Raw genomic sequence first — 111,704 nt, forward strand, 5'->3', positions numbered from 1 at the left:
ATGGAGGAGTATTTGCGTCGGGCGCTGCTGCTGTCCCGTGGGGACTGGAGTGTGTTCCTGACGCGGCCTCTGTCGGCTTCCCTGTTGGCGGCTGCCGTGCTGCTCCTGGTTGTGGTGCTTATGCCTTCTATCAAGGCCAAGCGCGAAGAGGCTTTTGTTGAGGATTGATATCTCGTGAAACCGGACCTCGCGTTGAACCGATTGCCTGTACAGCACCCACAGCGCCTATCCCTTCATAACGAGGTCCACGCCCGTCCGCCCGAGCCCATGGGGCTTCCCATGGCGCTCTCCCATATCGTGATGGTCTGCAATGCGCAGCAGCGCGATGCCAGCCGGGAACACATTGCCACGCTGGCGCGCGACCACCACCTTCCCGCTCCCGATGCCCAGTCCATCCATGCGCGCATGGACTTTGGCCCTTACCGGGTACGCTGGGAGTTGCACACGGAGTTTGTCACCTGGACCTTCATGCGGTCCATTGCAGGACAAGGCGAGGGTGAGCGCGAACCCGAGCTTGCCATCGAGGCCGTGCCGCAGCAGTGGCTCGCGGCCCTGCCTGGCGAGTGCCTGACCAGTCTGCACCTGTGGGTATTGCCTACACAGGCGGAACATAACGACGCCTGGATTCGTCAGTGGCTGCATGAAGACACCTTGGTTGCTTCTACGGTGGCCGATGGTTTTGGCGAGGTGTATACCGACTTCGCAGTCCATGCCGATGGCTTCTCCCGCATGCTTCTGCTGGCTGGCGGCATGACGCCGCGCCGTCTGGGGCGGCTGGTGCAGTGTCTGCTGGAGATTGAGACCTACCGCATGGCCGCCTTGCTGGGCTTGCCGGCAGCGCGTGAGGCCGGGGCGGTGTTGGCCAGCGCCGAGCGTGAGCTCGCGGAGTTGGCCGAAGCCATCCGCAGCGCTACACGCAATGAAGAACCGCAATTGCTGGACCGTCTGACACGCCTGGCCGGTCAGGTGGAGAGCCAGCACGCGGCCACGCATTCACGCTTCTCGGCCAGCGCTGCTTACTTCGAGCTGGTGGACAAGCGCATCGAAGACATTGCCGAATCCCGTTTGGCAGGAATGCAGACCATTGGTGAATTCATGGAGCGACGCCTGACGCCCGCGCGCAGCACCTGCGCCTGGTCCAGCCGGCGCCAAGACGCGCTGTCGCAGCGCGTTTCGCGCGTGAGTAACCTGCTGCGCACGCGGGTGGAGATCGAGCAGCAGCAAAGCAGCCAGGCCTTGCTGGCCACCATGAACAGCCGCCAGGGTATCCAGCTCAAGCTGCAGTCCACGGTGGAGGGGTTGTCGGTAGCGGCGATTACCTATTACATCGTCGGCCTGATCAGCTACCTGGCCAAGGGCGCGACGCACTGGGGATGGCCTTGGAGCCCCGAAATGACGGCTGCGGCCGCCATTCCGGTGGTGGCGGGCAGCGTCTGGTGGTCCCTGCGCCGGTTGCACCACAGGGTGTTCCGGGCGTCATAGGAAAAGCCAATCCGGTTGATTGGATCAATCAACCCAAAACATGGTCCAGAGCCTCTAAGATTCAACACGTTCACTCATCGAACGGCAACATTTAGAGGAAAACCCCATGTCTTTGATCAACACGCAAGTTCAGCCTTTCAAGAACGAAGCCTTCCACAACGGCAAGTTCGTGACCGTGACCAACGAGTCCATCAAGGGCAAGTGGAACGTGTTCATTTTCATGCCCGCGGCTTTCACCTTCAACTGCCCCACCGAAGTGGAAGACGCAGCTGACAACTACGCCGAATTCCAGAAGGCCGGTGCCGAGGTCTACATCGTGACTACCGACACCCACTTCGCCCACAAGGTGTGGCATGAAACCTCCCCCGCCGTGGGCAAGGCCAAGTTCCCCCTGATCGGTGACCCCACCCACGCCCTGACACGCGCTTTCGACGTGCATATCGACGAAGAAGGTCTGGCACTGCGCGGCACCTTCATCATCAACCCCGAAGGCCAGATCAAGACGCTGGAAATCCACTCCAACGAAATCGCCCGCGACGTGAAGGAAACCCTTCGCAAGCTGAAGGCTGCCCAGTACACCGCTGCCCACCCCGGCCAAGTGTGCCCCGCCAAGTGGAACGAAGGCGCCAAGACCATCACTCCTTCGCTGGACCTGGTCGGCAAGATCTAAAACACCGGCTCTCGTCGGTCGGGCGGCGCAAGCCGCCCACCAGCCGGACAGCGTCCTGCTACGTGTGTAGCAGGCCGTCCGGCTTTTTTATGCCCAAATTGGGCTCTAGCCCGCGTGTAGTGTGCGCAAGCAGCTACTAAATGAATAGCAAAAGGAATCACCATGCTCGACGACACCCTCAAATCCCAACTCGGCGCTTACTTGGAGCGCGTGACGCTGCCGATCGAGATCGTGGCGTCGCTCGGTGATGACAGCAACTCCACCGAAATGCGCGAGCTTCTGCAAACCATCCAGAGCCTGCGCAGCGACAAGATCACCGTGGCCTACGACGGTCAAGATGCCCGCAAGCCTTCCTTCGCCCTGAAGCGCGCAGGCAGCGACACCAGCCTTCGCTTTGCCGGCCTGCCGCTGGGGCACGAATTCACCTCCCTGGTGCTGGCCCTGCTGTGGACCGGTGGCCACCCGCCCAAGGTGGAGCAGGACGTGATCGACCAGATCAAGGGTTTGGACGGGGACTACAGCTTCGAGGTCTACATGAGCCTCACCTGCCACAACTGCCCGGACGTAGTGCAGGCGCTGAGCCTCATGGCTATCCTCAACCCCAAGGTCAAGACCACCGTCATTGAAGGCGGCGCCTTCCAGGATGAAGTGACGGCGCGCGAAATCATGGCTGTGCCCAGCGTCTACCTGAACGGCGAACTGTTCGGCAATGGCCGCATGCTGGTGGAAGAAATCGTCGCCAAGCTCGATACCGGCGCCGCCGCCAAGGACGCCGCCAAGCTCAGCGCCAAAGACCCGTATGACGTGCTCATCGTCGGCGGTGGCCCCGCCGGCGCCGCTGCCGCCGTGTACGCCGCCCGCAAGGGCATCCGCGTGGGCGTGGCCGCCGAACGCTTTGGTGGCCAGGTCAACGACACCATGTCCATCGAGAACTACATCTCGGTGCAGGAAACCGATGGCCCCAAGTTCGCTGCTGCGCTGGAAGCGCAAACGCGATCCTACGGCGTGGACATCATGAACCTGCAGCGCGCCGACAAGATCGTGCCGGCGGCGCAGGCCGGTGGTCTGGCTGAAGTGGTGCTGGCCAACGGTGGCACGCTTAAGGCCAAGACCGTGATCCTGTCCACCGGCGCGCGCTGGCGCAATGTGAATGTGCCCGGCGAAGCCGAGTACAAGAACAAGGGCGTGGCCTACTGCCCGCACTGCGACGGCCCGCTGTTCAAAGGCAAGCGCACCGCAGTCATCGGCGGCGGCAACAGCGGCGTCGAAGCGGCGATTGACCTCGCCGGCATCGTGGCCCACGTCACGCTGATCGAGTTTGCCGACCAGCTGAAGGCCGACGCCGTGCTGGTCAAGAAGCTGCAAAGCCTGCCCAACGTCACGATTCACACCAACGCCCAGACCACTGAGATCACCGGTGCGGACGGCAAGGTCAATGGCCTGAAATACAAGGACCGTGCGACCGGCGTGGAACACCTGGTGGAGCTGGAAGGTGTGTTCGTCCAGATCGGCCTGGTGCCCAACACCGAATGGCTCAAGGGCACGATCGAGCTGAGCAAGTTCGGCGAGATCGTGGTCGACGCCAAGGGCCACACCAATGCGCCCGGCGTGTTCGCGGCTGGCGATTGCACCACGGTGCCCTACAAGCAGATCGTGATCGCAGCGGGCGAAGGATCGAAGGCGGCACTGAGTGCGTTTGACCACATCATCCGCCACTGAGTAAGCGTGCCTGGGTGCAGTTGGTAGGATGGGGGTGCGTTGTTCGCTCCCCCATTTCCAACGGATCGCCCATGTTTGTCATCACCAGTTCGGCTTTTGCCTGGCTTGTTATTTTTGTGTCGGGTTTGCTTGAGATCGTCTTTTCCGTGAGCATGAAGCTCTCGGATGGGTACAGCAAATTCTGGCCGTCCGTGGTCTCTGTGGTGGCTGCCATCCTGAGCGTCTGGTTGATGAGTCGCACCTTGGGCGTCATTCCTGTGGGCACGGCCTACGCCGTCTGGGCCGGTATAGGCGCCGCTGGCACGGCAATAGTCGGCATGCTGATGTTCCAGGAGCCCGCCACCGTGGCCCGTATGGTCTGCCTCGCCTTGGTCGCCATTGGCATCGCGGGTTTGCAGCTGCAGTCATCGAGCTGATCCTGGCGGACGTTGTGGATTGCACATGTGGCTGCCGGGTGACCGTGGTGGACAATTGCAACCCCAGCGTGTGAGTTATTCCTGTGCCTGTCCGTATTTACCTCGCCCCTATGGAGGGGCTGCTCGACTTTGTCCTGCGTGACATCCTGACCCGGGTGGGCGGGGTGGACAAGTGTGTGTCGGAGTTCATCCGCATCACGCATACGCTGATGTCGGAGAAGGCGCTGTTGCGCACCGTGCCCGAGCTGGCCTTTGGTGCGCGCACCTATGCCGGCGTGCCGGTCTGGCCGCAGTTGCTGGGTTCGGATGCGCCCTGCATGGCCGAGAACGCGGCGCGGCTGGCCGAGATGGGGGCGCCGGGCATTGACCTGAACTTTGGCTGCCCGGCCAAGGTGGTGAACCGGCATGGCGGTGGTGCCACGCTGCTGCAGGACCCGGAGATTCTCCGCACCATCGTAGCCGCCGTGCGGGCCGCAGTGCCTGCGCACATTCCTGTGACCGCCAAGATGCGCCTGGGCTACAACGATGACAGCCTTGCGCTGGACTGCGCGCGTGCGCTGGAGGCCGGAGGTGCGGCCGAGATCGTGGTGCACGCGCGCACCAAGGCGCAGGGCTACCGCCCGCCGGCCTACTGGCAGCGCGTCGGCGATGTGCGCCAGGCCGTGCGCGTGCCGGTGGCGGTGAACGGCGAGATATGGACGGTGGAGGACGCACGGGCGGCTGTGGCGCAGAGCGGCTGCGACATCGTGATGCTGGGCCGCGGCATCGTCGCACGACCCGCACTGGGGCGCAGTGTGCTGGCGGCCATGGGCACGGTGCCGGGCAGCATCGCCCAGCCGGGTGCTGATTGGAGCTGGGAGGAACTGGGCCCGCTGATGCACGCCTTCTGGCAGGTAGCCAGCACCCGACTGGAGCAAAAGCAGCAAGCCGGCCGTGTGAAGCAGTGGCTCAACCTGCTGCGCCGCCACTACCCGCAGGCGCAAACCGCGTTTGACGAGGTGCGCACGCTGGTACGGCCCAGCGAGGTGGACGCGTGGATACGTGCGGCCATTCCGCAGTAGAGTGGGGCGATGTTTCCTTCTTCCTGGCGCAACTATTGGGTACTGGCCTTCCGCTGGCAGCGTGGGCGTCAGGGTACGGGTTACGACAAGATGCTGCTGGCCACGGCGCGTTGGCCGCTGCGCTTTGACAGCTACCTGATCCGCTACCCCGAGGGCTCGGAGATTCCGCCGCACACCGACCCGGTGCAGGCCGGGCGGCACTACCGGCTCAACTTCATCCTGAAGTCCCCGCGTGCGGGTGGCGAGTTCGTCTGCGCCACGCCCATTTACGCGTCCCGCCGCATCAAGCTGTTCCGTCCCGATGCCTGCGAACACAGCGTGACCCGCGTGGAAGGCGGCAGCCGCTACGTGCTATCGGTTGGATGGGTTTTAGGACGCTAGCCCCCGTAAAATATGCGCAAGCAGCTACAAAATCAGTAGCGTTTTGCGCATCAGCTCCACAGACTTTCCAGTGAACCCTCGGGCACAAAACGCCGGTTGCGGATGGTGAGCCGCGTGGGGCCGGGCAGGGCGCGGATGGGCTCGGAGTGTTGGGGATCGCCGGGGTAGCAAAGGACGGTCTCGCCATCCTCGCTGAAGTTTTCCGGGCAAATGCAAGGCGGCGTTTGCGCGCGGGCGGCGCGGATGGCGTCTGCTGCGCTGGCGTGACGCGCCAGATGCGCTAGGCTCATGATCTGCGGTGGCGCCATCTCGATCTCGCCGCGGTGGTAGCGCTGCAATGCTTCTTTGGGACGGAGCCAGACGCTGGCAGTGGCTTCAAAGTTGTCGTGGCTGGCCACCTGGTCGTCCGGCGCCAGTGCGAGGAAGAAGCGGGTGTCAAAGCGCTTCTTGCTCAGGGCCGCCATGCGCGGTGTGATCCATCGGCTCCAGGGCACCATGTGGCTGGCAAGCAGGCGCGCGCCGTCTTTCTGCGCTCCATTCAGCCAGGCTTGCCAGTCCGCAGGCTGGGCGCTGACGGGGCGGCTGGGCCCAGTGGCCAGCAGCACGCCGGCTTCTTCATACAGCTCGCGCACGGCGGCCACAAACAAGCCAGCACCCACCTCGGGGGGGAGCGCTGTCTCCCCCAACTTGGCGGTCAGTGTGTGCGCATCGGTATCCAGAGCCTGGGTGGCCGCTGAGGAGCAGTCGTGGGCATCGAGCTTGCCGCCGGGGAAGACATAGGCTTCGCCAAAGGTGTCGGACAGGCCGCTGCGCTTGACCAGAAATACCTCCAGCCCGGAAGCGCCGTCACGCAGCAGTACGACGGTGGCGGAGTCGCGCGGGGTGCCGCTGGCGGGTTCTAGCGTGTCTTGCATGGGACTCTGTCTTTTTGGTGAGCAATTGCTTGAATTAAAGTATGCGCAGCAGGCCGGGGCCATACGCACAAGCCCTGAGCCCTTTAACGCACTACGAGGAGACGAGCGATGAATCTGGATTTCCACGGCCGTGTGGCCATTGTGACGGGTGCCGGTGGTGGCCTGGGTCGCCAACATGCCTTGGCCCTGGCAGCGCGCGGCGCCAAGGTGCTGGTCAACGACCTGGGCGGTGCACGCGATGGTTCGGGCAGCTCGCTGTCCGCCGCCGAGGCGGTGGTGGCCGAAATCCGCGCAGCGGGTGGCGAAGCCCTGGCCAATGGCGCGTCGGTGACCGACTTCGACGCCGTGCAGGCCATGGTCAAACAGGCGGTGGACGCCTGGGGCCGTGTGGACATTTTGGTCAATAACGCCGGCATCCTGCGCGACAAGAGCTTTGCCAAGATGGAGCTGGCCGACTTCCGGCTGGTGGTCGACGTGCACCTCATGGGGGCGGTGCACTGCTGCAAGGCCGTGTGGCCCTACATGAACGAGCAAAAGTACGGCCGCATCCTGATGACGACCTCGTCCTCCGGCCTGTATGGCAATTTTGGCCAGAGCAACTACGGCGCGGCCAAGCTGGCGCTGGTGGGGCTGATGCAGACCCTGTCGCTGGAAGGCGCCAAGAACAACATCCGCGTCAACAGCCTGGCCCCCACGGCGGCCACGCGCATGACCGAAGACCTGATGCCGCCCCAGGTGCTCGAAGCGCTGAAGCCCGAAGCTGTGGTGCCCGCCATGCTGGTGCTGGTGTCTGAAGAGGCGCCCACACGCACTACCTTGTGTGCGGGTGCCGGCAGTGTGGAAGCCGCCCACATCACGCTCACGCATGGCGCGTGGATCGGTCTGGATGCGCAGGCGCCCGAGGCCCTGGCGACACAGTTGAGTCAGGTGCTGGCGCGTGATGGCGATACCGTGCCGCAAAGCGGCGCAGCCCAGGGGGCGCAGGAAGTGGCACGCGCCATGGCGCAGCTCGGGGCAGGGAAGGCCGAAGTCTAAAACGCGGTGACGGGTGCGGGTACGGTACTGCCCGCGTTCTCCCACGACTTGCGCTCGGCCTGGTCCACCACGGACACTGGGTCGGCATTGGCAGCCTGCACCGTGACCACCCCCATGCCGTAGCGCGGCGTGAAGGTGTGAAAGGCCTCGTCCACGCCCACCACACTCAGCGGCTTGGACAGCACCATGCGCAAGCGCAGCACATTGCGCTCCACCAGCTCTTCGTGCTTGATACCTGCAATCACCACCACAAAGCAGCGCGGGTGGTACAGGCCCACCACGCAGCGGAAGCCCACGGCGCGGCGAATGCGCGCCGTGATGGAGGTGAGTATCTGCTGGTCCACGCGGTGGCCGGCGGACTCGCCCAGTTCGTAGAGGTTGTGCAAGTGCAGGCAGACCACGGTGCATTTGCCCTGCATGCGCGCGGCGCGCCAGAAGGCATCGTCCACTTTGGACAGGAGCACCGAGCCTGTGGGCAGACCGGTGGCCGGGTCTGCGCCATGGGCCAGGCCGGCCAGGCGCATGAGCTGGCGGTTCTGCCGGTTGCGCCGTACGGCCATGGCGGTGGCCACCAGAAAGTGCGCCACGGTGCAGAAGGCGGTGAGCGCCATGCCGCGCCAGCCAAACCAGTCAGGGTGCAGCGCGTAGGAGTACAGGCCCAGAATCGTGCCGCCCAGGAACACGCTGGCCACCACCATCCAGCGCGCCAACGGGTCGCCCAGCACATGGGCGCGCACTGCAGCAGCCAGGCCCAGCAAGAGCCCCACGCCGCTGAAGAAAGCGCCAGCCTCCACCAGTTCCACCGGGTTGTCACCCGCCATGTAGAGCGACCAATAGGCCAGCAGCACCGCAATGCCGATGAGCGTGGCAGCGCCCCAGTTGAGGATGTAATAGAGGAAGCGGTCTTCGGCCGCCGCGCCCAGCCACAGCCCCAGATAGCTCAGCGCCACGGCGCCGCACAGCGGCCCCAGGCTGGCCTTCAGCGTGAGCAGCGCCCAGGCGGGCAGCTCCGGAAACCACAGCGCCGGCAGGCTGGTCAGCAGCACGCTGCTACTGCCCAGCAGCAGCACGAACACCAGCCCGCGCCAGGACGCGACGCTGCGGTTCATGAGCACGTCGGCCACGGCCACGGTGGCCATTGTCAACAGGCCGCCTAGCATGCAGGACCAGACCATTAGTTCGGAAGTTTCCACCGGGGCATTATTCACCAGCATGAAGGCCCGAGCGCTTGAAAACCGCTCCCTGGCCTCCACATAAGGGAAACTGCGCAGAAAGCCCGCGCCAGCACCGGAATGCGGCCTGTGGTAACTTTGCGCCCCGATGAATTTGGAAGGGCCTTTCGCCATGGACAGTAGACACGAGGCCCTGAGTGCCCTGACAGCAGACCGCCTGCGTGGTATCCGCCGCGGGATTGAAAAAGAAAGCCTGCGCGCGCTGCCCAGCGGCATGCTGGCCATGACCTCGCACCCGCAGGCCCTGGGCTCCGCCCTGACGCACCCGCACATCACCACCGATTTCAGCGAATCCCAGGTCGAGCTCATCACCGGCGTGCACGCGTACCCCGAAGCCGCCATTACCGAGCTCACCGAGGTGCAGCAGTTCACGTTGGCTGCCATGGGCGACGAGCGTCTGTGGGTGTCCAGCATGCCCTGTTGTCTGCCGGGTGACGACGAGATTCCCCTGGGCCAGTACGGCTCGTCCAACGTGGCGCAGTCGAAGACTGTCTACCGCCGTGGCCTTGGCCATCGCTATGGCCGGCGCATGCAGACCATCTCGGGCATCCACTACAACTGGTCGCTGCCCGATGTAAGCAGCGAGGCCTACTTTGGCCTGATCCGCAACTTCCGCCGCCACGCCTTTTTGCTGCTCTACCTGTTTGGCGCATCGCCCGCGGTGTGTTCCTCCTTTGTGGCGGGGCGCGAGCACCGCCTGCAGGCCCTGAGCGAAGGCACCATGTACCTGCCCCACGCCACTTCGCTGCGCATGGGCCGCCTGGGCTACCAGAGCGATGCCCAGGCCTCGCTGGCTGTGAGCTACAACAGCCTGGAGGGCTACGCCCATTCCTTGCACGGCGCGCTGACCCAACCCTATGCCGCCTACGAGGCCGTGGGCGTCAAGGCGGCTGATGGCAGCTATAACCAGCTCGCCACCACGCTGTTGCAGATCGAGAACGAGTTCTACGGCACCATCCGCCCCAAGCGCGTCACCTTTGCCGGCGAGCGCCCGCTGCACGCCCTGCGCGAGCGCGGTGTGGAGTACGTGGAAGTGCGCCTCATGGACCTGGACCCTTTTGAGCTGGTGGGCATCAACAGCCAGACCATGCGCTTCCTGGACGTGTTTCTGCTGCACTGCCTTACGTCTGCCAGCCCGGACGACACCCCGCAGGAAATTGCCGCCGTGGGCCGCAACCAGCACGCTGTCGCAGAACGCGGCCGCGAGCCCGGCCTGACGCTGGAGCGTGGCGATACACCCGTGACGCTGACCGCCTGGGGCGAAGAGCTGCTGGTGGGCATGCGCCCCATCGCCCATGCACTGGATGCCGCACACGGTACCGACGCCTACAGCCGCGCCGTGCAGTCCGCGCAACACGCGCTGCAACACCCCGATACCTTGCCCTCGGCCCGCGTGCTGCACGCCATCCGTGAGGACCACGGAGGTTCCTTTGTGGCCTTTGTGCGGGCCCAGTCGGAGCAGACACGCGCAGCCATGCTGCAACCCCCCATTGCCCCTGAGGTGGCAGCCCGCTTTGCGGCGGAGTCGCAAGCATCGTGGGATGCGCAACGCGCGATTGAGGCCGCGGACACCATGCCCTTTGATGTCTACCTCAAGGAGTACCTGGCGCCGCACCGGCTCCAGGCCCGCCCCATCAAGCCTGTCTAACGCATCTCCTGGCGCAGCAGACGCAGCACCAAGGGGTGTTGCACTTTCTTCTCTGTGCCGATGGCGTAGAACTGTTCCTGCACGCCCTCGCAGCGGCCGATGCGGCGCACCTTGTAGTGCGCCACGATGTCATCGTGCACCCAGTCCACGGCCGGGAAGATACCCATGCCACTGGCGCCAAAGGTCTTGAGCAGGGCGCTGTCCTCGAATTCGCCGCGAATCTGGGGGCGCAAGCCCCGTTGTTCAAACCACTGATCCAGCCGTGCGCGCACCGCGGAATGCCGGGTCGGCAGAAGAATGGGTAGCCGACCCAGGCTGGCGGGAAAGTCGCGCATGGCGCGCTTGGCCAGATCGGCGCTGGCGTACCAGGCCAGCGGCGAGGCGCCCAGCGCATGGCCGTAGAGTTTGATGTTGGGGTTGCCAGGCGCCGGCCGGTCGGCAAAGACGAGGTCAAGCTTGTGCAAGGCCAGGTCCGTCAACAAGGGCTCAAAACCGCTTTGGTGGCACACCAGATGCAATGTGGGCTCGTGGGCTATGGGCTCCAGCAGGCGGTGTACCACCAGTTTGGGCAGGCTGTCGGCCATGCCTACCGCGAGCCGCAGCCCTGGCGCTTGCCCAGCCGCCCGCACCAGCGAGGGCAGGGCTTCCCCCAGCAGGAAGATCTGGTCCGCCCGCTGCATGGCGGCGACGCCGGCCTCGGTCAGCTCCAGGCCGCGTCCGGCCGGCTTGAGCAGGGTGCACCCTAGTGATTTTTCCAACTCCCGTACCTGGGTGCTGACGGTCTGTACCGCCATCTCCAGCCGCGCCGCGGCGCGCGCCATGCCCCCCTCTTTGGCCACGACCCAAAAGTAGTACAGGTGGCGGTAGTTGAAGGCGTTGCTCATATTCAGATAAAGCAGAAATAAATCTCAATAATTATCTGCTTTATCAGAAATATAGAAACAGATACCTTCAGGCATCTGCTGTTTGGAGGGCCTGTGCATGGTGAGTTTTCTGGATCCGGCGATCCTGTTCTTTGTGTTCGGCATGCTGGCCGGCTTGGTGCGATCCAATCTGGAAATTCCTGCGCCCATCTCCCGCTTTCTTTCGCTCTACCTGCTCATGGCGCTGGGCCTCAAGGGCGGCTTTGCGCTGGCCAAGTCCGGGCTCACGGCCGAAGTGGTGGTGTCCCTCGCTCTGGCCTTGCTATTGGCGTGTGCCATTCCGCTGGTGGGCTACATCATCCTGCGCCGCCTGCTCAATGGTTTCGATGCGGCGGCTGTTGCCGCCACCTATGGTTCGGTGAGCGCCGTGACCTTCATCACGGCGGCCCAGCATCTGGACACCCAGGGCATGGCCTACGGGGGCCATATGGCTGCGGCCATGGCGCTGATGGAATCACCCGCGATTGTCATGGCCGTGGTGCTGGCCAACTGGGTGCGCACACGTAACGCTCCAGCCGCCGGTGCGGGTCAAGGTTCCCTGCGCCATGTGCTGCACGAGTCCCTCACCGATGGCGCTCAGCTGCTGCTCTTGGGCGCCATGGCCATTGGCATGCTCAGCGGAGCCTCGGGCGAGGCCGTGATGAAGCCCTTCTCGGTGGACCTGTTCAAGGGGATGCTGGCTTTCTTCCTGCTGGACATGGGGTTGCAGGCAGCCCGCAATTTGGGGGGCTTGCGTGGCAAGTCGGCCTGGTTGTTACTGTACGCCGTGGCTGGGCCGCTGTCCCACGCCGGTCTGGCACTGCTGCTGGCCTGGGCCCTGGGCCTGTCGGCTGGCAACGCAGCTTTGCTGATGGTGCTGGCTGCGAGCGCCTCCTACATTGCCGTGCCCGCTGTGGTGCGGCAGGCCATTCCAGAGGCCAACCCTTCTCTGTATTTCGGCATGTCCTTGGGGCTGACGTTTCCGCTGAACATCGTGCTGGGCATTCCGCTGTACGCGTCGCTGGCGCAGCGCGTACTGGGGTAAAAAAAGCCAGCCCGTGGGGCTGGCTTTTTGGCGATGGCCGGAGGGACCTCAGGCTGCCTTGCGCACCCGGCTGACCTTCTTGGCCACTGCGCGCTTGGCACCGGCAGCCTTGGCCTTCACGGCCGAGCCGGCAACCTTGCTCACCAGTGCATCGCTCTTGGCTTCCAGCTTGGCTGCCACGCTGTTCACCGCCACTGCGGCGGGCACGGCAGCCACGGCGATGGTGTTGAGCGTGCTCAGGCCGGTGCTCTTCTCGAAGCGACTGGCATTGGCCGCCACCTGTTCCAGGCCCTTGCCGGCCAGTTCCACCGCCTTGTTAACCGCGCTGTCGGCGCTGTCGCTGCTCAGGGTCACGCCTTGGGTGTAGAGGGCGGTGAGTTTCTTTTGAGCGGCTACGGCGTTGGTGCGCACCTCGGGGCTGATGCGCTTGCCGGCCTTCTTGACGGCGGCAGCCCAGGACTGGTCCACATAGCCCACGGCACGGGCGTTGCCGACGCGGTAGGCGTTGATCACGTTCTTGGCGGTATTGCCGTAGGACGCGATCAGTTCATGGGTCACGGTGGACAGCTTCTTCTGGGCCATGGAGTACTCCTGAAAATGGATGGAAAGGAAAAAGACCTTGGGGGGCATTCTCCAAACCGTGCCTAGTGAAGGCACCTTAAATGCCCCGCCTTTCCTAGAGGCGCCTGCCTAAGCCAACATGCCGGACAATGACGGCTTTGGCGCACAGAAAGACACGACGGCATGGCAATTCAGTGGTTCCCGGGGCATATGCACCTGACCCGCAAGGCGATTCAGGAGCGCATCAAGGCGATTGATGTGGTGATCGAGCTGCTCGACGCCCGCCTGCCCGGCTCCAGCGCAAACCCCATGCTGGCCGAGATGACAGCGGGCAAACCGGCCCTGAAGGTGCTCAACAAGCAGGATCTGGCCGACCCCGAACGCACCGCGCTCTGGCTGGCCCACTACAACGCCATGCCCGGCGTGCGTGCGCTCCCTTTGGACGCCAGCATGACCACGCCCGCCAAGGCCCTGGTGGCTGCCTGCCACGAACTGGCCCCCAACCGCGGCGGCATGGCCAAGCCCATGCGCGTGCTGATCTGCGGCATCCCCAACGTGGGCAAGTCCACGCTCATCAACACCCTCAAGGGCAAGCGCGCCGCCAAAACCGGCGACGAGGCCGGCGTGACCAAGCTGGAACAGCGCATCACCATCGCCGACGACTTCTACCTGTACGACACGCCTGGCGTGCTGTGGCCGCGCATCATCGTGGCCAAGAGCGGCTACAACCTGGCCGCCAGCGGCGCCATTGGCAAGAACGCGTTTGACGAGGAAGAGGTGGCGCTCGAACTGCTGGACTACCTCCGCCAGCACTACGCCGAGCCGCTGGAAGCGCGCTACAAGCTCACCGGCGTGGCCGGGATGACGGACGAGCAACTGCTCGATGCCATTGGACGCAAGCGCGGCGCGCTGCAAAGTGGCGGCAAGATCAATCTGCAAAAGGCCGCCGAGATCGTGATCCACGACTTCCGCGCCTGCGCCATGGGCCGCATGACGCTGGAAACGCCCGCCGAGTTTGCCGAGTGGCTGGCCGCTGGCCAGAAGCTGGATGCCGAGCGCCAGCTCAAGAAGGACGCCATCGAGCTGGACCGCAAGATCCGTTTCAAGAAGGTGCCCCGTCCCGAGCAACCCCGCCACAGCGATGCACGCGATGCGGCTGAGGAATAGCATAAAAACTGCCTCTAGCCCCCGTGGATAGTGCGCGAGCAGCTAGTAAAACCATAGCGATCTGAGTCCGCGCCCATGTGCATCAACTTCCGCCCCGCGGCCAACCCGGCCTTTCTGGCCGAGCGCCTGGGCCCGCTGGAGCCGCCGCTGGGGCAAATGGAAGACGTGTTCCCTGGCTACCAGGCCCCTGTGGCCCTGCGCCGTGGCGCGGGTGGGAACAGTCTGGCGGCGCTGCGGCCCGCGCAGTTTGGCCTGGTGCCCCACTGGTGCAGCGACGCCACGCAGGCGCGCGACATCAGCCGCAAGACCTACAACGCCCGCAGCGAAACCGCTGCCAGCAAGCCCAGTTTCCGTACCGCCTGGGCCGCGCGCCAGTGGGTGCTGGTGCCCATGGACTGTTTTTTCGAACCCTGCTGGGAAGACGCCCCCGCCCATGGTGGCCGCCCCGTGCGCTGGCGCATTGCGCGGGTCGATGGCGCGCCCTTTGCCGTGGCCGGCCTTTGGGACCGCTGGGCCGACCCGGCCACGGGCCAGCTGCAGGGCAGCTTCACGGTGCTGACGGTCAACGCCGACGGCCACGCGGTCATGGGCCGCATGCACCGGCCCGATGAGGAAAAGCGCATGCCCGCCATCGTGGCGCCCGAGCGCTATGCCGACTGGCTGCAGGCCACGCCCCAGACTGCCATGGGTTTTCTGCAGGCCGCACCTGCGGAATGGCTGCGGGCGGAGGTCGACCCCTTGCCGGGCACCCCGCCCAGGGCCCACACTCCGGGCTTGTTCTGAGTCCGGGCGCGAGGTGCGCCTGCATCACTGAAAGGCCTGGCAATGCCCACTTCCCTGAGCCCCAGCACCGACTGGCACGAGCAGATCGCCCCCGACGAGGAGGCCCGCTTCGCGGACTACGGCCGGCAGTTTGCCGAGCTGCAGCAGCGCAAGTCGCGTGAGTTTGGCAATGGCCGCGCGCTGCACCGCAAGCAGTTGGCCGCCGTGCAGGGGGAGCTGGAGGTACTGGGCGATTTGCCTGCGTTTGCACGCCACGGTCTGTTTGCCCAGCCCGGCCGCTACGCCGCCTGGGTGCGCCTGTCCAACGGCGCCATGGACCGCGCCAGCGACCGCAAACCGGACATCCGCGGTTTTGCTATCCGGGTGCTGGGCGTGCAGGGCGAATCCGCGCTGGGCGGCCCGTGCAAGAGCCAGGACTTTGCGCTCATCAACCACGAGGTGTTTGCCTTCCCCAAGAGCGGCGAGTTTGTGGACTTTGTGGTGGCGGCCTCCAAGGGCGGCGGCGCTCTCATCAAGCACCTGGTCGCCCGCTACGGCCTGCTCAGCGTGCCCGGGCGCATCCTGCAGACCGTCAAAACCTTTGGCAAACCCTTTGCCGGTTTTGCGGCGGAGCCCCTGTTCAGCGCGGCGCCCATCGCCTGCGGGCCCTACGCCGTGCGCGTGCGCCTGTGGCCGGTGAGTGCCAATGGCCCGGCTGCCGCAGCAGGGCAGATGGACTCGGGCGCCGAGTTCTCCAGCCGCCTCGCGCGGCAGACGCTGCAGTGGGAGTTGCAGCTGCAGCCCTACGTGAGCGAAGCCCTCACGCCCATCGAAGACGCATCGGTGAACTGGCCCACGCCCTACACCACCGTGGCCCGCCTCACCCTGCCGCAGCAGGACAGCCAGGGCGCCGCAGGCCAGGCCTTTGCCAAGGAGGCCGAAGCGGCCGTCTTCGACCCCTGGCAGGCCCTGGCCGCCCACCGCCCGCTGGGGGATGTGATGCGCGCGCGCAAGGCGGTGTACTTTGTGAGCCAGCAGGGCCGCGGGGCGGCCTGAGCGCTCAGGGCCGGCCGGTCGGAGCGGGCAGGCTTTGCAGCCATTCCCGCACAGCGGTCTGCAGGGCCTCGGGCTGATCCACCATCACCCAATGGCCGCTGCGAAAACCCAACGCCAGGTTGGCCGGGTTGCGGGCCAGGGTTTCCAGCCAGCGGCTGGAGTGGAACATGAAGGGCTTGCGCGTTCCCCAGGCATAGAACACCGGGCAGTGCGGGCGCACCGGCAATGTGTGGCGCAAGCCGCCGGCCGCGCCGAGCCAGGCCATGGCGTAGGGCAGGTTCATGCGCCAGTGGATGCCGCTGGCCGCCGTGGGGCAGCGCATGGTGCGCGCCATGCGGCGGGTCAGTCGGTCCGCCAGGCCCTCGGCGCCCAGCATGCCCAGGCCCCAGCAGCCAGCCAGCCAGAGTTGGTAGCCCAGCACCTGCAGCTTCTGTTTGGCGTCCAGGCTGCGGGCGTAGGCGCCGCTGTTGTGGTCGCCAATGTCAATGCCCACGATGCGGGCCACGCGGTCGGGGTGGCGCAGGGCCAGCTCGTAGCCGAACACGCAGCCCCAGTCGTGCATCAGCAGGGTCACGGGCTGCTGCGGACTCACCGTGTCCAGGATGGCCAGCAGCTGCGCCGTCATCTGCGCCAGCGAGCGTGGTTTGGCGGCGGCCGGTAGCTCGAAACCCGGCATGGTGAAGCGCGCGCATCGGTACAGCGGCGAGAGCGCCTCCACCATGCAGTCCCACAGCCGGTAGCTGTCGGGCCAGCCGTGCAGCATGACGATGGTGTGCCCCCCTCGGCCACTCAGGTGCACCTCGGTGTCGTTGACGAAAAAACTGTGTTCAGACATGGGAATGCTATTAAAAACGGAGCAGCTTGCACATACCTCTACTGGGCCGCAGCCCGGAAGAAGGCAATACGGGCGGAATCGGTAGGGTGGGACGCAAAGGCGATGCCCAGCCAGGAGTCGTCCTCGTCGTCGCTGTCGTCCTCCGGAGTGGCCTCGGTGTTTGGGGCGGCCTTGCGATCGCCCTCCTGCCCGGCTTCGCGCTTGGCACGTTCCTCCTGGCGGTAGCGCTCCAGTGCTTCAAACATGCTCACCATGTGCAGCGGGGAGAGTCCCGCGTCCTTGAGCACCTTGACGGCATGGACATCGGCCTCGCGTTCGGCCTCGCGCGAGTAATGCGCCTGGCCCAGCAGCGCGGGCACAGCCGCCAGCAGGCTGCTGAAGTCGCCCAGCACCACGGCCCCCAGCGTGCCCAGCACAGCGGCCTGCACCAGCATGCGCACCCCGTGGCGCTGTTGCAGATGGCCCAGCTCATGCCCCAGCACGGCGGTGAGCACGCGGGTATCGCCATTCACCATGGTCACCATCTCGTCGGTCATGATGATGGTGCCCCCTGGCAGCGCCAGCGCGTTGGGGCCGATCTTGCTCTTGCGAAACACCAACTGATACGGCGTGCGACGGTCGATCGGTTGGTGGCGCATGGCCTCGGCAAAGGCCTGGCGTATGGTCTCCTGCTGGGCTGCTGGCAACTGGCTGGGGCCCATCATGAGTTCGTCCACGGCCTCCAGGGTTTGTTCGCCAATGGCCTGGTCCACGCTCACGGGGGTGGCGGCCACCACGCCGCGCGCCAACATCGGCAGGCCCCAGAGTTGCATGGCCACGGCGAGTCCCACCAGCACGGCCACACTGCCTGCCACCCAGCGCCAGCTTTGCTGCATCTTCACGACCAGCGATTCACCCTGGCCCTGGCTGCGCACCCAGTCGTCCCAGGCGGCACCGTCGTCGCATTGCACATGGCCACCGCCAGGCAGATGGGCCAGACGCATGCCGTGGCGCGTACGCTCGGGCCATTGCACCTCGCGCGCGGGCACGTGCAGATCCACGCCCTCGCCATGAATGTGCAACCGGCGCTGCCGACCTTCGCCTTGCAAGGCCAGCGTTACCGGCTGGGCGCGTGCGCTGCGGCCGTTGAAATAGCTGGCCACCAGTGTGGCCGCTGTGGACTGCACGCTCAGAGCCCGACGTCCATGCCGAAGAAGTCGCCTGCGGCGTCTCCGGCAGCGTCACTTTCTTGGGCCAGGACGCTGCCCATGAGCAGGTCCGGGTTCATGCGCGATTTGATGCTCATCGCCTCCAGCCGCATGCGCGCCGTGGCAACCGCTGCAAACGGCCAGTACAGCCCCAGCGTGATGATGATGAAAAACCAGTTTTTCAGGGTGAGCCAGATCAGGGAACGCGCACGCAGGGCGCTGATGAAGCGCAACTCGGTGTTGCCGGTTTTGGTCCAGACCAGGTTTTGCATACGCGCCTGGGCATAGGGCTTCAGGCTGATGAAGCACGCTGCAGACAGCAGCCAGACGGGAATGATCAGGGCCATGATGGTCGTGGGGCCCAGTTTCATGAGCAAGGCCTGAGGGCTGCCCAGACCAAAAACGGCAGCCACGATCAAGGCGGCTGGTGTCAGGGCAATCAACAAGAAGAGACCGACTACTTTCAGCGACAGTGCGTAGAAAGATCCAGAGGTCGCGCGAAACGTGGTTTGCAGTGGCCCCAGGCCGTAGTGGTTGTGCTGGTACTGCTTGAGATTCCACAGCAGCCACGGTGAAACGGCCAGCATGCTCAGCGCCCCCAGCCCTGTAGCCACCAAGTACCAGGTCGGCGGAGTGGCTTGCTCCGGCAAAAACGCCAAAAGGGCAAGAAAAAAGGTCCCGGGCACAAACAGCGGCAGCATGGCGCGGTAGGCACCGCGCAGGTCACCGTGGAAGCGGAAGCGCAGGCCGCGCCAGCTGGTGTTGGCCAGGCGGAACTGCATGGACGACTTGAACAGCGCTGGCCACAGCGCCGAGACGATGAGAAAAGCGATCAGGCCCGCAATGGGCGAGAACTCGCCAGCCAGGGAGTACAGGACGAACAGCACACCCACCAGCATGTAGCCCTTGAACATCTTGAAGGCGTTGCCGTGGAAACCCAGCGGCTGGCCGTCCACCAGCGTGTTGCCCATGAAGTAGCGCAGGCGGCGCACCTTGGCCCAGGCAAAGTAGATTCCGAAGGTGACCAGCGTGAGCAGCAGGTTCACGATCCAGATGCGGAAGTATTCGCTGCCGGAGCCGGTGAAGCGGATGCCTACCTGGTGGGTGCTGGGGGGAATGTGCACCGCGGTTTCGGGTGCGAGATAGGGCTCGGTTGCGCCAGGCGCATCGGCAGCGTGCATGCAGGATCCTCCTTGAAAGTGGTCGGGGCCTGGGGCCCTCTGGTTCTCGGCGCCATCATATAGCGCCCGTGCCGCCCCGCCGCCGGGGGCTCCATCGGCACGGTTTCAGGGTTTCGCTTTCAGCTCGGCTTCCAGCGTGTCCCATAGCTCGCGTTCGGTGAGCGGGGTTTCCGGGGGCAGGTAGGGGTTGGTCAGGGCGAAGACGCGGCGCCCGGCCAGGCTTAGCTCGCCGAGGATGGATTTCTTGAAGGCCTGGTAGCGCTTCTCGAACTTGCCGTTTTTCATGAGCGTGCGCAGGCCCTCTTCAGCGCGCTGGGCGAGTCGGTCGCCCTCGGGCGTGTGGGCGAAGAAGAAGTAGCGCGGCAGCGGGTAATACACCAGCAGCCGGCTCTCGATGGCCAGGGCTGGATACGTCTTGCTGCCAGCGCTGAACTCTGGGCCGATCTCGTTGACGCCGCGCGAGAACACATCGAAGCGGTTGGCATCCAGCATGGGCAGCAACGCTTCGTAGGTGGGGGCGGTGACCACGGTGAAGCCCTGGGTGCGCAGGATGTCGGTGTCTATCCACACAGCACCCTGGCCTATGCTGAAGGCCTGCAGCTGCGCCAGCGTGCGCACCGCGTCCAACCGGGGCTGAGTGCCGGCCTTGATGAGGAAGAGGCGGTAGCCGGTCAGGCCCTTGTCCAGCGGAATGCGGATGGGGCGCAGGGTCTGCTCGCGGCTGATGCTGGTGGTGCGTGCCATCACGCTGATGTCCGTGGAGGCGGCGAGCAGCAGTTCGGCCCGGCCGGCGCTCATCACCTTGGGGCTGGGCTGCAGCACATAGGGGCCCCATCGGGGCGTGGTTTCGTCCAGCGCGGCCTGCAGCAGCTCCCAGTAGTAGCCCATGCGCACGTCGGCGCCACTCTCGGGCGGCGGGTAGATGTAGCGCATGGCGGGCGCTTGCGCCCACAGGGGAGTGATCAGCCCACAACTGGCCAGCAGGCTGACAAGCAGGATTCGCAACGACTGGATCATGGGGCCTCACGTGCCTTTTGATCCAGTGTAGCCCCCCTCTGTGACAGTTGCCTAGCGGGCGTAGGCCTTGCGCGAGCCGTCCTCGAACAGTTCGTCGTCGGCGGTCTGCTTGCCGTTTTCGTCCCAGCTGCGCAGGCGTTTTACATTGCCCTTGTCGTCAAAGGTCTCCTCCTGGGAGAGCTTGCCGTTCTCGTAATAGCTCTTGTGCACGCCCAGGCCGCGCTCCTGGCCGTAGCGGCCGTCCAGCGCATAGCGGCCTTCGCCTACCAGGATGCCCTTGTCGTTGAAGTGCTGGCGCTCCACCTGCTCGGTCTCGCCCACCAGGCTGTAGCGTTCCTTGCTCTGGGGTTGGCCGTTGAGGAAAAAGCGCGCTTCGCTGAGCAGGCGGTTGCGCTTGCGCCCGTTCACCTCGCTCACGCCGTACAGGCGCTCGCGCACCAGCTGGCCGCTGGCGTGGTATTCGGATTCGCGCTGCAGCTGGGCGGGCTTCTCTGCCTCGTTCCACACCTTCTCGCGGCGCTTGCCGCCGTCGTCGCCATAGAAGCGCTCGATCCGCTGGCTGCCCTGGCGTTCCATCTCTTCCTGCGGTTTGCCGTTGTCCATGAGCAGCGTGTATTTCTGCACCACGCCGGCCAGCAACGTTTGCGTCGCGCGCTGCTTGCCGTTGCTGCCGTAGGTGGCAACGATGCTGGGGCTGCTGCCAAAGCCGCAGAGGGCGGCGTCGTTCACATGCGGGGCCAGCAGGGGCTTGAGGCCGCAGCGCAGGCTGGTGAGCTGCTTGCCCTGGGTGAACTGGGCGCTGGCGCCTTCGCGCTCGTTGTCGGCCACCCATTCCACGGCCTTGGGGCTGCCGTCTTCATACCAGCTGCGGCGCAGGCCGCGTGCGTTGCCCTTCACGTTGGTGAACTCCAGCACCAGCTGGCCGTTCTGCGCCCATTCGCGCTCCAGCCCCTCATGCGGGCCGTTGGCGGTGATGGTGAACTCCTTGACCAGCTTGCCATTGCGGAAGTAGCGCGAGAGGCCTACCGAGTCGCCGTTGCGCAGCTCGTATTCGCGCTCGATCTGGCCAGAGTCGCGGTCCTTGCAACGCACCATGCCATTCTTGCCGGCGGTCTCGTTGCCGTTGTTGGTGTTGATGGACTTGCCGTCCAGTTCGCAGTCCTGCACGGCGAGTGCGCCCGTGGCGGCCACCAGCAGGGCAGTGCCCAGAGCCAGACGAAGAGGTGAGGAGGTCAGGGGGTGTTGCATGGGAAAGCACTGTAGCGCAGCTTGAAATGCGGGCTGCGGCCTCCAGCTACAGTGCGAACCAACGATTGCAAGAGGAGCCCTGTGGCCTTTGTCGTGTTTTGCCTGGCCGCAGCCGGGCTCCTGGCGTGGTTGCTGGGCTATCCCTGGTGGCTGCGCCAGCAGCGCCGCCGCATGCAGGACCAGCCCTTCCCCCAGCGCTGGCGCACCGTGCTGCGCCGCCGCGTGCCCATGGTGGCGCGCCTGCCGGCGGACCTGCAGATGCAGCTCAAGCAGCACATCCAGGTCTTCATGGCTGAGAAGACCTTCATCGGCTGCGCCGGCCTGCAGGTCACCGAAGAAATGCGCTTGGTGGTGGCGGCCCAGGCCTGCCTGCTGCTGCTCAACCGGCCGGATGCGGCGGACTACTTTCCCAAGGTGCGCGAGATCCTCATGTACCCCGGTGCCTTTGTGGTGCACCGCAGCCGCACCGATGCGGCCGGCGTGCAGCAGGAGCAGCGCCAGGCGCTGGCCGGCGAATCCTGGTCGCAGGGGCAGCTCATCCTTTCTTGGCAGGATGTGCTGGAAGGCGCGGCCACGCCCGACGACGGACGGAACGTGGTGCTGCACGAGTTTGCCCACCAGTTGGACCAGGAACAGGGCCAGGCGCGCGGCGCGCCATTGCCCGTGCGCGGCGACACGCGGTACAACGCCCAGCGCTGGCAGCAGGTGTTTGAAGACGCCTACGAGCACCTGCGCCAGCAGGTCTTCATGGGCGAACAGGGCCTGCTGAACCACTATGGGGCGCAAGACCCGGCCGAGTTCTTCGCGGTGACGGTGGAGGTGTTCTTTGAGCAGGGCGCAGCGCTGGCGGCTGAGTACCCGGCGGTCTACGCCGAGCTACAGGGCTTTTTCCGCGTCGATTCGGCCAGCTGGTAGCCCCCGGGCAGGTGGGCACGGCACAATGCTTGCTCCATGCCCGACATGATCTCTTCCCCGGCCCCCGACAGCCACACCCTGTTCGAAGACGCGCAGGCCATTTTTACGGGCACCCTGTTCGTGAGCCTGGCGCTCATCCTGTTTGGCCAGGTGGGCCTGCTCACGGGCGGTACGGCCGGCATGGCCTTTGTGCTGCACTACGCCACGGGTGTGAGCCTTGGCAAGCTGTTCTTCCTCATCAACCTGCCCTTCTACTGGTTTGCCTGGCGCCGCATGGGCCGCGAGTTCACGCTCAAGACCTTTGTCGCCATCACCTTCCTTTCGGCCATGGCCGAGTGGTCGCCCAAGCTGTTCGCCATCGAGCGCCTGCACCCGGCCTACGCGGCGGTGCTCGGTGGGCTGCTGCTGGGCTCGGGTTGCCTGTTCCTGGCGCGGCACCGCGCCAGCCTGGGCGGTGCCACCATCATTTCACTCTACCTGCAGCAGGCACGGGGCTGGCGTGCGGGGTGGGTGCAGATGGGCATGGACTGCTGCATCGTGCTGCTGTCGCTGACGGTGGTGGACCCGGTGCGGGTGGCGTATTCGGTGTTGGCGGCGGTGGTGATGAGTTTGTTCATTGCGGTGAATCATCGGCCGGGGCGGTATGCCGTTCTTTGAGGTTCCTGTTTTCGTTGCTTCTTTTCCCCCTATCCCCCCCAGCCCCCTTTCGCCACCGCCGGGGCGAAAGGGGGAGCCTAACTACCGATTTGGTTGCCTTTCGCCGGCTGCGAGCTACGCTCGGTAGGCTGCCACCGGGTGGGTGCACCACGGCCCATGCCAGCGGTTGTGGGACTTCGTATGGATGGGCTCGGAGCTACTGGCGGGCGTAGCCGCCAGCGTGGGTGAACAGACCGCTGCGAGGTCCCACAACCGCAGGCGCTGGCCGTGGAGTGAGGTGCCGGTGGCGACCTACCGCCAGTAGTCCTTATCCGACGCGAAACCCAAAAATATGGCTGTTAAAGGCTCCCCTCGCCGACGGGGCGAGGGGCTGGGGGAGTGGGTGTCCAAAAAAGCGAGGTCTCCCCCTCACGCAGCAGGCAACTGCGCCTTCAACAGCCGCAGAACATTGCCCCCCATGATGGCAGCCACATCCGCCTCCGAGAACCCAGCCTCCAACAACCCCTCGGTAATCCGCACCAACCCGGTCGTGTCAAACGCCGTCTTGGTCGCCCCATCAAAGTCCGACCCTAGCGCCACATGCTGCACCCCCACCAGGTTGGCCGTGTAGCGGATCGCCTTGACGATGGAAGCCGTGTCCAGCCCGCAGACCGCGCCTTCAAAGTAGCCGATGCCCACGACACCGCCCGTGGCCGCAATCGCCTTGATATGGCGGTCGCTGAGGTTGCGCGGGCCGGGGCAGGTGCCTTGCACGCCGGTGTGTGAGACCAGCAGGGGTTTGCGCGTCATGGCCAGCACGTCGTCGATGACTTTGGGCGAGGCATGGGCCAGGTCCACCAGTACGCTTTTCTCCTGCAGCCGCGCCACCACCTGTTTGCCCAGGGGCGTGAGTCCGCCTTTCTCCAGCCCATGGGCCGAGCCGCCGATCTCGTTGTCGAAGAAGTGCGTCAGGCCCATGATGCGAAAGCCCGCATCAAACAGCGTGTCCACGTTCTCCAGCTTGCCCTCCAGCGGATGCAGGCCCTCGGTGGCCAGCAGGGCCAGCAGCATTCCTGGAGCCGCCGGGCTGGCGAGGTCGGCCTGGCTGCGCACGATGCGCATGGCGCCGCCGCTCTCGGCCGCAGCCTTGTGCAGCTTCTCGCCCTGATAAAGGGCGCGGGCGAGCAGGCTGTTCCAGGTGGCGCGTGGCCAGCGTTGGGCCATGACCAGCATGGTGATGCTGTCGCTGTCGGCACCGTTGCGCTCGAAGTTCAGGCCCTTGGGCGATTTGGTGACGGTGCTGAAGACCTGCAGGCTGACCTTGCCTTCCTGCAGGCGGGGCAGGTCGCTGTGGCCGTAGTCATAGCGTTGCAGCAGGTCGCGCGACCAGAGCAGGGCGTCGTCGTGCAGGTCGGCCACAAAGAGCGTGTTGTGCAGCGCCGTGGCACGCGCATTGGCGCTGTGCGGGGCGGCCAGGGCCACGCCGTTGATGCGCTGGTCCACGATGCGGGGCAGGGTGAAAAACACGCCTGCGCCCACGGCGGCCAGCACGGCCACGCCGATGGCGATTTTGCGTTTCATGGTGTCTCCGGTGTTGTTCTTGCAAGAAAAAGGGGGCCTTAGCCCCCGTGGATTATGCGCAAGCAGCTAGCAAATCCATAGCAAACCGGCGACACCTCCGGGCTCAGATTCCCAGTAGTTCGGCCAGGGCTGCGGTTTCCATGGCGCCGGCATGGGTGACCACATTGCCGCTCTTGACGTTCTTGGCCACGATGTAGGGCACCGATTCGGCCTTGAGGTTGTTGAACAGCTCGGTGTTGGCCTTGATCGTCGCCTCCAGCTCGGGCGGGGTGCCGCCGGTGATGGGGGCGCCGCCAGTGCCGGCCAGCAGGGAGGCTTCGTGCGCCGCCATGAATTCGGCAGGGTTGGGTGCGCCCAGGATGGCCGCGCCCTGCGGGGCGCTCTTGCCGTTGATGAAGGACACCGGCACCCAGACAAACTTGGCCTTGTTCAGCAGGGGCTGCGAGGTCCCCCACAGGTGGCCGCAGTGCGGGCATTGCGGGTCGAACAGCACGAAGACCGGGTTGGCGCTCATCAGCGCGCCCACAGTGAAGCCCTTGCCCGTGGTGGCCACCTTTTCATAGACCTGGGCGGGCGGCAGGCCGCTGTCGGCCGCCTTGGCGGCTGCGGGCTCTTCGCTCTTGGAACAGGCCGCAAGTCCGGCCACTGCGGCTGCCAGGGGCAGGCCGAGCAGGTGCAGACGTTGGCGTTGGACGGGGCGGGGGGAGGAGGCTTGGCGCATGGATTCTCTGGAAAAAGTGGAAGAGGGGCCCGGTGGCCGGGCACAGCGTGGGTGGAGTGTGCCAGCTGCCAAAAGGTTCCCGGTTTGGTCATTTCGCGGGCACCCTTGGCAAAGCCCCTATTTTTGCGGGTTTTGCCGCTTGTGAACATAGTTATCCACAAAGTCACGCACAGTTTCGGGGTGCAACCTGGGGCGTTTGGAGCCCTCATTTTCGGGTTTACCCCAATTGTCGATTTGTCCTAGCACAGATTTTTCCTCATTGAGGAAACAGCGCTGTCCAGCTGCGGCGACAGGGTGTTTTGCCCAAAAAATGGGCACTCTGTGGAGAGCCTTGGCTGGCGCGGATTGTGACGCTTATGCCATGGTTTATCCACAAGCTTGTCAGCCCGGAAATTGGGTAACATTTTTTTTGCAATGCAAAGGCTTGGAAGCCGCGCGAGGGCCGTGGTGGCGATGCGAGTCACTATCATTTGTGAAGTGCCGGGCACGATTTATCGTATGAATGGGGCAGGCCGGTTTCGCCTACGTTGCGTGCCCTGTCCGCATCTGCCATAGTGCGTTCGGGTCAGGGAACACACAACAAGGGTCAGGCACACCGCATGCTTCTCTTCAAACCGAAGAATCGCCCCTATTCATTGCGCCGCAACTTGCGGTTATTGGTTTTCGTATGCGTACTGCCAGCTTCGCTGGTCAGTGCGGTACTGACCTATTCCACCTACGAACTCCGCCGTGCCCAGACCGAGCAGCAGACCGTGCTGCTGGGGCGCACCGTGCTGGCCGACCTGGAGCGGGAGATTGCGGCGGTCGAGTCTGGCGCACGCGTCCTGGCAACAGCACCTGAGCTGGCGCAGGGCGATCTGCGCAGCTTCTACCTGCGTGCCAGCGACGCCTTGGCAGCCGGCACGGTCTACAACTACATCCTCACAGACACCACGGGCCGCCAGGTGCTCAACACCCTGCGGCCCTGGGGGGCCGTGCTGCCCGCCGACGGCACGCCTGCGCAGCTGGGGCGCGTTTTCAGCGAGCGCACCACGGTGCTCACCGATTTGTTCCTGGCACCCGTAGCGCGCCGCAACGGCATTGCCCTGGGCGTTCCCATCCTGCGCGGGAATGACGTGGTTTACAGCCTCAATATCGGACTGGACCCGACCCGCGTGCAGGAGCTGCTGGCGCGCCACCAGCTGCCGCCGGGCTGGACCATGGCCGTGCTCGACAGCAGCGGCCACATCGTTGCGCGTTCGCGCGATGCATCCCGCTTCATCGGGCAGCCTGCACTGCCCAGCCTGCTGGCGGCGATGGCCCTGCGCGACGAAGGTACGCTTTCCACTGAAAACAGGGAAGGTCAACCGGTGCTGACCGCCTATTCCACCTCCACGCGCTGGCGCTGGCGGGTCGCGGTGGCCGCGCCGCGCGGGCTGCTGCTGCATGACCTCATGGTGCAACTCTGTTGGGTGCTGACCGGCAGCGTGCTGGCCTACGGGCTGGGCCTGTGGCTGGCGCGCACCATCTCGCTGCGCCTGCTGGCCTCGGTGCACCAGCTCAACGCCGCCGCCAAGGCCCTGAGCCACGGGCAAGAGGTGCAACTGCCCAGCATCCGCTTGACGGAAACCGAGGCCGTGGGCGCGGCGCTGCTGCAGGCCTCAGCCGCCATGAAGCAGGTGACTTTCTATGCCCAGCATGACGCGCTGACCGGGCTGCCCAACCGCCTGCTGTTCGACGAGGTGGCCGAGCGCAATCTGGCGTTTGCGGAGCGCCGTGGCCATTCACTGGCGCTGGTGGCGGTGGATCTGGACGGCTTCAAGACCGTGAACGACACCCAGGGCCATGCCACCGGTGACGAGGTGCTCAAAGCCGTGGCCCAGCGTATCCAGACCATGATCCGCGCCTCTGACATTGCAGCGCGCCTGGGGGGCGATGAGTTCATCGTGCTGCTCAGCGATGTGGACGCCACCACTGCCCTGGAAACGGCACGGCGCATGGTGCAGACGCTGTCCGAGCCTTACCCGCAGGTGCTGGCGCCGGTGTCGGCCAGTGTGGGGGTGGCGCTGTTCCCCAGCCATGGCGTGGATATCAAGTCCCTGGCTCAGGCCGCAGACCGGGCCCTGTACCGCGCCAAGCAGGCGGGCAAGCACCGCGTCTTGCTCGCGGATTGAGTGTGCGCGTGGAGCCCCAGTGCGAGTGGGCGATGATAGGGGCATGCAGGAACGCCTCCCCACCCCCGACAAAGACACCATCGCCCAGTTGCCGCTTTTCGAGCGCCTGGGGCTGGATCGCATCACCCTGGTCAGCACCGGCCCGCAGGCCCGCGAGGCCCAGGCCGCACTTCTCAAGACGACGGCCTGGGGTTTTGACACCGAGTCCAAACCCACATTCAAGGTGGGCGATGTGTCTGATGGCCCGCACATCCTGCAACTTTCCACGCTGCAGCACGCCTGGGTGTTCCAGCTGCATGACCCGGAGTGCCGCGCTGTGGCCGCCGATTTGCTAGCCGTGGGGGGCATTGCCAAGGCCGGGTTTGGTTTGGGCGATGACAAGAAGCGCATCGTCAGCAAGCTGGGTGTGCAGCCCCAGGGCATTCTGGAACTCAACACCATCTTCCGCGAGCGTGGCTATCGCAAGGACATGGGCGTGAAGGGCGCGGTGGCTGTGCTGTTCAACCAGCGCTTCGTGAAAAGCAAGAAGGCCGCGACCAGCAATTGGGCGCTGCCCAGGCTCAGTGAGTCCCAGTTGGTCTACGCGGCCAACGATGCCTACGCCGCTGCCCGTGTGTACCAGGCGCTGGGGCTTGAATGACATTCAACTAAGCAAGGGGCCCCTTCATGCACATCAATGTTTACAGCACCCGCCCGTACGACCGGGTTGCTCTCAGCGCTGCAGCACAGGGCAGTGCGCACACCTGGCAGTTTCTGGACTCACGCCTGGACGCGGGCACGGTAACTACGGCAGTGGGTGCTGACGCGGTGTGCGTCTTTGTGAATGACCAGTTGCCACGCGAGGTGCTGCAGTCTCTGCACGCCCAGGGCGTGCGCCTGGTGCTTCTGCGCTGCGCAGGCTTTAACCAGGTGGACCTCGCGGCCGCGGCTGAGCTGGGAATCGCCGTCGGGCGGGTACCTGAGTACTCGCCCTATGCCGTGGCCGAGCACACACTGGCCCTGGTGCTCACGCTCAACCGCAAGATCCACCGCGCCCACGCCCGGGTGCGCGAGGGCAACTTCGCGCTGGATGGCCTGCTGGGCTTTGACCTGCACGGCCGGACCATCGGTGTGGTGGGCACGGGCCGCATTGGTGAGACCTTTTGCAGGATCATGAGCGGCTTCGGTTGCACCCTGCTGGCGGCCGACCCGCAGCCCAACCCGGCCTGTGTGGCTCTGGGCGTGCAGTACGTGCCGCTCGCCGAGCTGCTGGCGCGCAGCGATGTGGTCAGCCTGAACTGCCCGCTCACACCGCAAACCCGCCACCTTATCGATGACGCGGCCTTTGCCGTGATGAAGCGCGGGGCCATGCTGGTCAACACCAGCCGGGGTGCGGTGGTGGACACGCGCGCAGCCATTGCCGCGCTCAAGAGTGGACAACTGGGCGCGCTGGGGCTGGACGTGTACGAGGAAGAGGGCGATCTCTTTTTTCGGGACTTGTCGGGCACTGCCATCCAGGATGACGTGTTTGCGCGCTTGCTCACATTCCCCAATGTGGTGGTTACGGGTCACCAGGCCTTCTTTACCGAAGACGCACTGGCCGCCATTGCCCGTACCACGCTGGACAACCTTGAGACCTTTGTCCGCACCGGGCGGCCACGCTATCCGGTGTCTGTGGAAAAGCTCGTGTAAGCCTCAATCAGACCGCAGCCCGGTTCCAGACAAGCAACAGGTTGTTGGCCGGCATGGCGTGGCGGGCTTGGAGCTGCAGGCCCGCCAGCGCGGCTTGCGCTCGTACATCGGCCAGCTGGCGGATGCCAAAGCGGTCATCGTGCGCGCGCAGGCTTTGGTCAAAGTCCAGGTTGCTTTGGGTGGGCACCACGTCGGCTTCAAAGTAGGGGCCATAGGTCACCAGCACGCCGCCCGGCGCCAGGTGTTGCGCTGCGCCGCGCATCAGCGCGCCACACGCTGCCCACGGGGCGATGTGCAGCATGTTGATGCACAGCACCAAGTCGTAAGGGCCCGCCTGCTCGGCGCCTGCGGGAAACCAGGGTTCGTTGCAGACGTCCAGTTGCACCGCAATGTCGATGTTGGCCAAGTCGGCCTCGGCGGCGCGCACCTCGATGTTGTAGAGCGCGCCGCGGTGCACCTCGGTGGGTTGCCAGGTCCACTGCGGCAGGTGCTGCGCAAACCAGACCACGTGTTGCCCCGTGCCCGATGCAATCTCCAGCGCGCGGCCCTGCGCGGGCAGCAGGCTTTGCAGCACCTCCAGAATGGGTTGCTTGTTGCGTTCGGCGGACGGGCTGTGGTCGGGTCGGGCCATGGAAAAGGATCAGTGCGTGATGAACTCGTAGCTCACTTCTTCGCTCTCGACCATATCCAGAATCTCGTTCAGCTCTTCCTCGCTGTCGGTGCTGGACCAGGTTTCTTCCGGGTCATTGGTGAACAGGGGCTCGATCGCCATGTCCAGAAAGCTGCCATTGGGCAGGCTGAGCACAGGCGTGCCTTCGGAGGTTTCCACCAGCTCCCAGTCATCGGGAACGGACATTTCCAGCTTGATGGTGACGTGCAGGGTTTTCATGGCGGGTCCTTTGGTGGGTTGTGCTTGAGGCGGCGAGGTTAACCCAGTTGCATGACGCGGTACCACAAGTTTTGCGGCTCCAAAACGTGGTCCCTGCGGTTGCTTAAAAAACGGGCACGCCGTTCCAGCCCAATGCTGGCGCGGCTTTCGCGGCTTGTAAACACGCTTATCCACAAAACAGCCCACAGACGGGCGGGGTAAGTTTTTTTTTGGAAGGAGAGGTGCAGATTCGCCGCATTCAGTTTCTTTGCGGTAGTCCGTGCTGAGAGTTGTCGTTTCTGCTTGCAGGAATCTGTCCAGTCGGATACGGATTGCGTGCTCAATTAGTAGGGGATTGCGCATGGAAATACATGGCAATCCTTCATAATGTCGGTCGAATTAAATAAGAATTATTCTCGATAGTGGTGTTCAGGGGGAATCATGGGTCAATCCGGCATCGCCTTGCGTGTGCTCACACGCTTACGCACTTTCTTTTGTCTTTCACTAGTCGCTGTGCTCTCGGCTTGCGGGGGAGGGGGTGGAGGAGGGGGCGGTGGTGGCTCAGGCAGTTCTTCCACAGGTTTGGTGGGCCAGGTTGCTAAAGGCTTGACCAGCGGCGCTGCGGTAACGCTTTACAGCTTAAGTAACACGGGGGTACGCACTTCCATTTTCACTACTGTCAGCAATGCCCAGGGTAGTTTCAGTCTTGCCCCATCGCTCTCAGCCGGGCAGGTGTATCTCTTGGAAGCCGTGGGCGGGCAATATGTCAATGAAGCGACCGGAGCGACGGAGCCGTTGGCAGCCCCCATGCGCGCGGTGTTTGTTGCAAGTGGGGCGGAGCGCCGTTTCGCCATTTCTGCGATTTCCGAAGCGGTTGCCCTAGAGGTGGAGCAATCCAGCTCGCCGACCAAATGGAGTGCCAGTTCGGTCGCCAGTGCCACGACCGTGATTAACACAGCGTTCGGATTGCCCAGTCCGTTTGATCTGCGCTTTGTGGATCTGACCAACTATGTGGCTGGCAGCGATCCCAGCCTTAGCAATGCCGATCTGACCTTGTCCCTGCATGTCGGTTTTTTTGCAGGATTCATGCACGAGCAACGTCTGCGCAATAGCAGCCAGCCGTTTGCAGACACCTTGCAGGACTTTCGCCGGTTGGTTACTTCGAACAATCCGGATCCGCAGCTCATGTCCGATTGGACCGCGGGCCTGATCCGCTTTGTGGAGCGGGTGCCTTTGCTGGCGAATAGCAAAACTACTCTCTACACCTCACTGGGCCTACCTGCCAATCCCACTGTGGAGCAGTTCTCCGGGGCAGAGTCTACAGGCCAGTCCTCGGCTACGGTGCCGAATGGGGTCATGCGTGTCTTGCTCTCTTCAATCGGCTCCACTGACACGACGGACACTGTATTCAATAGCCGCGGAGCCTTGGTGGCTTACCGTCAGGGGACAGTCAACTCGGGGCTGGGTTTCGCTCACCTGGGGTCTGCCAGTGTGGCGGAGGTGTATGCGACGGAGGAGACCGCCATTGGTCGATGGAACCGGGGCTATTACTACGACTACTGGGTTACGTACAACGCGGCACAAAACCAGTTCAATGCGAGCCAGGCGCATAGCGCCCCCATGGGGAATTGGGCGTATGCCGCCGGTGTTCCTGCGAGTAGCTCACCCAGTTGTGGTGTGATCACCATGGCTCCGCAGGCACAGACCAAGCCTTACAAGAGTAGCGATGGTTCTTTGGAACTCACGCTAGATGATTCCTCGCGGATGGTGTTCCAGTTCATCAATGGGATCACTTTTGCAGGTTACAGGCTAGTGCTGCGGGATGCTCAGAACAATTACTACACCTTGGCCAGTACGGGTGGTACCAGCAACCCCCTACAGGGTGCACGCCTTGACAACAAGAGTGAGTTCAACAGCCACTATGGAATTCCATTGCCGACTGGGGGTACCCTGACCATGCGAGGTTTACTGGCAGGCGTAGGCGCGACCAAGGCGGTGATCACGATGGATTCAAACGCTGTGCCTATCCGCAACCTGGCGGTGGCCTTTGCGCAGGTCGGCACGCTCCAGACCTGTACCCCGCCCAATTTCACAGCGGGTGCCGTTAGTCCCTTGCCGTCTGCGGCGGACTACAACATCAGCTTCATGGACTTCAGCAATCCAAGTAGTCTGGAGTTTCTGTCGGATGGGACCCCCAAGCTAGCCTACACAGCGCCCGGCGTTCCCGCGACCCAGAGCGCTGAAAAGCGAGGTAATGACGAGGCGGGTATCGGCATCATCCTGCCGCCCTTTCTCCGCACGGGCGATCCAGTCGCCGTGCCGCGTGCCTATTTCTATGTGAAGTCGCCCTTTGGCACGGCGATGCCGCTCACCGGCAGTGCCGAGTACCGCTTGATTGCCAGCACCCCTTATCTGGTCCGTACCGGCAACCAACTGATCTCGGCCAGCGCGGAGATCCAGTCAGCCAGCTTGAAGATCCAGTTTGACCAATACCCCATGGGGACTGCCAGTGCCTGGTACGGCACCTGTGAGCTGACGGTCAACAACCAGCTGGTACAGACCTACGCTGCCAGGTACGGCAGGGAGTCGGGTACCTGCAGCGGCTCGGGCATTGAAGCGTTTGCGGCGGGCATCTCGCCCGGAAGCAATCGCTATGCAGTGGTTCACCTCAAGCGAGACGTCTCGGGCACGGTGCAGGCCGAGGCGGCATTGTTACTGGAGAAGGTACCTTGAATTCCCCGCCGTCGGCCTGCAAGCCTTTCGATATGCTTGGTGTTTTGCAGGAAGGGGGCGCGATGAAGAAATGGCTAGGGGCTTGGCTGCTGGTGCTGTGGACGGGCCTGGCCTGGGCGCAGCCACCGGTGCCGCTGTTGTGGAAGGTGAGCGGGGCGCAGGGCAGCGTGTACCTGCTGGGCTCGTTTCACCTGCTCAAGGAGAGTGACTACCCGCTGGCACCTAGCGTGGATACGGCGCTGGCCGATGTGCGGGAGGTGTATTTCGAGGTGTCGCCACAGGAGGCACAGTCGCCCGCGCTGGCCGAGAAGATGAACCGCGTTGCGATGCGTACCAATGGCAAGACCCTGCAGCAATCGCTGTCGCCCAAGACCTGGGCTGCCTTGCAGGCCTATGCCGCCAAGAACGGGATGTCCCTGGAGCCGCTGCAAAGCTTCAAGCCGTGGTTCATTGCCGTGGGCCTGACGATGGCCGAATTCATGAAACTTGGCTTCAGCCCGGCGGTGGGGCTGGACCAGTATTTCATGACCCGGGCCGAGCAGACGAAGAAGCCGGCTTGGGGCTTGGAAACTGCGGACGCGCAGATCACCCTGCTCGACGGAATGGACGCCGCCACGCAGGGGGATTTCCTGACCGAGACCCTCATCGACCTGGAAGACACGCCCACCATGGTGGGCGCGTTGCACAATGCCTGGCGCCAAGGTGACGATGCGGCGCTGGATCGCCTGGGCAGTGCAGACATGCGTGCGCGCTTTCCCAAGCTTTACCAGCAACTGCTGGTAGACCGCAACCGTGCCTGGCTACCCAAGCTGGAGGCTTTGCTCCAGCCTGGCGCCAGCGGCAACGCCCTGGTGGTGGTGGGTGCGCTGCACCTGGTGGGCCGCGATGGCCTGGTGCAAATGCTCCAGACCCGGGGCTACCGCGTGCAGCGCCTGCGCTAGCCCCAAGTGCCTGCTCAGGCCGCTTGCAGCACCGGATAGTCGGTATAGCCCTTGGCGCCGGGCGTGTAGTAGGTGCTCTGATCGGGCGTGTTTAGGTCCGCGCCAGCGCGCACGCGCTCGGGCAGGTCGGGGTTGGCGATATAGGCGTTGCCAAAGGCCACCGCATCAAGCTTGCCATCCTTAATGGCTTGCTCGGCCTCTTCCGGGGTGTAGCCCATGTTGCCAATCAGTACGCCCTTGTACTTGGCACGTGCCACCGTCATTACGTCGGCCTTTTGCTGGCCGAAGAAGTCGGCGCGCATCAGGTGCAGATACGCCAGCTTGAAGTCGTTGAGGCGCTCGGCCAGGAAGGTGATCAGGCCCACCGGATCGCTGTCACGCATGCTGTTGTAGCTGTTCAGGGGCGACAGGCGCAGGCCTACGCGCTCGGAGCCGATGGCCGCGCTCACGGCCGCCAGCACTTCAAACAGGAAGCGCGCGCGGTTTTCCACCGAGCCACCGTAGCTGTCGGTGCGCTGGTTGGCGCCGTCGCGCAGGAACTGGTCGATCAGGTAACCATTGGCGCCGTGGACTTCCACACCATCAAAGCCAGCGGCAATGGCGTTCTTCGCGCCCTGGGCGAAGGCGGCCACGATGTCAGCAATCTCCTGCGTGCCCAGGGCATGGGGCACGGCGTGAGGCACTTTGCCGCCGGGTGTGTGGATTTCACCGTCGATGGCAATCGCGCTGGCAGACACCGTGCGCTGGCCGCCGTTGATGTCGGGGTGGGCGGCGCGGCCCGCGTGCCAGATCTGCATGAAGATACGGCCGCCCTTGGCGTGCACCGCGTCGGTCACCTGGCGCCAGGCTTCCAGTTGTTCCTTGGAGTAAATGCCCGGTTCGGCAATGAAGGCCGAGGTGCCTTCGCTCACCATGGTGCATTCGGTGATCAGCAGGCCACCGCTGGCGCGCTGGGCGTAGTACTCGGCCATGAGCGCGTTGGGCAGGTGTTCGGTGTCAGCACGGGTGCGGGTCAGTGGGGCGAGAACAAAGCGGTTGGGCAGGGTCAAGGCGCCAACGGTCAGGGGAGTGAAGAGCATGAAAGATCCGATGGGTGGGTGAAAGAAGGAGGCGAAGTTAGCACCGGCTGAATAAACCCGGCCCCGCAAGGTTTCTGGTAGCTGGGGTAGGCGCACCCCTGTTGCGCGGGGGCGATTTTCAGTTGGTACTGACGTCGGCGCTCACCACATCGGCGGGGTAGTAACGCTCGAAGTACTGCTTGAGCGTGCCATCCCGCGCGGCCTTGGTGGCCGCATTGCTCAGCAGTTCGAAATCGGTCGGACTCAGCGTGCGGCGCGAAAAATACGCCCCCACGCGCGAGCGCGGCAAGCCAGCCAAGGCCGTATAGCGGAATTCCCCCGCCTGAACGCCCGCACCGGGCACCGCACCGGCTTGCAAAGCTGAGTACAGCAGGGTAGGGGGCAGGATGGTGAAATCCGCCCGCCCCAGGCGCAGCAGGCGCGCCACGGTCTCCAGATCGTTCACATACTCCAGCCGATCTTCAGCAGCCAGGTCGCGCAGCAGGCCATCGTATTCGTCGCCCCAGCTGTAGGTACGCACCATGGCGGCTCGCCAGCGAGTCTTGCTGACGAGGGTACGCAGGTCGCGCGGAATGTTGCTGGCACTGCCCAGCGTAATGAGGTTGGGCGTGAGGCTGATGAAGTGAACAAACTGCGCCTTCTTGTCGCGCTCAGCGTTTTGTGATGCGGGCAGCAGCATGTCGGCTGTGCCTGAGTCCATCACCATGCTGTCGGCCCGCGCGCGCGGCACCACGGGGAACTGGAAGCTGCAGCCCGCGCGGCGGCCCACTTCGCGCAGCCAGTCGGGGTAGACGCCGCTGACCGCATCGTCCGTCACTCGCACATTGAAGCCGGTGGGCGCGGCCGGTACCACGATGGCGCGCGAACACTGCGCCAGCGCGGCGCTGTGGCCTGCACCCCAGGCCAGCGCCAACGCCGCGGCCTTCCACCAGGAGCGCAGACACCACGGGGATGGGTCAGCACTTGTCATCATTCCACTATAGTATTTTCATGAGCCTATCCCATTTTTACCCCATCGGTACCCCCGGCCAGCCCTGGGGCGATACCGAACGCGCCCAATGGCGCGCGCGCCAGCAGCGCCAGCGCAGCTATGCCGACGATGTGCTGCGCCGTGTGCAGGCGCTGGAAACCCTGCTGGATGTGTCCACCTACGGCGAGGTCGTATGCGGAAATGAGCGCTTCCCCCTCATGGCGCTGCGCAGCCGCCGCTGGAACCCGGCTTTGCCCGGCGTGCTGGTGACCGGTGGTGTCCACGGGTACGAGACCAGTGGCGTGCATGGTGCGTTGCAGTTTGTGCAGGCGCACTCGCAGGCGTGTGCGGGCCGTGTGAACCTGCTGGTGGCGCCCTGTGTGAGCCCCTGGGCGTACGAGCGCATCCAGCGCTGGAACCATGACGCGCTGGACCCCAACCGCAACTTCCGCGACAACAGCCCCGCGCAAGAGTCCGCCGCACTCATGCGCCTGGTGGCGCCACTGCGCGGCCAGTTTGCTGCCCATATCGACCTGCACGAGACCACCGACACCGACGAGAGCGAATACCGCCCCGCCGTGGCCGCGCGCGATGGCAAACCCTTCGAGTCCGGCACCATCCCCGACGGCTTCTACCTGGTGGACGACACCGGCAACCCCCAGCCCGAATTCCAGTCGGCCATCATCGCTGCGGTGGAGCGCGTGACCCACATCGCCCCCGCAGATGCGCAAGGCGGCATCATTGGCTCGCCGCTGGTGGCGCGTGGCGTCATCCACTACGACATGCAGGCACTCGGCCTGTGCGCCAGCATCAGCGGTGCACGCTACACCAGCACCACCGAGGTCTACCCCGACAGCCCCCGCGCCACGCCCGCACAGTGCATTGCGGCGCAGGTGGCTGCAGTGTGTGCGGCGGTCGAGTTTGTGGCCTGAGCGAGAGGCGCTTTAACCGCCTTACTGCAGCGGCGCAAACAGCTGCCGGCAGAGCTGGCGGGAGTTTTCGGCCAGGCCGTGCATGCCGTCGTTGTGGGGGTTGTTGGCGTGCAGCGTGTCGGCACGTACGCGGCGCATGACTTCGCAGTCCTGCACCAGCTCGCAATGCGACTTCAGCGCCAGCACCTGCCGCAGGTCGGCTTCGGATACCGGGGCGCGCGTGATCTCGTCCACCAGCTCGGCCAGCCATTGGCGCGCCGGCATCCACGAGCGGGTGTAGGGGTTGTAGAGCGTGGCGTCCATGCCGTCGCGGCAGGCCAGAAAGCGGCTCACGCGCTCCGCAGTGGATGGCGTGGTCTCAGGCGGCAGCTTGATTGTGCGGTTCAGCAGCAGTGATGCGCAGCCCCGGGTAAAGGCCGCCATGGCCACGCCCTTGTGCACCGACAGCGGTGTATCAAACACCCGCACCTCCACCGTGCCGAACTCCGGCTTGGGGCGCACGTCCCAGTACACATCCTTCAGCGACGCGGCCAGGCCCGCCGAGAAGATGTCGCCCATCACCACCTCAAACTCCAGCCAGTTGCGCATGCGGGGCATGCCGCCGCCGTGCGGGTAGACCAGCGATTCCAGCGGGCGCGATGCTGCAAAGCCCGTGTCTGCCAGTTGCAGGAAAGGCGATGCGGCCGAGATGGCAATGAACAGCGGCACCATGGCCTGCAGGCCATTGCCCAGCATGATGGCTTCGTCCGCGCTGGGCACGCCAATGTGCACATGCATGCCGTAGGTGGAGAAGCGCTTGGGCAGGAAGCCGTATTTGCTCTCCAGTTCCGTGGCGCGCTGCGTGGGTGCCATCACGCGTTCATTCCAGAACTGCGTGAGCTGCGTGCCGCCGCCGCGAATGTCCAGGCCCATGGTTTCGCCGATCTCGCGCAGCGTGCGCGAGAGTTGCACGATCTCTGCGCTCAGTGCATTGATGTCGGTGTGTACCGAAGAGTTGAGCTCCATGGTGGAGAGCGTGGCCTCCAGCGCGTAGCGCTCGGCATTGGCGTGGCCTTCGAGTGCATTGCGGAACTGCAGACTGGAGGGAGAGAGCTGCCCGGTCTGGATGTCGACGATCTGAAACTCCAGTTCCATGCCGATGGTCAACGCGTCTGAATGGGTGAATTGCATGGGTGTTCTCCTCAAAAGTTCCATTGAAAACACATGCCTTGCGGTCGGGGTGTCGAGATGTAAAAGCTGTGAGCTTCATCCCCGTTCTGGCACCGTTTTGGCGCCGAGGCATGCAAACCGTTACGGTTTTGTTTTTACAGGAATCAGGAAAAACGGCACGCGTATTTGCAAATAAGTCCGCGCAATGAATGGGGGCTTGCGCGAGCAGCTATCAAATCAGTAGCATTAATTCACCGCATATGGCGCGGTGCGGATATCAGCCGCGTTGCAGGTCGCGTATCAGCGTCTTCACTTTCGTCGTGATGATGTCCACCGCAGGGCCGTTTGCGCCGTGCGGAAGGATCACATCGGCGCGGCGCTTGGTGGGTTCGATGAACTGCTTGTGCGAGGGGCGCACCGTGTCCATGTACTGCTTGATTACGCTCTCTGCGCTGCGCCCGCGCTCGGCCATGTCGCGCTGCAGGCGGCGGATGAAGCGCACATCGGCCGCCGTGTCCACAAAGATCTTCAGCGACATCATCTTGCGCAGGTCCGCGTCATACAGCGCAAACAAGCCTTCAATCACGATCACCGGCGCCGGCTTCACGGTAATGGTCTTGCTGGAGCGGTTGTCCTGCGTGAAGTCATACACCGGCATCTCAATCGGCTCACCGCTGCTCAGGGCTCGCACATGCTGCACCATCAGCGGCCAGTCAAACGCATCGGGGTGGTCATAGTTGGTCTGGCGCCGCACCTCGGGCGTCAAGTGGGTCTGGTCGCAGTAGTAGTCGTCCTGCATCACGACCGACACCATCTCCGTCCCGATGGAGGCCAGCACCTCGCGCGTCACGGTCGATTTGCCACTGCCGCTGCCACCTGCGACGCCGATCACAAAGGGTTTGTAGTGGTTGTGGGTGGTGCTCATGCGATCTCCGGTTCCAGGCAGGCAAAGCCCGCGATCTTACAAGCCAGGGCGTACGAGGCCCGAAGGGTTCAGGCCTGCCAGACGCCAAACCCCGCCGAGCGCAGATCAATGCCCACCTCGATCTCTTTGTCCACCGCATCGTCATAGCGCATGGGGTTGAAGGCCTCGTACAGGTCCGGCAGCAGGCGCAAACCATACTGTTGCACAAAACGGTTGGCCTGAATACCGGCCTTGTGCTTGTCAAAGCGCACATCCGGGTCCAGCCCCGTCATCCCCACATACACACAGGGCTTGCCCTCCACATAGCCCGGGTTGCCCTTGCGAAAGCGCGGCTCCAGCAGCACATCTTTCGAGAGTTCAATCACATACACATGGTGGCGGGGGCGGCGGGCCATGGGCGTATATTGGCATGATGCACAAGCACACGGACTCCCACGGCCATTCCCGAACGCACCACCGCAGCGATCTGGTTCGCATCGCCATCCACGCCATGCGCGAGCGCGGCCTGCTGCCCGAGTTCTCGGCGGAGGTCACGCAGCAACTGGCCAGCATCACTGCCACGGGTGACAGCACCGACCCCGCCATCCGCGACCTCACCAGCTTGCTGTGGTGCTCCATCGATAACGACGACTCCCTGGACCTGGACCAACTCACCGTGTCCGAGGCCCTGCCCAACGGCAGTGTGCGCCTGTGGGTGGCCATTGCCGATGTGGACGCCCTGGTGCCGCGCGACAGCCCCATCGACCAGCACGCCAGCACCAACACCACCTCGGTCTACACGTCCGCGCGCATCTTCCCGATGTTGCCCGAGCGCCTGTCTACCGATCTGACATCCCTCAACCCCCACGAGGTTCGCCTCGCCATGGTGACCGAGATGGTGTTTCATGCCGATGGCGCGTTGGCTGGCTCCACCATCTACCGCGCCCGCGTGCGCAACCAGGCCAAGCTGGCGTATGACGCCGTCAGCGCCTGGCTTAATGGCACGGGGGAGCTGCCCCAGGCCGCGGCCGCCGTGCCCGGCATGGACGCCCAGCTGCGCATGCAAGACGCGCTGGCCCAGCAACTGCGCGCGCGCCGCCACAACGTGGGCGCACTGGAATTTGAGAGCTTTCAGCCCCGCGTCACCTTTGATGGCGAGCGCGTGTCCGACATCGCGCTACAAGCCCACAACCGCGCGCGGCAACTCATCGAAGAAGTCATGATCGCCACCAACACCTGCACCGCCCGTTACCTGGCGGTGCGCGGCGTGGCGTCATTGCGCCGCGTCGTGCGCTCACCCGAGCGCTGGCTGCGCATCGTGGGCGTGGCGCAGGAATATGGCGAGGTCTTGCCGCAGGTACCCAACTCGCGCGCGCTGGAAGAGTTTTTGGCCCGTCGCCGCCGGGCCGACCCGCTGCGTTTTCCCGACCTGTCGCTGGTTATCGTCAAGCTCATGGGGCGCGGCGAATACGTGTTGGAAACACCGGGCGCTGAGCCCGTGGGCCACTTTGGCCTGGCCGTGACCGACTACACCCACTCCACCGCGCCCAACCGCCGCTTCCCCGACCTCATCACCGCGCGCCTGCTCAAAGCCACACTGGCCCACCAGCCGCCGCCATATTCCAACGCCGAGCTGGCCGAACTGGCCCAGCACTGCACCCGGCAAGAAGACGCTGCACAAAAGGTGGAGCGGCATATGCGCAAGTCCGAAGCCGCGCTGCTGCTCGAAACCCGCATCGGCCAGCGCTTTGACGCCATCGTCACCGGCAACTCCCCCGAAGGCATGTGGGTGCGCCTGCTCAACCCACCCGCCGAAGGCAAGCTGCTGCGCAGCGACAAGTCCGTGCGCGTGGGCGAGAAGCTGCGCGTACGATTGGTCGCCACCAATGTGGAACGCGGGTTTATTGACTTTGAGGCGGCCTAGAGGCGCGCGCACCCAGGAGGCAAGACACCTATGGAATGGCAGCAGATGCTCGATACCTTCGCCCGCATGCCCGCCGAGGAGCGGCAGGCCTGGTGGCGCGTGGCCGCGGGGCTACTGGGCCTGGTCGTGGCTCTGCTATGGCTGGAGAGCAGGTATTTCAAACGCAGCCTGCGCGTAGGTAGCTGGGTTGCGGTGCGCCTGGTGTCTGCCATTGCGGTGCCGCTCACCTTTGCCTCCGTCTGGGGGCCATCGCGTGCCATTGGCGGGCCAGAGGCGCTGGGCGTCTTCTTGCTCACGCTGTTCACGCTGGCGCCCGTGGTCTGGTTTGGCAGCCACGCGCTAGCGGGCCGCTGGGTGCGGCCCGCGCTGTCGCGTGCGGAAAGCCTGGGCCTGGCAATGAGCGGCCTGGCCATCGTGGCCATCCCCGCCATGGCCTTCGTCATGGCGCAAGGCCCCCTGAGCGCCGCCTCTTACGACATCAGCCAACGCCGTGAGCTGCCGGCAGACAACCTGCCGCTGGAGCACACGGTGCAGCCCGTGCAGCGCTACATGCTTGCGGGCGTAGGCCTCGTGTACTCGCAATCCCTGCTGGCCGCGCCAGACACGCGCCTGGTGCGCGTAGAGCAGCGCCAGGGCGGCCAGTGGCCCACGGACCGCAATATCGCCCACCCCATGTACTGCACCAACGGCAACGATCTGCACCTGCTGTGGTCCGCCTCCGAGCAGCCGCCTTACCTGCGCCTGCACTGGGCCCAGTCCAACGGCGCCATCGTCAAGGCCGAGTTCACCCCGCACATGCCTGCGGAAGGCACCACCGCTGCGCCACCATTCACCTTTGATTTCCGCCCCGATGGGGTTGACCCCGTCGCCCCCATCCCGCGCGAACGCGCCTACCTTGTCCTCACCAAAGAAGGCCTCACGCCCTACACCCAGATGCTGGGCAGCCCGCCAGAGGCTGGCGAGGTGCGTAGCACCGACTGCGTGATGACCGGCTTCAAACGCTGGACCCACACAGAGGGCTGGTCCGTCCAGTCCATAGGCCTGAATTTTTATCTGCCCACTGGCGGCGGCACCATGCACAGTTTGATAGAGAAGCCACAGTGAAATTGGCTTTCGGCCCCCGTGAAATGTGCGCAAGCAGCTACTAAAAACGTAGCAAAACCGTCACCGCAACGCTAGAAAGGAAACGGCCGCAGCAGCGTGTGTGCGGTGGCTTACAGACGCGCGGGCGTTGCAGGAGGAAGCTTGAGTCCTCTGCCCGGGCCCCGGGTGGTCGACCAATGATTCAACGCTTTGAAAGGCACACCATGAATTATCAAGAGCAAGACACCTTTGGCATGTACCGCAACAGCAAGGGCCCCGGCCCGCACCTGATGGGTGCCAACACACTGGACGGCAACGACGTCTACAACAAGCAGGATGAAGACCTGGGCGACATCAAGGAAATCATGCTGGACGTGCCTAGCGGCCGCGTGGCCTATGCGGTGCTGTCGTTTGGCGGTTTTTTGGGCATGGGCGACAAACTGTTTGCCGTGCCATGGAACGCACTGGCGCTGGACACCGTGAACAAGCGCTTCGTACTGGACGTCAGCAAGAAGCGCCTGGAACAAGCCCCGGGCTTTGACAAAGACGCATGGCCCGACATGGCCGACGCCAAGTGGGCGAAAGAAGTCCACGCCTACTACGGCGTGACACCGTACTCTGACGGCTTGATGTAAGCCCGGCCCAGATGGCCTTCACCTCGGGTGGGTGAAGGTTGGGCTCTAGAGGCTATTCAATAGAGAATTGGCTTCTAGCCCCCGTGGAATGTGCGCAAGCAGCTACTAAAAGCGTAGCGATCCTGTCGCCAGCAACCGCGCATTCACCTCCATCACATCAGGCTGCGTGAACACCATGTTGTGCTGGTGTGTCAGCGGCCCGCCGCCGGGCTCCATGGCGCCAGTGGCGTCGTAGCCCATGGCCTTGAACTTCCAGACTGCGCCTATGCGCTTGAGCGAGCCTACGTGGGCGCCATCGGCCGTATGCACGGCCAGTACATCGGCGTTGACCGGCAGCAGGTGCAGCGGGCCGGTGACCGGGCCATCGGGCAGGTGGATGTAGGTGGGCGTGATGGGCATGGTGAATTCTCGTACGCGCCAAGCCTAAGCGCCCGGCTGGCCCCAAAGCAAGGTGCTGCCGCCCAGCAGGCCCAAGCCAAACAGCGTCCAGTCGTTGATGATGTGGGCGCCGGTAGAGACCCACAGGTTCTTGGTCATGATCCACGGCAGCGTCAGCACCAGGCGGGCGGTGCCGATGATGGCCAGGCACTGGGCCACATTCCATCCATAGGTGGGCAGGTGGATCAGCCCGAACAGCACCGCAGACACCAGCCATGCACCCACCAGCGCCACCTTGCGGCTGGCGCCAAAGCGCTGGGTGAACAGCGCCATCAGCGCCAGAAAGGGCAGGATGGTGATCAGCTCCTCGCCCAGCAGCTGCGGCGCCATGTTGGCAAAGATGGCCAAGCGCGCCCAGGTGCTGGCGGACTGCAACGCCGCCACGCCGGGGTTGGGCGCCTCGGCCGCCAAGGACTGGAGCGCCAGGCCGACCATCACAGTCACCCCGATATTGAGCATTGCAAACAAGAACACCCACAACACATCGCGCCCAGACACCTTGGCAAACAAACGCGTCCAATGCGCCGGGGCCACCCACCGCAAGGCCCAAAGGGGAATCACAACGATCAGCACGGCCGGCACCACCTTGCCCACCGGGGCCCACGGCCAAGCGATGGGGAGTGCTACCGCCAGCAAACCCGCCACCACTGCCACCATCAGCAGCAGCCACTGCAACCCCGTGATGCGGGCGGGCTGGTCGTTGAAGAACGGAAACTCGCGCCCCGGCCGCTCTAGCCAGCCAAAACGGTCTGCTGCCAACGGTGGCTGCGCGGGAGGGTTTTGCATGGCAAGCGCTGGTGGCTAAGTGGTGGATTTTGGGGCGGGGCTGCTTGCATTATGAGAGAAAAGTGGCCATAGCCCTCGTGGAATATGCGCGAGCAGCTACCAAAAGAGTAGCAAACCTGCTGCCGAAAACCTAAAACGAAGACCCCGGTTCGCTCAGGAAAGCCAGCTCCTCGGGCGTGGACGTGCGGCCCAAGAGTGCGTTGCGGTGGGGGTAGCGGCCGAAGCGGTCGATGATGGCTTTGTGGCGCAGCTCGTAGTCCAGGTTGTATTCCATGCCCGGCTGCGAAAACAGGGCCACGGCCTGCGCGTGCACCAGCGCGGACTCGCTGTGCATATAGGGCATGTAGGCAAAGATGCGCTGCTCCACGGGCAAGCTGCGGTCCTGCCCGCTGGCTACCAGCTCCTGCGCCAACACCAGCGCCAGCGCGTCCAGCGCAAAAGCGCGCGGCGTGTCGCGGTACACGTTTCGGGAGAACTGGTCCAGCACGATGATTTCGGCCAGCCGCCCCTCAGGCGTCGCGCGCCACGCAAACAACTCGCACCGCGCCGCTGCCTCCAGCGTGTCACCAAACTGCGCGCGAATCGTTTCGTCCAGCGCGGCGTCTTTGACGAAGTGCTGCTTGGGGGTTAGTTCTTCGAACCAGAAGTGGAGGAGTCTTGATCGGTCAAAAGTCAATTTTGCAAAAATTTAATGTTTAGATTTGCAGATAGTAAATGCTCATCTGCCGTTATCGAAGAGCAAATGTTTTGCATCAGAAAATTAAGAAGAATAGTTTTTCACAAATTGATTTACAGTTCTTGCTGCAATTTCAAAAGGTCTCAATGTTTTTAGATTTGAAGGGGCTTTCGAAATGGCTGACTTACAATCTCTAGCGGCCTTCTGCAGTAAATTATATTCACGTGTTGTCATCTCTTTACCATCTTTTAGAGAAATAGATTCCATTTCCTGAAGTACGACTGGAAGGCGGACAAACACTTGATATCTAGCATCGCCGCGATCGATGGCTGCCAATTGATTATCAAGAGCATTTATCAATTCAGGCATAGAGTTGTTTAGTCTTTGATCTAGATTCCATATACTGTCATGCGTCTGATAAAGGTACTCTTGCCAAGTAGCATCCCATGTTAAATCGGATTTTTCGGATCTGGCCTTAGAAAGATCTTCCGCTGCAGACTTTAGCTGTGTCTTAACATGCTCCCAATCTTCTCGTTTATTTTGGGCGGAAGCTGACAAGATTCGGCTATGCGCTCGGTTGATCATCCAGTCCGACTTTTCACCAGCTCCAGCTTCTATTGCGTTTGAACATACTTCAATGGCTGTTTCATAAAAATGCAAATCAGACTCGACTTCGTACCAGAGTTGAAAGAATTTCAATTTACGTTGCCCATTTTCATGGGCTTTTTTGAATTCTCTCCGACATTCAATACTCTTCGATGCCCCTAGTTTTGATAATGCTCTGGCGCGCATGAACAGCAAATCAGAGTTACTTCCTCCAAGTTTTCCTAAAACTTCATCCACAGTCTTTAAAGCTTGGTCAGGATTTCCTGCGCTAATCAGAGCCATGGCTTGGTTTATGGCCGCTCCCACGAGTTGTGAGTTTTCTCGTTGATTCTTCGGCTTAAATCTTTTTTGCTTAATTTCTTCGCTATAACTCGTGAATCCTGGTACGAGTTCTGGGCCAAGTGAGACAACCAAGTCACGAGTGGTATTTGAAACTTTGAAGCGCGGTTGATTTGCAATGGAGGGTGCGGATATTAAGAATAAAGACTGCAACTCATTGACGCAGTCCGTTAAGGTAATATCAGAATAGCCAGTGGTGTTCTTAATTTCTGCAAAGGAGCACTCGCTAAGAATGGCTGCAGTTATAAGTACTTTTTTTGCTTCTGCACTTAATTGAACAACTTCTCGTTTTAGTGCAGCATTTCTAACCTCTATACCCAAGTTGCCTTTCCATTTTGCAATTGCATCGACGGCCGATATGCCTGTCTTTATAAGGCGAAGCAGCGACTCAGTGTAAAGCGGCGATCCCTGCGAAGCCTCGCGCAACCTCTCCACTTGCTTTTCTGGAAAGCTAGCTATGCTTAATCTCTCTTCCCAAGATCTAATTAATTTTGCATAGTCGTCTGCATTAAGGCCCTGAATTTCTATTGCGGTTGAAGAAGATGCGGTTGCATTTTTTCTCGTGGTGAATAGAAACCTAGATCCGGAGCCTGCCAGTTGTTGACATACTTCTATGCAGCGTTTTTGTTCATTTATGTCGAGACTGTCTAGATCGTCAATTACTATAAAGGAGGGAATTGTATTTGTGAGGGTTTTAAGAAATTTTGGAAGTTTTTCATCAGACACTTCATTTATTTCTTCTGAGGTGGCTCCAAGTTCTTCTGCTATTTCTCGAAATAATTCTGAGCTATTTGAGAAGCTAGCCATTGCCACTTCTTCAAATTGATTTTCAAGTGCGCGAAATTGATATTTTTTTGCAGTGAACCAAAGAACGGCCTCTGCGTTACCAAGATGCTCTTTTGCAACGTCATAGGCAAATTCGAATGCGACGGATGTTTTTCCGAGTCCGCCCTCGCCCGCAAGTACTCTGACGCAAGAAAAATCATCAGACAGCCATAGGAATAGTTTTTCTAATACTTCATGGCGTCCAATAAGTTTTTGACAGATAAAGCTTCTGTCTGGCAAGTTGTTGGGCAAAAATTTAATTGGACCAATTGCTTTTTCAATGCATGTATATGGGTTGGTTCGATTTCCAAAAAGTGTTTTCCAGTGTAATGGGGTGCTTACTGGAACAGTATTGTCGCCATCTCTTATGAAATACTGCTCTTGGTTGAAAATGCTCTTTCCTTCAAAGGCTGCATTTTTTTTGCATGCCACTGGATCAGTAGTACCTCTTTTGGGAATCTGTACGATCACAATCTCGCGGGATTCATTTTTATAGTCAATTGCAAATTTTTGACTTTGTAATTCAATTGGAGCGGTGAAATATTCGCGACAAAGATCTCGTAGTTTCTTTGAGTCGATTTCATCTAATGTTTCATGTTTGGGTAAGATTAATGAATCCTTTTCCAGTTCTTCTGCGCCAAACACAAGATATCCGCCATAGGTGTTGTGAAAGGCTTGAATGTGTTTGATTGTTTTGAGGATTTCTTTGGTTGATTTTGGTATATCTCTTTTGTAGTCAACTAGGAATCCTTCAATGGGCAGAAATCCATATTGATCGTATATCGCTTCGAAAATAGATTTGTCTAGAGTTCCCAGTTCAATTTTTTTGGATAGCTGCTGTTTTGCATCGCTTAGGTTACGTGTATATGTTGGTGTTGATTTAATATCAGCCGACGAAGTCGTTGGTACTCTTGAGTTTTCTTTTTTTCTTGATCCAGAAACTAGATTTTTGATTGCTTGTTCAATTTCAGGATTTATTATTTTTCTTGTTATTGGAATAGCTTTGTTTTCAGATTTCATTGTCTCCTCCCCTTAACCTTTATTTACCCCAAGAGTCCTTCAACCCCACCGCCAAGTTAAACACCGGCTTGCCCGCCGCGTGATCCACCCGATCCGCCACAAAGTACCCATGCCGTTCAAACTGGAACTTCTGATCCGGCGCGGCGTTGGCCAATGAAGGCTCCACGATCGCGGTGACCACCTTCAGGCTATTGGGGTTCAGGCTGTCCAGGAAGTCCTTGCCGCCCGCGTCGGGCTGGGCGTCGCTGAACAGGCGGTCGTACATGCGCACTTCGGCGTTCACGCCGTCGGCCACGCCCACCCAGGTGATGGCGGCTTTCACCTTCACGGTGTCGGCGCCGGGGGTGCCGCTCTTGGTGTCGGGCACCACGGTGGCCAGCACTTCGGTGATGACGCCATTGGCGTCCTTGTTGGCGCCGGTGCACTCGATCACGTAGCCGCCCTTCAGGCGCACCTTGTTGCCGGGGAACAGGCGCTTGTAGCCCTTGGGGGGCACTTCTTCAAAGTCTTCGCGCTCGATCCACACCTCTTTGCCGATGGTGAAGTGGCGCACCGGGCTTTCCAAGCCTTCGGGCGGGTGGGGCAGGGCGGGCAGGGTGCAGGGCTCCAGGTGGCCGGCGCCCATCACTTCGTCCCAGTTGGTGAGCACCAGCTTGACGGGATTGATGACAGCCATGCCGCGGTGGGCCTTGGCTTCCAGGTCTTCGCGCAGGCAGCCTTCCAGGGTGCTGTAGTCGATCCAGCTGTCGCTCTTGGTCACGCCAATGCGGTCGGCAAAGAGTTGCAGGCTCTCGGGCGTGTAGCCGCGGCGGCGCAGGCCGACGATGGTGGGCATGCGGGGGTCGTCCCAGCCGTCCACCTTCTTGTCGTACACCAGTTGCGCCAGCTTGCGCTTGCTGGTGATGACGTAGGTGAGGTTCAGGCGCGCAAATTCATATTGCTTGGGCGCCGGGTTGGCCAGCAGGCCGCCTTCACACAGGCGGTCCATCAGCCAGTCGTAAAACGGGCGCTGGTCTTCAAACTCCAGCGTGCAGATGCTGTGGGTGATCTGCTCCAGCGCGTCCTCAATAGGGTGCGCAAAGGTGTACATGGGGTAGATGCACCAGGTGTCGCCCGTGTTGTGGTGCGTGGCGCGGCGGATGCGGTAGATGGCCGGGTCGCGCATATTGATGTTAGGGCTAGCCATGTCGATCTTGGCGCGCAGGACCATGCTGCCGTCTTCATGCTTGCCATCGCGCATTTCGCGGAAGCGGGCCAGGTTCTCGGCGGGCGTGCGGGCGCGGAAGGGGCTGTCCACACCGGGCTTGGAAAAGTCGCCACGGTTGGCGCGCATTTGCTCGGTGGTTTGCTCGTCCACATAGGCGTGGCCGGCCTCGATGAGGTATTCCGCCGCGCGGTACATGAAGCCGAAGTAGTCGCTGGCCTGGTAGGGGGCGGCGTTGGCGCTGCCGTTCCAGTCAAAGCCCAGCCATTTCACCGCGTCGATGATGGAGTTGACGTATTCGGTGTCTTCCTTCTCGGGGTTGGTGTCGTCAAAGCGCAGGTGGCAGATGCCGCCGTAGTCGCGCGCCAGGCCAAAGTTGATGCAGATGCTCTTGGCGTGGCCGATGTGCAGGTAGCCGTTGGGCTCGGGCGGAAAACGGGTGCGGATCTTGGCGGGGTCGGGCTGGCCGGCGGCGTGGTGGGCGGCGTCGCCGGGGGTGCCAGCCCAGCGGCGGGCGGCGTAGGTGCCTTTTTCCAGATCGTTTTCGATGATCTGGCGCAGAAAGTTGCTGACTTTGGGCGTTTCGGGGGCGTTGGCGGGGGATGCAGGGGTATTGGCGCTCATGACAACGATTCTAGACGGGGGGCACCGGCTTACTTACACTGGGGACTAAACCATTTCACCGCTTCTGCCGGAGGTCCGCAGCCCCATGCCGTCCCAGTCCGCTAAAGACCATGTACAGCATGTGGCCCGGCTCTATGAGCAGACGCCATTGCTGGTGGCGCTGTTTGATACCACCGACACCCTGCGCTACGCCAACCCGGCGTTTCGCCAGGCGCTGGGCATTGGCAATTGCCCCCCGATGACCTGGCTGGCCATGATGCGCAAGAGCTACAACGAGGGCGTGGGCACGGCCATCCAGACCTCGGACATTGATGCCTGGCTGGCCTCTGCCCAGTCGCGCCGGGGCAAGCTGCCGTTTCGCGGCTTTGAGTCCGACCTGACCGATGGCCGCTGGATCTACATGACCGAGACGGTGGACGACCAGGGCTGGATGCTCTGCGTGGCGTTTGACATTACCGCCATGCGCACCAGCGAGCGCGCGCTGCGCCTGGCACGCGACGGGGCGCTGCGTGCTGCGCAGACCGATGCGCTCACCGGCATCAGCAACCGCGCCCACATCCTGCAGCAGCTAGACCAGCGGCTGGACCAGTTGCGCATGGCGGGCCAGCCCTGTGGCGTGGTGATGTTGGACTTGGACCACTTCAAGCGCGTGAACGACACGCACGGCCACCACGCGGGCGACCTGGTGCTGACGCACTTTGCCCGGCTGGTGGCCAGCACGCTGCGCCGCGAGGACGGCTTTGGCCGCCTGGGCGGGGAGGAGTTCATGCTGCTGTTCCCCAACATCGAGGCTGCAGCGCTCACGCAGATCGTGCAGCGGGTGCTGGAGATGGTGCGCATGTCTGCGCCGCTGCCGGAGGTGCCGGACTTTGGCTACACCTGCTCTGCGGGCCTGGCCATGCTGGCGCCGGAGCTGGATGCGATAGAGAACATCCGCCGGGCCGACCGTGCGGCCTACACAGCCAAGGCCAACGGCCGCAACCGGCTGGAGTGGGCTACTTCGGAAGCGCGTTGACGTCCAGCCACAGGGCTTTGCGGCCCAGCGGTGTTTCGGGCGGGAGCAGCGGGTTGGTCAGCGCGATGGAGGTGCGCCCGCGCAGGTTGGCGCGTTTGATGACATCGCCAAAGCGCTCAAAGAACAGCACGTCAAAGCTGCCATCGGCCTGGGCCTTGTTGAGCCCGATTTCAATGGCCTGGGCCAGCGCGGTGTCCTTCTTGTTGACAAAGTAGTAGATGGCGGCGGGGTAGTGCAGCAGCACGCGCTCTTCCACCACCAGCTGTTGTTTGCCGGCCAGGCCAGTTTCGTCCCAGATTTCGAGGATGGAGCGGGGGAAGTAGTCAAACCGCCCGGCCTGCAGCATGGGGAACAGGCCGTCGTAGGCGGTGCTGGTGGTCACGCGCAGGTTGTTGGCGCGCAGGATGTCGGTGTCGGGCCAGTCGTGGCCCTGGCCAGCTGCAAAGGCGCGCATGTCTTCCAGGGTCTTGACGTTGTTGAGGATGCCCTTGTTCTGTTCGCGCACAAAGGCTATGCGGTAGCCGAACAGGCCCTTGTCGATGGGGATGCGCACGGGCAGGAGCTGGTCTTCGCGCTCTTTGGACGTCATGCTCCAAACGATGTTGACACCCGTGCCGGCGGCCAGCCGGCCCAGCGCCGCACCCTGCGGCATGGGCCGGGGGTAGGGGCGCACCTCGTACTCCACGCCGGATTTTTTCAGCGCCAGCTCCAGCAGGCGCACTGGGTATTCCAGGCGGCTGTCGGCCTCGGGGATTTCGCGGGAGTAGAAGACAGAAAACTTCTCTGCCTGTGCGGACCAGCTGGCTAGCAGGAGAAGGCATGCAGTGGCGGCCTGCAGTGTCGATGAGTAAAGGGACATACGGCCCCCTCTTTCCAACGTCTTTGACGTTTCCAACGCTTTATGACTCCCCGGGTCTTCTTGTTTTGCGACTGTTATGTTTCGCATGGTACTCGGCCACCATGCATTGGCAAGTTTCTGCTCAGGCCTGCCAGCCGGTGTGCTGCACCAGGCGCTCCAGCGCAAAGGCGCCGAGCACCGAATTGCCCTTGGCATCCAGCTCCGGCGCCCAGACGGCAATGGTGCCCACGCCGGGCGCAATGGCCACAATGCCGCCGCCCACGCCGGTTTTGACCGGCAGGCCAATGCGGTAGGCAAAGTCGCCCGCCGCGTCGTAGGCGCCGCAGGTGAGCATGAGGGCGTTGACGCGGCGCGCGTCGTCCGCGCTGAGGAACTGTTCATCCGGCCGACCATCGCGGCCCAGGTCGCGCCCGCTGTTGGCCAGGAACATGGTGGCCTGGGCGAGCTGGGCGCAGCTCATTTCGGTGGCGCACTGTCGGCAATAGTTGTCCAGCACCAGCTCGGGCTCGTTCACAAAGTTGCCATAGCTCTTCATGAAGTAGGCCAGGGCCATGTTGCGGTGCGCGGTGTCGCGCTCGGATTTGGCGATGCGCGCGTTCCAGCTCAGGTCGGGGTCGTCGGTCAGGCGACGCAAGGCGCCCAGTAGCGCGTAGTCCAGGTGGGCGTAGCGGGTGGTGAGTATGTCTGTGATAACCAGGGCACCGGCGTTGATGAAGGGGTTGCGCGGGATGCCTTTTTCGGTTTCCAGCTGAACCATGGAGTTGAAGGCGGCGCCCGAGGGCTCGCGGCCCACGCGCTGCCACAGTTCGTTGCCCACGGTCTTGAGCGCCAGCACAAAGGTGAAGAGTTTGGTGATGCTTTGCAGCGAGAACGGCGTTTGCGCATCGCCCACCTGGAAGGTCTGTCCGTTGACCAGCGCGATGGCCATGCCGAACTGCTGCGGCGCCACCTCGGCCAGCGCAGGGATGTAGCTGGCCACGCGGCCCTGGCCAAAGAGCTTGCGTGCGTCGGCATGGATTTCCGCCAGCACGGCGGGCAGGGCAGATGCGGAGGCCAGAGGCATAGGGGTTTGCATGGGCGGATTCTAGGAGCCTGCCTGTGGTACATATGCGCCAAACCACAGCAGGTATGCACCATGCACATCAAAGACTTTACGGACACCGCCAATCAGGTGGTGGAACTGCGTCTGGAAGACCTGAAAGAGGCCGCCCGCGAGGGGCTGGTCAGTGAGACACAAGCGGAGGCCCTGTGGCAACGCTGGAGCCACGGTGGCGCAGGGCGGGGTGCCGTGTCGGGCCCTGTGGTGGCGGGGCCGCGCTTTGGCTTTGTGAATGTGCTCTATTACTTTGGCGGGCTGGTAGCCATAGGCGCCATGAGCCTGTTCATGACGCTGGGCTTCCAGTCGTTGGGTGCCGGGGCGCTGCTGGCGATTGCGCTGGCCTACATGGTGGCCTGCCTCAAGGTGGCGGACCACTTCAAGGCGCGCGGGTTATTTGTGCCTGCGGGGCTGCTGGCGACGCTGGCGGTGGTGCTGGTGTCGCTGATTGCCTGGAGCGCGCAGAGCGTGGCCGGCTTGTGGCCACCGGGTGGTTCAGCCGATTTTTCTGCGTACCACACGCGCATTGACTGGCGCTGGCTCACGCTGGAGTTCGCCACGCTGGCGGCGGGCGTGGTCATGCTGTGGCGCTACCGCCTGCCTTTCATGGTGATGCCGCTGGCCGTGACGCTTTGGTACATGAACATGGATGTGGCCAACGGCCTGCTCAATGACCAGCGCTGGGATTGGGAGTTCACGCGTGATGTGTCGCTGGTGTTTGGCATCGGCACGGTGGCTATTGCGATGTGGGTGGATGTGCGCAGCCGCCTCTCGCGCAATGTGGAGTGGCGCCAGGACTTTGCCTTCTGGCTCTACATCTTCGGCACGCTCATGTTCTGGGGCGGCCTGAGCCTGCGCGATTCCGATTCGCAGTGGGGCAAGCTGGCCTATGCCGGCATCAATGTAGCGCTGGTGCTGGTGGGCGCGGCCATCGGGCGGCGGGTGTTTACGGTGTTTGGCGCGCTGGGCGTGGCTTTTTACCTGGGGTACCTGTCGCACCAGGTGTTCCGCGACAGCTTGCTCTTCCCGCTGGCGCTCACGCTGCTGGGCTTGGGGCTGGTGGCGCTGGGCGTGTGGTGGCAACGGCACGAGGTGGCCATTGCTGCGCGGCTGGCGCGCTATGTGCCGGCGGGCTTGCAGCCGCGCAGTTGATCGCGGGCAAGCGGGCATAAAAAAAGCGCACTGCATGCAGTGCGCTTTTTGCTGGCTGGGCCACTCGCGTGGCCCAAGACAGGGGTTGTGATTTAGCGGATCACAGCCAGGTCGGTCAGCTTGCCGCCCTTGACGGTCTTCAGGGTCAGAGCGCCGTTCAGGATGTCGCCCTTGTTGTCAAAGGAGATGTTGCCGGTCACGCCCTTGTAGTCCTTGGTAGCAGCCAGGACAGGCAGGTACTTGGCGGGGTCGGAAGAACCGGCCTTGACCATGGCAGCAACCATGACCTTCACGCCGTCGTACACGTAGGGTGCGTACACTTGAACGTCAGCATTGAACTTGGCCTTGAACTTCTTCTTGAAGTCTTCCATGCCAACCTTTTGTTGACCTTCCACGCCACCGGCTTCAGCGCAGTAGACTTGGTTGTCAGCAATGGCGTCGCCGCCCAGCTTCACGAGTTCGGTGGAGCAGATGCCGTCACCGCCCATGAACTTGGCGTTGATGCCCAGGGACTTCATTTGACGCAGCATGGGGCCGGCAACGGCGTCCATACCGCCGAAGAACACGACGTCAGCCTTCTTGCCCTTGATGGTGGTCAGGATGGCGTTGAAGTCGGTAGCCTTGTCGGTGGTGAATTCCTTGGCAACCACGGTGCCGCCAGCGGCTTCCACAGCCTTGGCAAATTCTTGAGCCACGCCTTGGCCGTAAGCAGTACGGTCGTCGATCACGGCGATGGCCTTGCCCTTCAGTTCCTTCACAGCGTACTTGCCCAGGGTGCCACCCAGTTGGGTGTCGTCAGCCACCAGACGGAAGGCGGTCTTGAAGCCTTGGCGGGTGTACTTGGGGTTGGTAGCGGAGGGGGAGATCTGGGGGATGCCAGCTTCGCTGTAGATGGAGGAAGCGGGGATGGTGGTACCGGAGTTCAGGTGACCGACAACGCCGGACACTTTGGCGTCAGCCAGCTTTTGAGCGACGGCGGTGCCTTGCTTGGGGTCAGCAGCATCGTCTTCGGTCATCAGCTTGATGGTGACTTTCTTGCCACCGATGGTCACGCCAGCAGCGTTCAGTTCTTCCACGGCCAGGATGGCGCCGTTTTCGTTGTCTTTGCCCAAGTGGGCAATCGCGCCGCTGGTGGGGCCGACGTGGGCGATGGTAACGACCGCGTTTTGGGCGAAGGCCATGCCGGTAGACAGTGCCAGAGCAGCAGCAGCAACGATTTTCATCTTCATCATAAGAACTCCAGGTTAAAAAAGCGTGAATGTATCTCCACGGGGTCGAACAGTAGCGCAAGTCCAAGGCACTGGATATGAGGCTTGTACTTAGGCTTGTCTACTATTCAAAGATCTAATGATGCATGAATTTGATTACTCCCAAAAGCGGGATTTCTAGGGGGAAACCCGTATCCATTTGGTGCCTGCGACGCGCCTGTGCACAGTGCTGGTGCCTGCTTACTGCAGCAACGTTTGGGCGAATGCGTTGATGGATTCGACGTCCGGTTTGAGTGCCGTGTAGTGCAGTCCCTCGTGGACCAGCAGGGCGCGCAGGCCGCGGTCCACTTCGCGGGCCTGGTCCTCGTCCTGGAAGCGGCCGGTGTGCACGTATTTCTTTTCGCCGCGCTCGACAAACACGTTGATGTTGTCATGCTGGCGGTACCACTCGAGGATCTGCGCGCGCGTCTTGGCCACGTCGCAGATGTTCTCGGGGTAGTTCGCGTTGTAGTAGAGCACCTGTGGCAGCGAGCATTCGGTGATGAGGAACTGCACCTGCCCGTCGAGCAGGTTGAGCATCTCGTACTGGCGCTGGGCAATGAAGTACTGGTTCTTCAGCACTTCATAGTTTTGTTGCCAGACCAGGGACTTGGCAAAGTCGGGGATGGTTTCCGCCGTCTTGTTGTGCAGGTGCAGGTACAGGACGATGGCCGCGGAGAACAGGGATTTGTCGCTGCCAGGCCCACCGATGATGTTGATGACCTTGGTGGGGTACAGGCGCATCTTGCTCTCTGGCAGGGTGTTGGGCACTGTGGTGTAACGCAAGGTCATGGCTTGTCTCCTAGGTGGCCTGGTTGGCGCGGGCTTACCAGTTGTCGGAGCGCATCTGCGATTCCCAGAGCCCGCCATTGGCACTGTACACGCCGATCACGCCGTAGCGCTGTTCGCCCTGCGCATCCCATTTCATGGACCCGGTTACTGGTGCGTAGCCGTCGATCTTGCGCAGCATGGCCACGATGTCCTTGGGCTTGGCGGATTCCGCGCGACGGATGGCTGCGGCCAGCACGTACATGGCGTCGTAGGTGTAGTGGCCGGCGTAGGCGGGATCGATCTTGTACTTGGCGCGGTACTTGTCCAGGAAGGCGCCGCCGGCGGTGAACTCGCGTGCCTCCAGGCTGGGGGAGGTGGCGTACAGGCCGTTGACCATGCCGCTGCCCTTGAGCATGAGCGTGGTCTTGATCGTGTCGCCGCCCAGTATCTTGACGTTGGTGTAGCTCACGGCCTTGAGGGCTTCCATGAGCGCCAGCACCTGGAAGTCGTTCAGCGTGGTGACGATGATTTCGACGCCCCCTGCCTTGATCTTTTGCGCCAGTTCATCGAACTTGGTGGTCTTGTCGTCCAGCGATTGCTGGAGCACGATTTCCTTCTTGCCGGCCTTGAGTTGGGTGCCGGCTCCTGCGGCCAGGTCCTTGCCGTAGGGCGTGCCGTCGTCGAGCAGGGCCACCTTGGTGCCCACGAACTGGGAGGCGGAATAGCTGCCAATGGCTTTGGCTTGCAGGGTGTCGTTACCCACCAGTCGGAAGGTGGTATCGAAGCCCAGCTGGGTGAACTTGGGGTTGGTGCAGATGCAGAGCTCGGGGATGCCCTTTTCGGCGTAGATCGGGGCGGCAGCAATGCTCACGCCCGAGTTCAGGTGGCCAATGACGGCCACGACGCCGGCGTCGACCAGCTGCTTGGCTACTTCCTTGCCGGTCTCCGCGTTGGCGCGGTCGTCCACGGCAATGACCTCAATCGTCACGGGCTTGCCCTTGACCTTGAAGCCTTCCTTGTTGATTTCCTCCACAGCCAGATTGACGCCGTTGAGCAAGTCCTGGCCCAACGCGGCAAGGTTGCCGGTGAGGGGCTGGGCTACGCCAATCTTGATGACGGAGGGAGTGGAGTCGCAGCCCTGGATCAGCAGGGTGCTGGAAACAACAGCAGACACGGCCAGCAGGCTTAGGGTGCGGCGGCGCAGGAGATTCAGTTGCATCTTGGGTTCCTAGTAAGGAGAAGTGGTGGATTGTAGGGAGCTACCTACGCAACCCCCATGCCACACAGCCTGTGGTTTACCCTAGCGGCCGCATACCGGCCGGGCCGCTGCGTCCGCGTGCTACATGGCTTTGAAGCGGTGCGCGTACAGCCGGCTTACGGGCAGTTTCTCACTGCGGTGGTGCAGGGTGAGGCTCAGGCGGCCGGCTTCGTCGCGGCTCACACTGCGGATGGCCGCAGCCCGCACCACGGTGCCGCGGTGGGTTTGCCAGAACTGGTGGGCGTCGAGCTGGGGCAGCAGTTCCTTGAGCGGGGTGCGCAGCAGGTATTCGTGCGTGGCGGTCAGCACGCGCAGGTACTTGTCGGCTGCCTCCAGATAGATCACCTCCGCCACGGGCACCAGGTGGATGCTGTTGCCCACGCTGGCCTGCAGCACCTCCAGCGGTGCGGCTGGTGCGGCGGCAGCGGGTTGGGCCAGCAGGCCGCGCAGCTGGGCCAGAGTGGCGTCCAGCGTCTGCTGCGGGTTTGCTATGGTTTCTGTAGCTGTTTGCGCACGTTTGGCGAGGGCTAGCTGCAGTTTTGCCACGGTTTTCTGCAGGCGCTGGGGCTGCACGGGCTTGAGCAGGTAGTCCACCGCCTCGGCCTCGAAGGCCTGTACGGCGTACTGGTCGTAGGCCGTGACAAACACCAGGGCGGGGAAGGGGCGTGCCTGTGGGCCATCGGCAGGCCAGGCGTCGGCCAGCTCGGCGGCGGCTTCCAGACCACCCAGGCCGGGCATGCGGATATCGAAAAACAGCACATCGGGTTGCAACTCCAGCGCAGCCTCCACGGCGGAAGCACCGTCGCCCACCGTGCGCAGCACCTGCAATTCGGGCCAGGCGCGCGCCAGTTCGGCCTGCAGGGCCTGGGCCAGCAGGGGCTCGTCTTCGGCCATGAGTGCCGTGAAGCCTGTCATGGTTTCAAGGGAAAAGTGATGCTGACCCGCGTTCCTTCTGCGCGGGCAGCTACTATTTTGATAGTAGCCAGCGTGCCGAAGGCCGTGGCCAGGCGCTCGCGCACCTGCTGCAGGCCGAAGCCGCTGCCTGCCTGTGGTGGGGTGGCGGGCGTGGGGTCCATGCCCAGGCCGGTGTCGTCCACCTCCAGGCACAACAGGGTGCCTTGCTGGCTGGCACGCAGGGTGATGCGGCCGCCCTCCACCTTGGGCTCCAGCCCATGCTGGATGCTGTTTTCCACCAGCGGCTGCAGCAACAGCGGCGGCACGGGCTGGCTGGCCAGCGCCTCGGGCAGCTCCAGCGCGAACTGCAGGCGCGGCCCCATGCGAATGGCCATGAGCTCCAGGTAGTCCTGCAGGCGGGCAAATTCGTCGCGCAGGGTGTGCGGGCGGCTGGTGTCGGCGCGCGAGGCGCTCAGCGTCGCGCGCAGATAGGCAATCATGTGGTCCAGCATGGTCTGGGCGCGCTGCGGGTCCACGGCAATGAGGGCGCGCAGATTGGCCAGCGTGTTGAACAGCATATGCGGCTCCAACTGCGCCTCCAGCAGCTTGAGCCGTGCCTCGGCCGCCTGGTGGCCTGCTTCGGTCATCTTGCGCTGCAGGTAGGCGCTCTTGTTGAGCGTGTAGAAATAGTAGGTGCCTGCGATGCCGGCGGTCAGCGTGATGAGGATGCTGTTGCGCAGGTCCACGGCACGGTCGGGGATGGGGTAGCCGGCGTACCAGTTAAAGGTGCGGCAGAGCTGGTCGGCGATGAAGTTGCCGATGAAGTAGCCCCCCACGATACCGCCCGCCATCAGCGATACGCCTGCAAAACCAGTCGGCCAGCCCGTTTCTGCGGCCGAGGGGAACAGGTGGCGCCCCAGGTCGATGATGGCCCAGATGAAAGTGCCTATGGCCAGCGAATAGGCCAAGAGCGGGGCGTAGGGTTTCTCGGGCTGGAAGGCGTACTGCAGCGCGGCAATGGCCAAGCAGAAGGCCCAGGTCTGCAGCAGGTGCTGCAGCTTGTTGATGCCGTCCCAGCGCATGGCGGCAGCCCTCAGCGCTGGCTGCGCTCGATGCGCTCGCGCTCGCGCTGCACCATGCGCTCACGCAGGCCCGAGCCACTGCCCAGCACAAAGACCGACACGCCGTGCAGCACCAGACCCAGGCCCCAGCCCAGCAGCGGGCCCAGCGACCAGGGGCGCGTGCCAAAGGCGTATTGCGACATGGAGAAGATCAGCAGGTTGACCAGTACATAGACCGTGGCGTGGATGTACCAGCCCAGCTTGGCGCTGGCACGTTTGCGCGCCAGGCGATCAATCTCTTCGGGGCTCAGGGGCATGGACATAGTGAGGGGCATTCTATCGATGGCAGGGGGCGCGGCGGCTCATGGCCAGCCCAGCCACTGGCCCCAGACCAACTGGCCCAGGTAGCGGCCCGGTGCAAGGGCAAACGCCCCCGCGCCCAGGCAGCCCCCGAAGTACAGGCCCAGCATGGTCTTGCGGTGGGCGCGGATGTTGTGGTGCGCCAGATACCAGAAGGCACCAAAGAGCCCGAACAGGGTCAGCGGGATGAACAGGTGGATGGGCGAGAAGCCCCAGAGATTGGGCATCAGGAAGTCGCGGATGAAGAGAGCCGAGAGCGCGGCCACCAGCATCAGCGTGACCCAGGCGTAACCAATGGCGCGGTGCAGCTTGGGGCGCTGGGTGGCGCCCTGGCGCGCCCAGAGCGCGATCGGGCCCAGGGCCGCGGCGGCCAGCGCGGTGCTCATATGGATGGCGATAACGGGGGTGAGTTCCACGGCAGCTCTCCCGGTTCAGGCCGACGCGCGCGCTGGCTGGGGTGCACCATGCCAGTGGGCATCGGTCTGCGCGGCCAGGCGCCAGAGGCGGATGGCGCGGCCCACCAGAATGCCGCTGCACAGGCCAAATAACGCGCTCACGCCCACGGCGACCGGCGTCTGCTGCAGCAGGGCCGGGCTCAGCGCCTGGGTGGCGCCCACGGCGTACTTGGTGATGAAGATGCCCATCATCAGGCCCAGCGGCACCCAGCTGCCGGGCAGGGTGAAGCGTTCGCTCGCCAGGTCATAGCGGGTGCCTTCGGCCAGCGGGCGCTGCTGTACCCACCAGGCCATGCTGACAGCGACCTTGAACCACACCAGCAAGGACAGCACCTGGCCGCCAAAGGCTTGGGCCGTGCCCATGAGGGACAGGCCCACCAGGATGAGCGGCACCAGCGTGATGCGGCGCAGGCTGGCCTGCTGGGTCAGCGTCTGGCGCAGGCCCAGAAAGATCAGGGCGGCCAGCAGGGGCCAGACCCAGAAAGGGGTGTGGGTGATGAGGGGATTGTTCATGGCAAGGGTCCTCGGTTGCGTGTGATGGCGGGACTGTGCCGGGCGGGGCGGGCGGCGCCCAGCGGTGTGCGACGAAATGCGGCTTGGCGGGCGCGAAATGCAGGAAAGCGGCGCCAGATGCGGCCGTTTCTGGCGGCGGTTTCCGGGTTTGGGGGCGGGGCTTGGCCGCACCGTCACGGCCGCGCCATGGGGGCTTTCTAGAATCGGGGGATGAACAAGATACGGATAGTCAGCGCTGCGGTGCTGGTGGCAGCGCTGGGTGCGGGGGCCTGGTGGTGGATGCAGAACAGCGCGGGCGCCGCAGTGGCCTACCGCACCGCCCCCATCACGCGAGGTCCGCTGCAGGCCACGGTAGCAGCCAGCGGGGCGGTGAGCCCGGTGTCGCAGGTCAGCGTGGGGACCCAGGTGAGCGGCCAGATCCGGGATGTGCTGGTGGACTTCAACGACGAGGTGAAGGCCGGCCAACTGATTGCCCAGATTGACCCGGAAACCTTTGAATACCGCGTGCGCTCGGCCCAGGCCGATGTGGACGCGGCGCATGCCGCGGTGTTGACCGGCCAGGCCGGCGTGGCTGCGGCGCAGACGCAGGTGTCGCGCGCGCAGGTGGACCTGGACGAGGCGCGGCGCGATTTCGAGCGCAAGCAAAGCCTGGTGGAAAAGCAGTTCATCGCCCAGAGCGAGGCGGACAAGGCGCGCGCCCTGGTCAACACCAGCACGGAGGCGCTCAAGGCCGTGCAGGCGCAGGTGGGCGTGGCCCAGGCCCAGGTGAAGACGGCGCAGGCCAATGTGGCCCAGCGCGAGGCGGCGCTGGCCCAGGCGCGCATTGATTTGGCGCGCACCCGTATCACGTCGCCCGTCAACGGCATCGTCATCAAGCGGACCATCGAGCGCGGCCAGACCGTGGCCAGCAGCCTGCAGGCGCCCGAGCTGTTCGTGATCGCGCAGAACCTATCGGACATGCAGGTGGAGGCGGCGATTGACGAGAGCGATGTGGGCCGCCTGCAGCCGGGCCAGAAGGCCAGCTTCAATGTGGATGCCTTCCCGGGCCAGACCTTCCAGGGCGAGATTCGCCAGGTGCGCAAGGCGGCCACCAATGTGGCCAACGTGGTGACCTATGTGGCCATCGTGCGTTTTGCCAACAAGGAGGGCAAGCTGCTGCCCGGCATGACGGCCAATGTGCGCGTGGTGACCGACCAGCGCGAGAACGTCTTGCGCGTGCCCAATGCGGCGCTGCGCATGCGCATCGAGGGCGTGGAGCCAGCGGCGCCACCAGCGTCTGCAGCCAGCCATGCCATGGCGCCAGCAGGGGAGGCCTCGGCACCCGTGGCTGCTGCTTCGGGCCCCGACGCACGCCGCAAGGGTCCGCGCGGTGGCGAAGGGCGGGGAGACGGCCGACCCAACCGCAGCCGCGTTTATGTGCTGGGTGCCGATGGCAAGCCGATGGCCTACGCTGTGCGCGCTGGTGTGTCGGATGGCAGCACGACCGAGTTGTTGCTTTGGCCGAATAGCCCGGCCGCCGCCGCATTGACAGAAGGGGCGGAGGTGGTCGTTGGCACGCAGAGCAATGGCGCACGCCCTAACAGTCCGCGCGCTCCGTTCTGAGGCCGGCATGACGGGGACCCCCACGACCGCGCTCATTACTGCGCGGGAGCTGACCAAGACCTACACCATGGGTGACCAGACGGTGCACGCCCTGCGCGGCGTGTCGCTGGACATTGCCGAGGGCGAGATGGTGGCCATCATGGGCGCCTCAGGGTCGGGCAAGTCCACACTCATGAACATCCTGGGCTGCCTGGACCAGCCCAGCACCGGCACCTACCACCTGGCCGGCGAGGCCGTGCAGGCCATGGCGCCCGACGCACTCGCCAGCATCCGCAACCGGCGCATCGGCTTTGTGTTCCAGCAGTTCAACCTGCTGCCGCGCACCAGCGCGCTGGAAAACGTGGAGCTGCCCATGGTCTATGCCGGTGTGCCAGCGGCGCAGCGCCACGAGCGCGCCCGCGCCGCGCTGGAGCGCGTGGGCCTGGGCCAGCGCGCCGGGCATACGCCGGCCGAACTCTCGGGCGGGCAGCAGCAGCGCGTGGCGATTGCGCGCGCGCTGGTGAACAGCCCGCAGCTCATCCTGGCCGACGAGCCCACGGGCGCGCTGGACTCACAGACCAGTGAAGACATCATGCAGCTGCTGACGGAGCTGAACCGCCAGGGCATGACGGTGGTGCTGGTGACGCACGAGGCCGACATCGCCGCCTGGGCGCGGCGCACGCTGGTGTTCAAGGACGGGCACATCGTGGAGGACACGCTGCGAGCGAGCGCCGCCGGGCCGTCCCAAGGCGCGAGGGCCCCCTCGGGGGGCAGCGACCCGCAAAGCGGTGGAGCGTGGGGGCTATGAATACTTGGGCCGCCTTGCGGAGTGCTTTGCGCTCCCTCGCTGCGAACACCTTGCGCAGCATTCTCACCATGCTGGGCATCATCATCGGCGTGGCCGCCGTCATCACCATGGTGGCGGTGGGGCAGGGGGCGACGGCGCGCGTGCAGGAGCAGATGAAGGGGCTGGGCTCCAACATCATGCTGGTGCTGCCCGGCGGTGTGTCGCAGGCCGGTGTGCGCCTGGGTGCGCAGACGCGCCAGCGCCTGACCGAGGAAGACGCGCTGGCCATTGCGCTGGAGATTCCCGAGGTGCAGGCGGCTGCGCCCACCTCGCGCACCACGGGGCAACTGGTGGTGGGCAATACCAACTGGGGCAGCAGCATCATCGGTGTGAATAACGACTACCTGGAGGCGCGCGATTGGCCGCTGGCCAGCGGGCGTTTGTTCGATGCGGCCGAGCTGTCTGGTTCGGCCAAGGTGGCGTGGATTGGCAGCACCGTGGCGCGCGAGCTGTTTGGCGACGCGGACCCGGTGGACCAGGTCATGCGGGTGCGCAACATCCCCATCACCGTGATCGGCGTGCTCACGCCCAAGGGCCAGAACTCCATGGGGCAGGACCAGGACGATGTGGTGATGATCCCGCTGGGCACGCTGCGCAACCGGATCTGGGGCGGCGACGCGACCAGCCGCCTCAAGCGCGTGGGCGCAATCAGCGTGAAGGTGCGTGACGGCCAGGACATGAAGGCGGTGGAGGAGAGCATCAAGGGTCTGCTGCGCCAGCGCTTCAAGGTGCAGGAGGGGGTGGAAGACCCGTTCGTGGTGCGCAACCTGACCGAGATCCTGCAGGCGCAGGAAGAGTCCAGCCGCGTGATGACACTGTTGCTGGCCGCGGTGGCCGGCATCAGCCTGGTGATTGGCGGCATCGGCATCATGAACATCATGCTGGTGAGCGTGACCGAGCGCACGCGGGAGATCGGCCTGCGCATGGCGGTGGGCGCGCGCGGGCGCGACATCCTGGCGCAGTTCCTGATTGAGGCGGTGACACTCAGCGTGCTGGGTGGTGCGGTGGGTGTGCTGCTGGGCGCGGTGGCTACCTGGGCCGTCGGGCACTTTGCGGGCTGGCAGGTATCACTGAGTGTGGGCGCCATCCTGCTTGCGGTGGGCTTCTCGGGGCTGGTGGGCGTGTTCTTTGGCTACTACCCGGCACGCCGGGCTGCCAAACTGTTACCAATCCAGGCGCTGCGCTATGAATAAGTGAGCTGCTCGCGCAGATAATACGGGGGCTGGAGCCCTATTTTGTTTCTAACACCGGAGTACGTATCTTGGACATTGCATTGCTGATCAAGGCCGCCATCATGGGCGTGGTCGAGGGGTTGACGGAGTTTTTGCCGATTTCGAGCACGGGGCACCTGATCCTGGCCGGCGCGCTGCTGGGCTTCGACGACGACAAGGCCAAGGTCTTCGACATTGCCATCCAGACCGGCGCCATCTTTGCCGTGATCCTGGTCTATTGGCAGAAGATCCGCGATACGCTGGCGGCTTTGCCGTCGCAGAAAAGTGCGCAGCGCTTTGCGCTCAACGTCTTTATCGGCTTTGTGCCCGCCGTGGTGCTGGGCCTGCTGTTTGGCAAGTACATCAAGGCACACCTGTTCACACCCGTCATCGTCGCCACCACTTTCATCGTGGGCGGTTTCATCATCCTCTGGGCCGAACGTCGCCAGGCGCGCAACCCGCAAGCAGTGCGTGTGTCCGAGGTGGACGACATGACGCCGCTGGACGCCCTCAAGGTCGGACTGGTGCAATGCCTGGCCATGGTGCCCGGCACCAGCCGCAGCGGCGCCACCATCATTGGCGGCATGCTGTTGGGCCTGTCGCGCAGGGCGGCGACCGACTTTTCCTTCTTTCTCGCCATTCCGACGCTGATCGGGGCGGGTGTTTACAGCCTGTACAAGGAGCGGGCGCTGCTGTCGGTGGCGGACATTCCGTTGTTTGCGGTGGGGCTGGTGTTCTCGTTTGTCAGCGCTTGGCTGTGTGTGCGGTGGTTGTTGAAGTTCATCTCTACGCACAGCTTTGTGGGGTTTGCGTATTACCGGATTGTGTTTGGGGTTGTGGTTCTTGTTACTGCCTGGACGGGGTGGGTGACTTGGGCGGCTTGATGCTGCGGTAGGTTTTTGCCCTGCGGGGGACCTCGCTTTCCCCCCCCTATCCCCCCAGCCCCCTTTCCGCCCCCGCCGGGGCGGAAAGGGGGAGTTTCATTTGGTGTTGGCGCGCCGACTACGGGGCTACAGGGATAGGTCGCCACCGTTAGTTCGGTCCACGGCCAGTGCCAACGGTTGTGGTGAAAGGGGAGAGGTAGGCGCGGAGCCACTGGCGGGCGCTGCCGCCAGCGTGTGCATACCGATCTCTCCGAAGTCCCACAACCGCAGGCGCTGGCCGTGGACCGAACTAATGGTGGCAACCCCTCGCATGCGCCCCCGTAGCCGGAGTGCAGCAGTCAAATATGGCTGTTAAAGGCTCCCCTCGCCGACGGGGCGAGGGGCTGGGGGAGTGGGTGTCCAAAAAAGCGGGTGTTGCGAACTACCCGAGATACCCAGCAAAGCACCGAACCGCCTCGTCAGCAGGCACTGGCTTGCTGAACAGGTAGCCCTGGAACTCCTCGCAGTCCAACCCCCGCAAAAACTCCAGCTGCGCCACCGTCTCCACGCCTTCAGCGACGACAGTCATCCCAAAGCTGTGCGCCATCGCCACAATGGCCCGGGTAATGGCTGCATCCCCCGCGTCCTGCGTGATGTTGCGCGTAAACGCCTGGTCGATCTTGAGGGCGTCCAGCGGGTACTGCTTGAGGTAGGCCAGGCTGGAGTAGCCGGTGCCGAAATCGTCCATCGCCAGCTTCACGCCCAACGCTTTGCAGGCGTGCAGCGTGGCCAGGGTGGAGGACACACTTTGCAGGGCCATGCTTTCCGTCACTTCCAGCTCCAGCATGTGCGCGGGCAGGCCGGTGTCCTGCAGCACCTGGGCCACCAGGGCCGGCAGGTTCTTGCCGGCGAACTGGCGCACCGAGAGGTTGACCGCCATGCGAAAGCCGCTGTGTCCCTGGGCCAGCCACTGCGCGGCCTGCGCAGCGGCGGTGTGCATGACCCACTGGCCGATCTGCACGATGATGCCGCTCTGCTCGGCGATGGGGATGAACTCGGACGGCGGTATCCAGCCCAGCGTGGTGTGGTGCCAGCGCAGCAGGGCCTCGAAGCCCACCACCTTGCCGGTGGCAATCTGCACCTGCGGCTGGTAGTAGACCTGCAGCTGCCCCTGGGCCATGGCGTGGTGCAGCTCGTTGTGGATCTGCAGTGAACGCGCCACCTGGCGGTTCATCGCGGCGTCGAAGTACACATAGGTCCCCGGGCCGCTGGGTTTGGCGTGGTGCAGGGCCGATTCTGCGTTGAGCAGCAAGGCGTGCGCACTGTCGGCCTGGGCCGGGTACAGGCTGGCGCCGGCACTGGCGGTCAGGTACAGCGCGTGCCCGCTCACATGGTAAGGCTGGGCCAGACGCTGCAGCAGCTCGGCGGCACGCAGATGCAGGCGCTCTTCCTGCTGCATGCCGGCCATGCACAGGGCGAACTGGTCACCGCCGATGCGGCCCACCGCGTCGTGCGCCGTGGGCTGCTCCCATTGGGTGGAGAAGAGGTTGAGGCGCTTGCCCACCTCGCGCAGCACCATGTCGCCCACGCCGGTGCCCAGCGACTCGTTGATCTTGGCAAAGCCGTCCAGGCCCAGGCAGAGCAGGGCCACGCCCGGGTGCTGCGCCAGCGCAGCTTCGAGCTGTTGCTCGAATAGGTCACGCCCCGGCAGGGCCGTGAGCGTGTCGATCTGCATGGCGTAGCGGGTTTCGTTTTGCAGGCGCTGGGCGGCCTGCTCCAGGCTGCTGCTGCGCTGCAGGCGGGCCTGCACGGCTTCGAGCAATTCCTCGCGGCGGCAGGGCTTGGTGAGGTAGTCGTCCGCACCCAGGTTCATGCCGGTGCGCACATCGCCCCGGTCGGCCTTGGCGGTAAGCATGATGATGGGTACGGTGGCCGTACGGGCGTCCTCGCGCAGCGCGCGTATGAGGCCGTAGCCGTCCAGCACGGGCATCATCACATCGGTCAACACCAGGTCGGGGCGCTGCTGTCGGGCCTGGTCCAGCGCGTCGGCGCCATCGCAGGCGGCCATCACTTCGTAGCCCTCCAGCTCCAGCATCCATTGGAGGTTCTCGCGCAGGGAAGGTTCGTCTTCGGCGATCAAGATTTTCATGGGCTCAGAGCTCCGGCGCGCAACGGTGGGTGGGCAACTGCACCCGGAAGGTACTGCCCTGGCCAACGGCGCTTTCCAGCGTGATGCTGCCTTCATGGCAGGTAGCGGCTTCCTTGACGATGGACAGGCCCAGGCCCGTGCCCGCAATCGGTCCCACATTGCTGGCCCGGTGGAAGCTCACAAAGAGCTGGGCCTGGTCGGCAGCGGGTATGCCAATGCCCTGGTCGGACACGGTGAACACCAGCGCAGCCTCTTCCTCGGTCACCATAAAGCGGACCGTGCCACCGTGGGGTGAGTACTTGATGGCATTGGAGAGCAGGTTGCCCACGATGTTGCGGATCAGAGTGTCGTCCAGCCAGTAGTGCTGTTCCACCGGGGGCAGACTGATCTGCAGGTCGACCTTGTCGAGCTGGCGCGCCATGGCGCTGCGCAGCTCGTCAACCAGGCCGTTGCAGAAGGCGGTGACGCTCAGGCTGCGGGGCTTGAATTCCAGCCGGCCTGCATCGGTGCGGCCAATGACCAGCACGTTCTCCAACATGTGGGTCATGCGCTCCACGGCGTCGTCGATCCGCTGCAACGTCTGCTGCTTCTTGTCGGCGGGCATGCGGTCCTGGTAGTGCTGCAACAGTTCCACCGATCCGTGGATGGTGGCCAATGGCGTGCGGAACTCGTGCGAGGCCATGGTGATGAAGCGGGCCTTCAGATCGTTGAGCGCGATCTGCTGTTGCAGGGCCTGGCGCTGGGTTTCCTCGGCCTGCATGCGGGCCGTAGCGTCCACCACAAACAGCAACGTGGCATCGCGCTGGCCCCACTCGATCAAGACGGCCGAGAGTTCCAGCGTGCGGACCTGAGCGGTGGCGGTGATGACACGGAAGGTGTAGTTGAGCTCCACCGTCTCGCCACGCAGGCGGCGCTGGTGCCGCTCCAGCACCGTTGCCACGTCATCCGGGTGGATGGTGGCGGTAAAGGGCTGGGACAGCAGGTAGTCCAGCGAATGTCCGACGATGCGCACCATGCTGGGGTTGGCAAACACCATGCGCCCGTCCTGCACCACCACGACGCCCACGCCCACGTTCTCGATCACCGAGCGGTAGCGTGCCTCGGAGTTGCGCATGTCCTCGATGGCCTGCTGCCGTTCCAGCGCGGCCCCCACGTGGTTGGCCACAAAGCCCAGGATGTCGGCGTCCGCCTCGGAGTAGTGCACATTGGGCTCGTAGCCTTGCACCACTAGCACACCGCGTACCTTGCCCTCCATCTGCATGGGAACACCCAGCCAGCTGCTGAAGGTGAGGTCGCCGGTAGCCTCGGTGATTTCGCCATTGGCCTGCAACTCGGCAAAGCGCGCTGCGCTGATGAGCTGGGGTTTGGCGGTACGCAGCACGAACTCGGTCATGCCCCGGCTGCGCGGAACACCATAGCGCTGCATGGTGTCGCCATCTTTCTCGTCCTCGTAGTACGGAAAGTCCACCGTATTCCTGGACGGGTGGCTCAGGCACACATAAAAGTTCTTGGCATACAGCAGCTCACCGAGCAGCTGGTGCACGGTCTTCAGAAAGTCGTACAGCGAGAGCCCGGCCGTTGCGCGTTCGGCAATCCGGTAGAACACATTTTGCAAGGCCTCGGCCTTTTTCTGTTCCCGGGCTTCGGCCTGCAATTCGCGCGTGCGGCGTTCCAGCCATTGGCTGGCCAGGGTTTGCTGTTCGTCCAGCGCGGCCTGCAACTGCCTGTTCTTGGACTGCAAGGCCTGAACCTGCTCGTGCAGGCGGTCCAGTTGCTCTTGCAGGCTGGTGTCCATGCTGCGTCAGCGCTCCATGTTCCGCAACGCGGCTTCCAGCGCCGCCGCTGTGGCCAGCGGCTTTTCCATGGGGAAAAGGTGGCTGCCATCGAGCATCATGATGCGACCCTTGGTGACCTTTTCGGTCATGGCCATGCCGACCTGCTTCATTTCCTCGGACTGGTCTCCCCCGATGAAGGTCACGGGGCATTTGATCGGATGGCGCGCCAGCAGGCGGTCCAGGTTGTCGGGCAGGGTGTTGTAGAAGGCGGTTTCAATCGCGCGGTCAAAAGCCAGTGTGCGCTTGCCATCGGCGTCCTCGGGGAAGGCCTCCACATAGTCCTGCAGCACCTGCGGGTCCCATTTGGCAAAGGCCTTCTTGTGGCGGAAGTGCTCGAAGGCAGCCTCCAGGCTGGGCCAGCTGTTGCGGCGCGCGCGGCTCACCGCGCCTGGCGAGATGGAGCCAACCAGCTGCGTGGTCTTGACCAGGCCCAGCGCCTTGGAGCGCCAACCGCCCAGGATGGGGGAGTCGATCAGCACCACGCCCTTGGCCAACTCAGGGTGGCGGGCTGCCGCCATGAGGCTGAGAAACCCGCCCAGCGAATGGCCGACCAGCCAGACGGGTTCGCCAGCCTTTTCGACCACTTTGCTGGCGTAGTCCACCAGCTGCTGCACCACATGGGGCCAGTTGTCGGTGACGGGGTAGCGCGGGTCGTGGCCGTATTTGTCCAGGGCCTTGACGCTATAGCCCCGGGCCTTGAGGCTCTTGAACAGCAGCTTGTAGGTGCTGGCGGGAAAGCTGTTGGCGTGGGAGAAAACGATGGTGGACATCAAGCCGGGCTAAATCAGTTTCTCGTCAGGCGTTGTGATCTTCTTCAGGGGTAGGCTGCGGGCGCTGGGAACCAGCAGCGGCACTTCGGTCTGCCCGCCATTCCACATCGGGTCCTCGATGCTGTCAAACACTTCGCGCAGCTTCTGGCCCCAGCTGCTGTGCAACATCTGGAAGTAGGGGTTGTTTTCGTCGATGCAGACCACCTTGTCGGTGGCAAAGGTATTGGCTTCGTAGACCACCATGTCCAGCGGCAGGCCCACCGAGAGGTTGGATTTGAGCGTGGAGTCCATGGACACCAGCGCGCACTTGGCGGCTTCGTCCAGCGGGGTGTGTGGCGTGATTACGCGGTCCAGCACCGGCTTGCCGTACTTGGACTCACCCACCTGGAAGTAGGGTGTCTCTGGTGTGGCTTCGATGAAATTGCCAGCCGAATAGACCTGGAACAGGCGCATGCCTTCGCCCTGGATCTGACCGCCGAAGATCAGCGACACGTTGAAGTCCACGCCCGCGTTCTTCAGCGCCGCGCCATCGCGCTCCTGCACCTTGCGGATGGCCGAGCCCAACACGCGGGCCGCATCAAACATGCTCTTGGCATTCCAGATGGTGATGCCTTCGTCTTCCTCGTGGTCCTTGAGTCGCTCGATCTGCAGGATTTCACGCACCGACTGTGAGATGGACAGGTTGCCGGCCGAGAGCAGCACCATGAAGCGGTCGCCCGGCTTCTCGTACACGATCATCTTGCGGAAGGTGCTGATCTGGTCGAGACCCGCGTTGGTGCGCGAGTCGGAGAGAAACACCAGTCCGGCGTTAAGTTTGAGGGCGACGCAGTAGGTCATTGTTGTCGTTCTGGGAGGCGTAAACCTGGATTGTAGAAGGCGGTAGTCAGCCGCGCGCGGCGAGCGCTTTCAGCTGGTACAGCGCATCCATGGCCTCGCGCGGGCTCATGACGTCGGGGTTGATGCCTGCCAAGGCGCTTTCCACGGCGCTTGCCGGTGGGGCTTCCAGGGCAGGGGGGGCGGCGAAGAGGTCGACTTGCAGCTGTTGCTCGGAGGCATGGGCCTCCAGCGCGTCCAGCGTGTGGCGCGCATGGTTCAGCACGGCCGCGGGCATGCCCGCCAGGCGAGCCACTTGCACGCCGTAGCTCTTGCTGGCCGGGCCGGGTTCGATGGCGTGCAGGAAGACGATGTCGCGCCCGGCCTCGGCCGCGCTCACGTGCACGTTCATGGCAGCGTGGTGGGTGGCGGGGAACTCGGTGAGTTCGAAGTAGTGGGTGGCAAACAGCGTGAAGGCTTGCGTCTTGTCGTGCAGCTGGGTGGCGATGGCCGACGCCAGGGCCAGGCCGTCGAAGGTGCTGGTGCCGCGGCCAATCTCGTCCATCAGCACCAGGCTGTGCGGCGTGGCGCTGTGCAGGATCTGCGCGGCCTCGGTCATCTCCAGCATGAAGGTGGACTGGGCATTGGCCAGGTCATCGGCCGCGCCGATGCGGGTGTGGATGGCGTCGATGGGCCCCAGGCGGCAGGCCTTGGCGGGCACATAGCTGCCCATGCTGGCCAAGAGCACGATGAGGGCGACCTGGCGCATGTAGGTGGACTTACCGCCCATGTTGGGGCCAGTGATGATCTGCATGCGCTGCTTGGGGCCAAAGCGCGCGTCATTGGCAATGAAGTTGCCACTGCTCAACTCGGCCAGCCGTGCCTGCACCACCGGGTGGCGGCCGGCTTCAATGTCAATGCAAGGCTCGGCCACAAACTGCGGGGCGCACCAGTCCAGCGTGAGTGCGCGCTCGGTCAGCGCGCACAGCGCGTCCAGTGCGGCCAGCGCGCGTGCCACGCGCGTGAGCTGGGGAATGTGCGCCTGCAACTGGTCCAGCACCTGCTCGAACAAATACTTCTCGCGCGCCAGCGCACGTTCCTGCGCGCTCAGGGCCTTGTCTTCAAAGGCCTTGAGCTCTGGGGTGATGAAGCGCTCGGCGTTCTTCAGCGTCTGGCGGCGGCGGTAGTCGTCGGGCACCTTGTCCACTTGGCCGGTGGTGACCTCGATGTAGAAGCCGTGCACCTTGTTGAACTGCACGCGTAGGTTGGCAATGCCGGTGCGCGCTTTCTCGCGCACCTCCAGGTCCAGCAAAAACGCATCGCAATTGGTCTGGATGGCGCGCAGCTCGTCCAGATCGGCGTCAAAGCCGTTGGCGATCACGCCGCCATCGCGCACCAGTGCGGCGGGCTCGGGGTCTATGGCGCGGGCCAGCAGGGCCGTCGCGTCCCCAGGGGGCTGCAGCTGCTCTGCAATATGGGCCAAATAGCCGTCCAGCCCGCGTAGATGTTGCGCAAGTAGCTCCGTTTTTTTTAGCGTTACCACCAGGGCCACGAGTTCACGGGGGCGCACCTGGCGCAGTGCGGTGCGCGCGGTGATGCGCTCCACATCGGCGCAGCCCTTGAGCTGGCCGCGCAGGGTTTGCCAGAAGTTGTTGCGCAAAACTCCGATGGCCTGCAGCCGGTGCTGCGCCTCGGTGCGGTCGCGCTGGGGTTCCAGTAGCCAGCTTTTGAGCATGCGGCTGCCCATGCCGGTCATGCAGGTGTCGATGAGACTGAACAGCGTGGGGCTGTCCTCGCCGCGCAAGGTTTGCACCAGCTCCAGGTTGCGGCGCGTGGTCACGGGCAGGTCGATCAACGCGTCATTGCGCTGTACCTGCACGCTGTGGATGTGCGTGAGCGCGCGGCCCTGCGTGTGCTCGGCATAGCCCAGCAGCGCGGCGCTGGCGGCGTGGGCCAGCGGCAGGTCTTGCGCGTGCCAGCTGGTCAGACTGGCGGCCTGCAGCGCGTCCAGCAGTTTGCGCTGGCCTAAAGCACTGTCAAACTGCCATTCGGGCCGGGCCGTGAGGTACAGCGCGTTACTCGTAGAGCGCAGGCGCTTGAGGCGGTCTTCAAACGTGGTGGTGCAGCTGGCGCTGTAGGCCAGCTCGCTGGGGGCCACACGGGTGATCCAGCCATTCACCTCATCGGGCGCGCACTCGGCCAAAAACACCACGCCCTGCGTGACGGAGAGCCAGGCCAGGCCGCAGCGGTTGCGCGGGCCCTGGTGCACGGCCATCAAAATCGATTCGGACTTTTCGTTCAGCAGCTCGGCGTCGGTCAGCGTGCCGGGGGTGACCACGCGCACCACCTTGCGTTCCACCGGGCCCTTGGCCGCGCCCACTTCCCCCACCTGTTCGCAGATGGCGACCGACTCACCATGGCGGATCAGCTTGGCCAAGTAACCCTCCATGGCATGGAAGGGCACGCCGGCCATGATGACCGGTTCGCCGGCCGACTGGCCGCGCTGCGTGAGCGTGATGTCGAGCAGGCGTGCGGCCTTCTCGGCATCGGCGTAGAACATCTCGTAAAAATCCCCCATGCGGTAGAAGAGCAGGGTGCCGGGGTACTGGGCTTTGAGACCCAGATACTGCTGCATCATGGGGGTGTGGGGAGGGGCCGTTTCGGTCATCCAAAGAAGTCTATCAACTTCGCTGGCCGCGCCGGATTTCCTAGGGGTTGTCCAGCGTGACGGAGCCTGCTTTGAAGCCCTATGATGCGGGCAGTCCCACTCTGGCGAGTCTCCTGTGTCCGTGAAGTCCCCGCCCCTGCCCAACCAGCCCCTACCGCCCGGCGCGCAGCCCGGCGTGTCCGGCGGGGCATGGGGCCTGACACCGGGCGTATTCAAGACCATTTTTGACTGCAGCCCGGAGGCCATTGCCCTGATCCGCGCGCAGGACGGCGTGCTGGTCGAAGTCAATACCGAGTGGCTGCACCTGACCGGCTATTCACGCGACGAAGCGCTGGGACGCACTGCCGTCGAGTTGGGCCATTGGCTGGACCCCTCGGAGCGTGAACGTGTGTTTGCGCCGCTCTATCAGGGCGGGCGGGTGGTGGACGCCGACGTCACGCTGGTGATGAAGGACCGCAACCCGCGGGTGGTGCGCATGAATGCGGCCCGGGTGATCGAGCAGGGCGAGACCTACATCCTGCTCTACCTGCGCGACGTGACGGCCGAGCGGCTGGCCCACGAGGCCCTGCGGGCCGGCGAGCAGGCGCTGGAAAAGGCCAATGACACGCTCAACCGCCAGGTCAAGCTCTACGAACTCACGGAGTCCCTGGCCAAGGTGGGCCACTGGGTGACCCACCCGGACAGCCAGGAGCTGCAGATCTCGCGCGGGGCTGCACACATCGGTGGTCTGGGTGAGCAGACCCAGTTGCGGCGCGGCCAGCTGATCGAGAGCCTGGAACCGGAGGACCGGCCCCAGGTCGAACAGGCGCTGCAGCGCATGGACGGTGCGGTGGTGGAGTACCGCTGGCGCCGGCCTGATGGCGAGCTGATCTGGGTGCGGGCGCGCTTTTACCAGCAGTTCAAGGACGGCGTGGTGCAGGCCGAGATGGGCGTGATCCAGGAGTTCACAGACGAGCAGCGTGTGCGCCAGAGCCTGGAAAACCGCCTGGCCTTCATCCACAAAATCACCAGCCGTGCCCCGGGCCTGGTGTACGAGTACCAGATGTGGGCGGATGGGCGCTTCATCTTCCCGTTTGTCAGTGCAGGGGTGGAGCAGATCTACGGGGTGACGCCGGAGCAGGTCTATGCCGATCCGACCTTGTTGTTCCGCGGCATTCATCCCGACGACGCGGACCTGGTGCGCAAGAGCACCTGGGACGCGATGATGCGTGTTGTGCCTTGGCACTGCGAATTCCGGGTGCTTGCACCCGACGGTGGCGTGCGCTGGATGCTGGGCAACTCCCTGCCGGAGCGGCAGGAGGACGGCTCGGTGCTGTTTTGCGGCTCCATCACCGACATCACGCCCCAGAAAGAGGCCCAAGAGCGCCTGCAGGCCAGCGAAGAGCGCTTCCGCAGCCTCTCCGCCCTGTCCTCTGACTGGTACTGGGAGCAGGATGCGGAGTACCGTTTTGTGCGCGTCGACGGCAATGGCCTGAGCAGCGCCAAACTGGCATCCGATGCCGCGATTGGCCGCACGCGCTGGGACTCCGGTGCGCTGGGCGTGAGCCCGGCCCAGTGGGAGGCCCACAAGGCGCAGGTCATGGCGCACGAGACCTTCCACGATTTCGAGATGCAGCGTGTGCTCAAGGACGGTACGTATATGTGGGCGTCCATCAGTGGAGCGCCCATCTTCAACGCGCAGGGCGAGTTCTGCGGCTACCGCGGTACAGGCCGGGACATTTCGGCGCGCAAGCAGGCCGAAGCCGAAATTGAGCGCCTGGCCTTCTTTGATGCGCTCACCGGTCTGCCCAACCGGCGCCTGCTGATCGACCGGCTGGAACACGCCGTCGCCACCAGCGTGCGCCACCGCCACCATGGCGCGCTGCTGTTCATTGACCTGGACAACTTCAAGATCCTTAACGACACGCTGGGCCACCACATGGGCGACCTGCTGCTGCAACAGGTTGCCAGCCGGCTGCAGGAATGTGTGCGTGATGTGGACACGGTGGCGCGCTTGGGGGGCGACGAGTTCGTCGTCATGCTGGAAGAGCTGGACCCGCAGCCTGCCGAGGCCGCCAGCCAGGCCGAGATGGTGGCCAAGAAAGTGCTGCAGTCGCTCAACCAGCAGTTCGCGCTGGGCAGCCACACGCTGCACAGCTCTCCCAGTATCGGTGTCACCCTGTTCTACCAGCAGCAACACTCGGTCGACGAACTGCTCAAGCGTGCCGACTTGGCCATGTACCAGGCCAAGGGCGCAGGGCGCAATACGCTGCGCTTTTTCGACCCCGAGATGCAGGCTGCCGCTTCGGCACGCGCTGCCATGGAGGCAGACCTGCGTCAGGGCCTGTCGCGTGAGGAGTTCATGCTGTACTACCAGAGCGTGGTCGACGACCAGGGCCATGTCACCGGCGTGGAAGCCCTGCTCCGCTGGAAGCATCCCGAGCGCGGGCTGGTGCCGCCCAATGAGTTCATCCCTGTGGCCGAGCAAACCGGGCTGATCCTGCCGCTGGGCCAGTGGGTGCTGGAGGCGGCCTGCGCCCAACTGGTGGCCTGGAGCGCCAAGCCGCATACCCAGCGCCTGACCATGGCTGTCAATGTGAGCGCGCGCCAATTCAAGCACCCCGATTTTTCCAACCACATCCTGAACCTGTTGCGCCTTTCGGGCGCCAACCCCTACCGGCTCAAGCTCGAACTGACCGAGAGCCTGTTGCTGTCCGACTTTGACGAGGTGATCGACAAGATGAGCGAGTTGCGTTCCATTGGGGTGGGGTTTTCGCTGGACGACTTTGGTACCGGCTATTCCAGCCTGGCCTACCTCAAGCGCCTGCCGTTGGACCAGCTCAAGATCGACCAGTCCTTTGTGCGCGACGTGCTGACCGACCCCAACGATGCGGCCATCGCCCGCACCATCCTCAACCTGGCCCGCAGCCTGGATTTGGGCGTGGTGGCCGAAGGGGTGGAAACCGAAGGGCAGCGCGACTTTCTGTTGCGCAACGGATGCAAGGCGTTTCAGGGCTACTTCTTTGCACGGCCCGTGCCGGTTGAGCAGCTCAAGCTGCCCGCCCCATGAGCCAGAACGCGCAACCAGAACCCCTGGACAGTGTGGAACGCCTGCAGGCCGAGGTGGAGCGGCTGCGTGGTGCGCTGGCAGCGCTGGAGGCGTCCGGTCGCCGGCAGTACGACATGCTGGACGCGCTCTTCGTGCGCAGCACGGCGGCTATCTCGGTGAATCGCATCAGCGATGGGGCCTACGTCGATGTGAACCGGCGCTGGGAGCGCCTGACCGGCTACTCCTGGCAGGAAGCCATGGGCCGCACCTCCCTGGACCTGGGCTTCTGGTCCAGCAAGGAGATTCGTGACGCTGCGTTCGACCGGCCAAATCTGCCGCCGCACCAGGAGGTGCCCTTCACCACGCGCGATGGCCGCAAGCTCCTGTTGCTCATGACCGGGACGCGCCTGAGCCTGGGTGGCGAGGCGCATGCGGTGGTCTACCTCAATGACATCACCGAACACAAGGCTGCGCAGGCCACCTTGCTGGAGAGTGAAGCGCGCTTTCGCTCGCTCACGCACCTGTCGTCCGACTGGTTCTGGGAGCAGGATGCAGAGTTCCGCTTTGTACGCTTTGATGGCTCGGTGGCGGGCAAGCTGGGCGTGTCGGGCAGCCGGGGTCTGGGCAAGACCCGATGGGAGGTTGGCGCCGCCAACATGTCCGAAGCGGACTGGGACGCGCACCGCGCTTTGCTGGAGTCCCATGCGGAATTCCGCGAGCTGGAACTGTGCGATGTCGATGCGGAGGGCCGGGTGTACTGGATGTCCATCAGCGGCGCCCCCATTTTCGATGCGCAAGGCCGCTTCCAGGGCTACCGCGGCGTGGGTCGCAATATCACCGGGCGCAAGCTGGCGGAAGAAAAGATTGAGCGGCTGGCGTTCTTTGATGTGCTGACCGGCTTGCCCAATCGCCGTCTGCTCATCGACCGTCTGCAGCAGGCGCTGGTGCTGGCTGGGCGCGACAAATCGGTGGGGGCCTTGCTGTTCATCGATCTGGACAACTTCAAGGATCTCAACGACACCCGGGGCCACGATGTGGGCGACTTGCTGCTGCGCGATGTGGCCCAGCGCCTGGTGGCCTGCGTGCGCCAGGCCGACACGGTGGCGCGCCTGGGCGGAGATGAATTCGTGGTCATGCTGCACAGCCTGGAGCGGGACCCGGTGCTGGCCATGGCGCATGTGGAGCAGGTCGGCAAGAAGGTGATTGCCAGCCTCAACCAGATGTACCTGTTGGGGGACATGGAGCACCACAGCACGCCCAGCATTGGTATCACCCTGTTCGGGCAGCAGGAGCAGACGGTGGACGAGCTGCTCAAACAGGCGGACCTGGCCATGTACGAGGCCAAGGCGGCCGGGCGCAATACCCTGCGTTTCTTCGACCCTGCCATGCAGGCGCTGGTAGCCCAGCGCACGGCGCTGGAGCAGGACCTGCGGCAGGGCCTGCAGCGCCAGGAGCTGGTGGTGTACTACCAGCCCGTGGTGGATACGCAGGGCTGCATGGTCGGGGCCGAGGCCCTGGTGCGTTGGCAGCACCCACAGCGGGGCATGGTCTCGCCGAATGCCTTCATTTCCATGGCCGAACAGACCGGTTTGATCTTGTCTTTGGGTGCTTGGGTGCTGGAGACCGCCTGCCGTCAGTTGGCCCAGTGGTCCGAGGATCCGGCCACGGCGGGGCTGACGATTGCGGTGAACGTGAGCGCTCGCCAGTTCCGCCATCCCGATTTTGTGGACCAGGTGGCTGCCACCTTGCTGGCCACGCGGGCCAACCCGCTGAACCTGAAGCTGGAGCTGACGGAGAGCCTGCTGCTCAGCGATGCGGACGACGCCGTGCGCAAGATGACGGAGCTGCGCCTGAGCGGACTGAAGTTCTCGCTGGACGATTTCGGGACCGGGTATTCGTCCCTGTCCTACCTCAAGCTCCTGCCGCTGGAGCAGCTCAAGATCGACCAGTCCTTTGTGCGCGACGTGCTGACCGACCCCAACGATGCGGCCATTGCCCGCACCGTGCTGGCGTTAGGCCAGAGTCTGGGACTTGGAGTGGTGGCAGAGGGGGTGGAAACAGCCGGGCAGCGCGACTTTCTGCTGCAGAACGGCTGCACGCTGTTCCAGGGCTATCTGTTTGGCCGCCCCATGCCGGTGGAGGCCCTGCCGCTAGCGGGGCAAGGCCAGACTCGCGTGGAATCAGGCGTCTGAAGCGGGGGCTTCTGCGCTGTTGTCCGCAGCGATGGCGGCCTGGCGCAGGGCGGCTTTCTCACCGGCGGGCGCGAACTTGCTGTACTTGCCCAGCAGGCTCACCAGTTGGCCATAGACACGCGGCGTACCGGCCAGCATTTCCTGCTGGTCCAGAAACTCGGCTTCACCCGTGAAGTTGCCCACCAGGCCACCGGCCTCGGTCACCAGCAGCGAGCCAGCGGCCACGTCCCAGGGCTGCAGGCCCAGTTCGAAGAAGCCTTCGGTATAGCCGGCGGCCACATAGGCCAGGTCCAGCGCGGCGGAACCTGGGCGGCGCAGGCCGGCGGTGCGCTGCATCACGTCGCCCATCATCTGCAGGTACTGGTTGAAGTTGTCGCCTTGGCGGAAGGGGAATCCGGTGGAGATCAGCGACTCCTTCAGCTGGGTGCGCTTGGACACACGGATGCGGCGGTCGTTGAGGAAAGCGCCGCGGCCCTTGGTGGCGGTGAACAGGTCATTGCGCGTGGGGTCATAGACCACGGCATGCTCGACCTTGCCGCGCACGGCCAGCGCGATGCTGACGCAGTACACAGGCAGGCCGTGGATGAAGTTGGTGGTACCGTCCAGGGGGTCGATGATCCAGACGTATTCGGAGTCGGGCGCGCCGTGTTCCTTGCCGGATTCTTCGGCCCAGATGCCGTGGCCGGGGTAGGCCGTCAGCAGGGTTTCAATGATCGCTTGTTCTGCAGCATGGTCGATTTCGGTGACGAAGTCATTGGCCTTTTTTTGCGACACACGAACGGATTCGATGTCCAAAGCAGCGCGGTTGATGATGGAACCGGCAGTGCGGGCGGCCTTGATGGCCACATTGACCATGGGGTGCAGATTGAGCGTCATAGATTGTTGGGGGAAGAACTGGGAGGACCGGCTGGCGATGCAGGCGGCGACAATAGGCGCTATTTTAGCGGTTGGGCCTTGGTTGCGCACCCTAAGACCCCAAAACCGTCCCGTTCCGCCTGACTCCGACCTCGTATGCACACCCGTTTCATTCTTATCAATACCAGCCACGCCGGCAATGTGGGCGCTGCCGCCCGCGCCATGAAAACCATGGGCTTTGACGACCTGGTGCTGGTGGCGCCGCGCTGGGCCAATGTGCTGCGCCGCGAGGAAACCATCCAGCGCGCCAGCGGGGCACTGGATGTGTTGGCCAAGTGCCGCATTGTGGACACGCTGGACGAGGCGCTCGATGGCGTGGACCACCTTTGCGCCACGGCGATGACGCCACGCGACTTCGGTCCGCCCACGCGCACTCCACGACAGCACTTTGAATTGCTATCAAAAGGAGAGCTGCTCGCGCATATTCCAAATGGGCTAGAGGGTGATTTGACCCCAAAAGCTACTCCCGCAGGCGTAGGCTTCCTGTTCGGCTCCGAACGCTTTGGCATGCGCAATGAAGACGTGTACCGTTGCCATGTCTGCCTCTCCATCCCCAGCAACCCTCAGTTTGGTTCGCTCAATATCGGCGCTGCCTTGCAGGTGATTGCCTACGAATGGCGGCTGGCGCTGGGCGGGTTTGGGGTGGAAGCAGCTACCGCGTCCAGCGCGCTGGCGGACGCTGCCCAAGTCGCCGGCATGCTGGGGCATCTGGAGCAGTCACTGGTGGCGCTGGGCTTTCTGGACCCGGCTGCGCCCAAGAAGCTCATGCCCCGGCTCAACAGCCTGTTCAACCGCGCCCAAGTCACACAGGAAGAGATCCACATTCTGCGTGGCATTGCCAAAGCCATCCTGCAGCAGAGCGCGCAAGCACCTGCCAAGGGTGCGGATTTGGTGGCTATAGACAGCAAGATTGGTGCAAAAGGATAGACTTCGCGCCATGTTTTCCCGTATCCGCTCTGACATCCAGTGCATTCTGGACCGTGATCCCGCCGCCCGCACCACTTGGGAGGTCATCACCTGCTACCCCGGCCTGCACGCCGTGGTGCTGCACCGCCCGGCCCACTGGTGCTGGACGCACGGGCTCAAGTGGCTGGGGCGCTTTATCTCGCACCTGTCGCGCTTTTTCACGGGCATTGAAATCCACCCCGGCGCCAAGCTCGGGCAGCGCGTGTTCTTTGACCACGCCATGGGCACCGTGGTGGGCGAGACTGCCGAGATCGGTGACGGCTGCACGATTTACCAGGGAGTGACCCTGGGCGGCACCAGCCTCTACAAGGGCGCCAAGCGCCATCCCACGCTGGGCAAGGACGTGGTGGTCAGCGCCGGCGCCAAGGTGCTGGGGGGCTTTGAGGTGGGTGATGGCGCCAAGATCGGCAGCAATGCGGTGGTCATCAAGCCCGTGCCCGCGGGCGCCACGGCCGTGGGCATCCCGGCACGCATCATCCCCAGCAAGGAAGGCGTGAGCGCCGACGTGACTGGCACCGAGCGCAAGTTCAGCGCCTATGGCATCACCCAGGACGACGACCCGGTGAGTCAGGCCCTGCGTGGTCTGGTCGACAGCGCTTCCGGCCAGGACCACCAGATTGCGCTACTGTGGAAAGCCGTCTCCCAGCTGTCGGCCCAGCTTGCCGACAGTGATTGCGTGCCCAAGGATGCGGCGCGCAAGGAGTGTTTTGAAGCCGAGAAGCTCAACCAATTGATCGGGAAATAAAAAAACGGCCCTCGCGGCCGTTTTTTATGGGTGCTAGGCGCGTGAGACTTAGCTTTGCTGCGGTCGCACCGCACTTTTGGGGCGGAATGCCTTGCACACTGAATCCTCGGTTTCGAGATAGGGCCCGCCAATCAGGTCCACGCAGTAGGGCACGGCAGCAAAGATGCCGGGCACGATCTGCTTGCCATCCGCGTCCTTCAAGCCTTCCAGCGTCTCGGCAATCGCCTTGGGCTGACCCGGCAGGTTGATGATCAGCGTCTGGCTGCGGATGACCGCGACCTGGCGGGAGAGGATGGCGGTGGGCACAAAGTGCAGACCGATGGCGCGCATCTGCTCCCCAAAACCCGGCATTTCCTTGTCGGCCACGGCCAGCGTGGCTTCTGGCGTGACATCGCGCAGCGCCGGGCCGGTGCCGCCCGTGGTCAGCACCAGGGCGCATTTGGCATCAGCCAGGGCGATCAGGGTGTCTTCAATGGTCTTCTGGTCGTCGGGAATCAGCCGGGCTTCGAATTGCAGCGGGTTGTGTAGCGCGCGGCTCAACCACTCCTGCAGGGCCGGGAGGCCCTTGTCTTCGTAGACGCCGCTGGAGGCGCGGTCACTGATGGAAACGATGCCGATGCGGGCCGGTTCGTAGCTGGTCGCCATGGCTGTGCTCAGTCCCCGTCACCCTCGTCGTCCACCTCGGATGTAGTGTCGCCGGCAGTCTGCTGGTTAGCCAGCAAGGCTTCGCGCACCAGCTGGAAAATTTCGCGGTAGGACCGGCCATGGCGCTGGGCTTCGCCGGGTTTCTCCGGTTTGGCGTCCTTGCGGGCCTGGCGGACCAGGGCACGCAGCTGCTGGCTGTCGGTGTCGGGGCTCAGGTTGAGCCATTGGCCCACGGCATCGTCATCGGCAATCAGTCGGTCGCGCCACTGCTCGGCCTGGTGCAGCACCAGGGTTTCCTTGGCCGACGGCATGTGCTGTTCTTCCAGCGCAGCGCGGATTTGGTCCCATTTGGCGGGCTCCAGCTTGCGCATGAGCTTGCCGATGAACTGCATCTGGCGGCGTTTGCCTTCGAAATTGGTGATTCGCTTGGCTTCGGCCACGCCTTCGACCAGGCGGTCGGGCAGCTCCAGCTTGGTCATCAGCTCGGCGCGCAGGGTCAGCAGGTCTTCACCCAGCTTCTGCAGCGCATCGCTTTCTTTCTTGAGGTCGGTACGGGTCGGTTCGTCCGTGCCCTTGAGTTCGCGCTTGTACTCCAGGTCCAGTGCGCTGCCCTCGGCAACGAATTGGCCTTTGACGTAATAGCCTTTTTTGAGTTTGCGTGACATAGCCAAGTATCATAGCCGTCGCCATGAAGAAACCCACCTCCGCCTCTGGGCACAGCTCCCCAACCCCCGTCTCCTCTCCCGCTGCCGGCAACGGTTTCGCCTACACCCGCGCCTTTTTCGAGACCCGGGTGGACGCCGCGCTGGCCGAGGCCAAAAAGCTGGGTGCGACGGACGCCGGCGCCGATGTGTCGGAAGGCTGCGGCCTGAGCGTGTCCGTGCGCAATGGCGAGCTGGAAAACGTGGAGCGCAACCGCGACAAGTCCCTGGGCGTCACTGTCTATCTGGGCCACCGCCGCGGCAACGCCAGCACCTCCGACTTCTCGGACGCTGCCATCGCCCAAACGGTGCGCGCGGCCTACGACATTGCCCGTTTCACTGCCGAAGACCCGTTTGCCAGCCTGCCCGAGGCTGAGGACATCGTGCCCGTTGACGCCCGCGAGCGCGACCTGGACCTGTTTCACCCTTGGGCCGTGACCAGCGAAGAGGCTGCACGCCTTGCGCTGGAATGCGAAGCCGCCGCCTTGGGCGTGAGCAAACGCATCACTAACAGCGAGGGCGCAGCGGTCTCTGCCCAGCAATCACATTTTTTCAGCGCCCATACGCGCGGCTTCCGCGGTGGCTACGCCTCCTCGCGCCACTCGCTGTCGGTGTCGCCCATTGCGGGCAAGGGCCGCGACATGCAGCGCGATGCCTGGTACAGCTCCATGCGTTCTGCCGATGAGTTGGCCTCGCCCCAAGCCGTGGGCCGCTACGCGGCCGAGCGCGCACTGAGCCGCCTCAAGGCGCGCAAGATCGCCACCGTGGAATGCCCGGTGTTGTTCGAGTCGCCGCTGGCCGCTGGCCTGCTGGGAGCCTTTGTGCAAGCCGTGAGCGGCGGTGCGCTGTACCGCAAGAGCACCTTCCTGCTGGACTCGTTGGGCAAGACCGTGTTCCCCAAGCACATCGACATTTTTGAAGATCCCTTTGTTCTGCGCGGCAAGGGCAGCTCGCCCTTTGACGACGAGGGCGTGCGCGTTCAGTCGCGCAAGGTGGTGGACGCCGGCAAGGTGCAGGGCTACTTCCTGAGCAGCTATTCCGCACGCAAACTGGGCATGAAGACCACCGGTAACTCCGGTGGCTCGCACAACCTGACGTTCACCTCCCGCCTGACCCGCGCCAGTGATGACCTGGACGCCATGCTGCAGAAGCTGGGCACCGGTCTGCTGGTGACGGAGCTCATGGGACAGGGTGTGAACTATGTGACCGGCGACTACTCGCGCGGCGCCAGCGGCTTCTGGATCGAGAAGGGCCAGATCGCGTTTCCCGTGCACGAGATCACGATTGCCGGCAACATGAAGGACATGTTCAAGGGCATTCAAGCCGTGGGCGCGGATACCTACAACTACGGCGCCAAGACCGTGGGCTCGGTGCTCATCAACCGGATGAAAGTGGCAGGCAGCTAAGAAGACCAGGGAGGTGTTTATGCGTGCTTTTGCGTGGATGGTGGGCGTGGGCTCACTGCTGGTGGGGGCGTCGCTCCAGGCCCAAACGGCGAGTGCGCCGGCGCCCAAACCCTTGCACCCCTGGCAAGCTGCAGCACCCGCCGGCACGGCGGAGGCATATTTCACCAACCTCAAGTCCGGCGACAGCATCGAGACGCCATTTGTGCTGAAGTTTGGCCTCTCGGGCGGCTGGGGGCTGGCGCCCATTGCCAAGCCGATGAAGGGCAAGAGCGGACACCACCATTTGCTGGTCAATCGCGACCTGCCGCTGGATTTCAAGGCTGCGCTGCCCTTTAACGAGCAGTACATCCACTTTGGCAAGGGTCAGATGGAGACTGTGCTGACCCTGGCGCCCGGTACCTACACGCTGCGCATGCTGCTGGCCGATGACAAGCATTTGCCGCACTTCGTTTACAGCAAGCCGCTCAAGGTGACGGTGACCAAGAAGAACACCACCGACCCCAAGACGCTGGTGCAGCCGGGGCTGGCGCTGATGCTGGCGGGGGCCGAGCTGAAAGCACCGTTTCGCGTGCAGTTTCATGCCTCGGGGCTGAATGTGGCCCATGTGTCCCAGCAGGAGAAGGACACTGGCCACTTCCGTCTCACGGTGAGCGGTAAGGCGGGTAACGCGGAATTGGACTTTACCGATGGCCAGACTGAAACCTGGCTGGCCCCGCCCGCGGGGGATTACATGCTCAAGCTGGAGTTTCTGGATAATCTGAACCCTGGCCGCGCGCTGGCCAGTGCCGTGACTTCCATGGTGAAAGTACAGCCCTGACGCCGCAGGCGCCGGACTGCTCGGACTCTTAGCCTGCCAGTGCTGCCTTGACGGCGGCAGACACCGCAGCCATTTCGGCCTTGCCGGCCAGGCGGGTCTTCACCACGCCCATCACCTTGCCCATGTCGCCAGGGCCTGCAGCGCCCAGCTCTACCACGATGGCTTTCACTTCCACGAGCACTTCGTCTGCCGACATGCGCTGGGGCAGGTAGGCCTGCAGCACTTTCATTTCTGCGCTTTCCTTGTCGGCCAGGTCCTGGCGCTCGGCCTTGAGGAAGGCCTCGACGCTGTCCTTGCGCTGCTTGATGAGCTTGTCCACGATGGCCACAACCATGGCGTCGTTCAGCACCACGCGCTCGTCCACTTCCTTTTGTTTCATGGCGGCCAGCAGCAGGCGGATGGTGCCCAGGCGCTCGCTGTCCTTGGCGCGCATGGCGGTTTTCATGTCTTCGGTGATCTGGTCTTTGAGGGACATTGCGGCTCCTGGATGAAAAAGGGACGAATCAGGGAAACAGGGTCTGAAAAGAAAAAAGCCCGCCGGAGCGTCCCCAGGCGAGCTTTGGGCAGCGCGGAAACGCAGGGCGTTTCCGGGGCCGGGAAGCTTAGTACAGCTTCTTGGGCAGCTGCATGCTGCGGATGCGCTTGTAGTTGCGCTTCACGGCAGCTGCCTTCTTGCGCTTGCGCTCGGCAGTGGGCTTTTCGTAGAACTCGCGGGCGCGCAGGTCGGTCAGCAGGCCCAGTTTTTCGATAGTGCGCTTGAAGCGACGCAGTGCGACGTCAAAGGGCTCGTTTTCTTTTACACGGATCGTTGTCATTACGTAATGAATTCCAAAATGTGCTGGCGGTGAGCCTGGGGGGAAGATCGGGCCCCACACGCCTCGCTCAGCGGTTTCCCCATCTGTAACTAGTATTGGCCGACGGGGGTTCTGCCAGAAAAGTCCAACATTATAGCGTTTTCAGCCGTGCTGCCAAACCCTGGGCGCAGGCGTGGGCGCTGGACCAGGCCCACTGGAAGTTGTAGCCCCCCAGCCAGCCAGTGACATCGACCACTTCCCCAATGAAAAACAGGCCCGGCTGCTTGCTCTCCAGCGTCTGGCTGGAGAGCACCTTGGTGTCCACGCCGCCGGCGGTGACCTCGGCCTTGCGGTAGCCCTCGGTGCCCGTGGGGGTGAGCTCCCAGCGGCCCAGATGCTCGGCCAGCGCGTTCAGGGCCTTGTCGCTGGCCTCGTTCACGGGGCGCTGCCAGTCGTGGCCCCAGGTCTTGCCCTGGTCTACCCAGGTATCGGCCAGGCGGCTGGGCACCAGCCCTGCGAGTTCGTTGGCTATGCGTTTGCGCGACGTGGCCTTGGCGTCCAGCAGGTGGTGGGCGAGGTTCACGGTGGGCGCGAGGTTCAGGCGGATGGGCGTGCCTTCTACCCAGTAGCTTGATATTTGCAGTACGCCCGGGCCGCTGAGGCCACGGTGGGTAAAGAGCAGGTCTTCGCGGAAGGCCATGGCGGTCTTCTTGGTACCGGTGGCAATGTCTACGGGCAGGGACAGGCCGGAAAGCTGGGCAAACGGAGCCCAGGCGGTTTCGTCAAAGGTGAGCGGTACCAGTGCTGGACGCAGGGGGGTGACCGGAAGGTCGAACTGCTTGGCGATGCGGTGGCCAAAATCGGTGGCGCCTATCTTGGGAATGGACAGGCCGCCCGTGGCCACCACAATGGCACCGCAGTGGATGGTGCCGCGATCGCTCTCAATTTCATAGCTGCTTGTGCACTGTCCATGGGGGCTGGAGGCCAAAAAGCGTATGGCTTTGACGCCGCAGGGCTGCCAGCGCTCCACGCCGCCCGCAGCGCACTCGGCCAGCAGCATGGCGATCAGGTCTTCGGCCGAGCGGTCGCAGAAGAGCTGGCCCTTGTGCTTTTCGTGGAAGGCGATGCCATGCTTTTTCACCAGCGTGATGAAGTCCGCCGGCGTGTAGCGCGACAGGGCGGATTTGGCGAAGCGCGGGTTCTCGCTGAGGAAGTTGGCTGCGGTGACGTCAAGGTTGGTGAAGTTGGCACGGCCGCCGCCGGAGATGCGGATTTTTTCGGCCACGCGTTCGCTGTGGTCGATGACCAGCACTTTGAGGCCCAGCTGGCCTGCCACGCCAGCGCAAAACAAGCCGGCAGCGCCGGCACCCACGATTACCACGTCAAAACTGTGCATGGGCGGCAGTGTAGAGGAGAGGTCTTGTCACGCCACGCAGCAGCGTGCCGGGGGCCGCAGTTTGGCGCGATTTTGCGACCGGCAGGGCGCATGAGCGGCGGGCTGCGGTCCCCGGTGCGCTGCGACCTCGCCGGAGAAGAATTCAGGCGTGCTGCCGGTTCCGGTCCGCCAGATCAATCGCCTTGCGAGAGAGGCCGTCGATCTCGGTGCTGATGCCCGAGAGCACATTGGCCACCACCGCGAATTCGCGACCCTGGTTGCCCGCACGGGCGGCCATGACCTGGGCGTTGAAGCTCACCACCTTGGCCTCGCGGGCGATGGTGTGGATGTCGGAAACGATGCCGGTGAGCTCCTTGAAAAGCAGGTCGGCCTTAGCCTTGGTGACGGCATCGAAAGCATTGGTGGCGGCGTTCAAGGCTTCGAGCACGCCGTCCGTGGCATCCACGATGGATTCGAGCACCGATTGGGTTTGGGGCGAGCCCTTGGCGATGTACTCCAGCGCGGTGCGCATCAGGTCCATGAAGGACTGGATGGTGGCGTTCACGCCCTTTGGGCCTTCGTAGGCGGCATGCAGTTTGGCAGCGCTGGGTGCATCGTAGTGGGCCATGGTGCCCAGCAGACGCGCGTGGCTGTCGCGGAAGAGTTCGAAGGTGCTGCGCGCGGCGCTGAGCTGGTGCGCATCGCCGCCCGCAGCCAGCAGCGTTTGCATGACCATGCGCTGCGACAGCATGCGCTGGCGCGCAGCGAGGTTGAGGTCGGAAATCGGGGCCGCGGTGCTGGGCCGTGTGGGGGTAACGCGGGCAGGAAGTGTGGTGCTTGTCGTGGGCGAGGTCGCAAGGCTGGGCATCATGGTAGGAACTCCTTTCGCGTGGAGTTCCTCAAGCAAAAACAATGCCCAAACCAGGTAATTACCCTAGCCCTTCCAGACGAACGGAAACTTGAACTGCTTGATGAAGCCATTGGGCACATAGTCGCCCACCACACCGTACTGGTCAGGCCATTTGCGATCGGATTTCACGGCGGTGCCGAAGAGGTAATCGATGAAGGCGTAGTGCGCGGCGTAGTTCTTGTCGATGGCCTCGTCGTCTTGCGAGTGGTGCCAGTGGTGGAAGTTGGGCGTGACGATGAGGTAGCGCAGCGGGCCCAGGCGTACGCTCACGTTGGCGTGGTTGAACACGGCCTGGAAGCCCACGATGACGATGTAGGCGTCGATCACATCCTTGGAGAAACCGAGCACGAAGATGGGCGCGAGCACTAGTGTGCGCGTGATGAGCAGCTCGACGATGTGCTGGCGCGAACCGGCCAGCCAGTCCATGTGCTTGGTGCTGTGGTGCACCGCATGCAGGCGCCACAGCAGGGGCACTTCGTGGTAAGCGCGGTGCGTCCAGTACTGCACCAGGTCGGCCACCAGGATGATGAGCAGTACGCCGGCCACAAAGGGCAGATCGCGCACCCAGGCCTGGATACCGTCTTTAGCGGCCCAGCCGAACAGCTTGTGTACCAGCAGGTTGGTGGCCAGCATGATGAAGCCCACCACCATGTGGTTCACGATGAAGTGGTGGAAGTCGGTCTGCCACTCGGGGCGGAACACGGGCTGGTGTTTGCGCAGCGCGAACAGCTTTTCGACGAAGATGAAGATCAGCGAGGAGCCCAGCAGGTCCAGGATGAACCAGTCCAGCCCGATGTAGGGCGTGTGGTCGGCAAAGTCGTTCACCGGCACCTTGCTGCCGCCCAGCAGGGCGGTCAGCGCCACCAGCAAAAAGGCAAAGCCCGACAGCCAGCGCGCGCGGTTGAACAGCACATTCACCAGCGACATGCCGCCGGCAATCACCATCGCGCCGAACATGAGCTTGCGGATCAGGTCCACGTCATAGCTCTGGCGCAGCATGGGCGTGGTGAGGTACTGCGGAAAGTGAAAGGCCAGCACACCGAGAAAGCACAGGATGCCAAGCGCCAGTGCAATCACGCCGGTGACCAGGCCGTGGCCTGTTTTCAGGGCGCCGTGGCCCTCGGTGAATTCGTTGAGTTTCTCAAGCATGTCGTCCCTATCCCTGTGGTTTGTTGTCGGAGGTCAGGGGCGATCCTACTGCGGTTTGCCCCGCCGGGCGCAGGCCGCTCAGGCGCTGCGCAAGGCTGCCGACGTGGGCAGGCCCGCAGCGAGCAGGCCCTGCATCACATCGCCCACCACGATCACGCTGGGACTGGCCAACTGTTCACGGGCGATGGTGCTGTGCAGCTCACGCAGCGTGCAGGCGGCATGGCGCTGCGTGGGCAGGCTGGCGCTCTGGATGATGGCCACAGGCGTGTCGGCATGCAGGCCCTGCAGCAGGCCGGCCTGGATGTCTGCTACGCCGCTCACGCCCATGTAGATGACCAGCGTGAGCTTGGCTTGCTGGGCCGCCACGGCCAGTGCAGGCCAGTCGGTGCCGGCGTCGCCAGGCTTGGCGTGACCGGTGACGAAGACCACGCCGTGGGCGTGTTCACGGTGGGTGAGCGGCACGTTCAGCGAGGTGACGGCGGCCAGTCCGGCGGTGATGCCGTTGATGACGGAGACGCGGATGCCCGCAGCCTCCAGGTGCTCCACCTCTTCGCCACCGCGGCCGAAGATGAAGGGATCGCCGCCCTTGAGACGCACCACGGCCTCACCCTCTTGTGCGGCCGTGATCATGAGGCGTTCGATGAAGGACTGGGGCGTGGACTTGCAGCCACCGCGCTTGCCCACATGGACCACGCGTGCGCCGGGGTTGGCGTGCGCCACGATGGCGTCGTTCACCAGATCGTCCACCAGCAGCACGGTGGCCTGCTGGATGGCCTTGAGGGCCTTGAGGGTGAGCAGCTCCGGGTCGCCCGGGCCGGCACCGACCAGGGTGACCTGGCCGCTGGAAGGGGTGCTGGAGAGATCGTGTGTCATGGGCGGTGTCCGGTGCGTCAAAGGCGGCTGTGCAAGTGCACGATGTGCGCCACTTGCTGGGCAATGGGGGTGGGCAGGGGCTGCTTGCCGGCCAGCACATCCCCAATATAGGTGGCGGTGCTGTTGGCATCAATGGCGGTGGGCAGATCAGGCAGCTCGGTGAGCGTGCCGCCTTGGTGGGCCTGCAGTTCGGTGGCCTGGCCGTGCACAAAGGCCTGCATCTTGGGGGTGCGGCGCGGGTCCGCCACGGCCTCGCCCTCGGTGCCGCGCAGCAGCAGGGCGTTGGCCTCTACCAGCGCAAAGGTGTCGGCCATGGAGATGGCGTATTCGGGGTGGGTGTAGCTGCTGACGATGAGAGCCGGGCCGTCCACCGGGTTCATGAGTTTGACCAGGCTGTGCGCCGGGTTGCGCAGGTTGACCACGCGGCGCACGTCCAGCAGGCGCTGCAGGCTGGGGCTCAGCAGCGCGGTGGGGACAAAGCTGACCGTGCCGGGTGCTACGCTTTTGATAGCTGCTTGCGCAGGAATACCGAGGGCCAGAAGCACTTTGTCTATGGAAACGCGGCGGTCTTCGGTGGCGGTGCCGTGGATCAGTACGGGCAGGCCCTCGCGCGCCAGCAGCAGCGCCAGCAGCGGCGTGAGCAGGGGCAGCTTGCGCGCGCCGTTGTAGCTGGGGATGACCACCACAGGCCGTGCGCTGGCGGGCAGACGCGCCATGCGGCGGTGCGTGGCGTCCAGAAAACCGGCGGCCTCTTCGGCCGTCTCGCCCTTGATGCGCATGGCCAGGCAGAAGGCGCCCACTTCCAGGTCGGTCACCGTGCCGTCCAGCACCTGGCCGAACAGGTCGTCGGCCTGCGCGCGCGTGAGGGCGCGGGCGCCGTCCTTGCCGCGTCCGATTTCCTTGATGTAGTTGCCGATAGCCATGGGGCGATTGTCCGTGAAGCCAGATAACTTTCGGCTATGTGCTTATGCCGCAGCGGAGGCTGCATCCATGCTGGCTCGCACCATGCGCTGCAGCTGGGGCACGCAGGAGCCGCAGTTGGTGCCGCACTTGAGTGTGCCTTGTAACGTGGCCAGGCGGTCCGCCGCAAAGCCGGTGCAGCCGGCCAGGGTCTCTTCGATCGCGGCGTCGGTCACGTTGAAGCAGGTGCACACCGTCTTGCCGCGCGAGAGCACGGGCACGGGCGGTGTGGCGCCGCCGGCTAGCAGGGCGCGGCCGTAGTTCTGCGCGGGCTGCTCGTCCTGCAGCAAGGTGCTCATCCAGCTTTGGGCGCGCGTGTCACCGGCCAGCAGAAAGGCTTCCAGCGTGGCGTTGACCGTGCTGCGCTGCAGGCGCACGGCGCGGCGTTGGCCGCGCTTCTTGTCGGCGTAGCGCACCACGTCGGAGGCGTCGAGCTGCAGCAGGGCTTCGATCTCCTGCAGCAGTTCGTCCGGCGCGGGCTGCTGGTCGGCCGCGCGGAACAGCACGCCGCTGCGGCCGTGGCCGTCCACCGCATTGCCAAAGGGAACGCAGCTGGCGTAAGCAAAGCGCGCCATCAGGGCCTGCAGCTGGCCGCGCGCGGCCAGCACGCGGTCTTCGGGCAGCCAGGCAATGGCCAGTAGCGTCCAGGGCATGTCGGCCTTGAGCACCTTGACGGCGGTGTGTTTGAACTCGGGTTGCTTGGAATCGGGACAGTAGACAGGCGTGGTCAGCGCGTTCACACCGGCCAGGCGGGCGCCCGTGGCGCTGACGCCGCTGAGGAATTCCTCGCCCCAGTGCATGGCCATGAAGACCTGGCTGAGTCCCAGTTCGTTGGCGGCCTGCACAGGCACCAGGATGGAGCCGCGCTTGCTGGTGACGTGCACCAGGTCGTTGTCCTTGAGCAGACGGCGCTCCATGTCCTGCGGGTGCATCTGGATCGCGGGTTCACGCACATGGCCGAAGAGGCGGCCCAGCGTGCCGGTGCGGCTCATGCCGTGCCACTGGTCGCGCAGGCGGCCGGTGGTGAGCGAGAACGGGTAGCGCGCTTCGCGCGGCTCGGCCACGCCTTTGTACTGCACATTGGCAAAGCGCGCGCGGCCGTCCGCCGTGGGGAAGATGCCGTCTTCGTAGAGGCGCACCTTGCCGGTGCTGGCACCTTGGGGCAGCGGCCATTGCTGGGGCTGGGCCTCCAGCATGAGGTAGCTCATGCCGGTGATGTCGAGGTCGCGGCCACGGGTGGATTCGCGGTGTTCGTTCCACACCGATTCGGCCGTGGGGTAGGGGAACAGCGTGGGCTGCGCGGGCGTGCGGCCCAGGGCGCGCTCCAGCCTTTGGGCAATGTCCACTGCAATCGCCCAGTCGTGGCGCGGCGCTGTGTCGGGTGCGCCGGGTGCGGGCACGGCGGCGCGTACACGGCTGATGCGGCGCTCGCTGTTGGTGACCGTGCCTTCCTTCTCGCCCCAGGTGGTGGCTGGCAGCAGCAGGTCGGCGTAGGCGCAGGTGGCGGTGGTGGCAAAGGCTTCCTGCACCACTACGAACTCGGCGCGCTCCAGCGCGCGGCGCACGGTGGCCTGGTCGGGCATGCTTTGCGCGGGGTTGGTGCAGGCAATCCACAGCGCCCGGATCTCGCCATCGGCAGCGGCCTGGAACATCTCCACGGCGGTCTTGCCAGGTGTTTCAGGCACGCTGGGCACGCCCCATAGTGCCGCCACTTCGGCGCGGTGCGCGGGGTTGGCCAGGTCGCGGTGGGCGGAGAGCAGATTGGCCAGGCCGCCCACTTCGCGCCCGCCCATGGCATTGGGCTGGCCCGTGAGCGAGAAGGGGCCGGCGCCGGGCATGCCGATCTGGCCCGTGGCCAGGTGCAGGTTGATGAGGGCGGTGTTCTTGGCGGTGCCGGCGCTGGACTGGTTCAGGCCCTGGCAGTACAGACTCAGCGTGGCCGGGCTTTGCGCGAACAGGCGTGCGGCTTCCAGCAGGTCTTCCTTGCGGATGCCGCAGGTCTGGGCCACCACTTCGGGCGTGTAATCGCGTACCGTGGCCTTGAGGTCTTCAAAGCCCGTGGTGTGCTCGGCGATGAAGGCCGGGTTGGTCCAGCCTTCCCACAGCATGAGGTGCAGCATGCCGTTGAAGAGCATCACATCGGTGCCGGGCTGGATCTGCAGGAACAGGTCGGCCAGCTCCACCGTGTCGGTGCGGCGCACATCGGCCACCATGATCTTCAGGCCGGGGTTCTTGCGCTTGGCGTCTTCGATGCGGCGGAACAGGATGGGGTGGGCGAAGGCGGTGTTGGAGCCGACGATGAAGATCGTCTGTGCGTGGTTCACATCGTCGTAACAGGCGGGCGGGGCGTCGGCGCCCAGTGTCTTCTTGTAGCCGGCCACGGCGCTGCTCATGCACAGGCGCGAGTTGGTGTCGATGTTGTTGGTGCCAATGAGGCCTTTGGCCAGCTTGTTGAAGACGTAGTAGTCCTCGGTGAGCAACTGGCCGCTGACGTAGAAGCCCACGGCGTCGGGGCCATGGTCACGGATGATGCGGGCGAACTGGTCGGTGGCCAGGGTCAGCGCGCTGTCCCAGGACACGGCCTGGGGCATGGCGCCGCGTTGCAGGCGTTGCAGTGGTTGCAGCAGGCGGGTTTGCAGGGTGACGGCGGCAGTGGCCGTGTGGTGCAGCGTGGAACCCTTGGAGCACAGGCGTCCGAAGTTGGCCGGGTGGTCCGGGTCACCGCGCACGCCGGTGATCTGCGCACCCTGTGACTCAATGATGACGCCGCAGCCCACACCGCAGTAGGGGCAGGTGGAACGTGTTTCCTTCAACATGCAGCGACTCTCCGGAAAGTAGCTATGGGTCAGGCAGTGGCCTTGCGGCGAGCGGGGCCGGCAATGGGGCGCACCAGGTCGGTGGCGTGGCTCTGCAGTTCGGCGGTCTTGAGGAAGACCTGGTCGCCATCGAGCCTGACCTCGAACTTGGGCGTGCAGCCCTCGTCAGGCGCGGCGGCCTGGCCGTCGCACATGCCGATGGTCCAGTTGTGCAACGGGCAGGCCACGCTGGTGCCGAAGACGATGCCTTGGGAGAGCGGGCCGCCCTTGTGGGGGCAGCGGTCCAGCAGGGCAAATATTTCGTTCTCGGTGTTGCGGAACACGGCCACATCCAACCCCTGCGCGCGCTCCACACGGCGCGAGCCCAGCACGGGGATGTCATCGATCTTGCAGATGAGGGTCCATTCGGTCATTTTGTTCTTCCTGATGCTATGGTTTTGCTAGCTTCTTGCGCAATATCTACGGGGGGCTAGGGGCTACTTCTTTATGAATCACGCCTTGAGGGCGGAATACAGGCCGGTCACACGGTCCATGATGGAGAGCAGGTTTTCGCTGCTCACGAACACATCGGCCATGGGCCTGGGGCGTTGCGTGCCTTCCTGCAACTGCTTGAGCGCCATGTCGAAGAACACCCACTGCGCATCGGCGAGCTTGAGCGCGTCCTGGATGGGCGACGTGGCCTCGGGTGCATTGCGCAACACCTCCATGGCGGCCGTGAATTCGCTGCGCGCCTTGCCGATCTCCGCTGCGGCGACGCTGGCGTCCACCGGCAGCGTCGCGGCCAGGTAGAACTTGGCCATGCGCTGGGTCAGCATGCGCTGGCGCCCGGCGATGTTCACCAGTTTGCCCAGTGGTTTGGCCAGGGCGGCTTCGTACTGCTGGGTGCCCTGTTGGGCCAGGCCCAGTACCTTGGCGTCCAGCTGCAGCAGGGAAGCCGCCGTCTCACGCGCGGGCGCCTTGCCGACCAGCGCCACCTTGTAGTCGGCCCAGACGGTTTCCAGCTTGCCATAGGTGGCCTGCAGATCGGGCGTGGGCGCAAAGCCCTTGAGTTCGGCGAGTTGGCGATCGAACAGGCCCATGGACTTGTCCAGCACCATCTGCGCGCTGGGCTTCTCCACATTGAGCAGCAGGGCCAGCCAGGCCTTGCCCATGCGCTGGCTCAGCATGCGCTGGCGTCCGGCCTTGTTGATGGCGTCGCTCAGGTCAGCCACCTGGGCCTGCGCGGGCAGGGCCAGACCCAGCGCTCCGGCGCCGGCCAGGGTGATGAGGGTTCTGCGTTGCATGGCGCGGCCCTCAGGCGTTGACGGGGGTGAACTGGCGGGTGTCGACCTGTGCGTTCTGGAAGTCGAACCAGGGATCGGGCTCACCATCCAGCGCGAACAGCAGTTCCTCGTTCAGGGCCTTGCGGCCTTCGGCATCGTCCAGGATGCGCTTCTTCACGTAGTCCAAGCCCACGCGGCTCACGTAATGCACAGTGCGCTCTAGGTACCAGCCTTCCTTGCGGTAGAGCTGCATGAAGGCGCCGGTGTACTCCAGCACTTCTTCAGCCGTCTTGAGCTTGACGAAGAAGTGCGCCACCTCGGTCTTGATGCCGCCGTTGCCGGCGATGTAGATCTCCCAGCCGCTGTCCACGCCGATGATGCCCACGTCCTTGATGCCGGCTTCGGCGCAGTTGCGCGGGCAGCCCGAGACGGCGTACTTGACCTTGTGCGGTGCATACATGCGCCAGTGGGCGCGCTCCAGGTCCTTGCCCATCTGGGTGCTGTCCTGCGTACCCATGCGGCACCATTCGCTGCCCACGCAGGTTTTCACCGTGCGCAGGGCCTTGGCGTAGGCGTGGCCGCTGGGCATGCCGATGTCCTTCCAGACGCCCACCAGGTCTTCCTTCTTCACGCCCAGCAGGTCGATACGCTGGCCGCCGGTGACCTTGACGGTGGGGATCTTGTACTTGTCCACCGCGTCGGCAATGCGGCGCAGCTCGTCGGCCGAGGTCTCGCCGCCCCACATGCGCGGGATGACGGAGTAGGTGCCGTCCTTCTGGATGTTGGCGTGGCTGCGCTCGTTGATGAAGCGGCTTTGCGGATCGTCCTTGGCCTCCTTGGGCCAGCTGGAGATCAGGTAGTAGTTCAGCGCGGGGCGGCAGCTGGAGCAGCCGTTGGGCGTCTTCCAGCCCATGGCCTGCTGCACCTCGGCAATGGTGAGGTACTTGTTGGCGAAGATGGCATCGCGCACTTCCTGGTGGCTGTGCTCGGTGCAGCTGCACATGGCCTTTTTCTTGGGCGTGGCAGAGTAGTCGCCACCGGCCGTGAACATGATGATCTGTTCCACCAGCCCGGTGCAAGAGCCGCACGACGCGCTGGCCTTGGTGTGCTTCTTCACCTCGTCCAGCGTGAACAGACCCTTGTCGCGGATGGCCTTGCAGATGGTGCCCTTGCTCACGCCGTTGCAGCCGCAGACCTCGTCGCTGTCGGCCATGGCTGCGGCCTTGTTCTGGCCCTGGTGGCCCACATCGCCGATGTTGGAGCCGGCTTCGCCAAACATCAGCTTGTCGCGAATGTCGGCCACGCTGCGGCCTTCGCGCAGCAGCTTGAAGTACCAGCTGCCGTCCACGGTGTCGCCGTACATGCAGGCGCCAATCAGCTTGTCGTTCTGGATCACCAGTTTCTTGTAGACGCCGCCATAGGGGTCGCTCATCACGATTTCTTCGGTGCCTTCGCCGCCCGTGAAGTTGCCGGCGGAGAACAGGTCGATACCCGTGACCTTGAGCTTGGTGGAGGTGAGAGACCCCTGGTAGCGGCCGATACCGTACATGGCCAGGTGGTTGGCGGCCACCTTGGCCTGCTCAAACAGCGGCGCCACCAGACCGTAGGCAATGCCACGGTGGGCTGCGCACTCGCCCACGCTGTAGATGCGCGCGTCGGTCACGGTCTGCATGGTGTCGGTCACCACAATGCCGCGGTCCACATGCAGGCGCATGCTGGCGGCCAGCTCGGTGTTGGGCCGAATGCCCACGGCCATCACAACCAGGTCGGCCGGCACCTCGCTGCCGTCTTTGAACTTGATGGCCTTCACGCGGCCATCGTCACCACCCACCAGTTCCTGCGTCTGCGCGCCCATGAGGAAGTTCAGGCCGCGCTCTTCCAGCGACTTTTGCAGCAGGCCACCGGCCACGGTGTCGAGCTGGCGCTCCATCAGTGTGGGCATCACGTGCACCACGCTCACGCTCATGCCGCGCAGCATCAGGCCGTTGGCCGCCTCCAGGCCCAGCAGGCCGCCGCCAATGACCACGGCGTGCTTGTACTTGGTGGCCGCATCGATCATGGCGTTGGTGTCGGCAATGTCGCGGTAGGCGATCACGCCGTCCAGGTCCTTGCCCGGAACGGGCAGGATGAAGGGGTTGGAGCCAGTGCACAGCAAGAGGCGGTCGTACTCGGCCTCGGTGCCGTCGGCGGCGCGCACGATGCGCTTGACGCGGTCCACTTCGACGACCTTCTTGCCGGCGTGCAGGGTGATGTTGTTCTCGGCGTACCACTCGAAGGAGTTCAGCACGATCTCGTCCAGCGTCTGCTCGCCGGCCAGCACGGGCGAGAGCAGGATGCGGTTGTAGTTGGGGTGGGGCTCGGCGCCAAAGACGGTGATGTCGTACAGGTCGGGGGCGACCTTGAGCAGTTCCTCGATGGTGCGCACACCGGCCATGCCGTTGCCAATCATTACCAGTTTCGATTTTTTCATAGTCGCCACTCCAAAGAACGAGACGGATAGGGATGTGGCAAGGCCACATGCCAGAAATAAGGGGGTAGAGGAGATCCGCGCCTCATGCGAAGGCGCACCAGCAAGCACTGGCGTTGGACAAGCTGCAACTGCGCGACGTCGTTGTGCGCAGAACTGGTCAGCTTGTCATCTCGTTTGGGCGCGTCGTTGCGTCCGATCGAACTTATGCAAAAGCTGTGCCATATGATTGGCCCCCAAACGGATGGGGTAGAACAGGGCCGGGCTGGTGTACAAATTGCCTCCAGCGGTGCCGGGTTTGCAGCCCGCACGTCCCCGGTTTTCCCTCGCTACGACTGAATTTTTATGACTTCCGCCCTGTTGTGCCGTACCCGCCAGATGAGTGCGCCCACGCTGGTTGCCGACCTGCAGGCCGCCGGCATCGCGGTGTGTGCCACGGTGGACGATTGCAGCAAGTTGGTGCAGGCCGTGGTGCTGCATGCACCAGATGTGGTGCTCTGCGATGTGCCCCTGCCCACGGCTGCGTGGTTCCAGGCCTGGCGCATGGTGGAGCAGACCGTACCCCGCCCGCTGCTGGTGTTCACCCACGACACGGACGCCACCCATATCCAGGAGGCGACCGACTGCGGTGTGCACGTCTACGTGGTGCACGGCTATGGCGCCAATCGCCTGCGCCCGCTCATCCATCTGGCACAGGCGCGCTTCCAGAAGGCGGAGCGGCAACGCCAGGCCTATGACGACATGGCCACCCGCTTCGAGGAGCGCAAGGTGGTGGACCGCGCCAAGGGCATCCTCATGCGGGCGCAAAGTCTGTCGGACGACGACGCCTTCCGTACCCTGCGCTCGGCCGCCATGAGCAGCAACCAGCGCATGGGCCAGCTCTCGCAGCACATCATCCAGTCCGCCCACTTTGCCGAGGCGGTCAACCGCTCGGGCCAGTTGCGCATGCTCTCGCAACGCCTGGTCAAGCTGCACCTGCTGCAGTCCATGGGCGTGCAGGCCACGCAGCACGCCACGCTGCTGCAGGCGTCGGTGCAGTGGGTGGATGGCAACTTTGCCCTGCTGCGCAAAAACCTGTCACAGCCCACCTATGGCGACCTGCTGGAACAGGTGGCCCTGACCTGGGAGCAGCTCAAGGCGGTTCTGGCCAGCGGCCAGACCGATGCCGTGGAGCAGCAGGCCGAGGCCCTGCTGCGCGGCGCCGAGCGGCTGACGGCCAACCTGGAAAGTGCGGGCACGGCGGCGCCCCTGCATGTGCTCAACCTGGCAGGGCGCCAGCGCATGCTGTCGCAGCGCTTCAGCAAGTACGCGCTGCTGGCCCTGGCGGGCGAGGGCGCGGTGGTGGAGCTGGCCTGGGCCAGCATGGGCGCTGCCCAGCGCGAATTCGAGCAGGCACTCACTTACCTCAACGGCATCCCGCTGAGCACGCCCGACATCCATGGCGCCCTGGGCGCCGCCGGCGTGGCTTGGCTGGAGATGGTGGCGGCCGCGCAGGAGGCGCAGCGCCTCGGCGGCGCAGCGCGCAGCGCCCGCCTGCAGGCGCTGGCCAGCGGCAGCGAAACCCTGCTGGACCTGTTTGAACAGCTCTCCACCCACTACGAGCACAGCATGCACATGCTGTTGGGGCAGGACGCCGGCAAGGGCTGATTTGCACGGCATTGGTGCAATTTGATGCGCACGGGCACCGAAATTGCTTATCTTGGTGCATGGCTTTTGACATCGACATCGGTTTTGCCTCGCAGGCGGGGCGCAAGCCGCACAACGAAGACTTTTGTGCCGCCATGCTGCCCGCACCGGGGCAGGAGGACCACGGCTCCATCGTCGCCATTGCCGACGGCGTAAGCACCGGCGGCATGGGGCGCGAGGCCGCGCAAACCACCGCCACCAGCCTGGTGCGCGACTATTTTGGCACCCCCGCCATCTGGGACACTACGGTGGCGCTGGATCGCATCATTGCGGCGCAAAACGCCTGGCTGTGCGGCATCAACCGGCGCCGCCAGCCGGCCATGGGCCTGACCACGCTGACCGCGCTGGTGCTGCGCGGCCAGTCCTACACCCTGGCCCATGTGGGCGACACGCGCGCTTATCTGCTGCGCGAGGGCCGGGCCACCCAGCTCACGCAGGACCATGTGGTGGCGCACCCCGACTTCAAGCACCAGCTGCTGCGTTCTGTGGGCGCGGAGGACCACCTGGTGGTGGACTACCTGCAGGGCGACCTGCAGGTGGGCGATGTGTTCATCCTGCTCAGCGACGGCGTGCATGGCGCGCTCACGCCAGGCCGCGTGGCGGAACATGCAGCCGCGGCCGACGTGCAGCAGGCCGCGCAGGCCCTGGTGGCCCAGGCGCTGGCCCGTGGCAGCCGTGACAACGTCTCGGCCATCGTCGTGCGCGTTCAAGGCCTGCAGGAGGCCACGCTGGCCGATGCCCGGCGCCAGGCGCAGAGCCTGCCCATTCCGCCCCGCCTCAAGGTGGGCGAGGTGCTGGATGGCTTCACGGTGACGGCCCCCGTGGCGGACAACGGCATCAATGTGCTCTACCAGGTGCGCGACCCCGCCACGCAGGCGCTCTACGCGCTCAAGACGCTCAACACCGCACGCGCCCACGACCAGGAGGAGCGCGCCATGCTGGCGCACGAGGCCTGGCTGGCCGGCCACATGCAGAGTGCGCATGCGGCCGACCAGTTGGTGGCGGTGCACGCCACGCTGCCCACGGGCCGCGAGCGCTCGGCCTTTTATGTGCTCTACGACTGGCATGCGGGCGAGACGCTGCAGCAACTGCTGGACCGCCAGACCCGCGTGCCGCCCACTGCGGCGCTGGGCCACGCCATGCAGGCATTGCGTGCGCTGGGCCGCCTGCACCGCCAGGGCGTGGTGCACCGCGACATCAAGCCCGCCAACCTGCACCTGGGGGAGGACGGCATCTTGCGTGTGCTGGACCTGGGCGTGGCGCTGAGCGGGCGCGAGCCCGAAGCGATGCGCGCGCTGCACGCGGGCACGTCCAGCTATGTGAACCCCGAGCAATGGGGCTTTCGTACCAAGGCGGGCAATGGCAAGGGCGAAGCGGAGGAGGGCGAGGCCCAGCTGCCCAATGCGCAGAGCGACCTGTTTGCGCTGGGCGTGACGCTCTACCAGCTGCTCACCGGCAAGCTGCCCTATGGCGATGTGCTGCCTTACCAGGTGGGCCGCTACTACCGCGACCCCACGCCGCCCAGCCGCCACAACCCCGAGGTGCCGATCTGGCTGGACCATGTGCTGCAAAAGGCCGTGGCGCGCGACCAGCGCCAGCGTTTTGAGACGGCCGAGGAGTTCCTGCTCGCGCTGGAGCGCGGCGCCTCGCGCCCGCTGCAGGCGCCCCAAGGCACGCCGCTGCTGCAGCGCGATCCCAGCTTTGTGTGGAAGCTCGCCACCGCTTTTCTGGGGCTGGTCAACCTGCTGCTGGTCTATTGGTTGCTGTTCTTGCCAAAATAGGGTTCTAGCCCCCGTGGATAGTGCGCGGGAAGCTCCTGATTTAGTAGCATTGGAGCGCTGCTGGCAAAGCATTGTTAATGGGGCGTTGTGGAGAGAAACCCACACCGCCATCTTTTTTTTCAAACTGTCACGGAAGGCCCGTGCAGGCTTGCTACGATGGTCCCATCACTGCGAAGGAAGGGCCCATGAGAAAAGTTCGGCAGCCTGTGAAACCCGCAACCCCCCAGATGCCTGCACGACAGCCGCGTCTGACCTCGTTCCAGCGCGAGCTGCAGCGGCACATGCAGTGCAGCGCGCAGAATGCGGCCTGGTTCGACGTGCTGCTCAGCCGCGAAAGCCCTTCCAAACTAGACCACTGAGCCTGCGTACGCTGCTTGCGTGCGCGGCTTGACCACCGCGCCCATGCCGCTCTCGCTTGCCTCTGCCTGTTCCAGCGAACTGCTGATTCGCAAAAGCCGTTTCATCGGCTGCGTACAACCCGTCGCGGATCGCCAGGCGGCCCAGGCCATCGTGGCGCAGCTGCGCGCGCAACACCCCGGTGCGGCCCATGTGTGCTGGGCCCTGCTGGCGGGTGGGCAGTCGGCCGCAGTGGACGATGGCGAACCCGGCGGCACCGCTGGCCGGCCCATGCTCGACGTGCTGCGCCACCAGGACCTGGAGGGCGTGCTGGCCACCGTGGTGCGCTATTACGGCGGCGTGAAGCTGGGCGCGGGCGGCTTGGTGCGCGCCTACACCGACAGCGTGGCCCAGGCCCTGCTGGGCGCGCAGAAGGTACCCATCGTGCGGCTGGTGTCGCTGCGCTGTGTGCTGCCTTATGCGCTGGAGGGGCTGGTGCGCCGCGAGCTGGAACTGGCAGGCGCCACGCTGGGCAATGTGCAACATGGCACGCTGGTGGAGATGGCCTTTACGGTGGCGGAGCCGGATGCGCCGGGCTTGCGGGCCCGCTTGGGGGAAGCGGGCCACGGGCAGATTGCCTGGGTAGACCCGGACTGAGGCAACGAACGCCGCCTCAGCAGCGTTAATCAGGCGCTGCGCGCCCGACCACCTTTCTCTGCCCAGGTTCGCGTCCAGCGGACTTGCATGGCGCGCATGACGACCAGCATCAGCAGCGAGAAGACCGCCAGGATGATGAAGCCGGACAGGAAGCTGCCTGTCTGCTGTTTGGATTGCCCCATCAGGGCCGGGATGGTGCCGCCACCCAAGGCGCCGATCTCGCCGATCATGGATCCCGCCACTGCCGTGGAGGTGGGCCAGCGCAGCGGTACCAGCTGGAACAGCGCGCCATTGCCCGCTCCCAGTGCCGCAAAGCAGACGATGAGCAACAGGGTGGTCATGACCAGCGAGCCGGCAGACAGGCCCACACCGATCAGCGCCAGCGAGACCACCACCAACACCACCGTCAGCGTGTTGACGCCACCCCAGTGGTCGGAGATCCAGCCACCGGCGACGCGTACCACGGCCCCCATCAGCGCGGCCAGCATGGTCAGTTGCCCGGCCTGCACTTTGCTCACGCCGAACTGGTCGTAGTAGTAGGTGGGCAGGAAGGTGACGATGCCGATAAAGCCGCCGAAGGTCACGACATAGATCAGGCTGAATACCCAACCGTCACTCTCCAGCAGGCAGGCCAGATGGTCACGCATGCTGGCGTGTTCGTCGCGGTCGGGCGGCTCTTTGGCCATGAACAGCACCACGGCCATGGGCACCAGCGATGCGATGGCAGCAAAGCCGTACACGGTTTGCCAGCCATAGGCTTGTGCCAAAGGTGGAGCCAGCAGCGCAGCCAGTGCGGTGCCTGCATTGCCCGCACCTACCAGACCCATGGCAAGGCCTTTGTATTTGGGTGGGTACCAACCGGAGCCCAGTGACATGGCAACACCAAAGCTGGCTCCGGCCACGCCCAACAACAGGGCCATCCTCAACAGGTCGTCATAGGTGTGCACAAAAAAGTAGCCGAAGGACATGGTGCAGGTGATCAAGGTCAGCTCCACCAGCGTTGCCGTCTTGCGCCCGACGTACTGCGCCAGCAGGCCCAGGGGGAAACGCATGATGGCGCCCGCCATGATGGGGATGGACAGCAAGAGGCCTTTTTGCGCGGCCGTCAGTTGGAATTGCTCGCTGATGAAGGGCGCCATGGACCCGTTCATGACCCAGATGACGAACGAGAACATTAGATAGAAAAAGGCTGCGAACAAGGTCGGGGTGTGTCCGCTTTTTAAAAATTGACGAAATCCGGCCATGGTTGGGCTCCGTAGAGGTGCTGTGGGGAGAGTGGGGGCGTGCGGAAGGGACGGGTACCGTTTTCAGGCACCAGAACCGAATGTGCGCTACCGGACCGGCAGGCAATCAACCGCAGCAAGACTGCTAGACCTTCGTTGGTCGTAAAGAAATACATGCACGATCTGTGCCTGATTTGAGTGCGGCGTACGCACAAAAAAAGGGCGCCCCGGAGGGCGCCCTTGGCGGCACAGGTGGTGCGCGTGCCTACGCGGCTTTCTCCACGTGGGCCTGGCGTGTATACAAAAAATCGATCACCGCCTTGCGGTAACCCAGGTACTCGGCACTGTCGGCCAGCGCCACACGGTTGCGCGGGCGGGGCAGGTCCACGCTGAGCACTTCGCCAATCGTGGCGGCGGGGCCATTGGTCATCATCACGATCTTGTCGGACAGCAGCACGGCTTCGTCCACATCGTGCGTCACCATCACCACGGTGGCCTGGGTCTTGGCTACGATCTCCAGCAGTTCGTCCTGCAGCTTGGCGCGGGTCAGTGCGTCGAGTGCGCCAAAGGGCTCGTCCATCAGCAGTACCTTGGGCTCCATGGCCAGCGCACGGGCGATGCCTACGCGCTGCTTCATGCCGCCACTGATCTCGCCGGGCCGCTTTTGCGCGGCGGCGGTCAGGCCCACCAGGGCCAGGGCCGCATCGGTACGCGCCTTGAGCTGGGCCTTGTTTTCCGACGGTGCACCGGTGCTCTTGGCGCCCGCACCAAACACGCGCTCCACGCCCAGGTAGATGTTCTCGAAACAGGTGAGCCAGGGCAGCAGCGAGTGGTTCTGGAACACCACGGCGCGCTCGGGGCCAGGGCCTGCGATCTCGCGGTTGGCGCAGATCAGCGAGCCCTCTGTGGGCGTGGTGAGGCCGGCGATCAGGTTGAGCAGCGTGGACTTGCCGCAGCCGCTGTGGCCAATGAGTGCCACGAATTCGCCCTTGGCCACAGTGAGGTTCACGTCGCGCAGCGCGGGGAACAGGCCCTTCTTGGTCTTGAAGGTCTGGGCCACGCCCTGGATTTCGATGTACTTGGACGTGCTCATGACTTCACCTCTTCGAATGTGAAAGCGGTTGCGAGTTTGATCAAGGCCATCTCCAGCAGCAGGCCCACGATGCCGATCACGAAGATCGCGATGATGATGTTCTTGACGTTGAGGTTGTTCCACTCGTCCCACACCCAGAAGCCGATGCCCACACCACCGGTCAGCATCTCAGCTGCCACGATCACCAGCCACGCAGTACCGACTGCCAGGCGCACGCCGGTCAGCATGTAGGGCAGCACGGAGGGGAAGAGGATCTTGGTCACGATCTTCCATTCGGAGAGGTTGAGCACGCGGGCCACGTTCATGTAGTCCTGCGGCACGCGCTGCACGCCCACTGCGGTGTTGATGACCATGGGCCAGATCGAGCAGATGAAGATGGTCCAGATGGCGGCCGGGTTGGCGCCTTTGAACACCAATAGGCCGATGGGCAACCAGGCCAGCGGCGACACGGGGCGCAGCAGGCTGATGAGCGGGTTGAACATGCGGCTGAGGAATTCAAAGCGGCCAATCATGAAACCCAGCGGGATGCCCACCACCGCCGCCAGACCGAAGCCCAGACCCACGCGCTGCAGCGAGTTCAGCACGTTCCAGCCCACGCCCTGGTCGTTGGGGCCCTTGCGGTAGAAGGGGTCGCTGAACAGCGTCACAGCCTGCTTCCAAGTCTCCAGCGGGCCGGGGATGCTGGCACCGGTGCCATAGCTCACCAGCGCCCAGATGCCGATCAGCAGCGCAATGCCACACAGCGGTGGTACCACCTGCAGCAGCAGGCCGCGCCAGTCAAAGCCCGGCACGCTGGCCACCGAGATGGCCTTGCTTGTCACAGGTTTTTTGGCTGCAGCCCTTGTAGAGTCTGCGCTGGCAGCTTCGGTTTTGATAGCGGTCCCCTCGACCGCAGCGGCGAGGGGAGTGTGGAAAACGGCGCTCACCATGGTGACCTCCTAGTGGGTGGGGCGGGAACTCAGGCCTTGACCTTGAAGCTGTCGGCGTACTTCTTGGGATCCTTGCCGTCCCAGACCACGCCGTCCATGAACTTGCTGCTGCGCATGTCGCTCTTGGGCAGCGGCGTCTTGCTGGCTGTGGCGGCCTGCTTGTAGATGTCGATCTGGTTGATCTGCTTGGCCACCGCCAGGTAGTCGGGATGGTCTTTCAGGATGCCCCAGCGCTTGTGCTGCGTGAGGAACCACATGCCGTCAGACAGGTAGGGGAAGTTCACCGCACCGTCGTTGTAGAACTTCATGAAGTTGGGGTCGTCCCAGGTCTTGCCCAGGCCGTTCTGGTAGCGGCCCAGAATGCGCTGGTTGATGGCATCCACACTGGTATTCACATAGGCCTTGTCGGCAATGGTTTCGGCCATCTTGTTTTTGTTGGAAAGGCCCGCGTCGATCCAGCGGCCCGCTTCCAGAATCGCGGCGGTAACGGCACGCGCCGTGTTGGGGTACTTCTTGACGAAATCGCCCGTGGTGCCCAGCACTTTTTCGGGGTGGTCCTTCCAGATGTCTTGTGTCGTCGTGGCTGTGATGCCAATGCCATCGATGATGGCGCGGTGGTTCCAGGGTTCGCCCACGCAGTAGCCGTCCATATTGCCCACGCGCATGTTGGCCACCATCTGCGGCGGGGGCACGGTGATGACCTTGGCGTCTGTCATGGGGTTGATGCCGTTGGCCGCCAGCCAGTAGTACAGCCACATGGCGTGGGTGCCGGTGGGGAAGGTCTGTGCAAAGGTGTATTCGCGCTTCTCGCTGGCCATCAGCTTGGCCAGGCCCGCACCGTCCACCGCGCCTTTGTCGGCCAGCTTCTTGGACAGGGTGATGGCCTGGCCGTTGTTGTTCAGCGTGGCCAGCACGGCCATGTCTTTCTTGGGGCCGCCCACGCCCAGGTGCACGCCGTACACCAGGCCGTAGAGCACGTGGGCGAAGTCCAGCTCGCCGTTGACCAGCTTGTCGCGCACGCCAGCCCAGCTGGCTTCCTTGCTGGGGATGATCTTCACGCCGTACTTCTCATCGATGCCCAGCACCGAGGCCATCACCACGCTGGCGCAGTCAGTCAGCGGGATGAAGCCAATCTTGACTTCCTTCTTTTCAGGAGCGTCCGAGCCGGCGGCGTACACCGCGGCGCGCAGCGCGGGGTTGATGCCCACCGCGCCCACGGCGGCGGTTTGCAGGACAGCGCGGCGGCTGAGTTTGGCTTTCAAAAGGTCTGTCATGGCACAAGCTCCAGAAGTGAAAAACACAAAGCGAAAAACAAAAAAGGCGTCCGCACTGGGTTCACCGCGCTGTGCGCATGGGAACCCGTGGGGACGCCTTTGTCCTGTTGCCCAGAACCATCACCCGCCGTTGGATGGGGGTCTGTGCATGACCGTTGCCGGTCTCGCAGTGCTCAATGCAATGACTGTGCCAACCCGTTTTGCCCGGGGTTTGCTATGAATTCGGGAGCTGTTTGCGCATATTGCATGGGGGTTACAGCCATTTTTTCATGCAAGGTGCATGGGTGCACTGAATTTGTGCGTTGCACCAAATGCGGTGCGCGGGGCTGCGGATGCACGCTTGCGGGAGCGCGTGCACCGCGGCGGCGCTCAGCCCAGCAGGTCTGCCACGTCCAGCATGCGTTGGGCCACTTCCACGATCTTGAGGTTCTTGTCCATGGCGGTCTTGCGCAGTTTGGCGTAGGCGGCTTCTTCGCTGAGCTGCTGGCGCTGCATGAGCAGGGCCTTGGCGCGGTCTATGGTCTTGCGGTCCTGCAGCGCGGTGGAGAGTTCGTGCAGCTCGTTGCGGGCGTTGGCCAGTTCCTGGCGCAGGGCCTGGTCCTGCTGGAAGCGGGCCATGGCCACATCCAGGATAGGGCGGATGCGTTCGGTCTGCAGCCCCGCCACGATGTAGGCTGACACCCCGGCCGCTACGGCTGCGCGTGCGCTCCCGGTGTCGCTGTCGTTGGTGAACATGACGATGGGGCGGCGCTCGTCACGCGTGGCCATCACCACATGTTCCAGCGCATCGCGTGCGTCGCTTTCGGCGTCCACGATGATGAGATCGGGCTGGAGCTGGGCCAAGCGCTCGGTCAGGTACACGTCGGCCGGCAGGGACGCGACCAGGTTGAACCCGCTTTCCAGCAGTCCGATGCGCAGGCTGCGCGAACGTTCGGCCTGGCTCAGGGCGTGCGTATCCTGCGGGTCATCGACCTGCAGGTCTGAATTGATCACAACGATGCGTAGCGGCTCGGTCATACGCCCATCATGGCACGCAAAATTTGCGCCAGTGCGTCGTTCAGTATGCTGTTTGGCGCCAGTAGTGGTAGCGCCACACCGTGGAGAAACCGGCACGGCGGTACAGGCCCACGGCGGGGTTGTCTTCTTCCACCTGCAAATACATTTCGGTCAGTCCGCGCTGCAGCGCTTCCTGCGCCAGGCAGGCCATAAGGTCTGCCGCCAGCCCTTTGCCGCGCGCCGGAGGCACGGTGCGCAGGCCGTGCAGGCTGGCCCAGCCCTGGCTGTAGACAGCAGTGCTCGCACATACTGGCGCACCGTTCTGCACGACGCAGGCATACACCGTGTGCTGGCCCCGGCTCAGGGCTTGCTGGCGGTGTTGTCCATCTACGGGGTCAAAGCCGGGCGCTACATAGACAGAAGCCCACTCGGGTGTAGCCGTGGCAGACCAGCGCGCCGTGGGCTGGGCGCACAGGGCGGCCACATCGGCGCTTCGGGCCAGTTGCACCAGCGTGGGCTGGGACGGAGCAAAGCCCTGGCGCCGCAGGGCGTCAAAGAGTGGTGCCAGCGCAGGCAGGTCGGGCAGGCGGTAGACGGCCGGCAACTGCTGCTCTGCATACAGTGCAGCCACGCGATCCAGGTCTTTCACCCGCAGGCTGTGGTGGCGCAAGGGTACGGCGCTGGTCGCGCGGCCTATGGTGGAGCGGTCCATGGCGATCAGCCAGCCGTCGATTTCGACTTGCGCCAGCGGGGCTACCGCATCGCGCGTGTTGCGCTCCAGGCGGGCAATGGCATCGTCGGTGAGGGGTGGGAGCATGGGGCCATTGTGCATGGCGTACCCGTGCCCACAGGCCCATCCCCTACACTCGGCGGCCTGGAAGGAATCAAGCATGCTGGTGTTGGGAATCGAGTCGTCCTGTGATGAAACAGGGGTGGCCATGGTGCAGTCGCAAGGCAGCGCCGTGCCCACGCTGCTGGCCCACGCCCTGCACAGCCAGATCGAGATGCACCAGGCCTATGGCGGTGTGGTGCCAGAGCTGGCCAGCCGCGACCACATCCGCCGCGTGTTGCCGTTGACAGAACAGGTTCTCAACGACAGTGGCCGCAGCCTGCAGGACGTGGACGTGGTGGCCTACACCCGTGGCCCCGGTCTGGCCGGTGCGTTGCTGGTGGGCGCGGGCGTGGCCTGTGCCTTGGGTGCAGCCCTGGGCAAGCCCGTGCTCGGTGTGCACCACCTGGAGGGTCATTTGCTATCGCCCTTCCTGAGTGTGGACCCGCCCGAATTTCCCTTTGTGGCGCTGCTCGTGTCCGGTGGTCACACGCAGCTTATGCGCGTGGACGGCGTGGGCCGCTATGAACTGTTGGGTGAGACGATTGACGATGCGGCGGGCGAGGCCTTTGACAAGTCCGCCAAGCTCATGGGCCTGGCCTATCCGGGCGGGCCGTTGCTGTCCAAGCTGGCGGAGGAGGGCAGTCCCACGGCCTACCAGCTGCCGCGGCCGCTGCTGCACAGCGGCAACCTGGACTTTTCATTCGCCGGCCTGAAGACTGCCGTGCTGGTGCAAAGCCAGCGCATGGTGGCGGCTGCGGGCGTGAGCACTTTTGAGGCTTTGCCGCGTCAGCAGCAGGCAGACCTGGCGGCGTCCACGCAGGCGGCGATTGTCGAAGTGCTGCTGAAGAAATCAATGGCGGCTATCAAGCAAACCGGCCTGAAGCGCCTGGTGGTGGCGGGTGGCGTGGGTGCCAATCGCAAGCTGCGCGAGCTGCTCAACGCCGAATGCGCTAAGCGGGGCGTGCGCGTGCACTACCCCGAGCTGCATCTGTGCACCGATAACGGCGCCATGATTGCCATGGCTGCGGCCATGCGGCTGCAAAGCGGCCTGCAGCAAGCCAGCGCGCACTACGCCTTTGACGTGAAGCCGCGCTGGCCCCTGCACCAGCTCTGAGTTCACCGCGCCTTACAGGATGGTCAGCTCGGTGGCGGTATTCACCGGCACCTTCTTGGCCAGCTTGAGCGTGAGCACGCCGTTTTCCAGCTTGGCCTCGCTCAGGGCGGTGTCGATGTCCTGCGGGAATTCGTAGGCGGCACGGTAGCGGCGCGCTGCGTCTTCCTTGGTTTGCAGGCGCACCACGGCGCCGTCGATGGAGATGCTGAGCTGTTCCTTGGTAATGCCGGGCATGTCCAGCGTCAGGGTGAAAGCGGTTTCATCCTGGGTGTAGGCGGCGCCGTTCTGGCGGGCCGAGAAGAGGGCGTCCTGCAGGAAACGGTCGACCGAACGGCCGCCGTGTGCGTACACCGGACGGCGCACAGAGGACTGGAACACGGAAGGTGCAGAGGCAAAAAACATGGTGTGGACTCCTAGTACACTGCGCGGCTCTCACAGCGAGCGCCGCATGTTTCCAAGCTGAGCGCTTTCCCTCGCAATTCAAGAGAAAAATCCCATGTTTATTCTTTCCCGCCAGGTATTGAAATTGGGCGCCAAGGCGCTATCTGCTGCAGCTTTTGGCGCAGCCCTGTCCCTGTCGTCGGCCTTTGCCCAGACGGTGGCCCCCATCAAGGTCGCCGTCATCGAAGGCTTCAGTGGCGCCAACGCCAGTGGTGGTGAAGCTGCCTTCCGCAACTTCGTCTGGGCCGTGGAGCGCGTCAACGCGCGCGGCGGCATCAAACTGCCCGCCAGCGCCGGTGGCAACACGCCGCTGCAGCTGGAGCGCTTTGACAGCAAGGGCCAGGCCGAAGAGGCGCTGTCGGCGCTGCGTTCCGCCATTGACGGTGGGGCCCGGGTCATCATGCAGGGCAATTCCTCTGCCGTGGCCGCAGCGCTGATCGACGCGATCAACAAGCACAACGAGCGCGACCCCGCCCGCCGTGTGCTGTTCTTGAACTACGCCGCGGTGCTGCCCGAGTTGACCAACGAGAAGTGCAGCTTCTGGCACTTCCGCTTCGATGCCCATTCCGACATGCGCATGGCCGCGCTCATGGATGTGCTCAAGGACGACAAGGCGCTCAAGAGCGTCTACATCATTGGACAGGACTACAGCTTCGGCCAAGCCGTGGCGCGCGAGGCCAAGCGCCAGCTCGGCGTGCTGCGCCCCGATGTGCAGGTGGTGGGTGATGAGCTGCATCCCCTGGGTCGCGTGAAGGACTTTCTGCCCTATGCCACCAAGATCAAGGCCAGTGGCGCAGGCGCCGTCATCACCGGCAACTTCGGCAACGACCTGAGCCTGCTCATCAAGGCGGCCAAGGACGTGGGCTTTGACGGCAAGTTCTACACCTTCTACGGCAATGCCCTGGGCGCCCCCGCCGCGATTGGCGATGCCGGCCTGGGCAAGGTGGTGGCGGTGGCCGACTGGCTGCCCAATGTGCAGACCGCAGCCAGCGAAGCCTTCTACAAATCCTTCCGCGTGCGCTATCCCAAGCCCGAGGACGACTATGTGCACATGCGCATGCAGCTGCTCGTCGAGTCCCTGGCCCAGTCGCTGGAAGCCGCCGGCAAGCAGGGCGGTGTGGCCGCCGGCGGTGCGGTCGATGTGGTGGCCCTGGCCAACCAGATGGAAAAGTCCAGCCTGACCTTAAGTGGTCAGACCGGCACCATGCGCGCGCAGGACCACCAGTTCCAGCAACCGCTGGTGGTGGGCATGATGGAACGCCAGGGCACGCCCGGCGTGAAGTTCGATGTGGAAGGCTCGGGTTACGGATTCCGCGTGGTGAAAACTGTGTCGGCCGCCGCTGCGGAGCAGCCCACCAGCTGCAAGATGGTGCGCCCCTGAGACTCTCGGGGTATAATCGAACGGCTTTGCATTCCGCAAGGCGCACGCCAGGCGCAGTTCCAGCCCCTGGCGCAAGTTGTACAAACCGGGACGGCGCCTCTGGTGCAGTCCCAAAATCACAGGAAATACCATGATTGCATCCAGCATCAAAGCCGCTGTTGTCAAAGACAACGCCCGTCAAGCCGGTGACACTGGCAGCCCCGAAGTCCAAGTGGCTCTGCTGACCGCCCGTATCAACGAGCTGACCCCCCACTTCAAGACCCACGCCAAGGACCACCACGGTCGCCGCGGCCTGCTGCGCATGGTGAGCCGTCGCCGCAAGCTGCTGGACTACCTCAAGTCCAAGGACGCTGACCGCTACGTCGCCCTGATCGCCAAGCTGGGTCTGCGCAAGTAAGCGATTCAACGAATGAGAAGCGCCTGAGTTAGGTCACTAGCTCAGGCGTTTTTTACTTCGGAGACGACAAAAACAGAGCGAAGCTGTGTCATTCCAAAGCAATTCCGGGTTTCTCGGAGTTCTTCTGGAATGGCATCGTGGACTGTGATGTTGGCTCCGGGCTCGGGTGGAATGGCCTGCATTCCCCGCATAGAAACCGAAACGCACAGGAGATAACCATGAGCATTTTCAACAAAGTCACCAAGACCTTCCAATGGGGCCAACACACGGTCACCATGGAAACCGGCGAAGTCGCACGTCAATCCACTGGCGCTGTGCTGCTGGACATGGACGGCACCGTGGTGCTGGCCACCGTAGTCGGCAAGACCGAAGGCAAGCCCGGCCAGGACTTCTTCCCCCTGACCGTGGACTATCTGGAAAAGTCCTACGCCGCCGGCAAGATCCCCGGTTCCTTCTTCAAGCGTGAAGGCCGTCCCAGCGAGTTTGAGACGCTGACCAGCCGCCTGATCGACCGTCCCATCCGCCCCCTGTTCCCTGAAGGCTTCTTCAACGAGGTGCACGTGGTCGTGCACACCGTGTCGCTGAACCCCGAAGTGGACGCCGACATCGCGGCCATGATTGCGGTGAGCGCGGCCCTGTCGATCTCCGGCATTCCTTTCAACGGCCCCATCGGTGCCGCCCGCGTAGGCTACATCAATGGCGAGTACGTGCTCAACCCCGGCCAGACCCAGCGCAAGGATTCCATCATGGACCTCGTGGTGGCCGGTACCGAAGCTGCTGTGCTGATGGTTGAATCCGAAGCCCAGCAACTGTCCGAAGAAATCATGTTGGGCGCCGTGGTGTACGGCCACCAGCAAGGTGCGATCGCCATCAATGCCATCCATGAGCTGGTGCGCGACGCTGGCAAGCCCGTGTGGGACTGGAAGCCCGCCGCCAAGGACGAAGCCTTGGTGGCCAAGGTTGGCGCTCTGGCCCAATCCAAGCTGGAAGCTGCATACCAAATCCGCAACAAGCAAGCCCGTACCCAAGCCTGCCGCGCTGCCTATGCCGACGTGATGGCCGGCCTGAAGGCCGACGGCACAGCGTTTGACAGCGTGGCGGTTGAAGGCCTGCTGTTCGAGATCGAAGCCAAGATCGTGCGCAGCCAGATCCTGGCTGGTGAGCCCCGTATCGACGGCCGCGACACCCGCACC

At 64.0% G+C, this 111,704-nt stretch carries 102 protein-coding genes and 1 pseudogene (1 of these 103 running past the window's edge); 44 read left to right on the forward strand and 59 right to left on the reverse strand.

Translation table 11 applies throughout. The annotated features are described in order from the left end of the window. From AC1RNN_RS13990 to AC1RNN_RS14020, 7 genes and pseudogenes are all read left to right on the forward strand, one after another. A pseudogene (locus tag AC1RNN_RS13990) lies at positions 1-168 on the forward strand (tripartite tricarboxylate transporter permease); the annotation flags it as partial. Positions 169-192: 24 nt separating this feature from the next. Beyond that, positions 193-1,482, forward strand: a complete 1,290-nt coding sequence (locus tag AC1RNN_RS13995) for a DUF3422 family protein (protein WP_493090042.1) — start codon at positions 193-195, stop codon at positions 1,480-1,482. A gap of 106 nt (positions 1,483-1,588) precedes the next feature. Further along, positions 1,589-2,152 (forward strand): alkyl hydroperoxide reductase subunit C, encoded by a 564-nt coding sequence (gene ahpC, locus AC1RNN_RS14000; RefSeq protein ID WP_294772755.1) that lies wholly within the window; start codon positions 1,589-1,591, stop codon positions 2,150-2,152. A 162-nt stretch (positions 2,153-2,314) separates the two neighbouring features. Next, entirely contained in the window at positions 2,315-3,871 is a 1,557-nt protein-coding gene (ahpF, locus tag AC1RNN_RS14005) for an alkyl hydroperoxide reductase subunit F (RefSeq protein ID WP_493090041.1), read from the forward strand. Between the two features lie 71 nt (positions 3,872-3,942). Further along, positions 3,943-4,287, forward strand: coding sequence for a DMT family transporter (locus tag AC1RNN_RS14010; protein WP_493090040.1), 345 nt, complete (start codon positions 3,943-3,945; stop codon positions 4,285-4,287). Between the two features lie 110 nt (positions 4,288-4,397). Next, positions 4,398-5,348: a tRNA dihydrouridine synthase gene (locus tag AC1RNN_RS14015; protein WP_493090039.1), complete on the forward strand. Its 951-nt coding sequence runs from the start codon at positions 4,398-4,400 to the stop codon at positions 5,346-5,348. Positions 5,349-5,357: 9 nt separating this feature from the next. Next, on the forward strand, positions 5,358-5,729 hold the full coding sequence (locus AC1RNN_RS14020; protein WP_493090038.1) for a 2OG-Fe(II) oxygenase family protein: 372 nt from the start codon (positions 5,358-5,360) through the stop codon (positions 5,727-5,729). Between the two features lie 50 nt (positions 5,730-5,779). Here the strand turns inward: AC1RNN_RS14020 and AC1RNN_RS14025 are convergent, their stop codons facing one another. Beyond that, a complete protein-coding gene (locus AC1RNN_RS14025; protein WP_493090037.1) occupies positions 5,780-6,643 on the reverse strand; it encodes an NUDIX hydrolase in 864 nt (287 codons plus the stop codon). A 108-nt stretch (positions 6,644-6,751) separates the two neighbouring features. On the opposite strand from AC1RNN_RS14025, the gene AC1RNN_RS14030 reads away from it, so the two are divergent. After that, positions 6,752-7,678, forward strand: coding sequence for an SDR family oxidoreductase (locus AC1RNN_RS14030; RefSeq protein ID WP_493090036.1), 927 nt, complete (start codon positions 6,752-6,754; stop codon positions 7,676-7,678). Here the strand turns inward: AC1RNN_RS14030 and AC1RNN_RS14035 are convergent. After that, a complete protein-coding gene (locus tag AC1RNN_RS14035) occupies positions 7,675-8,817 on the reverse strand; it encodes a GGDEF domain-containing protein (RefSeq protein ID WP_493090047.1) in 1,143 nt (380 codons plus the stop codon). The genes AC1RNN_RS14030 and AC1RNN_RS14035 overlap by 4 nt on opposite strands. 205 nt (positions 8,818-9,022) lie before the next feature. Here AC1RNN_RS14035 and gshA point away from each other — a divergent pair, with 205 nt between their 5' ends. After that, a complete protein-coding gene (gene gshA, locus AC1RNN_RS14040; protein WP_493090035.1) occupies positions 9,023-10,558 on the forward strand; it encodes a glutamate--cysteine ligase in 1,536 nt (511 codons plus the stop codon). Here gshA and AC1RNN_RS14045 read toward each other — a convergent pair. Continuing rightward, positions 10,555-11,442 (reverse strand): LysR family transcriptional regulator, encoded by an 888-nt coding sequence (locus AC1RNN_RS14045; protein WP_493090034.1) that lies wholly within the window; start codon positions 11,440-11,442, stop codon positions 10,555-10,557. The genes gshA and AC1RNN_RS14045 overlap by 4 nt on opposite strands. 97 nt (positions 11,443-11,539) lie before the next feature. On the opposite strand from AC1RNN_RS14045, the gene AC1RNN_RS14050 reads away from it, so the two are divergent. Then, on the forward strand, positions 11,540-12,505 hold the full coding sequence (locus AC1RNN_RS14050) for a sodium-dependent bicarbonate transport family permease (protein ID WP_493090033.1): 966 nt from the start codon (positions 11,540-11,542) through the stop codon (positions 12,503-12,505). A 48-nt stretch (positions 12,506-12,553) separates the two neighbouring features. On the opposite strand, the gene AC1RNN_RS14055 is transcribed toward AC1RNN_RS14050, so the two are convergent. Then, positions 12,554-13,087, reverse strand: coding sequence for a hypothetical protein (locus AC1RNN_RS14055; RefSeq protein WP_493090032.1), 534 nt, complete (start codon positions 13,085-13,087; stop codon positions 12,554-12,556). Positions 13,088-13,249: 162 nt separating this feature from the next. Here AC1RNN_RS14055 and ylqF point away from each other — a divergent pair, with 162 nt between their 5' ends. From ylqF to AC1RNN_RS14070, 3 genes are all read left to right on the forward strand, one after another. Then, on the forward strand, positions 13,250-14,233 hold the full coding sequence (gene ylqF / locus AC1RNN_RS14060; RefSeq protein WP_493090031.1) for a ribosome biogenesis GTPase YlqF: 984 nt from the start codon (positions 13,250-13,252) through the stop codon (positions 14,231-14,233). A 75-nt stretch (positions 14,234-14,308) separates the two neighbouring features. Next, entirely contained in the window at positions 14,309-15,016 is a 708-nt protein-coding gene (locus AC1RNN_RS14065) for an SOS response-associated peptidase (protein WP_493090030.1), read from the forward strand. A 42-nt stretch (positions 15,017-15,058) separates the two neighbouring features. Further along, a complete protein-coding gene (locus AC1RNN_RS14070) occupies positions 15,059-16,051 on the forward strand; it encodes a catalase family protein (RefSeq protein WP_493090029.1) in 993 nt (330 codons plus the stop codon). Between the two features lie 4 nt (positions 16,052-16,055). Here AC1RNN_RS14070 and AC1RNN_RS14075 read toward each other — a convergent pair whose 3' ends face one another. The 5 genes from AC1RNN_RS14075 to AC1RNN_RS14095 form a co-directional block, all read right to left on the reverse strand. Beyond that, positions 16,056-16,886, reverse strand: a complete 831-nt coding sequence (locus tag AC1RNN_RS14075) for an alpha/beta fold hydrolase (protein ID WP_493090028.1) — start codon at positions 16,884-16,886, stop codon at positions 16,056-16,058. A gap of 38 nt (positions 16,887-16,924) precedes the next feature. Further along, positions 16,925-18,052, reverse strand: a complete 1,128-nt coding sequence (locus tag AC1RNN_RS14080; protein WP_493090027.1) for a M48 family metallopeptidase — start codon at positions 18,050-18,052, stop codon at positions 16,925-16,927. 2 nt (positions 18,053-18,054) lie between these two features. Further along, positions 18,055-19,254: a YjgN family protein gene (locus AC1RNN_RS14085; RefSeq protein WP_493090026.1), complete on the reverse strand. Its 1,200-nt coding sequence runs from the start codon at positions 19,252-19,254 to the stop codon at positions 18,055-18,057. Positions 19,255-19,359: 105 nt separating this feature from the next. Continuing rightward, a complete protein-coding gene (locus AC1RNN_RS14090; protein WP_493090025.1) occupies positions 19,360-20,271 on the reverse strand; it encodes a hypothetical protein in 912 nt (303 codons plus the stop codon). Positions 20,272-20,322: 51 nt separating this feature from the next. Continuing rightward, on the reverse strand, positions 20,323-21,519 hold the full coding sequence (locus AC1RNN_RS14095) for a toxin-antitoxin system YwqK family antitoxin (protein WP_493090024.1): 1,197 nt from the start codon (positions 21,517-21,519) through the stop codon (positions 20,323-20,325). 81 nt (positions 21,520-21,600) lie between these two features. On the opposite strand from AC1RNN_RS14095, the gene AC1RNN_RS14100 reads away from it, so the two are divergent. Continuing rightward, positions 21,601-22,434, forward strand: a complete 834-nt coding sequence (locus AC1RNN_RS14100) for a M90 family metallopeptidase (protein WP_493090023.1) — start codon at positions 21,601-21,603, stop codon at positions 22,432-22,434. A 36-nt stretch (positions 22,435-22,470) separates the two neighbouring features. Further along, positions 22,471-23,091, forward strand: coding sequence for a YitT family protein (locus tag AC1RNN_RS14105; protein ID WP_493090022.1), 621 nt, complete (start codon positions 22,471-22,473; stop codon positions 23,089-23,091). Between the two features lie 408 nt (positions 23,092-23,499). On the opposite strand, the gene AC1RNN_RS14110 is transcribed toward AC1RNN_RS14105, so the two are convergent. Then, positions 23,500-24,651, reverse strand: coding sequence for a dipeptidase (locus tag AC1RNN_RS14110; protein WP_493090021.1), 1,152 nt, complete (start codon positions 24,649-24,651; stop codon positions 23,500-23,502). Positions 24,652-24,754: 103 nt separating this feature from the next. Continuing rightward, on the reverse strand, positions 24,755-25,372 hold the full coding sequence (locus tag AC1RNN_RS14115; protein ID WP_493090020.1) for a DsbC family protein: 618 nt from the start codon (positions 25,370-25,372) through the stop codon (positions 24,755-24,757). 599 nt (positions 25,373-25,971) lie between these two features. On the opposite strand from AC1RNN_RS14115, the gene AC1RNN_RS14120 reads away from it, so the two are divergent. Genes AC1RNN_RS14120 through AC1RNN_RS14130 form a run of 3 tightly spaced genes read left to right on the forward strand, consistent with a single transcriptional unit; the run spans position 25,972 to position 29,196 of the window. Next, positions 25,972-27,525 (forward strand): GGDEF domain-containing protein, encoded by a 1,554-nt coding sequence (locus AC1RNN_RS14120; protein WP_493090019.1) that lies wholly within the window; start codon positions 25,972-25,974, stop codon positions 27,523-27,525. A gap of 43 nt (positions 27,526-27,568) precedes the next feature. Further along, entirely contained in the window at positions 27,569-28,165 is a 597-nt protein-coding gene (locus AC1RNN_RS14125; RefSeq protein ID WP_493090018.1) for a 3'-5' exonuclease family protein, read from the forward strand. A 26-nt stretch (positions 28,166-28,191) separates the two neighbouring features. Continuing rightward, complete coding sequence (locus tag AC1RNN_RS14130) at positions 28,192-29,196, forward strand: 2-hydroxyacid dehydrogenase (RefSeq protein ID WP_493090017.1); 1,005 nt, start codon at positions 28,192-28,194, stop codon at positions 29,194-29,196. Positions 29,197-29,203: 7 nt separating this feature from the next. Here AC1RNN_RS14130 and AC1RNN_RS14135 read toward each other — a convergent pair whose 3' ends face one another. Then, the gene (locus AC1RNN_RS14135; protein WP_493090016.1) at positions 29,204-29,827 is read right to left on the reverse strand and encodes a DUF938 domain-containing protein; all 624 of its coding nucleotides are present in this window, start codon (positions 29,825-29,827) and stop codon (positions 29,204-29,206) included. Between the two features lie 9 nt (positions 29,828-29,836). Continuing rightward, positions 29,837-30,085, reverse strand: coding sequence for a hypothetical protein (locus tag AC1RNN_RS14140; RefSeq protein WP_493090015.1), 249 nt, complete (start codon positions 30,083-30,085; stop codon positions 29,837-29,839). Between the two features lie 720 nt (positions 30,086-30,805). Between AC1RNN_RS14140 and AC1RNN_RS14145 the strand changes: the two genes are divergently transcribed. Next, positions 30,806-32,797, forward strand: coding sequence for a hypothetical protein (locus AC1RNN_RS14145; RefSeq protein WP_493090014.1), 1,992 nt, complete (start codon positions 30,806-30,808; stop codon positions 32,795-32,797). 62 nt (positions 32,798-32,859) lie between these two features. Then, a complete protein-coding gene (locus AC1RNN_RS14150) occupies positions 32,860-33,738 on the forward strand; it encodes a TraB/GumN family protein (protein WP_493090013.1) in 879 nt (292 codons plus the stop codon). Positions 33,739-33,752: 14 nt separating this feature from the next. On the opposite strand, the gene AC1RNN_RS14155 is transcribed toward AC1RNN_RS14150, so the two are convergent. Next, positions 33,753-34,817, reverse strand: a complete 1,065-nt coding sequence (locus AC1RNN_RS14155; RefSeq protein WP_493090012.1) for an alkene reductase — start codon at positions 34,815-34,817, stop codon at positions 33,753-33,755. A 118-nt stretch (positions 34,818-34,935) separates the two neighbouring features. Further along, a complete protein-coding gene (locus AC1RNN_RS14160; protein WP_493090011.1) occupies positions 34,936-35,787 on the reverse strand; it encodes a substrate-binding periplasmic protein in 852 nt (283 codons plus the stop codon). Positions 35,788-35,807: 20 nt separating this feature from the next. Between AC1RNN_RS14160 and AC1RNN_RS14165 the strand changes: the two genes are divergently transcribed. Further along, positions 35,808-36,719, forward strand: a complete 912-nt coding sequence (locus AC1RNN_RS14165) for a M14 family metallopeptidase (RefSeq protein WP_493090010.1) — start codon at positions 35,808-35,810, stop codon at positions 36,717-36,719. 21 nt (positions 36,720-36,740) lie between these two features. On the opposite strand, the gene AC1RNN_RS14170 is transcribed toward AC1RNN_RS14165, so the two are convergent. The 3 genes from AC1RNN_RS14170 to AC1RNN_RS14180 all read right to left on the reverse strand — a co-directional run bounded on the left by AC1RNN_RS14170 (position 36,741) and on the right by AC1RNN_RS14180 (position 39,188). After that, the gene (locus AC1RNN_RS14170) at positions 36,741-37,889 is read right to left on the reverse strand and encodes a YbdK family carboxylate-amine ligase (RefSeq protein ID WP_493090009.1); all 1,149 of its coding nucleotides are present in this window, start codon (positions 37,887-37,889) and stop codon (positions 36,741-36,743) included. A gap of 256 nt (positions 37,890-38,145) precedes the next feature. Continuing rightward, positions 38,146-38,793: a uridine kinase gene (gene udk / locus AC1RNN_RS14175; protein ID WP_493090008.1), complete on the reverse strand. Its 648-nt coding sequence runs from the start codon at positions 38,791-38,793 to the stop codon at positions 38,146-38,148. Positions 38,794-38,861: 68 nt separating this feature from the next. Then, positions 38,862-39,188: a hypothetical protein gene (locus tag AC1RNN_RS14180; protein WP_493090007.1), complete on the reverse strand. Its 327-nt coding sequence runs from the start codon at positions 39,186-39,188 to the stop codon at positions 38,862-38,864. Between the two features lie 17 nt (positions 39,189-39,205). On the opposite strand from AC1RNN_RS14180, the gene AC1RNN_RS14185 reads away from it, so the two are divergent. The 3 genes from AC1RNN_RS14185 to AC1RNN_RS14195 all read left to right on the forward strand — a co-directional run bounded on the left by AC1RNN_RS14185 (position 39,206) and on the right by AC1RNN_RS14195 (position 42,414). Further along, on the forward strand, positions 39,206-40,696 hold the full coding sequence (locus AC1RNN_RS14185; protein WP_493090006.1) for an RNB domain-containing ribonuclease: 1,491 nt from the start codon (positions 39,206-39,208) through the stop codon (positions 40,694-40,696). Between the two features lie 30 nt (positions 40,697-40,726). Further along, positions 40,727-41,800, forward strand: coding sequence for a hypothetical protein (locus AC1RNN_RS14190; protein WP_493090005.1), 1,074 nt, complete (start codon positions 40,727-40,729; stop codon positions 41,798-41,800). Positions 41,801-42,003: 203 nt separating this feature from the next. Then, positions 42,004-42,414 carry a PRC-barrel domain-containing protein gene (locus AC1RNN_RS14195; RefSeq protein WP_493090004.1) on the forward strand — a complete coding sequence of 137 codons (411 nt, stop codon included), beginning with the start codon at positions 42,004-42,006 and terminating at the stop codon, positions 42,412-42,414. Between the two features lie 105 nt (positions 42,415-42,519). Here the strand turns inward: AC1RNN_RS14195 and AC1RNN_RS14200 are convergent, their stop codons facing one another. The 5 genes from AC1RNN_RS14200 to AC1RNN_RS14220 all read right to left on the reverse strand — a co-directional run bounded on the left by AC1RNN_RS14200 (position 42,520) and on the right by AC1RNN_RS14220 (position 48,932). After that, on the reverse strand, positions 42,520-42,813 hold the full coding sequence (locus AC1RNN_RS14200; RefSeq protein WP_493090003.1) for a hypothetical protein: 294 nt from the start codon (positions 42,811-42,813) through the stop codon (positions 42,520-42,522). Positions 42,814-42,837: 24 nt separating this feature from the next. After that, the gene (locus AC1RNN_RS14205) at positions 42,838-43,638 is read right to left on the reverse strand and encodes a CPBP family glutamic-type intramembrane protease (protein ID WP_493090002.1); all 801 of its coding nucleotides are present in this window, start codon (positions 43,636-43,638) and stop codon (positions 42,838-42,840) included. 130 nt (positions 43,639-43,768) lie between these two features. Continuing rightward, on the reverse strand, positions 43,769-44,314 hold the full coding sequence (locus AC1RNN_RS14210; RefSeq protein WP_493090001.1) for a DUF924 family protein: 546 nt from the start codon (positions 44,312-44,314) through the stop codon (positions 43,769-43,771). 84 nt (positions 44,315-44,398) lie between these two features. Next, on the reverse strand, positions 44,399-47,104 hold the full coding sequence (locus tag AC1RNN_RS14215; protein ID WP_493090000.1) for an RNA-binding domain-containing protein: 2,706 nt from the start codon (positions 47,102-47,104) through the stop codon (positions 44,399-44,401). A 19-nt stretch (positions 47,105-47,123) separates the two neighbouring features. Further along, positions 47,124-48,932, reverse strand: coding sequence for a glutamine--tRNA ligase/YqeY domain fusion protein (locus AC1RNN_RS14220; protein ID WP_493089999.1), 1,809 nt, complete (start codon positions 48,930-48,932; stop codon positions 47,124-47,126). Positions 48,933-49,017: 85 nt separating this feature from the next. Between AC1RNN_RS14220 and AC1RNN_RS14225 the strand changes: the two genes are divergently transcribed. Beyond that, on the forward strand, positions 49,018-49,947 hold the full coding sequence (locus AC1RNN_RS14225) for a sensor domain-containing diguanylate cyclase (protein ID WP_493089998.1): 930 nt from the start codon (positions 49,018-49,020) through the stop codon (positions 49,945-49,947). Here the strand turns inward: AC1RNN_RS14225 and AC1RNN_RS14230 are convergent. Both AC1RNN_RS14230 and AC1RNN_RS14235 read right to left on the reverse strand, forming a co-directional pair. Continuing rightward, on the reverse strand, positions 49,928-50,806 hold the full coding sequence (locus tag AC1RNN_RS14230; RefSeq protein WP_493089997.1) for a hypothetical protein: 879 nt from the start codon (positions 50,804-50,806) through the stop codon (positions 49,928-49,930). The genes AC1RNN_RS14225 and AC1RNN_RS14230 overlap by 20 nt on opposite strands. Before the next feature lie 121 nt (positions 50,807-50,927). Continuing rightward, positions 50,928-51,881 carry a glutaminase gene (locus AC1RNN_RS14235; protein ID WP_493089996.1) on the reverse strand — a complete coding sequence of 318 codons (954 nt, stop codon included), beginning with the start codon at positions 51,879-51,881 and terminating at the stop codon, positions 50,928-50,930. A 60-nt stretch (positions 51,882-51,941) separates the two neighbouring features. Between AC1RNN_RS14235 and AC1RNN_RS14240 the strand changes: the two genes are divergently transcribed. Continuing rightward, a complete protein-coding gene (locus tag AC1RNN_RS14240) occupies positions 51,942-53,054 on the forward strand; it encodes a DUF2157 domain-containing protein (protein WP_493089995.1) in 1,113 nt (370 codons plus the stop codon). 92 nt (positions 53,055-53,146) lie between these two features. Here the strand turns inward: AC1RNN_RS14240 and AC1RNN_RS14245 are convergent, their stop codons facing one another. From AC1RNN_RS14245 to AC1RNN_RS14280, 8 genes are all read right to left on the reverse strand, one after another. Continuing rightward, positions 53,147-54,283, reverse strand: coding sequence for a branched-chain amino acid ABC transporter substrate-binding protein (locus tag AC1RNN_RS14245; protein ID WP_493090046.1), 1,137 nt, complete (start codon positions 54,281-54,283; stop codon positions 53,147-53,149). Positions 54,284-54,502: 219 nt separating this feature from the next. Then, the gene (locus tag AC1RNN_RS14250) at positions 54,503-55,093 is read right to left on the reverse strand and encodes a hypothetical protein (protein ID WP_493089994.1); all 591 of its coding nucleotides are present in this window, start codon (positions 55,091-55,093) and stop codon (positions 54,503-54,505) included. A gap of 34 nt (positions 55,094-55,127) precedes the next feature. Beyond that, positions 55,128-56,291, reverse strand: coding sequence for a branched-chain amino acid ABC transporter substrate-binding protein (locus AC1RNN_RS14255; protein ID WP_493089993.1), 1,164 nt, complete (start codon positions 56,289-56,291; stop codon positions 55,128-55,130). A 120-nt stretch (positions 56,292-56,411) separates the two neighbouring features. Further along, positions 56,412-57,245 carry a LytR/AlgR family response regulator transcription factor gene (locus tag AC1RNN_RS14260; RefSeq protein WP_493089992.1) on the reverse strand — a complete coding sequence of 278 codons (834 nt, stop codon included), beginning with the start codon at positions 57,243-57,245 and terminating at the stop codon, positions 56,412-56,414. After that, a complete protein-coding gene (locus AC1RNN_RS14265) occupies positions 57,242-58,306 on the reverse strand; it encodes a sensor histidine kinase (RefSeq protein WP_493089991.1) in 1,065 nt (354 codons plus the stop codon). Before AC1RNN_RS14265 ends, AC1RNN_RS14260 begins: the two co-directional genes overlap by 4 nt. Before the next feature lie 11 nt (positions 58,307-58,317). Next, complete coding sequence (locus tag AC1RNN_RS14270) at positions 58,318-58,608, reverse strand: 2TM domain-containing protein (protein WP_493089990.1); 291 nt, start codon at positions 58,606-58,608, stop codon at positions 58,318-58,320. Between the two features lie 39 nt (positions 58,609-58,647). Then, positions 58,648-59,061, reverse strand: a complete 414-nt coding sequence (locus tag AC1RNN_RS14275; RefSeq protein WP_493089989.1) for a DUF2306 domain-containing protein — start codon at positions 59,059-59,061, stop codon at positions 58,648-58,650. A gap of 15 nt (positions 59,062-59,076) precedes the next feature. After that, a complete protein-coding gene (locus AC1RNN_RS14280) occupies positions 59,077-59,613 on the reverse strand; it encodes a DUF6622 family protein (RefSeq protein ID WP_493089988.1) in 537 nt (178 codons plus the stop codon). 210 nt (positions 59,614-59,823) lie between these two features. Between AC1RNN_RS14280 and AC1RNN_RS14285 the strand changes: the two genes are divergently transcribed. From AC1RNN_RS14285 to AC1RNN_RS14300, 4 genes are all read left to right on the forward strand, one after another. Further along, positions 59,824-61,215 carry an efflux RND transporter periplasmic adaptor subunit gene (locus AC1RNN_RS14285; RefSeq protein WP_493089987.1) on the forward strand — a complete coding sequence of 464 codons (1,392 nt, stop codon included), beginning with the start codon at positions 59,824-59,826 and terminating at the stop codon, positions 61,213-61,215. 7 nt (positions 61,216-61,222) lie between these two features. Further along, entirely contained in the window at positions 61,223-62,002 is a 780-nt protein-coding gene (locus tag AC1RNN_RS14290) for an ABC transporter ATP-binding protein (protein WP_493089986.1), read from the forward strand. Positions 62,003-62,052: 50 nt separating this feature from the next. After that, complete coding sequence (locus AC1RNN_RS14295) at positions 62,053-63,234, forward strand: ABC transporter permease (protein WP_493089985.1); 1,182 nt, start codon at positions 62,053-62,055, stop codon at positions 63,232-63,234. Positions 63,235-63,302: 68 nt separating this feature from the next. After that, positions 63,303-64,136 (forward strand): undecaprenyl-diphosphate phosphatase, encoded by an 834-nt coding sequence (locus AC1RNN_RS14300; protein WP_493089984.1) that lies wholly within the window; start codon positions 63,303-63,305, stop codon positions 64,134-64,136. Positions 64,137-64,557: 421 nt separating this feature from the next. Here AC1RNN_RS14300 and AC1RNN_RS14305 read toward each other — a convergent pair whose 3' ends face one another. From AC1RNN_RS14305 to mutS, 5 genes are read right to left on the reverse strand one after another with little or no spacing between them, the layout of a single operon-like run. After that, positions 64,558-66,264, reverse strand: coding sequence for an EAL domain-containing response regulator (locus AC1RNN_RS14305; RefSeq protein WP_493089983.1), 1,707 nt, complete (start codon positions 66,262-66,264; stop codon positions 64,558-64,560). 4 nt (positions 66,265-66,268) lie between these two features. Continuing rightward, complete coding sequence (locus tag AC1RNN_RS14310; protein WP_493089982.1) at positions 66,269-68,059, reverse strand: ATP-binding protein; 1,791 nt, start codon at positions 68,057-68,059, stop codon at positions 66,269-66,271. Between the two features lie 6 nt (positions 68,060-68,065). Beyond that, positions 68,066-68,869: an alpha/beta hydrolase gene (locus AC1RNN_RS14315; protein ID WP_493089981.1), complete on the reverse strand. Its 804-nt coding sequence runs from the start codon at positions 68,867-68,869 to the stop codon at positions 68,066-68,068. 9 nt (positions 68,870-68,878) lie between these two features. After that, entirely contained in the window at positions 68,879-69,706 is an 828-nt protein-coding gene (locus AC1RNN_RS14320) for a proteasome-type protease (protein ID WP_493089980.1), read from the reverse strand. Between the two features lie 46 nt (positions 69,707-69,752). Beyond that, a complete protein-coding gene (mutS, locus tag AC1RNN_RS14325) occupies positions 69,753-72,350 on the reverse strand; it encodes a DNA mismatch repair protein MutS (RefSeq protein WP_493089979.1) in 2,598 nt (865 codons plus the stop codon). A 115-nt stretch (positions 72,351-72,465) separates the two neighbouring features. Here mutS and AC1RNN_RS14330 point away from each other — a divergent pair, with 115 nt between their 5' ends. Further along, the gene (locus AC1RNN_RS14330) at positions 72,466-75,399 is read left to right on the forward strand and encodes a sensor domain-containing protein (protein WP_493089978.1); all 2,934 of its coding nucleotides are present in this window, start codon (positions 72,466-72,468) and stop codon (positions 75,397-75,399) included. Further along, positions 75,396-77,570 (forward strand): putative bifunctional diguanylate cyclase/phosphodiesterase, encoded by a 2,175-nt coding sequence (locus AC1RNN_RS14335; protein ID WP_493089977.1) that lies wholly within the window; start codon positions 75,396-75,398, stop codon positions 77,568-77,570. The genes AC1RNN_RS14330 and AC1RNN_RS14335 overlap by 4 nt, the downstream gene beginning before the upstream one ends. Here the strand turns inward: AC1RNN_RS14335 and AC1RNN_RS14340 are convergent. Then, on the reverse strand, positions 77,559-78,446 hold the full coding sequence (locus AC1RNN_RS14340; protein WP_493089976.1) for an inositol monophosphatase family protein: 888 nt from the start codon (positions 78,444-78,446) through the stop codon (positions 77,559-77,561). The two genes, AC1RNN_RS14335 and AC1RNN_RS14340, sit on opposite strands and share 12 nt — an antisense overlap. A 135-nt stretch (positions 78,447-78,581) precedes the next feature. On the opposite strand from AC1RNN_RS14340, the gene AC1RNN_RS14345 reads away from it, so the two are divergent. Both AC1RNN_RS14345 and cysE read left to right on the forward strand, forming a co-directional pair. Next, entirely contained in the window at positions 78,582-79,412 is an 831-nt protein-coding gene (locus tag AC1RNN_RS14345; protein WP_493089975.1) for an RNA methyltransferase, read from the forward strand. A gap of 10 nt (positions 79,413-79,422) precedes the next feature. Then, the gene (gene cysE, locus AC1RNN_RS14350) at positions 79,423-80,196 is read left to right on the forward strand and encodes a serine O-acetyltransferase (RefSeq protein WP_493089974.1); all 774 of its coding nucleotides are present in this window, start codon (positions 79,423-79,425) and stop codon (positions 80,194-80,196) included. A gap of 48 nt (positions 80,197-80,244) precedes the next feature. Here the strand turns inward: cysE and mog are convergent, their stop codons facing one another. Together mog and yjgA are read right to left on the reverse strand one after the other, a co-directional pair. Then, positions 80,245-80,841, reverse strand: a complete 597-nt coding sequence (mog, locus tag AC1RNN_RS14355) for a molybdopterin adenylyltransferase (RefSeq protein ID WP_493089973.1) — start codon at positions 80,839-80,841, stop codon at positions 80,245-80,247. An 8-nt stretch (positions 80,842-80,849) separates the two neighbouring features. Next, on the reverse strand, positions 80,850-81,506 hold the full coding sequence (yjgA, locus tag AC1RNN_RS14360) for a ribosome biogenesis factor YjgA (RefSeq protein ID WP_493089972.1): 657 nt from the start codon (positions 81,504-81,506) through the stop codon (positions 80,850-80,852). Positions 81,507-81,529: 23 nt separating this feature from the next. Here yjgA and pmbA point away from each other — a divergent pair, with 23 nt between their 5' ends. After that, positions 81,530-82,948, forward strand: coding sequence for a metalloprotease PmbA (gene pmbA, locus AC1RNN_RS14365; protein WP_493089971.1), 1,419 nt, complete (start codon positions 81,530-81,532; stop codon positions 82,946-82,948). Positions 82,949-82,967: 19 nt separating this feature from the next. Continuing rightward, positions 82,968-83,765 (forward strand): DUF4399 domain-containing protein, encoded by a 798-nt coding sequence (locus tag AC1RNN_RS14370; protein ID WP_493089970.1) that lies wholly within the window; start codon positions 82,968-82,970, stop codon positions 83,763-83,765. A 28-nt stretch (positions 83,766-83,793) separates the two neighbouring features. On the opposite strand, the gene AC1RNN_RS14375 is transcribed toward AC1RNN_RS14370, so the two are convergent. The 11 genes from AC1RNN_RS14375 to nirB all read right to left on the reverse strand — a co-directional run bounded on the left by AC1RNN_RS14375 (position 83,794) and on the right by nirB (position 96,374). After that, positions 83,794-84,240, reverse strand: a complete 447-nt coding sequence (locus AC1RNN_RS14375) for a GatB/YqeY domain-containing protein (protein WP_493089969.1) — start codon at positions 84,238-84,240, stop codon at positions 83,794-83,796. 127 nt (positions 84,241-84,367) lie between these two features. Further along, positions 84,368-84,580 (reverse strand): 30S ribosomal protein S21, encoded by a 213-nt coding sequence (gene rpsU, locus AC1RNN_RS14380; RefSeq protein WP_006296472.1) that lies wholly within the window; start codon positions 84,578-84,580, stop codon positions 84,368-84,370. A gap of 130 nt (positions 84,581-84,710) precedes the next feature. Continuing rightward, the gene (locus AC1RNN_RS14385) at positions 84,711-85,955 is read right to left on the reverse strand and encodes a BaiN/RdsA family NAD(P)/FAD-dependent oxidoreductase (RefSeq protein ID WP_493089968.1); all 1,245 of its coding nucleotides are present in this window, start codon (positions 85,953-85,955) and stop codon (positions 84,711-84,713) included. Positions 85,956-86,097: 142 nt separating this feature from the next. Continuing rightward, positions 86,098-86,805: a methyl-accepting chemotaxis protein gene (locus AC1RNN_RS14390; protein WP_493089967.1), complete on the reverse strand. Its 708-nt coding sequence runs from the start codon at positions 86,803-86,805 to the stop codon at positions 86,098-86,100. A gap of 63 nt (positions 86,806-86,868) precedes the next feature. Beyond that, on the reverse strand, positions 86,869-87,993 hold the full coding sequence (locus AC1RNN_RS14395; RefSeq protein ID WP_493089966.1) for a sterol desaturase family protein: 1,125 nt from the start codon (positions 87,991-87,993) through the stop codon (positions 86,869-86,871). A 78-nt stretch (positions 87,994-88,071) separates the two neighbouring features. After that, positions 88,072-88,866, reverse strand: coding sequence for a uroporphyrinogen-III C-methyltransferase (gene cobA, locus AC1RNN_RS14400; RefSeq protein WP_493089965.1), 795 nt, complete (start codon positions 88,864-88,866; stop codon positions 88,072-88,074). 17 nt (positions 88,867-88,883) lie between these two features. Then, positions 88,884-89,789, reverse strand: coding sequence for a DNA-binding protein YbiB (gene ybiB, locus AC1RNN_RS14405; protein ID WP_493089964.1), 906 nt, complete (start codon positions 89,787-89,789; stop codon positions 88,884-88,886). A 42-nt stretch (positions 89,790-89,831) separates the two neighbouring features. Continuing rightward, entirely contained in the window at positions 89,832-92,642 is a 2,811-nt protein-coding gene (locus AC1RNN_RS14410) for a nitrate reductase (RefSeq protein WP_493089963.1), read from the reverse strand. A gap of 29 nt (positions 92,643-92,671) precedes the next feature. Further along, a complete protein-coding gene (gene nirD, locus AC1RNN_RS14415; protein ID WP_493089962.1) occupies positions 92,672-93,055 on the reverse strand; it encodes a nitrite reductase small subunit NirD in 384 nt (127 codons plus the stop codon). Between the two features lie 78 nt (positions 93,056-93,133). Next, complete coding sequence (locus tag AC1RNN_RS14420; protein ID WP_493089961.1) at positions 93,134-93,925, reverse strand: type IV pili methyl-accepting chemotaxis transducer N-terminal domain-containing protein; 792 nt, start codon at positions 93,923-93,925, stop codon at positions 93,134-93,136. A gap of 10 nt (positions 93,926-93,935) precedes the next feature. Next, complete coding sequence (gene nirB / locus AC1RNN_RS14425) at positions 93,936-96,374, reverse strand: nitrite reductase large subunit NirB (RefSeq protein WP_493089960.1); 2,439 nt, start codon at positions 96,372-96,374, stop codon at positions 93,936-93,938. Between the two features lie 342 nt (positions 96,375-96,716). Between nirB and AC1RNN_RS14430 the strand changes: the two genes are divergently transcribed. From AC1RNN_RS14430 to AC1RNN_RS14445, 4 genes are all read left to right on the forward strand, one after another. Beyond that, positions 96,717-98,018 (forward strand): ANTAR domain-containing protein, encoded by a 1,302-nt coding sequence (locus AC1RNN_RS14430; protein WP_493089959.1) that lies wholly within the window; start codon positions 96,717-96,719, stop codon positions 98,016-98,018. A gap of 59 nt (positions 98,019-98,077) precedes the next feature. After that, the gene (locus tag AC1RNN_RS14435) at positions 98,078-99,838 is read left to right on the forward strand and encodes a bifunctional protein-serine/threonine kinase/phosphatase (protein ID WP_493089958.1); all 1,761 of its coding nucleotides are present in this window, start codon (positions 98,078-98,080) and stop codon (positions 99,836-99,838) included. A gap of 185 nt (positions 99,839-100,023) precedes the next feature. Beyond that, a complete protein-coding gene (locus AC1RNN_RS14440) occupies positions 100,024-100,197 on the forward strand; it encodes a hypothetical protein (protein WP_493089957.1) in 174 nt (57 codons plus the stop codon). A gap of 43 nt (positions 100,198-100,240) precedes the next feature. Next, positions 100,241-100,831, forward strand: coding sequence for an IMPACT family protein (locus AC1RNN_RS14445; RefSeq protein WP_493090045.1), 591 nt, complete (start codon positions 100,241-100,243; stop codon positions 100,829-100,831). Positions 100,832-100,860: 29 nt separating this feature from the next. Here AC1RNN_RS14445 and AC1RNN_RS14450 read toward each other — a convergent pair whose 3' ends face one another. The 6 genes from AC1RNN_RS14450 to AC1RNN_RS14475 all read right to left on the reverse strand — a co-directional run bounded on the left by AC1RNN_RS14450 (position 100,861) and on the right by AC1RNN_RS14475 (position 107,163). After that, positions 100,861-102,075 (reverse strand): MFS transporter, encoded by a 1,215-nt coding sequence (locus AC1RNN_RS14450; RefSeq protein WP_493089956.1) that lies wholly within the window; start codon positions 102,073-102,075, stop codon positions 100,861-100,863. Positions 102,076-102,319: 244 nt separating this feature from the next. Continuing rightward, positions 102,320-103,147 carry an ABC transporter ATP-binding protein gene (locus tag AC1RNN_RS14455; RefSeq protein WP_493089955.1) on the reverse strand — a complete coding sequence of 276 codons (828 nt, stop codon included), beginning with the start codon at positions 103,145-103,147 and terminating at the stop codon, positions 102,320-102,322. Continuing rightward, positions 103,144-104,076, reverse strand: a complete 933-nt coding sequence (gene ntrB / locus AC1RNN_RS14460; protein ID WP_493089954.1) for a nitrate ABC transporter permease — start codon at positions 104,074-104,076, stop codon at positions 103,144-103,146. The genes AC1RNN_RS14455 and ntrB overlap by 4 nt, the downstream gene beginning before the upstream one ends. A 29-nt stretch (positions 104,077-104,105) precedes the next feature. Next, positions 104,106-105,350: a CmpA/NrtA family ABC transporter substrate-binding protein gene (locus AC1RNN_RS14465; RefSeq protein WP_493089953.1), complete on the reverse strand. Its 1,245-nt coding sequence runs from the start codon at positions 105,348-105,350 to the stop codon at positions 104,106-104,108. A 369-nt stretch (positions 105,351-105,719) separates the two neighbouring features. Beyond that, a complete protein-coding gene (locus AC1RNN_RS14470; protein ID WP_493089952.1) occupies positions 105,720-106,367 on the reverse strand; it encodes an ANTAR domain-containing response regulator in 648 nt (215 codons plus the stop codon). Positions 106,368-106,407: 40 nt separating this feature from the next. Then, positions 106,408-107,163, reverse strand: a complete 756-nt coding sequence (locus AC1RNN_RS14475; protein ID WP_493089951.1) for a GNAT family N-acetyltransferase — start codon at positions 107,161-107,163, stop codon at positions 106,408-106,410. A 73-nt stretch (positions 107,164-107,236) separates the two neighbouring features. Between AC1RNN_RS14475 and tsaD the strand changes: the two genes are divergently transcribed. Then, positions 107,237-108,292, forward strand: coding sequence for a tRNA (adenosine(37)-N6)-threonylcarbamoyltransferase complex transferase subunit TsaD (tsaD, locus tag AC1RNN_RS14480; protein WP_493089950.1), 1,056 nt, complete (start codon positions 107,237-107,239; stop codon positions 108,290-108,292). A 12-nt stretch (positions 108,293-108,304) separates the two neighbouring features. Here tsaD and AC1RNN_RS14485 read toward each other — a convergent pair whose 3' ends face one another. Beyond that, on the reverse strand, positions 108,305-108,694 hold the full coding sequence (locus AC1RNN_RS14485) for an Hsp20/alpha crystallin family protein (protein ID WP_493089949.1): 390 nt from the start codon (positions 108,692-108,694) through the stop codon (positions 108,305-108,307). Positions 108,695-108,788: 94 nt separating this feature from the next. Between AC1RNN_RS14485 and AC1RNN_RS14490 the strand changes: the two genes are divergently transcribed. The 3 genes from AC1RNN_RS14490 to pnp all read left to right on the forward strand — a co-directional run. After that, on the forward strand, positions 108,789-110,114 hold the full coding sequence (locus AC1RNN_RS14490) for a branched-chain amino acid ABC transporter substrate-binding protein (protein WP_493089948.1): 1,326 nt from the start codon (positions 108,789-108,791) through the stop codon (positions 110,112-110,114). A 130-nt stretch (positions 110,115-110,244) separates the two neighbouring features. Next, on the forward strand, positions 110,245-110,511 hold the full coding sequence (gene rpsO / locus AC1RNN_RS14495) for a 30S ribosomal protein S15 (RefSeq protein ID WP_094478006.1): 267 nt from the start codon (positions 110,245-110,247) through the stop codon (positions 110,509-110,511). 218 nt (positions 110,512-110,729) lie between these two features. Further along, on the forward strand, positions 110,730-111,704 hold the start of the coding sequence (pnp, locus tag AC1RNN_RS14500; RefSeq protein WP_493089947.1) for a polyribonucleotide nucleotidyltransferase. 1,143 nt of this gene lie beyond the right edge of the window; the window shows 975 of its 2,118 coding nt (coding positions 1-975); its start codon is at positions 110,730-110,732; its stop codon lies off the right edge, out of view.

The sequence above is a fragment of the Rhodoferax sp. GW822-FHT02D07 genome (assembly GCF_058802405.1).

Bases quoted from the DNA above. Each gene is read 5' to 3' on its own strand.
- ntrB (WP_493089954.1), bottom strand. From the start codon at position 104,076: ATGGTGAGCGCCGTTTTCCACACTCCCCTCGCCGCTGCGGTCGAGGGG.
- AC1RNN_RS14245 (WP_493090046.1), bottom strand. From the start codon at position 54,283: ATGAAGATGAAAATCGTTGCTGCTGCTGCTCTGGCACTGTCTACCGGC.
- mog (WP_493089973.1), bottom strand. From the start codon at position 80,841: ATGGCGACCAGCTACGAACCGGCCCGCATCGGCATCGTTTCCATCAGT.
- AC1RNN_RS14265 (WP_493089991.1), bottom strand. From the start codon at position 58,306: ATGCGCTGGGACGGCATCAACAAGCTGCAGCACCTGCTGCAGACCTGG.
- AC1RNN_RS14180 (WP_493090007.1), bottom strand. From the start codon at position 39,188: ATGGCCCGCCGCCCCCGCCACCATGTGTATGTGATTGAACTCTCGAAA.
- AC1RNN_RS14475 (WP_493089951.1), bottom strand. From the start codon at position 107,163: ATGCTCCCACCCCTCACCGACGATGCCATTGCCCGCCTGGAGCGCAAC.
- cysE (WP_493089974.1), top strand. From the start codon at position 79,423: ATGTTTTCCCGTATCCGCTCTGACATCCAGTGCATTCTGGACCGTGAT.
- AC1RNN_RS14390 (WP_493089967.1), bottom strand. From the start codon at position 86,805: ATGATGCCCAGCCTTGCGACCTCGCCCACGACAAGCACCACACTTCCT.
- AC1RNN_RS14420 (WP_493089961.1), bottom strand. From the start codon at position 93,925: ATGCAACGCAGAACCCTCATCACCCTGGCCGGCGCCGGAGCGCTGGGT.
- AC1RNN_RS14335 (WP_493089977.1), top strand. From the start codon at position 75,396: ATGAGCCAGAACGCGCAACCAGAACCCCTGGACAGTGTGGAACGCCTG.
- AC1RNN_RS14050 (WP_493090033.1), top strand. From the start codon at position 11,540: ATGGTGAGTTTTCTGGATCCGGCGATCCTGTTCTTTGTGTTCGGCATG.
- AC1RNN_RS14185 (WP_493090006.1), top strand. From the start codon at position 39,206: ATGCACAAGCACACGGACTCCCACGGCCATTCCCGAACGCACCACCGC.
- ahpC (WP_294772755.1), top strand. From the start codon at position 1,589: ATGTCTTTGATCAACACGCAAGTTCAGCCTTTCAAGAACGAAGCCTTC.
- AC1RNN_RS14465 (WP_493089953.1), bottom strand. From the start codon at position 105,350: ATGACAGACCTTTTGAAAGCCAAACTCAGCCGCCGCGCTGTCCTGCAA.
- AC1RNN_RS14395 (WP_493089966.1), bottom strand. From the start codon at position 87,993: ATGCTTGAGAAACTCAACGAATTCACCGAGGGCCACGGCGCCCTGAAA.
- AC1RNN_RS14120 (WP_493090019.1), top strand. From the start codon at position 25,972: ATGCTTCTCTTCAAACCGAAGAATCGCCCCTATTCATTGCGCCGCAAC.
- AC1RNN_RS14490 (WP_493089948.1), top strand. From the start codon at position 108,789: ATGTTTATTCTTTCCCGCCAGGTATTGAAATTGGGCGCCAAGGCGCTA.
- AC1RNN_RS14105 (WP_493090022.1), top strand. From the start codon at position 22,471: ATGCCCGACATGATCTCTTCCCCGGCCCCCGACAGCCACACCCTGTTC.
- AC1RNN_RS14290 (WP_493089986.1), top strand. From the start codon at position 61,223: ATGACGGGGACCCCCACGACCGCGCTCATTACTGCGCGGGAGCTGACC.
- AC1RNN_RS14155 (WP_493090012.1), bottom strand. From the start codon at position 34,817: ATGCTCTTCACTCCCCTGACCGTTGGCGCCTTGACCCTGCCCAACCGC.
- AC1RNN_RS14215 (WP_493090000.1), bottom strand. From the start codon at position 47,104: ATGAAATCTGAAAACAAAGCTATTCCAATAACAAGAAAAATAATAAAT.
- AC1RNN_RS14035 (WP_493090047.1), bottom strand. From the start codon at position 8,817: ATGGCCACCGTGGCCGTGGCCGACGTGCTCATGAACCGCAGCGTCGCG.
- AC1RNN_RS14340 (WP_493089976.1), bottom strand. From the start codon at position 78,446: ATGACGCTCAATCTGCACCCCATGGTCAATGTGGCCATCAAGGCCGCC.
- AC1RNN_RS14450 (WP_493089956.1), bottom strand. From the start codon at position 102,075: ATGGCCGGATTTCGTCAATTTTTAAAAAGCGGACACACCCCGACCTTG.
- AC1RNN_RS14285 (WP_493089987.1), top strand. From the start codon at position 59,824: ATGAACAAGATACGGATAGTCAGCGCTGCGGTGCTGGTGGCAGCGCTG.
- AC1RNN_RS14090 (WP_493090025.1), bottom strand. From the start codon at position 20,271: ATGATCCAGTCGTTGCGAATCCTGCTTGTCAGCCTGCTGGCCAGTTGT.
- AC1RNN_RS14385 (WP_493089968.1), bottom strand. From the start codon at position 85,955: ATGCACAGTTTTGACGTGGTAATCGTGGGTGCCGGCGCTGCCGGCTTG.
- yjgA (WP_493089972.1), bottom strand. From the start codon at position 81,506: ATGTCACGCAAACTCAAAAAAGGCTATTACGTCAAAGGCCAATTCGTT.
- AC1RNN_RS14485 (WP_493089949.1), bottom strand. From the start codon at position 108,694: ATGTTTTTTGCCTCTGCACCTTCCGTGTTCCAGTCCTCTGTGCGCCGT.
- AC1RNN_RS14115 (WP_493090020.1), bottom strand. From the start codon at position 25,372: ATGCGCCAAGCCTCCTCCCCCCGCCCCGTCCAACGCCAACGTCTGCAC.
- AC1RNN_RS14305 (WP_493089983.1), bottom strand. From the start codon at position 66,264: ATGAAAATCTTGATCGCCGAAGACGAACCTTCCCTGCGCGAGAACCTC.
- AC1RNN_RS14445 (WP_493090045.1), top strand. From the start codon at position 100,241: ATGCCGCTCTCGCTTGCCTCTGCCTGTTCCAGCGAACTGCTGATTCGC.
- ybiB (WP_493089964.1), bottom strand. From the start codon at position 89,789: ATGGCTATCGGCAACTACATCAAGGAAATCGGACGCGGCAAGGACGGC.
- AC1RNN_RS14165 (WP_493090010.1), top strand. From the start codon at position 35,808: ATGAGCCTATCCCATTTTTACCCCATCGGTACCCCCGGCCAGCCCTGG.
- AC1RNN_RS14315 (WP_493089981.1), bottom strand. From the start codon at position 68,869: ATGTCCACCATCGTTTTCTCCCACGCCAACAGCTTTCCCGCCAGCACC.
- AC1RNN_RS14255 (WP_493089993.1), bottom strand. From the start codon at position 56,291: ATGCAACTGAATCTCCTGCGCCGCCGCACCCTAAGCCTGCTGGCCGTG.
- nirD (WP_493089962.1), bottom strand. From the start codon at position 93,055: ATGACCGAATGGACCCTCATCTGCAAGATCGATGACATCCCCGTGCTG.
- AC1RNN_RS14430 (WP_493089959.1), top strand. From the start codon at position 96,717: ATGACTTCCGCCCTGTTGTGCCGTACCCGCCAGATGAGTGCGCCCACG.
- AC1RNN_RS14345 (WP_493089975.1), top strand. From the start codon at position 78,582: ATGCACACCCGTTTCATTCTTATCAATACCAGCCACGCCGGCAATGTG.
- rpsU (WP_006296472.1), bottom strand. From the start codon at position 84,580: ATGACAACGATCCGTGTAAAAGAAAACGAGCCCTTTGACGTCGCACTG.
- AC1RNN_RS14440 (WP_493089957.1), top strand. From the start codon at position 100,024: ATGAGAAAAGTTCGGCAGCCTGTGAAACCCGCAACCCCCCAGATGCCT.
- pmbA (WP_493089971.1), top strand. From the start codon at position 81,530: ATGAAGAAACCCACCTCCGCCTCTGGGCACAGCTCCCCAACCCCCGTC.
- AC1RNN_RS14065 (WP_493090030.1), top strand. From the start codon at position 14,309: ATGTGCATCAACTTCCGCCCCGCGGCCAACCCGGCCTTTCTGGCCGAG.
- AC1RNN_RS14150 (WP_493090013.1), top strand. From the start codon at position 32,860: ATGAAGAAATGGCTAGGGGCTTGGCTGCTGGTGCTGTGGACGGGCCTG.
- AC1RNN_RS14010 (WP_493090040.1), top strand. From the start codon at position 3,943: ATGTTTGTCATCACCAGTTCGGCTTTTGCCTGGCTTGTTATTTTTGTG.
- AC1RNN_RS14095 (WP_493090024.1), bottom strand. From the start codon at position 21,519: ATGCAACACCCCCTGACCTCCTCACCTCTTCGTCTGGCTCTGGGCACT.
- udk (WP_493090008.1), bottom strand. From the start codon at position 38,793: ATGAGCACCACCCACAACCACTACAAACCCTTTGTGATCGGCGTCGCA.
- AC1RNN_RS14030 (WP_493090036.1), top strand. From the start codon at position 6,752: ATGAATCTGGATTTCCACGGCCGTGTGGCCATTGTGACGGGTGCCGGT.
- AC1RNN_RS14200 (WP_493090003.1), bottom strand. From the start codon at position 42,813: ATGCCCATCACGCCCACCTACATCCACCTGCCCGATGGCCCGGTCACC.
- gshA (WP_493090035.1), top strand. From the start codon at position 9,023: ATGGACAGTAGACACGAGGCCCTGAGTGCCCTGACAGCAGACCGCCTG.
- AC1RNN_RS14230 (WP_493089997.1), bottom strand. From the start codon at position 50,806: ATGTCCCTTTACTCATCGACACTGCAGGCCGCCACTGCATGCCTTCTC.
- AC1RNN_RS14320 (WP_493089980.1), bottom strand. From the start codon at position 69,706: ATGACCTACTGCGTCGCCCTCAAACTTAACGCCGGACTGGTGTTTCTC.
- AC1RNN_RS14250 (WP_493089994.1), bottom strand. From the start codon at position 55,093: ATGACCTTGCGTTACACCACAGTGCCCAACACCCTGCCAGAGAGCAAG.
- AC1RNN_RS14370 (WP_493089970.1), top strand. From the start codon at position 82,968: ATGCGTGCTTTTGCGTGGATGGTGGGCGTGGGCTCACTGCTGGTGGGG.
- AC1RNN_RS14135 (WP_493090016.1), bottom strand. From the start codon at position 29,827: ATGGCCCGACCCGACCACAGCCCGTCCGCCGAACGCAACAAGCAACCC.
- AC1RNN_RS14125 (WP_493090018.1), top strand. From the start codon at position 27,569: ATGCAGGAACGCCTCCCCACCCCCGACAAAGACACCATCGCCCAGTTG.
- AC1RNN_RS14205 (WP_493090002.1), bottom strand. From the start codon at position 43,638: ATGCAAAACCCTCCCGCGCAGCCACCGTTGGCAGCAGACCGTTTTGGC.
- AC1RNN_RS14025 (WP_493090037.1), bottom strand. From the start codon at position 6,643: ATGCAAGACACGCTAGAACCCGCCAGCGGCACCCCGCGCGACTCCGCC.
- cobA (WP_493089965.1), bottom strand. From the start codon at position 88,866: ATGACACACGATCTCTCCAGCACCCCTTCCAGCGGCCAGGTCACCCTG.
- ahpF (WP_493090041.1), top strand. From the start codon at position 2,315: ATGCTCGACGACACCCTCAAATCCCAACTCGGCGCTTACTTGGAGCGC.
- AC1RNN_RS14170 (WP_493090009.1), bottom strand. From the start codon at position 37,889: ATGCAATTCACCCATTCAGACGCGTTGACCATCGGCATGGAACTGGAG.
- AC1RNN_RS14085 (WP_493090026.1), bottom strand. From the start codon at position 19,254: ATGCACGCTGCCGATGCGCCTGGCGCAACCGAGCCCTATCTCGCACCC.
- AC1RNN_RS14190 (WP_493090005.1), top strand. From the start codon at position 40,727: ATGGAATGGCAGCAGATGCTCGATACCTTCGCCCGCATGCCCGCCGAG.
- AC1RNN_RS14075 (WP_493090028.1), bottom strand. From the start codon at position 16,886: ATGTCTGAACACAGTTTTTTCGTCAACGACACCGAGGTGCACCTGAGT.
- AC1RNN_RS14375 (WP_493089969.1), bottom strand. From the start codon at position 84,240: ATGTCCCTCAAAGACCAGATCACCGAAGACATGAAAACCGCCATGCGC.
- AC1RNN_RS14110 (WP_493090021.1), bottom strand. From the start codon at position 24,651: ATGAAACGCAAAATCGCCATCGGCGTGGCCGTGCTGGCCGCCGTGGGC.
- AC1RNN_RS14470 (WP_493089952.1), bottom strand. From the start codon at position 106,367: ATGACCGAGCCGCTACGCATCGTTGTGATCAATTCAGACCTGCAGGTC.
- AC1RNN_RS14020 (WP_493090038.1), top strand. From the start codon at position 5,358: ATGTTTCCTTCTTCCTGGCGCAACTATTGGGTACTGGCCTTCCGCTGG.
- AC1RNN_RS14235 (WP_493089996.1), bottom strand. From the start codon at position 51,881: ATGCAAACCCCTATGCCTCTGGCCTCCGCATCTGCCCTGCCCGCCGTG.
- AC1RNN_RS14160 (WP_493090011.1), bottom strand. From the start codon at position 35,787: ATGACAAGTGCTGACCCATCCCCGTGGTGTCTGCGCTCCTGGTGGAAG.
- nirB (WP_493089960.1), bottom strand. From the start codon at position 96,374: ATGAAAAAATCGAAACTGGTAATGATTGGCAACGGCATGGCCGGTGTG.
- mutS (WP_493089979.1), bottom strand. From the start codon at position 72,350: ATGACCGAAACGGCCCCTCCCCACACCCCCATGATGCAGCAGTATCTG.
- AC1RNN_RS14455 (WP_493089955.1), bottom strand. From the start codon at position 103,147: ATGAGCACGTCCAAGTACATCGAAATCCAGGGCGTGGCCCAGACCTTC.
- AC1RNN_RS14270 (WP_493089990.1), bottom strand. From the start codon at position 58,608: ATGTCCATGCCCCTGAGCCCCGAAGAGATTGATCGCCTGGCGCGCAAA.
- AC1RNN_RS14045 (WP_493090034.1), bottom strand. From the start codon at position 11,442: ATGAGCAACGCCTTCAACTACCGCCACCTGTACTACTTTTGGGTCGTG.
- AC1RNN_RS14410 (WP_493089963.1), bottom strand. From the start codon at position 92,642: ATGTTGAAGGAAACACGTTCCACCTGCCCCTACTGCGGTGTGGGCTGC.
- AC1RNN_RS14435 (WP_493089958.1), top strand. From the start codon at position 98,078: ATGGCTTTTGACATCGACATCGGTTTTGCCTCGCAGGCGGGGCGCAAG.
- AC1RNN_RS14140 (WP_493090015.1), bottom strand. From the start codon at position 30,085: ATGAAAACCCTGCACGTCACCATCAAGCTGGAAATGTCCGTTCCCGAT.
- AC1RNN_RS14055 (WP_493090032.1), bottom strand. From the start codon at position 13,087: ATGGCCCAGAAGAAGCTGTCCACCGTGACCCATGAACTGATCGCGTCC.
- AC1RNN_RS14070 (WP_493090029.1), top strand. From the start codon at position 15,059: ATGCCCACTTCCCTGAGCCCCAGCACCGACTGGCACGAGCAGATCGCC.
- AC1RNN_RS14310 (WP_493089982.1), bottom strand. From the start codon at position 68,059: ATGGACACCAGCCTGCAAGAGCAACTGGACCGCCTGCACGAGCAGGTT.
- ylqF (WP_493090031.1), top strand. From the start codon at position 13,250: ATGGCAATTCAGTGGTTCCCGGGGCATATGCACCTGACCCGCAAGGCG.
- AC1RNN_RS14220 (WP_493089999.1), bottom strand. From the start codon at position 48,932: ATGAGCGCCAATACCCCTGCATCCCCCGCCAACGCCCCCGAAACGCCC.
- AC1RNN_RS14240 (WP_493089995.1), top strand. From the start codon at position 51,942: ATGCACATCAAAGACTTTACGGACACCGCCAATCAGGTGGTGGAACTG.
- tsaD (WP_493089950.1), top strand. From the start codon at position 107,237: ATGCTGGTGTTGGGAATCGAGTCGTCCTGTGATGAAACAGGGGTGGCC.
- AC1RNN_RS14225 (WP_493089998.1), top strand. From the start codon at position 49,018: ATGCCGTCCCAGTCCGCTAAAGACCATGTACAGCATGTGGCCCGGCTC.
- AC1RNN_RS14015 (WP_493090039.1), top strand. From the start codon at position 4,398: ATGGAGGGGCTGCTCGACTTTGTCCTGCGTGACATCCTGACCCGGGTG.
- AC1RNN_RS14280 (WP_493089988.1), bottom strand. From the start codon at position 59,613: ATGAACAATCCCCTCATCACCCACACCCCTTTCTGGGTCTGGCCCCTG.
- rpsO (WP_094478006.1), top strand. From the start codon at position 110,245: ATGATTGCATCCAGCATCAAAGCCGCTGTTGTCAAAGACAACGCCCGT.
- AC1RNN_RS14195 (WP_493090004.1), top strand. From the start codon at position 42,004: ATGAATTATCAAGAGCAAGACACCTTTGGCATGTACCGCAACAGCAAG.
- AC1RNN_RS14260 (WP_493089992.1), bottom strand. From the start codon at position 57,245: ATGACAGGCTTCACGGCACTCATGGCCGAAGACGAGCCCCTGCTGGCC.
- AC1RNN_RS14130 (WP_493090017.1), top strand. From the start codon at position 28,192: ATGCACATCAATGTTTACAGCACCCGCCCGTACGACCGGGTTGCTCTC.